The organism is Sphingopyxis sp. LC81, from assembly GCF_000756375.1.
Lineage (GTDB): Bacteria > Pseudomonadota > Alphaproteobacteria > Sphingomonadales > Sphingomonadaceae > Sphingopyxis.
In genome coordinates, this window is sequence record NZ_JNFD01000007.1 from 55,867 (window position 1) to 169,623 (window position 113,757).

Here is a 113,757-nt window from a genome sequence, read left to right on the forward strand (position 1 = left end):
CGCCCCGAACCGCAGGGCGGGAACTGATCCATGGTACGGCTGCTGCGTGCCGCCGGCGGCCTCGCACTGCGCTTCGCCGCGCCATGCGGTGCGCTGCCCGCGGCGCTCGTCTTGCCCTTGACTTGCGCGCCGGCTGCCGCCGCGGTGCAGCCGGGTGGCCAAAGCTTTGCAGCGCCGGTCGCCGAAGCGGCACAGCGCTTCGGCATTCCGGAACTCTGGATCTGGCGCGTGATGCACGCCGAAAGCCGGGGGAAAGCTGGCGCCGTCTCGCACGCGGGTGCGATGGGCCTGATGCAGATCATGCCCGCCACTTGGGCATCGTTGACCGCGCGCCACCGGCTCGGCCCCGATCCGTTCAACCCGCGCGCAAATATCCTCGCCGGCGCGGCCTATCTGCGCGCGATGTGGGATCGCTTTGGCGATGTCCGGTTGATGCTCGCTGCCTATAATGCGGGACCGGGCCGCGCCGATGCTTATGCATCGGGACGCCGCGGACTCCCCGCCGAGACAATCGCATATGTTGCAAAGATCGCGCCCGAACTGCACGCGCCGGAAAGCGCAACGGCTACCGTCGCGGCGCCGTCGCCAAGGCCCGGCTGGCGCGAAGCCGCGCTCTTCGCCGAGCGAGCACCGTCGTTCCAGATCGCCGATCCTGTACCTCCGGTGGGACCGGCCGGGCCTGCTCCCGCAGCAGGTGCGTCGCTCTTCATTCCCCTGTCCGTGGGGCCCGACCGGTGAGGTCCCGCGGTCTTGAAGCTGTTTGCCGAGGGTCTGGTTCCCGGGTTCCGCAACCTTGCAGCAAGGGAAATTCGGGAGGGCAAGATAAAAGCCGTGCCAGCTTCGGGCACGGGATGGTCGGTTTCCTGCGGCCTTGCGCGTATGGCACTGCCGAAATCAGCCATACAAATCGGAGGAACGCGGGCGTCTCCGCGCCCTTTTCGTATGGCACCGATCCTCATGCGCGGTGACGACGGAGAATTCCGGGTCAGGCCGGGACGGAGCCGCGATCGCGGGGCGGGGTCGGCGAGCAAAGGCAAACGGCTCGCGGCCCAGGTCCGCAAGGCCGCCGCCCGATCGGGCTATACCCGCTCGCGGTCCGGCCGAGGCTCTGGCGGCGGAACCGGCGCACATGGCCGGGGCCGGCGGGCCATGGCCGCGATGCAGCGCCAGCCGGGTGCCCGGCGCGTCACCGTCATGGCGCGCGTCGTCCGTCATCAGGGCGCGCGGTTTCGCGCCGCGCCGCTGGCGCGCCACATCCGCTATCTCGAGCGCGACGGCGTCACCCGCGACGGCCGTGATGCAAGCATGTTCGACGCGGACGGCGACGCGGCCGATCGTGATGCGTTCGCCGAGCGTTGCGAGGATGACCGGCATCATTTCCGGCTGATCGTCAGCCCCGAGGACGCGGCCGATCTCGGCGACCTTCGTACCTTCACCCGCGACCTCATGACCGACATGGCGAAGGATCTCGATACCCGCCTCGACTGGGTGGCGGTCGACCATTGGAACACCGACAATCCCCACATCCATATTCTCGTGCGCGGCGTCGCCGACGATGGCTCCGATCTCGTCATCGACCGCGGCTATATTGCCGCCGGCATTCGCGGGCGGGCCGAAGTCTCGGCAACGCTGGAGCTTGGCCCGCGCAGCGAGTTCGACATCCAGAACGCCCTGGCGCGCGAAGTCGATGCCGAGCGCTGGACGAGCCTGGATGTCCGGCTGCAGAGGATGGCGGACGATGCGGGCGGCGTTGTCGATCTTCGGCCAGCGACGGGCGAAGACCGGAAGATGCATGGCTTGCTCGTCGGCCGCGCAGCGAAGCTCGAGCAGATGGGGCTCGCCGAACGGCAATGTGCAGGGCTCTGGTCGCTTGGTGCCGGCGCTGAGACGACGCTCCGCGAGGTCGCGGTGCGCGGCGACATCATCAAGACGATGCACCGCGCGCTGTCGCGCGGCGGCGGCCGCTTCGATCCCGCCGCGCTCGCGCTTCACGATGGCGTGCCCGGGAGTCCAATCCTGGGCCGGCTCGTCGAGCGGGGGCTCCATGACGAGCTTGCGGGCAATGCCTATGCGATCGTCGACGGCGCCGATGGGCGCACGCACCATATCCGGTTCGACGACCTGGAGATGACCGGCGACGCGAGGCCCGGCGCGATCGTCGAACTGCGCAGCTGGGAGGATGGCAAGGGGCGCACACGACTGTCGCTCGCGACCCGCTCGGACCTGCCGCTCGTATCGCAGGTGACGGCGCCGGGCGCCACCTGGCTCGACCGGCAACTCGTCGCGCGCGACCCGGCCCTCTGCGGGAACGGGTTCGGGCTCGAGATCCGCCAGGCGATGGACGAGCGGACGCGCTATCTCGTCGAACAGGGGCTCGCGTCGCGAAGCGGCGGGCGGTTGACCCTGGCGACGGGGCTCATCGACAAGCTCGCGTCGCGCGAGCTCGACGCCGCCACCGCATCGATTGCCGAACGGACGGGCCTTTCGCCCCGGCCCTCGGCCGCCGGCGAATATGTGAGCGGCATTTACCGCGAGCGGGTGACCCTCGCATCGGGGCGCTTCGCCATGATCGACGATGGGCTGGGCTTCCAGCTCGTACCCTGGCGCCCCGCGCTCGACCGCCATCTCGGCCAGCACATCACCGGCACCATGTCGCCCGGCGGCTCGGTCGATTGGGCGCTGGGCCGTGGCATCGGCATCTAGAAAGGCAAATCGAGGTGAACGACAAGATCCTCTGGGGACAGATCGCGGCGGTCGGTACGATCGTGATTCTCGCGATATGGGCGGCGACGCAGTGGACAGCGGCCGCGCTCGGGTTTCAGGCGGCGCTCGGCGCGCCATGGTTCCGCATCGGCGATTATCCCGTCTACCCGCCGCCCGCCTTCTTCTGGTGGTGGTTCGTCTATGACGCTTATGCGCCGCCGATCTTCTATCGCGGCGCGATGATCGCCGCGTCGGGCGGCTTCCTTTCGATCATCGTGGCGATCGCGATGTCGGTGTTGCGCGCTCGCGAGCGCCGCCGCGCCGAGACTTATGGCTCGGCGCGCTGGGCCGATACCGCCGAAATCCGGCGTGCAGGGATGCTCGGCGATACCGGCGTGATCCTCGGCCAATATCGGCGCCACTATCTGCGCCATGACGGCGCCGAGCATATCCTCTGCTTCGCGCCGACCCGCTCGGGAAAGGGCGTGGGGCTCGTGGTTCCGACCTTGCTCACCTGGCCCGGCAGCTGCATCGTCCACGACATCAAGGGCGAGAATTGGCAGCTGACGTCGGGCTTTCGCGCGAAGCACGGCCGTGTCCTGCTCTTCGATCCGACCAACATCGGCTCGGCCGCCTATAATCCGCTGCTCGAAGTCAGGCGGGGTGAATGGGAAGTGCGCGACGTGCAGAATGTCGCCGACGTGCTCGTCGATCCCGAAGGCAGCCTCGAGAAGCGCAACCATTGGGAGAAGACCAGCCACTCGCTCCTCGTGGGCGCGATCCTGCATGTCCTCTATGCCGAGGAAGACAAGTCGCTCGCGGGCGTCGCGGCCTTCCTGTCGGACCCGCGCCGCGGGATCGCGACGACCCTGCGGATCATGCAGACGACCGCGCATCTCGGCGAAGCGGGCGTCCATCCCGTGGTCGCCTCGGCGGCGCAGGACCTTCTCAATAAATCGGCGAACGAGCGATCGGGCGTGCTTTCGACAGCGATGTCCTTTTTGGGGCTGTACCGCGACCCGGTGATCGCGGCGGTAACCCGGCGATCGGACTGGCGCATCGCCGACCTGGTGACGGGTGAGGTGCCTACCTCGCTCTATCTGGTCGTCCCGCCCGGCGATATCAGCCGCACCAAGCCTCTCATTCGGCTCATCCTCAATCAGGTCGGGCGGCGCCTGACCGAAGAACTCAATCCTGCGGCGAGGCCGCAACGCTTCTTGCTGATGCTCGACGAATTCCCGGTGCTCGGACGGCTCGACTTTTTCGAGAGCGCGCTCGCCTTCATGGCCGGCTACGGGATCAAGGCCTTCCTGATCGCCCAGTCGCTCAATCAGATCGAGAAGGCCTACGGGCAAAACAATGCTATCCTCGACAATTGTCATGTCCGTGTGAGTTTCGCGACCAATGACGAGCGCACCGCCAAACGCATCTCCGACGCGCTCGGCACCGCGACCGAAATGCGCGCGATGAAGAATTATGCCGGCCACCGGCTGTCGCCCTGGCTCGGCCATCTCATGGTGTCGCGCACCGAAACCGCCCGCGCCTTGCTGACGCCCGGCGAGGTCATGCAGCTTCCGCCCGATCAGGAAATCGTGATGGTGGCCGGCGTCGCTCCGATCCGCGCGAGCAAGGCGCGTTATTATACCGATCCCCGATTCAAGGCGCGGCTCCTGCCTCCGCCTCCGCCGCCGGAAGCGCGCGAGGCCCGACCCGACGACTGGAGTTCGCTGGAACGTCCGGCGGTTTTGCCGGGCAATGTCGCCCACATGGCGGACAGCGATGAGATCGTCGATGCGGCCGAAAGCGAGGAGCAAGATGACGACACCAACGGCGGCATCCGGCAGGAGCCCGCGATCCCCGATCATGAGAATATCGCACCCGAACCTCGCGCGGGAACCAGCGAGTTCGACTTTGGGAATGAGTCCCGAGACGATGATCCGGTTCGGGAGCGGAAGGCCATCGAGGGTGCGATGCGCCGGGGTGCCCGGCTGGCCTCACAGGATCCGGACGATGGGATCGACCTGTGAGGAAATCCTCCGTCAAGCGAACCTTCCGCATCGACGCCGTGCTGGCACGCCAACTCGACGAACGGGCCAGCAGTCGCCGGATCACCCGTACCGATATCGTCGAGGCCGCGCTCGCATCCTTGCTCACACCCGACCATGAGGAGCGGGTCGAAGCCGTTCTGACCCGCAGGCTCGACCGGATATCGCGGCAGCTCGATCGCCTCGAATGGAATGTAGAATTATCGAACGAAGGTTTCGCGCTGTTCGTTCGCTCCTGGCTCATCAACCATCCGCCACTCCCCGACGCGGCGCTTCGGGCTGCGCAGGTCACCGGCAAGAAAAGATGGGAGGCTTTCGTGGAATCGCTCAGCCGCCGCATGGAGCTCGGACCGAAACTCGGTGACGAGCTTTCACGCGACTGCGACGGCGATCATTCGTCGCCGGCCGCAAAATAGGCTGTAAGGCGATGCGCGAGATCGGGTGTAAGGCGGATGAAATTGCGTCTGCCGTCTTGGCGGTCGGCTTCGCGGGTCACCAATCCTGCATCGCAGAGGCGCTGGACCAACCTGAGCGCGCTGCTCATCCCGAGACCCGATGCTATGCCGAGCGAGCTGGTCGATACCGGCCTTGCTTCGGCTTCATGGATGAAAAGATCGATCAGCATATCCCAAGCGGGCTCGCCGAACAGGTCATCGGCCCCGACGAGTTGGCGGCGGAGCATTCGACGCCGGGACGTCCTGTGCGCATTGGCCAGCGCCCGGGCTGTGTCGGGGCCGCCCACCCAATCCGGTGTCTCGCTGCGAAGCATGATCTGCGGCGACGGAGCAGGACGGGCTGAGGTTCGCCCTTGCAGGATCGTCCGATGTCCGCCGAGTGTTACGACGATATGTTCAACTATTTCGACATTCAGGGACCGTCCAATCGCGGCCAGTCGCTCGGTTGCTTCGATATCGGACCGGCTTGGCGTCGGGTCGCCGCTTGGATGATTGTGGACGAGGATGATTGCCGCGGCGTCCAGCTCAATGGCGCGGCGAAATATGGTGCGCGGATAAATTGCGAGTTGCCCGAGCGTCCCATGTTGCAACTGCTCATCGGCGAGAAGACGCCGCGATGTATCGAGGAACAGCACTCTCAGCACTTCGTCGGACAGCGCTCCCATTGACGTCCTTAAATATCGGAGCAGCCCCGGGTTGGACGGATCGATATCGCAGCCGGCAAGCTCTGCGCGCATTGCTTCCAGCGTGGCGGCGCGCGCGGCGACGAGCATCGCGGCCACCGGACTGCTCTTGCCCAGCGTGCGCGCCAAGGCTTCGGGTGACCGGGTGAGAAGTCGCGCGAGCGTGCGATGTTCCGCGAGCAGCGCGTCAGCTACTTCCCGGCTGTTGTCGGGATCGATCGCCGCGACGAGATTTGCCAGGATGGCTCGTTGTCGCCGCGCGCCAGCCGACGCTGGTGACGCCAGGTTGCGAGGATGAGGATCGCAGGCACCGGCCATGAGGTCGCCACCTGCATCGCGAGATAGGCCGCCGGATGCAGCGCCACGTCGATGATCCGGCTTGTGTGAGCCAGAAGCGGAACCAGGTGCAAAACGGCGATGCACATGGGCCAGAAACGATGTGCAAAGAGCGCGAGCGTGACGGTGGCTGCCGCCCCGAACAGGTCGATCGCGAGATGGCCGGTGTCGAGCGATGCGAAGTTCGGCGGAACGAAAGCGTGGAGCAGTTGGTCCAGCCCCACCATCGTCACGGCTATCGCCGCCATCGCCCGTTCGGGGCCGCCGCCACGCCAGGCGGCATAGCCGACAGCAACGGCCAAGAAAGCAAGAAACAAGGCTATACGCACGCCCTGAGACTTTCACGGCCGTCGCTTCCGGTCAATCGGCATCAGGCGGCTGATGCCCGCGCGCCGGCTCCTGCTTCGGCAATCGACGGACATTCGTGGAGATCGTAACCGGCGGTTTCGCGTCCGAGGTCGGCGAGTTCGCCATGAACACGCAGAATGTCGCCGCTGACGCCGACGAGTGCCGACTGCGCTTTCAGCAGCAGGCGGAGGGTCGCATGACCCTTGGTTGCCGGGACGCCTTTGATGTCCCGCCGCGCTGTGACCACGCTGGTCATCAGCGATGACACCGCGATGAGCGCATCGTCGACTCTCACTTCGGCGGCCGGAACATCGCGGGCCAAGCGTGCTGCCGCGATGGTGATTTCGTTGGACATGACTTCTCCTCTGCCGGAAGCGCACGCTCCGGCGATTGATGACGGACAGGATGAAAGAATCAGCCGGAGATCAGCCGGGTCAGCGTTTCGCCGATCGTCACGCCCGCAAGAGCAAGAAGGATCAGGCCGACAAGCATCGCCGCCATGATCCAGCCCCGGTTCGGGCGGGAGTGATCATGCCTCCAGAGACTCTTGAACAGTGGGTCGTTCGCGACTGGTTGCTGTGTGAGCGATGTACTATCGTTCAGCGCCAATGCGGCCGGCCCGCCGTCCGGGAAGTCGGATGGCACGAGGTCGGGCGGCGGCGGTAGTATGACCGCATCCCATGGTATCCGGTCATAGGTCTGCCTGAGGCGTGCATAGCGGATCGCGGTCTCGTCGCGGTTCGCCGCTCCCAATATGTCGCGCGCGGTCGTGAGCCTCAGATCTACGGCTTGCTTTGAAATATCGAGACGGCGGGCAATTTGCTTCGAAGTCTGCCGCTCGAGCAGCAGATCGAGGCAAGCGCGTTGCTTGTCCGTGAGGCGCGCCCAGCGCGCTTCGTCCTCTGACGGCTGCGACCCCGAATCAGTCATTGTTACACTCTTGTCAAAATCGGGCCGAACACAAGCTACCGGACCCGATATGCGGTTTCTTGGAGGATGTTACCCGAGCGGCGCCTACGCCGCTCCCTGTCTTTCTTCGCCATTGTACGACGCGAACAAAAGCTTGTTGAATCGCATCCTTCTCTGCGTCTCTTACTCGTCCCCGTCGAACGGGGCGCCCTTGCCCCGGGTCAAGAAACGGGGATATCGATGGGCGCAGAACCGATCCGGCTGGAGGCACATCATCGCAGCGCGCGCATGCTGCGCACGGCGATGGGCGATGCGATCGCCAAATGGCTCGCCGATCCCGAAGTCATCGAAATCATGCTCAATCCCGACGGCCGTCTGTGGGTCGACCGGCTGGGTCAGGGCGTCGCCGAGAGCGGGTATCGCCTGACTGCCGCAGACGGCGAACGCATCATTCGGCTCGTCGCCCATCATGTCGGCGCCGAAGTTCATGCGGCGGCACCGCGCGTCTCGGCCGAACTGCCCGAGGGCGGTGAGCGCTTCGAAGGCCTGCTGCCGCCGGTCGTCGCCGCACCGGCCTTTGCGATCCGCAAACCGGCGATCGCCGTCTTCTCGCTCGACGACTATGTCGCATCCGGCATCATGCGCGCAGGCGAGGCCGAAACTCTCCGCTCGGCAGTCCGCGACCGGCTCAACATTCTCGTCGCGGGAGGCACCGGGACCGGCAAAACCACGCTGACCAACGCGCTGCTCGCCGAGATTGCGGGAAGCCGCGACCGGATCGTGCTGATCGAGGACACGCGCGAACTCCAATGCGCCGCGCCCAATCTGGTCGCGATGCGGACCAAGGATGGCGTCGCCTCGCTCTCCGACCTCGTTCGCTCTTCGCTGCGCCTGCGCCCCGATCGTATTCCGATCGGCGAGGTACGCGGCGCCGAAGCGCTTGACCTGCTGAAAGCCTGGGGCACGGGGCACCCGGGCGGCGTTGGGACGATCCACGCCGGCAGCGCACTCGGCGCGCTGCGCCGGATGGAGCAACTGATCCAGGAGGCCGTGGTCACCGTGCCGCGCGCCCTGCTCGCCGAAACGATCGACCTCGTCGCCGTGCTCGTGCGTGACGGGACAGGCCGGCGGCTCTCCGAACTCGCGCGCGTCGACGGGCTCGATCCCGCGACCGGCGAATATCGTCTCACACCCGCCCATTCCGCAGGAGATCCGTCATGAAAATTGCCTTTCCCAAGCGCCCGATGCTGACCGCAGGCGCCTTCGTCATCGCATTGGCGCTCTCGGCGCCCGCGCACGCCGGCGGCTCGTCGATGCCATGGGAGGCGCCGCTCCAGTCGATCCTCGAAAGCATCGAGGGGCCGGTCGCCAAGATCGTCGCGGTGATCATCATCATCGTGACGGGTCTCAGCCTTGCCTTCGGCGATACGTCGGGCGGCTTCCGGCGGCTGGTCCAAATCGTGTTCGGCCTGTCGATCGCTTTCGCCGCCTCGAGCTTCTTCCTCTCCTTCTTTTCCTTCGGCGGCGGAGCGCTCGTCTGATGGGCCGGGAAGGGGAGGTGCCGGGCTATTTCGCGCCGGTCCACCGGGCGCTGGCCGAACCGATCCTGCTCGGCGGCGCGCCGCGCAGCCTCGCAATCCTCAACGGCACGCTCGCGGGCGCCGTGGGCCTCGGCCTCCGCCTCTGGATCGTCGGTCTCGCGATATGGGCGATCGGCCACGCCCTCGCGGTCTGGGCTGCCCGCCGCGACCCGCAGTTCGCCGACGTCGCCCGCCGTCACCTCAAATATCCCGTCTGGATGCGCTGATGATGAACCTCTCCGAATATCGCACGAAATCCGCCCGCCTCGCCGATTTCCTCCCTTGGGTCTGCCTGGTGGCGGAGGGCGTGGTGCTGAACAAGGACGGCTCCTTCCAGCGCACGGCGCGCTTTCGCGGGCCCGACCTCGACAGCGCCACGCCCGCCGAGCTCGTCGCGGTCACGTCGCGGCTCAACAATATGCTCCGGCGGCTCGGATCGGGCTGGGCGGTGTTCGTCGAGGCACAGCGCGTGCCGGCCGTGTCCTATCCGGTCGCCGAATTCCCCGACCCCGTATCCGAGCTCGTCGATGTCGAGCGCCGCGAGCAGTTCCGCGAGGAGGGGGCGCATTTCGAGAGCTTCTATTATCTGACCCTGCTCTGGATGCCGCCCGCCGAGGAAGCCGCGCGCGCCGAGGCCTGGCTCTACGAGGGCCGATCGAAGGCCGGCGTTGATGCCAAGGAACTGCTCGCGGGTTTCGTCGATCGCACCGGGCGCATACTCCATCTCGTCGAGGGCTTCATGCCCGAGGCCGAATGGCTGGGTGACGGCGAGACGCTGACCTATCTGCACAGCTGCGTGTCGACAAAGGTCCAGCGCGTCCGCGTGCCCGAGACGCCGGCCTATCTCGATGCGCTGCTCGCCGACGAGGCGCTCGCCGGCGGCCTCGAACCCCGGCTCGGCACGTCGCATCTGCGCACGCTCACCATTACCGGCTTTCCGAGCGTCACCTTCCCCGGCCTGCTCGACGAGCTCAACCGCCTGGCCTTCGCCTATCGCTGGTCGTCGCGGGCAATCATGCTCGACAAGACCGACGCGACCAAGCTTCTGACGAAGATCCGCCGGCAATGGTTCGCCAAGCGCAAGTCGGTCGCCGCGATCCTGAAGGAGGTGATGACCAACGAGGCGTCGGTCCTGATGGACAGCGATGCGTCGAACAAGGCGGCCGACGCCGACATGGCACTGCAGGAACTCGGCGCCGACGAGGCCGGAATTGCCTATGTCACCGCGACGATTACCGTTTGGGACCGCGACCCTGGCCTGGCGGCCGAGAAGCTGCGGCTGGTCGAGAAGATCATCCAGAGCCGTGACTTCACCTGCACGGTCGAAGGCGTCAACGCGCTCGAGGCATGGTTCGGCAGCCTGCCCGGCCATGTCTATGCGAACGTCCGCCAGCCCCCTGTCTCGACCCTCAATCTCGCCCATCTGATCCCCCTCTCCGCGGTGTGGGCGGGGGCGGAACGGGACGAGCATTTCGGTGACGCCCCCTTGCTCTACGGCAAGACCGAAGGCTCGACCCCGTTCCGCTTTTCGCTTCACGTCGGCGATGTCGGGCATAGCCTCGTCGTCGGTCCGACCGGCGCCGGCAAGTCGGTGCTGCTCGCGCTGATGGCGATGCAGTTCCGCCGCTATGAAGGCAGTCAGATCTTCGCCTTCGACTATGGCGGCTCGATCCGCGCGGCGGCGCTCGCTATGGGGGGCGACTGGCAGGATCTCGGCGGCGCGCTCCATGATGCCGCCAGCGCGGGATCGGTGGCCCTGCAGCCGCTCGCGCGGATCGACGAGGCGGCAGAGCGCGCCTGGGCAGCCGACTGGCTCGCGGCGCTGCTCGCAGGCGAGGGCATCGCGGTCGATCCGGCGGCGAAAGAGCATCTCTGGTCGGCGCTGACTTCGCTCGCGACCGCGCCGGCTTCCGAGCGCACGCTGACTGGCCTCGCCGTGCTGCTCCAGTCGCAGGAGCTGAAACTCGCACTGTCGCCCTATCTGGTCGGTGGTCCCTGGGGGCGGCTGCTCGATGCCGAGGCCGAGCATCTGGGCCTCGCGCGCGTTCAGGCGCTCGAAACCGAAGGGCTGGTCGGCGCGGCCTCCGCTGCGCCGGTTCTGTCCTATCTTTTTCATCGGATCGAGGGACGGCTCGATGGCTCGCCCACCTTGATCATCATCGATGAAGGCTGGCTCGTTCTCGACAGCCCCGCCTTCGCGGCGCAACTGCGCGAATGGCTGAAGACGCTTCGCAAGAAGAATGCGAGCGTGATCTTCGCCACCCAGAGCCTCGCCGACATCGAGGGATCGAGCATCGCGCCCGCGATCATCGAAAGCTGTCCGACACGCATCTTTCTGCCCAACGAGCGCGCCGCCGAACCGCAGATCGCCCGGGTTTATGAACGGTTCGGGCTCAACGACCGGCAAATCGAAATCCTGAGCCGAGCGACCCCGAAGCGCGACTATTATTGCCAGTCGCGGCGCGGCAACCGGCTGTTCGAACTCGGGCTCGGCGATATCGCGCTCGCCTTCGCCGCCGCCTCCTCGAAAGCCGACCAGATCCGCATCGGCGAACTCGTCGCAGCCCATGGGCAGGCCCAGTTTGCGGCCGCCTGGCTCCGCCATCGCGGCCTCTTGTGGGCCGCCGATCTTCTTGGTCACCTTGAAATTGCAGCCCCCTGAAGGAGAGAATTTGATGAAACTGCCATCTTATCGCCGCGCCGCGCTGGCGGCACTGGTTGCAGCGACCATGCTGCCGCCCGCTTTGGTCGTGAGACCGGCGAGTGCCCAGGTCGGCGGCATCGTTCACGATCCGCGTAACTATTCCCAGAATATCCTGACCGCCGCGCGGACGCTCGAACAGATCAACAACCAGATCAAGCAGCTTCAGAATCAGGCGACCTCGCTCGTCAACGAGGCGCGTAACCTCGAGAGCTTGCCGGTCTCGACGTTGCAGGAGCTGCAGGGGCAGGTCGATCGCACGCGCGAGCTTCTGGGCGAAGCGCAGCGGGTCGCCTTCGACGTGGGCGACATCCAGCAAGCGTTCGACGCGCGTTACAGAGGCGCGGCACTGTCGGGGCCGCACGCCGCGATGGTCGCCAATGCCGAGGCGCGCTGGAACGACAGCGTCGGCGCCTTCCAGGACGCGATGAAGGTGCAGGCGGGGGTCGTCGCGGGCATGGACGCGACGCGCCAGTCGATCGGCACGCTGGTCACCGCAAGCCAGTCAGCGACCGGCGCGCTTCAGGCGGCGCAGGCGGGCAATCAGCTGCTCGCGCTCCAGTCGCGGCAGCTCGGCGATCTCGCCGCCGCGATCGCGGCGCAGGGCCGCGCCGAAATGCTGGGTGCCGCGCGTGCCGCCTCCGCCGAGGCCGAAGGGCGCGAACGCTTTCGCCGCTTCCGCAAAGGCAATTGAGATGGGCCGGGCGGGAAAGCTTGCGGTCGGGGCGGTGATCGGCGGCATGGCGCTGACGCTTGCGCTCGTCGCCGCGGTGGATCCGCCCGCGCCCCGGGCGTCCGCTCCCGCGCAGATATCCGGAGCGGACGCACGGCCGGGCCTTGGGGATACGCTGCGCCGCTGCCGCACCGTCACCGTCGCCGACCCCGAATGCGAGGCGGCGTGGGAGACGAAGCGGCGCCATTTCTTCGGCCAAGAGAAGGATGAGAAATGAACGATACCGGCGTTATCGACCAATTTCTGTCGGTCTTCTCGACCTATATCGACAGCGGCTTCGGTCTATTGGGAGGAGAGGTCGGCTTCCTCTCCTCGACGTTGATCGTGATCGACGTGACGATTGCCGCGCTCTTCTGGGCATGGGGGGCGGATGAGGATGTGCTTCAGCGACTCGTCAAGAAGACGCTCTACATCGGCGTCTTTGCTTTCATCATCGGCAACTTCCAGAGCCTTGCGACGATCATGCTCGAAAGCTTTGCGGGCCTCGGTCTGAAAGCGAGCGGCGGCGCCATGGCGATCGGTGACTTCATGCGCCCCGGCGTTGTTGCGGCGACCGGGCTCGATGCCGCCGAGCCCTTGCTCGATGCCAGCGCCGACCTCCTGGGACCGATCGGGCTGTTCGTGAATTTCATGCAGATTCTGATCCTGCTGGTCGCCTGGATTATCGTCGTGCTCGCCTTCTTCATCCTCGCGGTGCAGGTCTTCGTGACGATCCTCGAGTTCAAGCTGGTCACCCTTGCGGGGTTCGTTCTCATCCCTTTCGCCTTTTTCGGACGCACCGCCTTTATGGCCGAGCGGGTGCTGGGGCATATTGTTTCGTCGGGAATCAAGGTGCTCGTGCTCGCTGTCATCACCGGCATCGGGACGACGCTATTCGATCGCTTCCTGAACGCAGGTGTCGGCCCCGAACCCGACATCGAACAGGCAATGGCGATCGCGCTCGGGGCGCTCACGCTTCTGGGCCTTGGCATCTTCGGACCCAGCATCGCCAACGGCATCGTCGCAGGTGGGCCGCAGCTCGGAGCCGGCGCGGCAGCGGGAACCACCGTCGCGGCGGGTGCCACGCTGGCCGCTGGCGCCGCCGGCACGGCGCTGGCGGCTGGAGCGGCCGCCACCGCGGCGCGCGGCGCCGCTGCTGCCGGCGCACGCGGTGCCGGTGGTGCGTCGGCAGCTTACACCGCCGGAGCGGCCGGAAAGAGCGGGGCTGCGGCGGTTGGATCGGGCCTGGCCAATGTCGCGCGCTCCGCCGCAGGCGGTATCGCGTCGCCGCTCCGCAGCGCCGCTGCCAAGGTCCGGGCCGATTTCGAGGCTGGCCGCGATGGCGGCGCCGGCGGCACGACGACCCCGAGGCCCGCCGACGGACCGCCCGCTTGGGCCGCGGCCATGCGCCGCCGCCAGACGATGACGCACGGCGCGACGATCGGCACACAGACCCTGAAGGGCGGCGACAGCCATGGCGCCGGTTCGGCTCCCGACATCAGCGAAAAGGACTGATCGATCATGTTCAAAAGGCCCTCCAATCATTATGGCCGCGCGCCCGAGCCGGTCACGCCCTACCAGCGCGCGAAGCAGGAGTGGGACGACCGGATCGGATCGGCGCGCGTCCAGGCGAAGAACTGGCGGCTCGCCTTTTTCGGCTGCCTTGTGATGTCGGGCGGGCTGGCCGGCGGCCTCGTGTGGCAGGCATCGCGCGGCACGATCACGCCCTGGGTCGTCGAGGTCGACAAGCTCGGCGAAGCGCGCGCCGTGGCGGCCGCCGACGGCGACTATCGGCCAACCGATCCGCAGGTCGCGTTCCATCTCGCCCGTTTCATCGAGCATGTCCGCGGCATTCCCGCCGATCCCGTCGTGCTGCGCGCCGACTGGCTTAGCGCCTATGATTTTGCGAGCGCGACCGGGGCGCAGGCGCTCAATGACTATGCGCGCACCAACGATCCCTTCGCAGAGGTTGGCAAAGTGCAGGTTGCGGTCGACGTCTCCAGCGTCATCCGCGCCTCGAAAGACAGCTTTCGCATCGCCTGGACCGAGCGGCGCTATCAGGACGGAAGCCTGATCGAGCGCTCGCGCTGGTCGGCAATCGTGACGGTCACGATCCAGCCGCCGCGCACCCCCGATGCGCTCCGCAAGAACCCGCTCGGGCTCTTTGTCACCGCTTTCAACTGGTCGAAGGAACTCAGCCAATGACGCGATATCATCCGCTCCCGCTCGCATTGGGAGCCATGCTCTCCCTGCTCGCATCGCCCGCTGGGGCGGGCGAGCCGGCAGATCCTCGCCAGCGCGTCGGCCGCGCCAATGCCGAGGCCCGCGTCCAACCCGACCGGCAAGGCTACCGGAACGCGATCCAGCAATATGCCTGGGCCGAAGGGGCGCTGTTTCAGGTGTATTCGGCGCCCGGGCAGGTCACCGACATCGTGTTGCAGGAAGGCGAACAACTCGTCGGCCCCGGACCTGTCGCGTCGGGCGACACGGTGCGCTGGATCATCGGCGATACGGTGAGCGGCGCTGGCGCCCGGCGGCGCGTGCATGTTCTCGTCAAGCCGACCCGCTCGGACATCATGACCAATCTCATCATCAACACCGATCGGCGTACCTATCATGTCGAACTTCGCGCGACCCCAGCGGCCTATATGGCATCGGTATCCTGGACTTACCCCGCCGATGAGCTGATCGCCTTGCAGGCCGCCGAAGCCGAGGCGGCGCGCATCGCCCCCGTTGCCGGGGCGATCGACCTCGCCGCCCTCAACTTTCGCTATCGTATCACGGGCGACACGCCCGCGTGGCGGCCGGTGCGCGCCTTCGACGACACGCGCCAGCTCTTCATCGAGTTCGGCGAAGATATCGCCACGGGCGATATGCCGCCCTTGTTCGTGCTTGGCGCCGCTGGCGAGGCCGAGTTGGTCAACTACCGTGTGCAGGGCCGCTATATGATCGTCGACCGGCTGTTCGAGCGCGGGGAGCTTCGCCTCGGTGCCGGGAAGCGGGCACGCGTCGTCCGGATCGAGCGCGAGATGGCGCGCCGCCGGGGGCGGTCGTGACGGGTTCCGCGGAACAAGCGGCGCTTTCGGCCGAAATGCAGGGCGAGGGCGAACGCGCGGCCTCGCCGCAGGATGGCGATGCCTTCCGGCTGCGCGGGGAGCCGCCACGCGTCATGCGCCTGTCGCGCAAGACACTGGCGATCATCGGCGCTCTGGGCGGCATCGCGATCGGTGGAGCCCTGCTTTTTGCCCTGCAGCCCGCAGCGCCGAAGCCGCACGAAAATCTCTATTCCACCGGCCAGGCAAACAAGGCCGAGGTCGTCACCGGCGCGCCCGCCGACTATGACAAGGTTGCGAAACTCGGGCCGCCGCTGCCCGGCGATCTTGGACGGCCCATCCTGGCAGCGCAGCGCGATGGCGAAAGCGTCCCGGTGCCGTCCGTCGGCAATAGCCCAGCGGGCGGGCGGATGCCCGCCGACGAGGCGCGTGAACGGGCGCGGCAAGAACGCGAGGCGGCGACAGCGAGCCGGCTCTTTCTCGGCGGTGGATCCGCGAACGGGACGGGCGCCGACGTTCTGCGCGGAGCCCTCGACCTGCCGGCGCCGAGCGCGCCCGCTCCCGAAGGCGGTCCGCAAACGCCGGCGACCGCACGGCGCGCCTTTCTCGCCAGCGGTCCCGGCCGGTCCTTCGAAAGCGCCGAGCGCGCCCGGCCACCATCCTCGCCCAATATCCTGCAGGCCGGGAGCGTCATCCCGGCCGCGTTGATCACCGGCATCCGGTCGGACCTGCCCGGCCAGGTGACTGCACAGGTCACCCAGAATGTCTATGACAGTCCGACCGGGCGCATCCTGCTCATTCCGCAAGGCGCGCGGCTGGTCGGCGAGTATGACAGCGAGATTTCCGCGGGACAGGAAAGGGTGTTGCTCGCCTGGGACCGCCTGATCCTTCCGGGCGGCCGCTCGATTCGCCTCGATCGTCAGCCTGGCGCCGATGCGGGCGGCATGGCCGGTCTGTCCGATCGCACCGATCAGCACTGGGGTTCGATGCTGCGCGCCGCGCTCATCTCGACGCTCCTCGGCGTCGGCGCCGAGCTTGGCACGAATGACAACGACGCTTTGGTACGGGCGCTTCGCGATGGTTCGCAGGATACGATCAACCAGTCGGGACGGCGCCTCGTCGAGCGACAGATGAATGTGCCGCCGACCCTCACGATCCGCCCGGGGTTTGCGCTGCGCGTTGTCGTGACGCGTGACTTGATCCTCGGGCCCGAGGAGAGTGGCCGATGAGCAAGCTCAGGCTCGGCCCGGTCGCCGACGACAAACCGGTGAAGCTCGCCATCGAATTGCCCGGCGCACTTTACCGGGAATTGGTCACCTATGCCGAAGTGCATGCGAAGACGACGGGGCTCGGCGAACCTTTGCCGCCCGAAAAGATCGCGGTCCCCATGATCGAGCGCTTTATTGCGACCGATCGCGGGTTCGCGGCCGAGCGGCGTCGGCGCTGATCACATCGGTTCACCTTCTTTCGGCAGGTGTAGGTGATCTATGGCTGTGAGCTGACCGAGCCGAATGCGCGCGGCTGCGTCCCCGAAATCCTGCGCGATGCCGGGTTTCGCAACGTCGACGAAGTCCGGACGATTCCGACCCCGACGGGCTCAATTTCGCTGTACCGGGCGCGTCGCTAGGCCGAAGCCGGCTGTTGGTCATGGGTCCGGTATGGCCTTTGGCCATTTGTCGGATCTGCTCAGCAAGATTGCGCGCGATTTTCGAACCCATCCCCTTCAGGAAGAGGGCGCGGTTGACGAACAGCCGCGCCCTCACCAGTTTCGCGAAGAGGTGCCTGCCTCCGAGTGCCGACATGTGCGTCAGGCTTCGGCTGATCGCGCCCGCCACATAGTCGGGTCCGGCAGAGCCTCCTTCCTCATGGCTGTTCGAGTGCGCTATCCTCGATCCTTTCGTCCTTCTGTGCACGCTTGTCTCCATAACGCGCATAGAGGGTCGGAAGCGCGAACAGTGTGAGCAACGTGGCCGAAATCAGTCCGCCGATCACCACCGTCGCCAGCGGCTTCTGCACTTCGGCCCCGGCGCCGGTCGCGAGCGCCATCGGCACGAAGCCAAGGCTCGCGACGAGCGCGGTCATCACCACCGGGCGCAGGCGCATGAGCGCGCCTTGCCGGGCAGCTTCCGCCCGCTCCATGCCCGATCGCATCAGTTCCTGGATCGACGACACCATCACGAGGCCATTGAGAACCGCGATGCCCGACAGGGCGATGAAGCCGACCGCGGCCGAGATGGAGAAGTCCATACCGCGGAGGAACAGGGCCAGCACGCCGCCGATGAGCGCGAGCGGCACTCCCGTGAACACGATCGCCGCGTCACGCGATGACCGGAGCGCGCCGTAGAGCAGCAGCAGGATCAGCACAAAACAGGCCGGGACGACGAGCTGGAGCCGATCGCGCGCCGAGGCCAGGTTCTGGAACTGTCCGCCCCATTCAAGATAGCTTCCTGCGGGAAGCCGGACATCTTTCGCTATCCCAGCCTTGGCATCCGCAACCACATCGGAGATCGCGCGGCCGCGCACATTGGCCTGCACCACCACGCGCCGTTTGCCGTTCTCGCGGCTGATCTGGTTCGGGCCGTCGACGATGCGAATATCGGCGACGCTCGCGAGGGGAACAAATGCCCCGCCCGCGACCGGAACCTGCACCTGTTCGAGGACCGACAGGTCGGAGCGCTGCGCTTCCGAAAGCCGAATGACCACCGGGAAACGCCGGTCACCCTCGAAAATCGTCCCGGCCTCGCGGCCGCCGATCGTCGCGGTGACGACATCCTGCACATCCTGCGCCGTCACCCCGAGGCGCGCCATCGCATCGCGGTTGGCGCGAATGTCGAGCATCGAGAGGCCTTCGGTCTCTTCGACACGGACATCGCTGGCACCCTCGGTTTTCCGCAGGATCGCGGCGACCCGCTCGGCGGTCCTGTTCATGGCGTCGAAGTCGTCGCCATAGACCTTGATCGCAATGTCGCCGCGCACCCCTGCGATCAGCTCGTTGAAGCGCATCTGGATCGGCTGGGTGATTTCATAGGCGTTGCCCGGAAATTTGTTCAGCTCCTTTTCCAGCCGTTCGACGAGTTCGGCTTTGGGGAGACTTGGGTCGGGCCACTCCTTCCGGGGTTTGAGGATCACGAAATTGTCGGTCGCGCTCGGCGGCATCGGATCGGACGCGAGATCGGCCGTCCCGGTCTTCGAGAAGGCGATCGCGACCTCGGGCTGCTTCGAGAGCATCCGTTCGATCGGCACCTGCATCGCCTGGCTTTGCTCGACCGACGTCGAGGGAACGCGGAACGCCTGGATGAGGAGGTCGCCTTCATCGAGCTGCGGCAGGAACACCTGGCCCAGCGAAAGAAAGGCGAGGATCGCGACGACGAACCCGCCGATCCCGGCGCCGAGCGTCAGCTTTGGCCTGCTCATCGCCCGGTCGAGACCGGGTTCGTAGCGCTGCTTGAGCCAGCTCATGATCCGGCCCTCCTTCTCCTCGACCCGCTTCGACAGCCAGATGGCGATCGCGGCAGGCACGAAGGTGAGCGAGAGGATGAAGGCGAAGGCCAGCGCGATGATGACGGTGAGCGCCATCGGGATGAAGGTCTTGCCCTCGACCCCGCTCAGCGTGAGCAAAGGGACATAGACGAGAATGATGATCGCTTGGCCATAGACCGAGGGACGTACCATCTCGCGGGCCGCCGACGCGACGGTCGCCAAGCGCTCCGGAACGGTTAGAATGCGGCCGTGGCGATGCTGCAGGTCAGCCATGCGGCGGAGCGCGTTCTCGACGATGATCACGGCGCCGTCGACAATAAGGCCGAAGTCGAGGGCCCCGAGGCTCATCAGGTTCGCAGACACGCCCGCGCGGAGCATCCCGAAACTGGTGAGCAGCATCGTGATCGGGATGACGAGCGCCGCGATCAGCGCGGCGCGGAAATTCCCGAGCAGCAGGAACAGCACGACGATGACGAGCAGCGCGCCTTCGGTGAGATTCTTGCCGACCGTCCAGATCGTCGAGTTGACGAGTCTTGTACGGTCGAGCGCCGGTTCGATGACGACATCGGGCGGCAGCGAGGCGTTGACCTCCTGCAGTCGGTCGGCAACCGCGGTCGCGACGGTTCGGCTGTTGCCGCCGATGCGCATGACGGCAGTCCCGACGATGACTTCGGTTCCCGCTTCGGACGCCGACCCCATCCGCACGGCCTGACCGGTGCGGACCGCTGCGACCTGGTCGAGCGTGATCGGCACACCCGAACGGGTCGCGACGACGATGCGCGAGAGTTCGGCGGTATCGCGGACCAGCGCATCCGACCGGACCGCGAGCCCTTCACCGTTGCGCTCGACCACCCCGCCGCCGACCGCCGTGTTGTTGCGTTCGAGGGCTTCGGCGAGATCGGTAAGGCTGAGATCGAGCGCGGCGAGGCGCTGAACATCGGGAATCACGAGATATTGCTTGGCATAACCGCCGATCGAATCGACGCCGGCCACGCCCGGAACGGTCCGGATTAGAGGCGAGACGATCCAGTCCTGTGTCGTGCGCAAGAAGGTCGCCTTGTCGGCTTCGGAAACGAGCCGCTCGCCTTCGGGCGTCACATAGCTGCCATCGGGCTGAAGGCCAGGTTCGCCGGCTTTATGCGCATCGTCTTTCCGCTGCGCGATCCTCACCGTCCACATATAGACGTCGCCGAGGCCCGTCGCGATCGGCCCCATCTCGGGGCGGACTCCGTCGGGTATATTCTCGGCGGCTGCCGTCAGTCGCTCACCGACCTGCGCCCTCGCGAAATAGATATCGGTCGAGTCATCGAAAACAGCGGTGATTTGCGCGAAGCCGTTGCGGCTCAGCGAACGTGTATGGTCGAGGCCGGGGATTCCGGCGAGCGCGGTCTCGATCGGGAAGGCGACCTGCTTCTCGACGAGTTCGGGCGATAGCGCGGGTGCGCGGACGTTGATCTGGATCTGGTTGTTGGTGATGTCGGGAACCGCATCGATGGGCAAGCGCGACAGCGCGCTGGCCCCGATGATGGCGGCAATGGCGGTGAGCAGGACGACAAGCCAGCGCTTCTCGACCGCCCAGGTGACGATACGGGCGATCATGGCTTAATCCTCATCCGCGGCTTCGCTCTTGCCGATCTCGGCCTTGAGCACATAGCTGTTGGCGATAGCGATCTGCTCGGTGCCTTTGAGCCCCGAGCGGACGATCACATTGGCGCCGGCACGGTCGCCGAGAACGACCGGGACGGCCGCGAAGCCGTCCTTCGTGCGGACGAACACGACGCTCTTGCCGTCGACCGTCTGGATCGCCGTTGAGGGCACACTGATCGATGAGTCGCCGCTGCCTCCCGCCAGCGTGACCGAAGCGGTGACCGCTTCGCCGACGCGCCATTGGCCGGCGCGATTGTCGAGGAGGGCGATGGCGGGCACCAGCCTTGTCACCGGATCGAGCGCCGGCGAGACGAAACTGATCCTGCCGGTGGCTTGCCGGCCCGGTGCGCTCACCGATACGGATGCACCGGGGCGGATGCGTCCTGCATCGGCGGGCTGAAGGTTGAGCGACAGCGAAACGCTCGACAGATTGGCGATGCGGTAGAGTTCGGCGTCAGCTGGCACCGTCTGGCCGAGCACAACACTGCGCGCGATCACCTGGCCCGAGATCGGCGCGGCGATGGCGATGCGATTGAGCTGGCCGCCGCCGCCGCCCGCTGCCGACACCTGTTGCTGCGCAAGCTGATAGGCGATGCGGGCTTCGGTCGCGGCGGTGCGCGCCGCGATCACATCCTGCTCGGGCGAGACGCGCTGCGCGAACAGTCGCTCTTCGCGGGCGAGATTGGAATTGGCGAGCGTAAGCCGCGCTCGCGATGCCTGCACCTCGCCCTGGAGCTGCGCTGCCTCGCGGCTTTCGATGATCGCGAGCGTCTGGCCGCGCCCGACGCTCTGCCCGAGGTTGCGGTTGAGCGCGACGACCCGCCCGCCGATCGCGGCCGACACCGCCTGCGTGCCCTGCGGATCGCCTTCGATCGTGGCGGGAAGCTGAAGCGCGCCGGCGCTACCGATAGCCGGACGTCCGAGTATGATGCCAGCCACTTTGATCTGTTCGTTGGTGAGCGCGATGCCGCCGCCCTCGGCTTTGCCGCCCTCTTCTTCGCCATTTTCTTCGGCGGGCTTGGCTTTCTCGCCGCCGCCGCAAGCAGCAAGGAAGAGTGGCAGGGCAGCGGCGAGCAGCAACTTCCGGTTGAGTTGAAATGTCATGGGGTCAATTTCCTTCGAGGGGCGCGGGAGCCGTGAGGCGTTCCAACCGGGCCTTGGCGAGTTGGTAGGAGACGAGCGCTTCGATCGACGCCGAGCGCATGTCCGTCAGCGTCCGTTCGGCGTCGAGCAGTTCGAGTTGGCCGAATTTGCCTTCGCGGTAACCAATGCGCGCGATGCGCGCGGCTTCCATCGCCGACGAGAGCGCGGGGCCGCTGGCAACACGCGCCGCAGCCGCGGCGTTTGCGGCCTCGACTTCGGCATCGCCGATCTGCTGTTCGACGTCGAGCGCGGTAACGCGGCGCTGCGCGTCGGCGCGCCGCCGCTCGGCATTCGCCTGATCGACCGCGGCGCGCCCGTTGTTGAACAGCGGCAGCGGCAGCGAGACGCTGAATACGGCGGCGACATCATTGGTCGCCTCGAGCCGCCGCACGCCGGGTCCGACCGTGAGGTCGGGCGCGCGCTGGGAACGAGCCAGTCTTACGCCCGCATCCGCAGTCGCAAGATCGGCGTCGGCGGCTGCCAGGGCCAGCGTGCCCGCCGCCGAGATCGGACGCGGCGGGCCCATCATACTTCCGCCAGGTCCGCCCAATATGGCGATGTCGAGCGAGCCGGAAATCTGGCGACCAATGCGGCGCGCGAGATTTGCGCGGGCCGCGGCGGCGAGCCGGCGCGCCTTGTCGACCTCCGCTTCGGCGGTCAGGCGCGCGACTTCGGCGCGTTCCTGTTCGAGCGGAGAGGCACGCCCCGCCTGGACGCGAATGGTTGCCGCACGCGCAGTGTCGCCCGCGATACGAAACTGGTCCTCGGCGATCGCCACCCGCACGTCGGCAGCCGAAGCCTGGACATAGAGTTCGGTCACCTGCAGGCGAATATCGGCCTGTGCGATCGCTTGCGCGATTTGCGCGCGGTGTGTTGCTGCGTTAGCCACGGCGATCCGGGCTTGGCGCTTTCCGCCGAGTTCTATCGGAATGGCAACGCTCGCCGTCACGTCGGCGCCGTTCACGCCATTATATGGCCCGGTGCCGACGAAGTTCTCGACTTCGACGCTGAGTGCCGGATTGGGCCGAAGCCCAGCCACGCGGCGCGCGGCGCTCGCAGCTTCGACCTCTGCTGCCGCGACGTCCGCCGCTGGCGCGCTGCCGCCCGCGAGGGCCACCGCATCCTCGAGCGTCAGCAGCGATCCCGATACCTGCCGGACTTCCGGCTCTTTTTCCTGCGCCTGCGCTATGGCAACGCAAGATGTGGCTGCCACCAAGGCAGCAACGATCCTGTACATAAGTTCATCCTCAATTGAGCCGAAAGGCCGCCGCGCAGTTGCGGCGTGTCGCAAAGCGTCTCAGGCGAGGGGGGGATCGAGAAGGGGAGCCAGTACGCGCGAAGGCCGCTCGACGACCGGCGCTGAAAACAGCGGTCCGCGGGCCATCGCCAGTGGAGCTTCGCTGGCCGTTGGATACTGATCCGGAGCCATGGAACAATGATGATGGCCGCTATGGGCAAATTTCTTGGCCGGCCCGTGATGCTCCTGTCGCCCTTCGTCCCGGTCGACGAAAGTTCTGGTGTCGCGATCGACATGGCTAGCCGATGCAGGCTCGCAGAACTGCAGGCTGCAAAGCAGTACGCCCACAATCACCAGCATTCGCATTATCGCTCCAGACATCGGCGCCCCCATTCGATCCTGTTCCTACTTGTCGTCAGAGGAAATTGCAGCGGCAAGGTCGGGCGGAACCGGCATCGGCTTGAACGCGCTGACTCGCGCCCGTCCCGTATTCCCCGAAGGCAATCTGCCCGTAAGCGATCCTAGCGGAACCAGCGCAAGCCGATACATTTGACCTGCTGCCTCGCGCCAGTCGCGGAGGGCCAGTGCGAATTGGGCCATTTGCCAGTGGGCTGCCAGATGCGGGCCGAAGAAGGGCTGAGCGATAATATGCGCTCGTTCCAGCGCACACCATGCGGCGATATCATCTGCCGATTGCCTGGCACCGCGATACCGTTCCATTTCGATGGCAATCAGCTTCGTCGCATGCCGCCGCTCCGCTGCTCCCATCGAAACCTCCCCTGAAAGAGCGTCGTCGCGACGTGCCGCGACCATGAGCGCTCCGCTCCCGCTACTATCCATGCGCGGTCTCGTTCCGCCGCTGCTGCCTGCCATTATATCGATAGCCGAGCCAAAGAATCGCAAGCACCAGAAGTTGGAGAAGCAATGGCTCAAGTGCGGGGAAAATCCCGAGGGCGGGGAAGCGTGGGAAATGGGCGAGCGGCGTGATGCCGAGAAGCCCGGCCTCTTGCAAGGCACCCGCTCCCTTTCCGGCGAGAACGACCGCAAGGATTGCGATGAGCGCCGAACTATAGGCAAAAAACGTCCCGATCGGCAAAGTGCGGCTGTAGCGCAGCATCGCCCAGGTAATCACCGCGAGAATTGCCAGCGCCGTCCCGGCGCCGGCGGCGATTGCGCTGCCGCTGCCTTGCGCGGACAGCGCTGTGAAAAAGAGGATGGTCTCGAAGACTTCACGATAAACGACGAGAAAGGCGAGGCCGAACAGGAACCACGCCGAGCGGCGGGACAGAGCCTTGCCCATTGCTTCGCGAATATAGCGCTGCCAGTTCGCCGCATTCGACTTGCCGTGCATCCAGATGCCGACCCAGACAAGCACCACGGCGGCGAACAAGGAACCGAAACCTTCGGTCAGTTCGCGGTTCGCGCCGCTGACCGATACCGCATAGGTCGCGATGGCCCAGGTCGCTCCGCCCGCGGCCAGGGCGGTGATCCAGCCGCCATGGACATAAGCGAGGACTTCGGGACGTTCGGACTTTCGCAGGAAAGCGATCATGGCCACCACGATCAGCACCGCTTCGAGACCTTCGCGCAGAAGGATGGTCAGGGCTCCGACAAACGTCGATGCATCGCTGGCGGCATCAGGAGAAAGCGCCGTCTCGGCGTCGGCGAAGAGGGTCTCGACAACGGCGGCCTTGTCCGCGACGTTTTCGACCGGCAAGCCGCGCCCGATGGAGACGCGATAATCGGCCATGGCCGTTTCTATGCGCGCCATCAGCGCCGAATTGCGCGTTGTCAGAATCGGTTCGACCGGCTCGAAACCGTCGAGATAGGCGGAAAGCGCCAAGCGCTCGGCTTCGCTGCGATTTCCGCTGCGATATGCGGCGAGGCTTTGCGCTAACTTGTCGCGCGCGATGGCAAGCGATGACGGTGCGGCTGCGGTCAGCGCCTTGGGAGCGGCACGCAAATAGGCGGTGATCGCATCGGCCTTCTCGCGGCCGACTTTGCGACCAAGGGCCTCGGGACTGAGGCTGGTAAAGGCTTGCAGGCTGGAGATATGTTCGCGCGCGGACGGATCGCGGCTCCAGATGCGCTCGCCATCAGCAACATGTTGAAAAGCAAAGCCGCCGACATACGCCGCCACCGCCCAACGGTCGTCCGAAGGCAAATGGGCGAAACTGGGCATCGAAGTGCCCTCAAGCCCTTGGCCTATGACCTGATAGAGTGCGAACAGGCTGCGCTTGCGGGCGCGCTCCGCGTCGGTGAAATCGATCGGTGCCGGATCAAGCCCCTTCGCTTGGGGACCATTGCCGTCGCCGCGCGCGCCATGGCAGCTCGCGCAATTTTCCCGATATATCTGTGCGCCGCGGCGGGGATCGGGTGCGGCTTTGGGTGCCAAAGGCACTGGATAAGCGGCGAGCAAATCGGTCGCGAGGCTGCGGGCTTGCCCCGCCACTTTGCCGGAATCCGACTTCGAAGCGATCGCCGCTTCGAGCTGTCCGGCCTCGGCAATGAGACGTGCACGCGCCGAGGTCGCCGGCAGCGCCGCGATTCCCTTACGAACGGTGGCCGAAAACTCGGTCATTTCGGCATATTCGACCGCACTCGCGATCTGGCCGTTCGCAACGGCGCCCGAATAATCGACGGCGACATAATCCAGCAGTCGCCAGATGGTCTGAACCTCTTCGGCATCGCTGCGAGCCTGCGCCGCTTGCGCGGCGAAGCTGCCGATAGCGGCAAGCAGGATCCAGAAGAAGCGAAAGCGGCGGGCGGGCGACATGGATCCTATCGTCCGGCCGCCATCGACATCTCGCGCAATTCCGTCCGCGCTCCGCGGAGAATTTCATAGGCCGAGTGCAGAAAGAGGGCGGCGATAATGGCGGCAACCGCGAGGTCGGGCCAGGCCTGACCCGTCCACGCAACGAGGCCCGCGGCGAAAATTACCGCCACATTGGCGATCGCGTCATTGCGACTGAACAGCCAAACCGCTCGGACATTGGCGTCGCCCTCACGAAACCGCGAGAGAACGCCGGCCGAAACGAGGTTGACGAGCAAGGCTGCGACACCGATGCCGCCCATCAATTCGGCTTCGGGAGGGACGGCCGTCAGTGCGCGCCACAGCGCGACGCCAATAACGCCAAGACCGAGCGTCAGCAGGAACAAGCCCTGTGCGAAGGCGATGCGCGTGCGCGCCAGCGCAGTCCAACCGATGGCGACGAGACCGGCCAAAGTGATCGTGCCATCCCCGATGAAGTCGAGCGAATCGGCCTTCAGCGCCTGGCTGTTGGCTATGAAACCGCCGACAATCTCGATCGCACCGAAACCGAGGTTGAGTATAACGACAATCCACAAGGCGCGGCGATAGGCCGGATCCTTCTCGGCGCGAACGGGGTCGCCCGTGCAGCCGCACGCATCGCCGCTTTCCGATTCTGCCGTCATCGATTCTTCGTCCTCATGTTGCCGCCCCCAAGGGTTTGTTTGATGCCTTCAACTTTGGAGACGATCAGCCTATACAATCTCCAGTCACTGGAGGATCAAGCACTTTATGACGAAGCGGCTCGCGATCGGCGATCTTGCCCGGCAGACGGGCACCAAGGTCAACACCATCCGCTTTTATGAGGAAATCGGACTTCTTCCCGAGGCACTCCGCACGCCCTCTGGGCGCCGGAGCTATGACACGGCCGATCTGCGTCGCCTTGCCTTCATTCGGCATGGCCGCCAGCTCGGCTTCTCTATTCCAGAGATACGCTCGCTGCTGGCACTTTCGGATCAGCCCGACCGGGACTGCGCGGATGCTGCGGCAATCGCGCGCGAACATCTTCACGAAATTGGCATTCGCATCGCTCGGCTTGAGACCTTGCGCTCGGCGCTGACTGATGTCGCGACCTCCTGCGAAGGGGGCCGCGCTGCCGAATGCCGAGTGATCGAGGCGATCGCGGGAACCGAACTGGCGATTTAGTCCGGTCGTCGGTTCGGACATGCTTCCGGCCATGAGACGCGGCGACAGGCGATCACTGCGTCCCATGGCTTCCGGTTCTGCTGTGCTACTGCGCCTTGCCGAGCTTGGTGATCGTCCCGGCCTTGCCGTCCCAATCGAGTTCGAACGCGACCTTGTCGCCCACCTTGATGTCCTTCAGCAGTTCGGGCTTCGCCGCAAACCCCATCGTCATCGGCGGCCATTCAAGTTCGGCGATCGCGCTATGATCGAGCGTCACCTGTCCTTTCGCGCTATCGATGGCGGTCACTGTTGCCGTGCCCTTGCCATGCTTGGTTTCGGCGGGCATCGCCATGGTCCCGGCATCATCGGCCATCGCGGCCTTTTCTTCGGCTTTGGGAGGTTCGCCTTGCTTGCCGCAGCCGGCGAGACCTGCACTGAGCGCGATGCCCAGCGCGATTGCAGTCAGTTTCTTCATGTCGTTTCTCCTTCGGGTTGAACGGGATGAGCCGCGCGCCTGCGCATCAGCAGATAGGCGGCGGGAATGATGAGCATCGACAGCAGCGGCGCGGTGAGCATGCCGCCGATCATCGGCGCGGCGATGCGGCTCATGACTTCGGAGCCGGTTCCGGTTCCGACGAGGATCGGGAACAGGCCCGCTAGGATGACCGCCACCGTCATCGCCTTCGGCCTCACGCGAAGCAGCGCGCCTTCGCGTACCGCGGCCAAAATGTCGTCGTCGCTGCGATCTGCGAGCGCATGCTTGAGATAAATGAGCATGACGACTCCGAACTCGGCGGCGACGCCGGCGAGCGCGATGAACCCGACCGCGCTTGCGACCGACTGGTTGTAGCCTAGCAGATAGAGCAGCCAGAGCCCGCCGGTGAGCGCGAAGGGCAAGGTCGCCATGATGAGCAGCGCTTCGTCCCAGCGGCGGAAGGTGAGGTAAAGCAGGACGAAGATGATCGCGAGCGTGACCGGGATCACGACCTTCATCCGCTCGGTCGCACGAACGAGGAACTCGAACTGACCGGTATAGGAGACGCTGACGCCGGGAGGCAGGTCGACCTCGCGCGCGATCGCCTGCTGAATGTCCTGCACCAGCCCCTGCAAATCGCGGCCGCGGCTGTCGACATAGATGAAGGTGACGGGGCGTGCATTCTCGCTGCGCAGCATCGGCGGCCCGTCGCTCACCCTGACGCTGGCCACCGTGCCGAGCGTGATCTGCTGGCGCGAGGGCGTCAGGACCGGAAGGCTCGCGAGTTCGCCGATGCTGTCGCGCAGCTCGCGCGGGTAGCGCACGCTGATCGGATAGCGCGCGAGCCCTTCGACCGTCTGACCGATCGTCTCGCCGCCGATCGCGCCCGATACGATCGCCTGCACGTCGGCGACGTTGAGACCGTAGCGCGCGGCGGCGGCGCGATCGATATCGACATCGATATAGCGCCCGCCGGTCAGCCGTTCGGCCAGCGCCGACGCGACGCCGGGGACGGTTTTGGCGACCGTCTCGATGCGCTTGGCGGTGCGGTCGATATCGGCGAGGTCGGAGCCTGCGACCTTGATCCCGATGGGGCTCTTGATTCCGGTCGCGAGCATGTCGATGCGGTTGCGGATCGGCGGGATCCAGAAATTGGCGAGCCCCGGAACCCGGACCCGCGCGTCGAGCTCCTCGATCAATTTCTCCTCGGTCATGCCGGGGCGCCACTGGTCCTTCGGCTTGAAGCGGATCGTCGTCTCGAACATCTCGAGCGGCGCGGGATCGGTCGCGCTGTCGGCGCGCCCCGCCTTGCCGAACACGCTCTCGACCTCGGGCACCGTCTTGATCAGCCGGTCGGTCTGCTGGAGCAGGCTCGATGCCCTTGCGGCCGAGATGCCGGGCAGCGCCGAGGGCATGTACAAGAGGTCGCCTTCGTGCATCTGCGGCATGAACTCGCCGCCGATCTGGGTTATCGGCCACAGGCTGGTGGCGAAGAGGAGGCCGGCGATCATGAGCGCCTTTTTCGGCCGTTCGAGCACCCAATCGAGTGCCGGGCGATAGATGCGCGTCAGCCAGCGATTGACCGGATTACTCTGTTCGGCGGGTATCTTGCCGCGGATCAGCCAGCCCATCAGCACCGGGATGAGCGTGATCGAGAGGATCGCGGCCGCCGCCATCGCATAGGTTTTGGTGAAGGCGAGCGGCGAGAAGAGCCGTCCCTCCTGGCCTTCGAGCGTGAAGATGGGAAGGAAGGAGAAGGTGATGATGAGGAGGCTGAGGAAGAGCGCGGGGCCGACCTCGGCGGCGGCGTCGGTGATGACGCGCCAGCGTTCGGTGCCTTTCAGCTCCTCGCCGGAATGATCGCGCTCCCAATGTTCGAGATGCTTGTGGGCATTTTCGATCATCACCACAGCCGCGTCGACCATCGCCCCGACCGCGATCGCGATGCCGCCCAAGGATAATATGTTGGCGTTGAGCCCTTGAAGCCGCATGACGATGAAGGCGATGAGGATGCCGAGCGGCAAGGTCAGGATCGCGACCAGCGCCGAGCGCGCGTGCCAGAGGAAGAGCGCGCAGACGAGCCCGACGATGATGAATTCTTCGACGAGCTTCGAGGTCAAATTATCGACCGCGCGGTCGATCAGCCCCGAGCGGTCATAGGTGGTGACGATCTCGACCCCGGGCGGCAGGCTGCGCTTGAGTTCGGCAAGCTTGGCGCGCACGCCGTCGATGACCTCACGGGCATTCTTGCCCTCGCGCATGACGATGACGCCGCCGGCGACTTCGCCCTCGCCGTTGAGCTCGGCGATGCCCCGCCTTGTGTCGGGCCCGATCTGCACCGTCGCGACATCGCCGACCGTCACCGGGATGCCGCCGCCGGCGGTGCGGATCGGCACGCTGCGGAAATCATCGAGCGACTTCAGATAGCCGCTCGCGCGGACGATATATTCGGCCTCGGCGAGTTCCAGGCTCCCGCCGCCGCTTTCCTGATTGGCGCGCTTGAGGGCGTCGGAGACCTCGCTTGCGGTCACGCCGAAGGCGGCAAGTTTCTGCGGATCGACGACGATCTGATACTGGCGCACCATGCCGCCGATGCTCGCGACCTCGGCGACGCCGGGAACCGCCTTGAGCTCGAAGCGCAGGAACCAGTCCTGGAGGCTGCGCAGCTCGGCGAGATCGTGGCGGCCGCTCTTGTCGACGAGTGCATATTCATAGATCCAGCCGACCCCGGTCGCGTCGGGACCGAGACTCGCGCGGGCACCCTCGGGGAGGCGGCTCTGCACCTGGCTCAGATATTCGAGCACGCGGCTGCGCGCCCAATAGGGATCGGTGCCGTCGTCGAACAGCACATAGACGAAGCTGTCGCCAACGAAGCTATAGCCGCGCACCACGCGCGCACCGGGCACGGAGAGCATCGTCGTCGTGATCGGATAGGTGACCTGATCCTCGACGATCCTCGGCGCCTGACCCGCATAGCTGGTGCGGACGATGACCTGAACGTCCGACAGGTCGGGCAGGGCGTCGACCGGGGTCGTGCGGACCGCGGCGATCCCGAGCAGCGTCAGGATCAGCGCCGCCGCGACGACCAGCCCGCGCGCCGCGACCGAGGCGCGAATGATGCGTGCGATCATTGCGCGGGTTCCAGCGGACGCACGGTGAGGCCGGTCAGGCTCGCTTCGGAGTCGAGCAGGAACTGACCTGAGGCGACGACCTTCTCGCCGGGAGCGAGCCCCTGCAATATCTCGGTCTTGCCGCCGCCCTCGCGTCCGGCGACCACCTCGGCGGGATGGTAACGCCCATCGCCTTTCTCGAGCATCACGATGCTGCGCGTGCCGGTGCGGATCACCGCTTCGCTCGGCACCAGCAGCGTGGGCTTGGCATCGCCGCCGAGCGCGACGACCGCGAACATGCCGGGACGGAGGCGCCCGCCGCGATTGGTGAGTTCGACGCGCACCGTCAGCGTCCGGCTGTCGGTCGATGCGGTCGGCAGGATGGCAATGACCCTGCCGGTGAAGATCTCGCCGGGGAAGGCGGTGAGCTTCGCGGTGGCGGGTTGGCCGATCTTCACCAGTCCGGCCTGCGCTTCGGGGAGCGCGGCATTGAGCCACACCGTTCCGAGCCCCGAGATTTCCGCAAGCGTCTGCCCTGTAGCGAGTGTCACGCCCGCGCGCGCGTTGAGCGTCTGGACGACCCCGCCGATCGGGGCGCGTACCGTCAGCCTGCCGCCGGTGCGTCCGCTCCGGTCGACTTCGGAAATTACCGCCTCGGGCATGCCCATCAGCCGCAGCCGTTGCCGCGCCGCCGCGGTGAGGTCGGGTTTTCCGAGCCTTTTGACGCTCAGATATTCGGTCTGGGCGCTGCCCCATTCGGGCAATTGCAGGTCGGCGATCGGCGCGCCGGCACCGATCACATCGCCGGGTGCGAGACGATAGACGCGCTCGACGAAACCGCCCGAGCGCGCTTGGACGATCGCGACGTCGCGCTGGTTGAAATCGATACTGCCGTTGACGTCGAAGGTCGCCGCCAGGCTGCCCATTTCGGCCGCGACCACCCTTATGCCGAGGCTTTGCCGCGCCGACGGATCGACCGACACGCCCGGCGCTGCGCCGCTGCCCTCGTCGGCATATTTGGGCTCGAGCTGCATATCCATGAAGGGCGACTTGCCGGGCTTGTCGAACTTCTGGTTCGGGAACATCGGGTCATAATAGTAGAGGATCTTGCGCCCGCTGCCGGCCGCCTCGGTTGGCGCATCGCTCTGGCCGCGCTGTCCCAGCCAGTAACCGCCGCCACCGGCGATTAGCACCGCGGCCAGGATTCCGGCGCGCCACCGCGCCGCTGATGTTGCATCGGTCATCGACCTGCCTCCCCATAGATAAAATTGATCCGGATCGCGTCGCGCGCGACCTCGGCTTCCCGCGCCAGCGCATCGACTTCGGCCTCCGCGAGCGCGAGGGTCGACAGCAGTGCCGTCCCGAGGTCGACCTTTCCGGCGGCGTAACTTCCCAGATCGAGTTCGGCGCGCTTCTTCGCGAGCGGCACGAGCCGCGTGCGTGCATTCGCGAGCTGCTCATGGTGCATGCGGTGATCGGCGAGATCGGCGTCGAGTGCCGCCGCGATGTCGCGCTTGGCGGCCTCGCGGTCGAGGCGCGCGCGCGTCGCTTCGCTGGCGCGCGCGGCGATCTTCGGGTCCTGCCGCTTCTTCGAGAAGAAGGGCAGATCGATGGTGACCCCGACCGTGACGAGGTCGCCATAATTGGGCTCGCGCCGCCCATAGGCCGCGTTGACGCTCCAGTCGGGGCGCTTGTCGGCGCGCGCGAGACCGGTCTCGGCATCGGCCGCGATGGCGCGGGCGTCGAGCGCCCTGAGCCTTGGCAGGGCGTCGATCCCGGCGCGTAATCGCTGCTCGTCGATCGTCTGCGGCGGCAGGTCGCCGAGCGTGTCGGCGGCGGGGTCGCCGGTGAAGCGGGCGAGCTGCGCGCGGGCGCGGGCGATCTCGGCGGCGAGCGCGCTGCGGCGATCGTTGATCGCGGCGCGAAGCTGGTCGGGTTCGAGCGCCTGCGCCGGGCGCGCCGCGCCGCTGGCCAGCCGCGCGGTCACCGTCGCTTGAAGGTCTTCGAGGCCGGCATCGAGCAGGTCGAGTTCCTTGAGGCGCTTCTTGGCATAGAAGAGATCGACCCAGGCGAGCGCGGTCGCGAGCCTGATATCCTGCGCGGTCACCGCTTCGTCGGCGCGGGCAATTCCGATGTCCGCCTGCGCGCGCGTCGCGCGCGCGCGGCGCTTGGCAGGGTTCGGAAAATCCTGGCTGACGCCGATCACCTGCATCGTGAAATCGTCACGATTGAACCGGCCCGCGTCGGGCCCGGTCACCGGGAAATCCTGCAGGACGACATTGAGCTTTGGGTCGGGCAAGCGGTCGGCCGCGATCGCCGCTGACCGCGCGGCGTCGACGCCGGCTTCGCGGCCCTGCAATTCGGGTGCCTCCGATGCCGCGCGGCCGAGCGCCGCATCGAGCGTCATCGGCTCGGCGCGAAGGGCCATAGGCAGCGCAAGCAAGGCTGCCGTAACAAATAGGCGCATGATGTTCCCCTGCAATGGGTTGGCAGAAGCCTCCCCGGCGAATCTACGCCGGGGAGGAAAGGCCGTCACCCTTGCGGGGGCATCCTGTGGTCGGCGGACATCTTCTTCATGCAGTCCGCCGGACTCACCGTCATCATGTCGCAGTCGCAATGCGCCATCTGTCCAGGCTTGTCCTTGACCCAGACACGAACCCGCGAGGTGGTGCCCGACTTGTTCGGTCCCGGCACCTGGCGGGTCTGCCATTCATAATGGCCGCCCGATGGCTCCTGGGCGAGAACGGGGGCGGCAAGCGTTGCTGCCGCGAGCGCGGCAACGGCAAAAATCGGTTTCATGTGGAATTCCTCGGTTGAAAAGGCAGGAAGCGCGCGCCGAAGCAATCCGGCGCGCATCATGCAGTTCAGCCGAGAATTAGCGGTGGATCGGGCTCGGGACCGAATGTCCGGCCATTCAGTCGCTGGATCGGAAGCGGATCGAGCAAGCCCGGCATATGGGTCGCCGCGGCGGTCGGCGTCGGCGGCGATACGACAGCGGGCGGGAGCGCGCAGCCCATTTTGGCGATGCAGTCGAGCGTGAGGCCGGCGCAGGACTTCTTGTCCTGCGATTTGTCGATCCCCATCATCTCGGCGCATTCGTCACTCATCCCCGGCGCCGCGATTGCGGTTTCGGTCATCGGAATAGCCGGTGCGGAGGCAAACGCAGCTTCCTGGGCCAGAAGGCCCAGCACGGCTCCGAAGAGGAGCAGGAAGGAAAGCCAGCGTTTCACGGTTGAAGCATGATCCTTGCTGAAATCATCGTCAAACGAATTTTCGGTTGTCGGGCGCGGGGCCCGGAGCGATCGGTCGACCCCGCGACGGCCTATCCGGGCGTCGAGACTTTCGGTTTGCGTGATGAACTGTGGAGGCTGATGATCTGCCATTTGCCGCCGGTCCATTTGAGGACGCTTGTTGCCACACCATCGCGCGCGACGGTCTCGCCGTCCGGAAGGACGATCGTGTAGGAGTAGGTTTCGGTGGCAATCGCAAGCTCACCTTCACCGCGCACTGCAACCTTATAGTCCCGAAAAGCGAAAGACTTGAAAGCCTTGAGTTCGGGCGCGAGATGATGGTCGCGATAATGGACAAAATTTCCCTCGACGCCTCCCGACTCGAATATCTGGGCATCGGGCGCAAACAGCGATTCGACGCCCGACAGGTCGCGGCCCTCGACCGCCTTCTTATATTGCGCGAGCGTCGCGGCTGCGGCTTGATAATCCGGGGTCGCGGCCGCGTGGGCGGGAATTGTCACGACCAGGACAAGCCCCATTGCTGCTGCAGTGAATCCTCTCATTCTTCGTCTCCCCTTTCTTGAGATCGATGGCAGCCAATGCCTAAACAAAATTCGAATCAGATCTTCACGAACCGCAGGCGCAGCGAATTGGCGATAACGCTCACCGACGAGAGCGCCATCGCGGCGGCAGCAATGATCGGCGAAAGCAGCAGTCCGAAGACCGGGTAAAGCACGCCCGCCGCCACCGGAATGCCCGCGACATTATAGGCAAAGGCGAAAAAGAGATTCTGGCGGATGTTCGTCATCGTCGCGTGGCTGAGGTGCCGCGCCCTTACAATCCCCAGGAGGTCGCCGCGTAGCAGCGTGACGCCCGCGCTCTCGATCGCCACATCGGTTCCCGAGCCCATCGCGATCCCGACGTCGGCCGCGGCGAGCGCGGGGGCGTCGTTGACGCCGTCGCCCGCCATCGCGACAATCCGGCCCTGCTCGCGCAGCCGCTGAACGACAGCACTTTTCTGGTCGGGAAGGACGTCGGCCTCCACGTCGTCGATACCGAGGCGGCGCGCGATAGCCTCGGCGGTGACTCGGTTGTCGCCGGTCAGCATGATGACCTTGATTCCAGCTTCACGAAGCGCCGCAAGCGCATCGCCGGTCGTTTCCTTGACGGGATCGGCGATCGCGATGACGCCGGCCGCCCGGCCATTGACCGCGATGTAGATCGCGGTTGCTCCATCGCCGCGAAGCCGGTCGGCCGCCTCGGAGAGGGTGCCCAGATCGACATCATATTCCTCGAGGAATCCCGCGTTACCGAGGACGATGGCCTTGTCGTCGACAACTCCCACGATGCCCTTGCCGACCGGCTGGTCGACTCCCGACGGTTCGACGAGCGCGAGCTTCCGGTCTTCGGCGGCTTTGACGATCGCTGCAGCGAGCGGATGCTCGCTGCTCCGTTCGAGGCTGGCGGCGATCCGCAGAAGGTCATTCTCCTCGAACCCCTCTCCGACTTCGACCGCGACCACCGAGGGTCTGCCTTCGGTCAGGGTTCCGGTCTTGTCGACTACCAGTGTGTCGACCTTCTCCATGCGTTCGAGCGCCTCGGCATTTTTGATCAGGACACCCGCCTCTGCGCCGCGTCCGACACCGACCATGATGGACATCGGCGTCGCGAGGCCGAGCGCGCACGGGCAGGCGATGATCAACACCGAAACGGCGGCGATCAGACCATAGGCCATGGCGGGCGCCGGGCCGACAACCGACCAGATTATGAAAGCGACGACAGCGACGACGATGACACCGGGCACGAACCAGCCCGAGACGGTGTCGGCAAGGCGCTGGATCGGCGCCCGGCTGCGCTGCGCGTCGGCAACCATCTGGACGATGCGCGCGAGCATCGTATCGCGTCCGACTTTCTCGCTGCGCATGAGCAGACCGCCGGTCTGGTTGATCGTGCCGCCGATGAGTGCGGCGCCAACATCCTTCGTGACCGGCATCGATTCGCCCGTAACCATCGATTCGTCGACAGTGCCGCGGCCTTCGAGGACGATCCCGTCGACCGGGACCTTCTCGCCCGGACGAATGCGCAAAATGTCACCCACCGCGACGTCGTCGAGCGCGACCTCTTCGTCGCCCCCGTCGCTGCGGACGCGCCGCGCGAGCTTGGGTGTCAGGTCGAGAAGGGCCCGGATCGCACCACTTGTCGTCTCGCGGGCCCTGAGTTCGAGGACCTGTCCGAGCAGCACCAGAACCGTGATCACGGCAGCAGCCTCGAAATACACTGCCACCGATCCATCGGTAGCGCGGAATGCGGCCGGAAAGATCTGAGGCGCAAGGGCGGCAAACATGCTGTAGCCCCATGCCACTCCCGTCCCCATTGCGATGAGGGTGAACATGTTGAGGCTCTTGTTGCGGATCGAAAGCCAGGCCCGCTCGAAGAAGGGCCAGCCCGCCCACAACACGACAGGGGTTGCGAACAACATCTGGATCAAGTTGCTCGTCTGGCGGCCGACATATTGATGAAGACCCGTCAAATGGCCGCCCATCTCGAGCGCGAGGACGGGCAATGCCAAAAGAAGCCCGACCCAGAATCGGCGTCGCATGTCGCGATATTCTTCGCTGGGACCATCCGATGCACTCGGCATGACGGGCTCAAGCGCCATGCCGCAAATCGGACAGCTTCCGGGACCGGCGCGCTGGATTTCGGGATGCATCGGACAGGTCCAGATGGCGCCCTCGGGTGCATCAGCGGTGGCCTGCTCGCGTTTTTCGGCATAGCGATCGGGATCGGCTTCGAATTTGGCGAGGCAGCCCGCACTGCAAAAATAATGATGTTCGCCGCCGTGCGTGGCAACATGCGGCGTGATGGCCGGATCGACCGTCATGCCGCATACCGGATCGGTCGTGCTCCCGCTGCTTTTTTCCGCGCCCTGATGATCGTGCATCGTCGCCGCTCCTGTCCACATCGGATGCCCGCATGATGGCGGGGCCGTCCAAACGCCGCAGGTCGAATACGCCGCTGGCATCCTTCCTGACGATTCCAGAATGTAACCGCTCCTATCGATACGCAAGAAAGGGGGTCATCCCTCGGATTTTCTTTGCCCCGTGCGACTAGGCTTGCTGCCGGGCGCGATTGCCTGCCATGGCGGACATGCTGCGCAAATTGCCGGAACCTTCCAGGTCGTGTCGACGACGAGGATCAATCGATAGGCCGGATGGCTTTCGAGGCAACTGCACGCGCTGTGCCATTCGTGCGACGCAGTGGGTCTCGAGCATGTTTGACCGAGCCAGCCGACGGTGTCGACAGTCAAACCATGTCGGTGCCGACGAACGGCTCGAGCGTGCCGAACCAGGCAACCAAAGCGAGTATGGCGAGCGCGGCCGACGCTTCGATGATCAGGCTCTTGCGCATCGCCGCGAGTGCCACTCCGGGATCAGTTTCGAGCCGCTCGGCATCCGCTCCCGGAACGGCGGCCGCGAGCGCAGGTGTCAGCCGCCAGCGGTTCGCCGCCGCGAGCACAAGCATCAATGCGAATAGCGCGAGCTTGGCGAGGAGCAATTGTCCATAGGGCGAACCGAGCGATCGTCCGAGATTTTCAGCGCCGATGATCATCTGGCTGTTGATGAGGCCGGTCGCGGCGATAACAAGGACGCAGATTGTCCCGACGCGAGCGAATTGATCGAGACTCCGCGCCGCGATCCGGATCCCATCCGGCGTTTCACCGATGTATTTGGGCGAGATCAGCAGCAGGAAAGAGCCGATCGCGCCAAGCCAGACTGCGGCGGCGATGAGATGCAATATATCGCTGACCCTGTGGACGGTGCCTGCACCGCCTTCGGTTGCACCCGCGTGGCCGGCCCATACGAGAGTCGCAACGGCCACCGAGCCGGCAAGGGCGAGTGTGGCGGCTGCAGCTGTCGGCCAGCGTATCAGCCAGATCGCGGCCGCCAGCGCGAGCAGGAGCGCCGCGCTCCGATAGATCCAGGCCGTCCCGACGTCGGTCTCGCGAACAAGATCCAGAAAGGGCTGAAGCTCCAGGGAAAGGAGTCCCACGCCCTGCATCGACGCCGCGAGCACGCCCATTCCGAGGATGGAGACGAGCAGCCCGATGGTGCAGAGCCATCGTTCTGCGCGCCAGATCGCGGCGATCATCGGCTGCAGACCAAGACGTTCGCTTCGTGTCAATGCATAGAGCGGAAACGCCGCAAGGCCGGCGATGAGCATCAGGTCCGCGTAAAGCGCGAACCTGATACCGATCAGGACGGGGTCGCCCACCGTCTTACTTGACGGTGAAGCTGAATTCGCTGCCCATACGGTGGGTGTCCGCGCCCGCCGCCGACCATTTGACCTTGTAGGTCCCGGGAGTCAGCGGTCGCTTGAGCATCAGCATCGCCGACTTGCCCTCCTTACCCATCATCGACGAGAAAGGCACCTTCATCGGTGCATGATTGGCCATGCCGGGCATCCCGGTCATGACGAGCTCGGTCTTGAGGGTCGAGGCGACGATCTTCTCGTTGAACTGGAGATTGATCGACGTCACTTTCGAGACGGTCGAGTTGGCCGCCGGCGTCGAGCCGACGAGCTTGGTGTGCGCGTTCGCTGCCGCCGGCGAGAGCGCCAGGACAAGAGCCGCTGCTGCAGAGGGGAGAAGTGACTTAAGCATGAGGACCTCCAATTGCGTACCTGTCCTGCTAATACGCAGGACGTCGGCATAGCCCTCAAATATTCTGGTGGAATATTCCGGCGTGAGGGGTGAAGCCCTTCGGCGCGTATGTACAATGATGGAAAGGTTTGAAGAGACGACAGATGGATAAGGAGCTTCGCATTTTGAACAGGATCGATCTGCCCGCGGCGCTCGACGCGCTCGACGATCGCATCATGGGCGCCTTGGTCATCCGCCGGCGCGAAGCGGTGGCGACGCGCCGCCTGATGGCGCTAGCAGCCTTCGTTTCGCTCGGCGGCGGTATTGTTGCCGGGAGCGCAATCTCGCAGCCTGCCGTTGCGGCGAGTCCGCTTGCTCCCTTCGGCCCGCCGAGTGCGCTTGCGCCTTCGACTTTGTTGGACGTGCGGTAATGGCATCTCGCCGCCTTCTTCTCATCGGGCTCATAGCCTTCGCTGCTGCGATCGCTGGTGTCTTCGTCGGGCGCACTGTGGCGGACGCGCCGAAAGCGAACGAGACCGAACTGCACGCGCTTCTCCACGGACAGCTCGATCTGACCGCAGAGCAGGAAATGAGGATCGAACAGATCGAAGCCGATTTTGCGAGCCGCCGCCGGGCGCTCGAGCTCGAGATGCGCGCCGCCAATGTCAGGCTCGCGCAGGCGATCGAGGCCGAGCATGGCTACGGGCCGCAGGTTACCAAGGCGATCGACGAAACCCACGAAGTCATGGGCGAGCTGCAAAAGGAAACGCTTAAGCATCTATTCGCGATGCGCGGGGTGCTGAGCCCCGAACAGGCGGAGATGTTCGACAAGAGCGTGGTCAAGGCGCTGACCGCCGATGCGCAGTGAGCGCCGACCTATCGCAATGTAGCGATCAGGAATTGGCGGCCTTTGCGCGCGTGCATCGCGAGGATGCATATCGCGAGCTGCTGCGCCGATACAAAACGAGCGTCTACAGGCTCATCGTCAAGCAAATCGGAGATGCCGACGAAGCGATGGACCTGACGCAGGAAAGCTTCGTCGCAGGCTTTTCTGCCCTCGACCGCTATGATGGCGAACGTCCTTTCCGCACTTGGATCGCGCGCATCGCGCTCAACAAGTGTCGCGATTGGGCGCGCCGTCGAAAAGTGCGTGCATTTTTTTCTCGCGCGCTCCCACTCGAGAGTGCGCACCAGGTAGCCAGCGATGGCCCTGCACCCGACTCCGAGGCGACCGACAAGCGAGAGCTTGCGCGGGTTCGCGGCGCGATCGACCAGCTGCCGCAAAATTTGCGCGAAGTCCTGATCCTGCGCGGCGTCGACGAGGTCAGCCAAGCCGAAACTGCGGAGATTTTGCGGGTCAGCGAGAAGACGGTTGAGACACGTCTTTATCGTGCGCGCGCCCGGCTCAAGGAATTGCTCGCGGGAACATCCGCAAGAGCACGGGGTTGACGTATCGACTGCTGGTTCTGTCGGCCGGTCCTTATTTCATGGCAATTTTATTGAGGGGCGGCCGTCTCGCCTGCGTATGGCTTTAGGAACAGTCAGTAACGGTCGGAAAGAATATGCAGATGGAAAGGCGTCGGTTCGTCAGTGGAGCTTTGGGCGGGGGTGCTGCCGCAGCGATGGCGGCATGGTTCCCGGCCTGGGCGCAGCCGGTGTCGTCCGGCATCACCGCGCCGCTTCCAACCGTATCCGGTAACGACATCACGCTGCGCATCGCGCGCCAGACGATGCGCATTGACGGCAAGATCAGCCGCGCGATCGGCATCAACGGCACCGTGCCGGCGCCGCTCGTCCGGCTGAAGGAAGGGCAGACAGCGCGCCTGACGGTCGTCAACGATCTCGACGAGGACAGTTCGATCCACTGGCACGGCCTGATCCTGCCGTTCCAGATGGACGGCGTGCCCGGGGTCAGCTTTCCCGGCATCAAGCCGCGCTCGAAGTTTGTCTACGAATTCCCGGTCGTTCAGTCGGGGACCTATTGGTATCACAGCCATTCGGGGCTTCAGGAGCAGCTTGGCCATTACGGGCCGATCGTCATCGATCCGGCGGGTGCCGACCCGATCGGTTATGATCGGGAGCATGTCGTCGTCCTGTCCGACCACAGCCAATTGTCGCCCGAGGCGATCTTCCGAAAGCTCAAGGTCAATCCCGGCCATTTCAACATGCAGCGCCAGACACTGTCGGGCCTGCTTGCCGGTAAGGACCAGCCGCTCAAGGAGCGGATCGATTGGGGCAAGATGCGGATGGATCCCACCGACGTCGCCGACGTCAACGGCTCGACCTACACCTTCCTCGTCAACGGCCACGGCCCGCGCGACAATTGGACCGCGCTCTTCAGCCCGGGTGAGCGCGTGCGGCTGCGTATCGTCAATGCGTCGGCAATGACGATCTTCAACGTCCGCATCCCGGGGCTCCGAATGACCGTCGTGCAGGCCGACGGGCTCAATGTCGTGCCGACCGAGATCGACGAGTTCCAGATTGCCGTCGCTGAAACCTACGACGTCATCGTCACCCCGGTCGAGGATCGTGCTTATACGCTCGTTGCAGAGGCCAATGACCGCTCGGGCATGGGGCGCGCGACGCTCGCGCCGCGCGCCGGGATGGTCGCCGAGGTGCCGCCGCTACGCGAACGGCCGCTCGCGACGATGAAGGACATGGGCATGGGTGACATGTCGGGTGGCTCGATGGCGGGAATGGACCATTCTGGCGGCGGCGACGCGGGCGCGATGCCGATGCCTGCTGGCGATCCTTCCTGTCCTCCCGAACATGCCAAGATGGGGCATTGCACGCCTGCCGGCGAGAGCGATGCGATGGCGGGCATGGATCATGGATCGGGCGGCATGCAGCACAGCATGCGCGACTTCAGTGTCGCCCCACAGGTCAAGCGCGATCCCAGCGTCCAGACGATCTCGCCGATGCCGATGGATCGCATGGGCGAGCCGGGGCAGGGTCTCGAGAATGTCGGGCACAAGGTTCTGACCTATCACGATCTGGTGGCGCTCGAACGCAATCCCGACGTGCGCGCCGCCTCGCGCTCGCTCGACATCCATCTCACCGGCAACATGGAGCGCTTCATGTGGTCGTTCGACGGGGTGAAGATGTCCGACCATCACGAACCGATCCCCTTTATCGAGGGCGAGCGCGTGCGGATCAACCTCATCAACGATTCGATGATGAGCCACCCGATCCATCTGCACGGCCATTTCTTCGAGCTGGTGACGGGGAAGGGCGATCGCTCGCCGCGCAAGCATACGGTGCTCGTCCAGCCGGGCGGGACCGCGAGCTTCGATTTCACCGCCGACGCGCTCGGCGACTGGGCGTTCCATTGCCATCTTCTCTATCATATGCACGCCGGGATGATGCGCGTTGTCAGCGTCCGTCCGAAGGGAGACAGCGAATGACCCGGGTCGCGCTCCTCCTCGCCGGCATCGCCCCGCTGACCTTTGCTGTGCCTGCCGCATCGCAGTCGATGGATCATTCGATGCACGGTGCGACACCCGCGCCGACACCCACACCCTCGCCAACGCCAGCGCCCGTAGCGCAGCCCGCGACCGAAGCGCCGGCTGGAGGATCGATGGAGCAGATGGACCATGGGAGCATGCAGGGCATGGACATGGAGCCCGAGGCTTCAAGCTGCCTGCCCGAACATGCCGCAATGGGTCATTGTACGCCGGAGCCGGAGTCTTTGGACAAGGGCGCTTCGGACATGGGTACAATGGATCATCGCGCACCGCAGCCGTCCGATCCCGATTGTCCGCCCGAACATGCCAAAATGGGCCATTGCACGCCGAAGGACACAGCCGCTGACCCCATGCCCGGAATGGAAACTATGGCGACGACTGTGGGCGCCAGCGGCACCGACTTGCCGCCGGGCGATGCCACGGCGCCTGCACCACCCGGCGACTGGTATGCCGACCGCATTTACCCCAAGGCCGAAATGGAACACTCGCGCCATGATATGATGAAGGAGAATGGCGCGCAGACCATAGCATTCATCAGCTTCAACCTCGCCGAGTATCAGGCTCGAAAAGGACGCGACGGTTTCCGTTGGGACGGCGAAGCCTGGTATGGCGGCGACATCAACCGGCTGACGCTCAAGAGTGAGGGCGAGGGTGTGTTCGGCGAAGGCATCGAGGGCGCCGAGATACAGGCGCTCTACAGCCGGGCGATCGGACCCTATTTCAATGCGCAAGCGGGTATCAGGCAGGATTTGGGCCCCGGCCCCGACCGGACCTATGCGACGATAGGCTTCGAGGGGCTCGCGCCCTATTGGTTCGAGGTCGAGGGTGCGCTGTTCCTGTCGAACAAGGGCGACCTGCTCGCCCGGCTCGAAGGCTATTACGACCAGCGCATCACCCAGAAGCTGATTCTCCAGCCGTTGGCCGAATTCAATTTCGCGCTGCAGGACGTGCCCGAGACCGGCGTCGGTTCGGGGCTTTCGGATCTCGAACTCGGGCTTCGCCTGCGTTACGAAATCGTGAAGGAGTTCGCTCCTTATGTCGGCGTCGAATGGGCGCGCAAGGTCGGCGACACCGCCCGTTTCGCTCGCGCCGCGGGCGAGGATGCGAGCGGCGTCAGCCTCGTCATGGGGGTGCGAGCCTGGTTCTAGAAGTTTCGCGGGGTGGCGACACGTCGAGGAGAAATGCCGTGAAACCAGCCTATCGCAGCCTCGCGCTGCAGACGATCGTCAGCGGCGTCATCATGTATCTGGTGATGTTCGTCATGATCGACCGCCTCTCGAGCTTCTACAACAATCTGAACATGCTCTACATGACGCTGATGATGGTCTCGCCGATGGTGGTGCTGATGATCGTAGCGATGCCGGACATGTTTCCGTCGAAGCGATTCAATACGCTTTTGCTGCTCGGCTCGGCTGTTGCTTTCTTTGGGAGCTTCGCGTTCATCCGGACGCAGACCACCATCGGTGACACGGCCTTCCTGCGTTCGATGATTCCGCACCATTCGGGCGCGATCCTCATGTGTGAACAGGCTTCTCTCAAGGATGCCGAAGTCCGCGAACTCTGCCGCGGTATCATCGCGGGGCAGGCGGCGGAAATCGAACAGATGAAATCCATTCTCGCGAGGAAATGACATGAAGATTCCTATGACGCGCCGCCATCTTCTTGGTCTGGTCGCGGCTGGATCCGTGACGGCGCTTGCCGCGTGCAGTTCTGCCTCGAGCCCGCCAGCAGGCGGCGAGAAAAATGGCGCGGCGCACGAACCTGGGGTCGATACGGCGAACGTCAGGCAGATGCTCGTCTATCGCGATCCCGAATGCGGCTGCTGCGAAGCCTGGGCGGATATCGCACGCAAGGCGGGTTATGATGTGATCGTTGAGAATCGCTCGGACATGGCCGCCGTGAAGGCGCGATACGGTGTGCCTGGCCAATTGGCGTCGTGCCACACGGCAATAATCGGCGGCTATGCAATCGAGGGTCATGTGCCAATGCGGCAAGTCGCGAAGCTCCTTGTCGACAAGCCGCGCAACATTCGCGGAATCGCGGTCCCAGGCATGCCGCGCGGCTCACCGGGAATGGAAATGCCGGACGGAAGCGTGGACGCATTCGAAGTGATGGCGTTCGGCAGCGACGGCAAGGTTTCCGAATTCCGCGCATGACCTGCCGACACGAATGAGGAGACAGATATGGCGAGATACATTCCGCTGGCGAGCGCTGCCGTGCTGATATTGGCTTTGGCAGGATGCGGCACCGAGCCTGCGCAGGAGAGCGACGTCGCGCCGGAACAGGGTGAGGTTAGTGCCGGCGAGCCCCCAGCAATGGTCGAGACCATTCCTGTTGCGGATGAGACGCCCACCGCATCTGCCCCGGCGGCGCCGACCGACAAGGCGGTGCCTCCGGAGAATTCCCGCCGCAAGCAAGAACCTGCCGCGAAGGCTACTGTGCCGCCGCGGACAAAGGCAGTGCCCGAAGCGCCGAAACCTGTCGAACCCGAACCCGACCCTCATGCCGGGCACGATATGGATAAAAAATAGGGGCATGTGCCGACGCGGCTGTCGCCCGGGGCGATCAAGGACAAACTGCGCGATGTGCGCGGCATCGCCGTGCCCGGCATGCTGCGCTGCGAAAGATATAACCATATGGAATAACCATCTCGTTTATAGCGATGAGTCGTGATTATTTCTGGTCATGCCAAGGCCGCGAAGATAGCTCGGTGGCGAAGCCGAGAGCTTTCGCAAACGGGAGGGGACCATGAGGAAATTGCTTCGCACGAGTGGCTCGATTGTCGCCGTCCTGGCAGGCATGGCGGCCACCGCCGCCTTCGCGCAGGATAACGCCAAAGAGACGCCGGAGCCGGGTGCCTCCCAGGGCGACATCGTCGTGACGGGCACGCGGCGGAACGATCTTAAAGCGGCTGATTCGGCTCAGCCGATCGACATCATCTCCGGCGCCGAATTGCTTGAGAAGGGCACGGCCGATATGAACGACCTCCTCCGCACAGAGGTCCCGTCGCTCAACGTCCAGCGCCTCGTCAGCAACGACGGCGCCGTTTTCACCCGGCCTTTCTCGCTGCGCGGCCTGCCGCCGGACCAGACGTTGGTGCTCGTGAACGGCAAGCGGCGCCATCGCGGCGCGACGGTCCAGTTCACCAATGTTCCCTATATCCGAGGATCGCAGGGACCGGATCTTTCGGCGATCCCCTCGATTGCGATCGGCCAGCTCGAAGTTCTGCGTGACGGCGCGTCGGCGCTCTATGGATCGGATGCGATCGCGGGCGTTCTCAATTTCGGTCTGCGCCGCGATCGCGAGGGCGGATTGCTGATCGCCCGCTACGGTCAATTCTACAAAGGCGATGGTGAGGATTTCCTCGTTCAGGGCAATGTCGGGCTTCCCTTCACCGACGCCGGCTTCGTCAACATCAGTGGCGAATATGTGAACGCCAGCACGACGTCGCGCGGTATCCAGCGTCCCGACGCGCAGGCGCTCATCGATGCCGGAGTTCAGGATGTCCCGGTCCCGGCGCAGCGCTGGGGAAATCCCGAATCCGAGGCGGCGCGCATCTTCGTCAACGCAGGCATCGAATTGTCGGACGAGATGGAATTCTACACCTTCGGCAACTATAGCTGGAGCCGGGGCACGACGGCCTTTTTCTACCGCAACCCCAATGCCAGCTTCATTTCGACCTCGATTCCGCTCACCAATACGCCCGGAGGACAGCGATTCAGCTTCCGCCAGCTCTTTCCCGGCGGCTTTACCCCGGATTTCGGCGCGACGGTGACCGATGCCGCGCTCGCTGCCGGCCTCAAGGGCGAATTCTCTTCGGGCCTGACCTATGACCTCAGCGCTTCCTATGGTCAGAATCATGCGTCCTATCGGATCGACAACACGGTCAATCCGTCGCTTGGACTGACCTCGCCGACGTCGTTCAAGCCGGGACAACTCGAACAGCGCGAACTCGCCTTCAACCTTGATCTCACATACCCGATTGCCGTCGGCACCGCCGATCCGCTGACGCTTGCCGGCGGTCTTGAGTATCGGCGCGAGACATATGAGATCACGGCCGGCGACATCGCATCATGGCAGGTCGGACCTTTTGCGTCGGTCATCGATCCCGATACCGGCAACCGCGTTGGATTGCCCGTCGGCTCGAATGGCTTCCCGGGCTTCAGTCCCATCCAGGCGGGTGAATTCGCGCGCAGCAACTGGGCCGCCTATACATCGCTCGAAGGCAATCTCTCCGACGCGCTCCAGTTCGGCCTTGCTGGCCGCTACGAAAATTATTCGGACTTCGGCTCGAAATTCACATGGAAGATCAACGGGCGATATGATTTCTCGGACGTCTTCGCAGTCCGCGGATCGGTCAACACCGGCTTTCGCGCGCCGACACCGGGCCAGTCAAACGCCTCGCAGGTCCAGACCAACATCGACTCGATAACTGGGGCGCCGCTGACCGCTGGCATCATCGCGCCCAACAATCCGGTCGCGCAATTCTTCGGCGCGACGCCGCTTCGGCCTGAGAATTCGTTCAACTTCGCCGGCGGCATCGTCGTGAAGCCCTCCAATCGCATTACCTTCACGCTCGACTATTTCAACATCAAGGTCGAAGATCGGATCGCCGTATCGGGCAATTTCAATCTCACCCCGGCGCAGCGGGCCCAACTCGCGGCGCTTGGCATTCCCGGTGGGGATTCCTTCCAGCAGGTGAGCTTCTTCACCAACTCTTTCGACAGCCGCACCCAAGGCGTCGATGCGGTACTCACCGTGGGCTTCGACCTCGGCGGCGGCAAGGCCACACTCGGCCTCAACGGCAATTATACCAAAACCGATGTCATCAAGGCCTCGCCCGTGATCACCGCGGACCGCGAGCGGCTGCTCGAACTCGAGGGCTTCGTTCCGAAGTGGAAGGGCAATGCGTCCTTCACCTATGCAGGAGAGCGCTTCGGTTTCGTCGCGCGTGCAAATTATTACGGCAAATGGACCGACTATGGCGCGGTGCCGACCGCCGACCAGACGGGCGGCGCCGAACTGCTGGTCGATCTCGAGCTGTCCTACAAGGTCAGTGACATGCTCAAGCTTGCGATCGGCGGCGAGAATGTCTTCGATAATTACCCCGACGTCGAGGCGCGGCAATCCCAAATCAACAATGGGATCCGTTATCTCCGCTTCGCGCCGACCGGGTTCAACGGGGGATTCTGGTACGTCCGCGCGACCGCGTCCTTCTGATCGGTGGCCGTGAGGGCCGTGCGGCGACTTGTGTCTTCAACTGGCGTCGGAGCCGAACATCGCGTCGCGGTGAGATTCGAGCAACGCGATAAAGGCCGCAGCGACTTTGGACATCGGCCTCAACTTCGGCGTAAAGAGCATATATTCGAAATGGACCTCCGGCGCGAAATCACGGACCGTAAGGCCGCGCTCGGCATAGTCCGCTGCGGTCACGGGGTTGAGAATCGAACACCCGACCCCCTGCATGACAAGCGCGCAGATGGTCATCGCATATTGGGTTTCGATGACCATCTCGCGGTGGACGCCCGCGTCCTCGAAAATGCGGTCGATACGGTGACGCACGCCGTCCTCGAGCGCGAGCGAAATGAAGGGTTCACCTTCGAGATCGGTCGGCCGGATGACGTCCCTGGCCGCGAGCCGGTGGCCGGCCGGGAGAACGCAGGCGCCGGCGCAGCGCAGGAAGCGCTCCATCCTTATGCCGGGCAATTCGCGCGCCGGGGTCGCGAGCCCGATGTCGAACTGCTGGTTCGCCATCCATTGGCGCACTGTCGAGGAACTGCGGGTCTGCAACTGGACGGTGACGCCGGGATGTGTCTCCCGAAAGGCCGCAATTACGCGCGGCAGGAAACTGACCGCGAGCGCTGGAAGGGCGGCGATCCGGAGCGTGCCGGTCGCCATGTTGCGGATATCCTCCGCGACCCGCTTCAGGGCTGCAATACCCGAGAAGCTCCGCTCGACTTCGTAGAAAAAAGCGTCGGCTTCGGGCGTCACGGTGAGCGCGCTGCCGCGCGAGCGCAGGAAGAGCTGAAAGCCCAGCTGATGCTCGAGCTCGGCGAGCATCTTGCTCACCGCGGGTTGCGAAAGGTTAAGCGACTGCGCGGCCTTTGTGACCGATCCCGAGAGCATCACAGCCCTGAAGGCTTCGAGGTGACGCAGGTTCATCGGACTTTGCTCCCTATAGCTATTTCTTATGGCACTAGCAGTGAAAGCCTGATTTATGAATAGGTCGCACGCACCGCGCCGCTGGCTTCCGGCGCTGCTCGCCGCCGGCGCCCTGTTGCTGAGCGGCTGCGACCGAGAGCCTGCCGGCACTGGCGGACATGAAATCGCCGCAGCGAAGGGATCGACGCTTGCGCGGATTCGCGCGCGCGGAACACTCAATTGCGCCATACATACGGGGCAGCTCGGCATGTCCTATCTCGACCAGCGCGGACGCTGGCAGGGGTTCTTCGTCGACTACTGCCGGGCGCTCGCCGCTGCGGTCCTTGGCGATGCCCGCAAAGTCCGGTTCATGCCGGTCGCCTCGAACAAGCGCTTCACGATCGTGCAGACGGGCGAGGCTGACGTCCTGTCGCGGACGACGACATGGACGCTGACACGCGACACCGACCTCGGGGTGAATTTCGTCGGCACCATGTACTATGACGGGCAGAGCTTCCTGGTGCCCCGCCGATCGGCCGTGCGTCTGCCAGCGGATCTCGACGGAGCATCGATCTGCATCACCAAGGGTACGACCTCCGAACTCAACACCGCCGAATATTTTGAGCGCAAGGGGCTGCGTTTCCAATCGGTCGTGTTCGAGAATCCCGAGGAAGCCAAGCTCGCCTTCTTTGCCGGGCGGTGCGACGCGATGACCACGGACGCCTTCACGCTGACGGTGATCCGCCTGGCCGACACCGCGCATCCCGACGATTATGTGGTGCTGCCCGAACGGCTTACCAAGGAGCCGGTCGGCCCCGTCGTGCGCAGCGACGACGAGCAATGGTATGAGATCAACAAATGGGTGCTGAACGCGCTCTTCGCCGCCGAGGAAATGGGGGTCACCCGCGCGAATGCAGCGCGCATGCGTATGGCCTCGCGCGACCCCGAAGTGCGCAAGATGCTCGGCGGCCTGCCCGGATTCGGCAAGTCGCTCGGCCTCGACGATGGCTGGGCGTATCGGGCGATCGAGGCGACCGGCAATTATGGCGAAATCTTTGACCGGCACATTACGCCGCTCGGCGTCGAACGCGGACAGAATAAACTCTATCGGGACGGCGGGCTGATCTACCCGTTGCCGATGCGATGACCGATACACAGAGGCGGCTTGCCATTGCTGCGGTGCCTTGGCTGCTTTTGGCGGGCGGTCTTGTGGCCGCCTACGGCCTGTTTGCGACATTGACGGACAATCTCGCGGATCGAAATATCCGGACGGGGTTCGACTTCCTGTTCGACCGGGCGGGCTTCGCGATCGGTGACACACTGATCGCCTACGCGCCGGGCGATTCCTATGCGGCGGCACTGGCGGTGGGTCTTCTCAACACGCTTCTGATATCGGCGCTCGGTATAATCTTCTCGACATTGCTCGGTCTCGCGGTCTGCATGGCCCGCTTGTCCTCCAATTGGCTGCTTGCGAGGCTCTCTGGCCTTTATATCGAACTTGTTCGCAACATCCCGCTGCTACTCCAGATGTTCGTCTGGTACGCGGTGCTGCTTTTCGGTCTGCCGGGCCCCGGTTCGGGAGCCGTAGGTGCGTTCGACCTCGACAATCGGGGATTGCACCTCCCCGCGTTCACGCTGGCCGATCCGGGAAGGGCGGTCCTGCTCACCGCTATTGTCGCCTGTGCGATCCTGCTGGGTGCCGCGCGGCGAGGAGCCGTTCGCACCCGCACTACGCTGGCCTTCGCTGGCATCGCCCTGTTGCCGCTCTTGCTGTGGGGCGGGATCGATTTGCCGCGGGCGGGGCGTTTCGGAACTAGCGGCGGATTGTCGCTCTCAACCGAGTTTCTAACACTGGTCGCCAGCCTTTCGGTCTATGCTTCGGCCTATCTGGCCGAAATATTCCGCGGCGCGATCCTCGCCGTTCCCGCAGGGCAGAGCGAAGCCGCCAAAGCACTCGGTCTGTCGCCCGCACAAACGATGGGACGGATCGTGATTCCGCAGGCACTGCGTATCGCCATACCGCCGATGACGAGTTGGCATCTCAACACGATCAAGAACAGCTCTCTGGGGGTAGCGATCGGTTATCCCGAGTTTGTCTCGGTGGTCGACACCGTCATCAGCCAGACAGGCCAGGCGATCGAAGGCGTCGGCCTGATCGTCGCGACCTTTCTCCTGCTCTCGCTGTCCTTGTCGTTCGTTACCGACCGCTATGCCCGCCGGTTGGGCTGGAGCGCTGCCGGGCAGCCCGGCCGCAGCATCCAGTCGTCGCCCCTCGAACCCTTTCCGCTGCGCTCGGTGGCCGCGTGGCCGTCGTGGATGCGGCGCAATCTCTTCAAGGGATGGCGCCAGTCGATATTGACCATCGCGATCCTCGCTATGACCGCGGCTTTCGTCGGCAGGGGACTCTCGTGGCTGCTATTCGACGCGACCTTCGCCGGGGGCGCCGCCGATTGCCGGTTGGCCAGCGGTGCTTGCTGGCCGTTCCTCCGCGAAAATGCGAGGCTCATATTGTTTGGCACCTATCCCGAAGCCGAGCAATGGCGGTCCGCCGCAGCGGCGGCCGCGCTGCTTTCGTGCCTTGCGTTCTCCTTCGTTCCCCGATTTTGGCGCAGCCGCCTCGGGCTTGTCTGGCTCGGAGCAATCGCCGTGGCGGTACTGCTGTTACGAGGAGGGTTCGCGGGCCTTCCTTATGTCCCGATGGAGAAGTGGAGCGGCCTGCCGGTCACATTGCTGCTCGCGAGCCTTGCGGTGGTCGGCGCTTTTCCATTGGCTATACTCCTCGCGTTCGGCCGCAGGTCGATGCGGCGCGGGGTTCGCTGGCCGAGCATCGCTTTCATCGAGCTGGTTCGCGGAACACCCCTGATTGGGGTGCTCTTCCTCGCTGCGGTCCTGTTCCCGTTGTTCGTGCCCTCCTATCTCTCGATCGACAGCCTGCCACGCGTCCAGATCGCGCTCATTCTCTTCACTGCCGCCTATATGGCGGAGGTCATCCGGGGCGGCCTGCTGGCCATTCCCGTCGGACAGGCCGAGGCGGCCCATGCCCTTGGCCTCACCAAATGGCAGACGCGGCGCCACATTCTGTTGCCGCAGGCCCTGAAAGTCAGCGTGCCCGGGCTGGTCAACACATCGATCAGCGAGGTCAAGAATACAACGCTCGTCCTCATCGTCGGCGTCTTCGATTTGTTGCAGACGACCCGCCTCTCCTACGTCGAGGCGCAATGGCGACCCTATTTCGCCGAAGCCTATCTTTTCACCGGGGCAATTTTCTTTTTCCTCTGCTTCTCCCTGTCCCGGCTCAGCATGAAGATCGAACGGAAACTAAACTATGCAGGATAGTCATGACGGAAAATGGCCCGAGGAGCCGGCGAGCCCGAAAGGAACCGCCTGGCAAGATCCGACGCGTGCCGTGCACGGCGGTCCCCGCCCGCGCGATCAGCGGGGCCTTATCAATCCGCCCGTCGATCGAGCTTCCACCATTATCTACGACAGCGTCGACGCCTATATGGACCGGCACCAAGGGCTCTACGACGAGGTCATCTATGGCCTCTACGGAACGCGAACGACCTTTGCGCTTGCCGAGGCTGTCAGCGAACTCGAAGGCGGCTGCGCCACTGTCATCACCTCGTCTGGAACCAGTGCGATCGCGCTAGCGCTCACCGCTTTCGTGGCCAGGGGCGACCATCTGCTCGTTGCGGATTGCGTCTATGGGCCGACCCGCAAGTTTCTGACCGACGTGCTCGCGCGCTTCGGGGTCGAGGTGGAATATTTCCGCCCCGATATCGGGGCGGAGATTGCCGGGCTGTGCCGCAGCAACACCCGGCTCATCTATATGGAGACCCCGGGGTCGCAGACATTCGATATGATCGACGTGCCCGCGATCACAGCGGTTGCACGCAGCCGGGGCATTTTGACCGCTCTCGATAACACCTGGGCGACACCGCTTTTCTTCAAGCCCTTGGCCCATGGCGTCGACATCTCGCTTGCCTCGGCAACCAAATATCTCTCGGGGCACTCCGACTGCCTGCTCGGCACGATGACGGCCGCCAGCGATGCCGTCTACCGCCAGCTCAAGGACGCGGCGGCGCGCTGGGGGAACTGTGCGAGTCCCGATAATTGCTATCTGGTCCACCGCGGCATCAGGACGCTCGATGCACGCCTTGAACGCCACCAGCGCACCGCCGCAATGCTGATCGACTGGTTCGCTGAGCAACCCGAAGTGGTTGCGGTCCGCTATCCGGCTCATCCCGCCGATCCCGGCCATGCTATCTGGAGGCGGGATTTCACCGGTGCATCCGGATTGTTCGGTGTTCAGCTCGATGGTCTTACCCCGGCGGAAACCAGTGCCTTTTTCAATGAATTCTCACTATTCCAACTCGGTTCGAGCTGGGGCGGTTTCGAAAGTCTCGCGGTTCCGGCGTGGCCCGCCCCGATCCGTGATTTTCCCAATGGCGAGGCGGATGGGGCGCTGATCCGTATTCACGCCGGCCTCGAAGCACCGCAGGATCTGATAGCCGACCTCGCCGCAGCCTTCGCGCGGGTACGGGCGCTGCGCGGTCAGGGGCGGGCGTCATGACCGACGCCTCGGGCCACGCGGCCGTTAGCTTGCGGCAGGTCGACAAATATTATGGCGCCTATCACGCGCTCCGCTCGATCGACCTCGAAATCGCCCCGCGCGAGCGGATCGTGATTTGCGGGCCTTCAGGCTCCGGCAAATCGACGCTCATTCGCTGCATGAACATGCTCGAGGTGCCCGACTCCGGTGCCGTACTGATCGAGGGAGCCAAGATAACCGGCGCGTCGCGGGAGGCCGCCGCGGCGCTCCGCGCCGTCGGCATGGTCTTTCAACAGTTCAATCTGTTCCCGCACATGACGGTGCTGGAGAATTGCACCCTCGCGCCCGTCCTGCTCGGCGGCTTGTCACTTCGGGAGGCGGAAGCGCGCGCCATATCCTATTTGGACAAAGTAAGGATTGGCGATCAGGCGGGCAAATATCCGGGACAGCTTTCGGGAGGGCAACAACAGCGGGCCGCGATAGCCCGCGCTCTAACGATGGAACCCCGGATTCTTCTCTTCGACGAGCCGACCTCGGCGCTGGATCCCGAAATGATCAAGGAGGTGCTCGATGTGATGACGGCCCTTGCCGGCGAAGGACGGACGATGGTGTGCGTGACGCACGAAATGGGATTCGCGCGCGAGGCGGCCGATCGCATTCTTTTCATGGACCAAGGGCAGATCATCGAAGCCGCAAGTCCGGCCGATTTTTTCGCCGCGCCGAAAAGCGAGCGCGCACGCACCTTTCTCGATCAGATACTTTCACATTGAGCGGTTCATGCGGGTCGCTCCAAGGTGTGCCGGCCTATTTGTCATGTCATTTCATGAGCAAGCTGAGCGAGGGGGCAATCGGCTCCATGCGTGACAGGGCTCTGGCCAGCAAAAAAATTTCAAAATCGATGAGGGGTAGAGCGTCGGGATGCGTATTAAATACGTATCATGCGCCCTGAATATTCGTGATAACTAATTGATATGATTCAATAAATTCCTATTGACCTGTATATACATTTGATGCTCTCTGAGGGGAATCAGCCAACCAACAGGGGGTTTCGCTATGATGACCAGGACATTTTTGCTCGCCAGCGCCGCTGTGGTCGCTACCTTTGCAACGCCGGCCCTTGCGCAGAGCGGTGCTTCTGGACAGGCCCCAGCCGCCGAGGATGCGCCCAACGGTTCTGACATCGTCGTGACCGGTTCGCGCATCCGCCGGCAGGATCTAGCCGGGGTCGGCCCGGCCACCGTCGTGTCGGCCGAGCAGATCGAGAATACCGGCCTTGTCAATATCGAGACCGTGCTGCAGCGCCTCCCCGCCAATGCGGGCTTCGCGGGCAACCAGACCTCGGCCTATTGGGCGAACAACGGCTATGGCACCGCGCAGGTGAACCTGCGCGGTCTCGGCATCAAGCGCACGCTGGTGCTCCTCAACGGCCGCCGTCTCGTCGCGGGTGGTACCGGGGCGAACTCGTCGCCCGACCTCAACATGATTCCCGTCGCAGCGCTCGCGCGCACGGATGTGCTCAAGGACGGCGCCTCGGCCATCTACGGTGCCGACGCTATGGCGGGCGTCGTCAATCTCGTGACGCGGACCGACTATGAGGGTCTTGGCCTCAGCGTGCGTCAGGGCATCACCGAAAAGGGCGACGGTTCGGATTCCACCGCCGACCTCCTCTGGGGCATCCGCAATGACCGCGGCGGTTTCATGGCCGCGGTTACCTACCAGAAGACCAAGGCGGTCAACATGGCCTCGCGGGCGCCATGCTCGCTCGCAGAGACGACACCCGGGTCCCTGAGCTGCGTCAACAGCGCCTCGACGATCGGCGGGCGCGCCGTGCTGCCGAACGGGCAGCAGATCAACTTCAACCAGGTGCCGGGCGGCAACGGCAATTTCTTCGAGCCGTACAGCGCGGCGAAGCATAATTTCAATTCGAACCCGTTTCTGAACGCGGTAAGCCCGGTCGAGCGCGTCAGCACCGCTTTCTTCGCCGACTATGATCTGACCGATAATATCGAGGCGTTCGGCGAGTTCCTCTACACCTTCCGCAAATCGAACCAGATCGCGACGCCGGGAACGCTGCGTAATCTGTCGATCGCGGCGAGCAACCCGACCAACCCGACGGGACAGAATATTGTCCTCATCCAGCGCCGCCTCGCCGAGCCCGGCCCGCGCCAATTCTTCCAGGAAACCGACACCTGGCAGGGCACCTTCGGCCTCCGCGGCAAGCTCTCGAACAATTGGGGATGGGAAATCGCGGGCGCGTTCGGCCGCAACACCGCGGTCGACGGTTCGACGAACATCGCCAATCTCGAGCGTGTCCGCAACACGATCGACACGACCAAGTGCAGCCTCGCCGCCGGCGCGACGATCCCCTGCGCCGACTATCTCGGCTTCGGCGACCTGACGCCCGAGGTACTCGACTATATTCTCTTCACCTCGCGTGATCGCGGCGGCAATGAGCTCGCGACGGTCACGGCCGACATCAATGGCGATCTGTTCAAGCTGCCCGCGGGGCCTGTCTCCTTTGCGGCGGGCGTCGTCTACCGCAAGGAGAAGGGCTGGCGCGATCCCGATCCGCTGACCGTGCTCGGCATCGCCAATACCAACCAGCAGAGCCCGATTTCGGGAACGAGCATCGCCAAGGAAGCCTATCTCGAACTGTCGGTGCCTATCCTCGCCGACAAGCCCTTCTTCCAGTCGCTTACCCTCGACGGCGCGGTTCGCTACTCGAACTACGACCTGTTCGGCAGCGACTGGAACTACAAGGGCAGCGTCGACTGGGTCATTAACGACAGCTTCCGCCTGCGCGGGACCTATGGCACCGGCTTTCGCATTCCCAACGTCCCCGAACTGTTCGGCGGCGTGTCCGAAGGCAATTTGACGACGACCGATCCCTGCTCCCGCTACTCGACCAGCGGCAATGCCGGGCTGATCGCCAACTGCCGGGCATCGGGAGTCCCGGCGAACTATGTCCAGCTCGGTACGACGATCCTGACCACGGTCGGTGGTAACGAGAATTTGCAGCCCGAAAGTTCGACCACCTGGACGGTCGGGACGGTCGTTTCGCCCAAGGGGCTGATCCCGGGCCTGTCGCTCACCGCCGACTGGTTCGACATCAAGATCAAGGACGCGATCCGCGCGATCCCCGGATCGACCAAGCTCGCCATCTGTTATGCGAGCACGAATCTGTCGCATCCCTTCTGCGACGATTTCACGCGCAGCCCGCTCACCGGCGAAGTGACCTTCCTGTCGGCGCAGCCGATCAACACCGGTCGCGAGGAAATGAACGGCCTCGATCTCGGTCTCGTTTACGCGGGCGGCATCGGCAGCGTGAATATCTCGCTCGACGTCAACCTGACCTACCTCAACAAATATGTCGTGCTGCCTTTCCCCGGCGGCGCTCCGATCGATTTCGACGGCTTCATCGGGGGCGGCAATGGCGGCTATTCGAAATGGCGCGGCTATGGTGTGCTGACGGCCGAAAAGGACGGGATCAGCGCGACCTGGTCGACCCAGTGGGTCGGCAAGGCGACCGACTTCAATGCGGCGCCGGGCGAAATCGGCTATCGCACGCCGAACGTCTTCTATCACAATCTCCAGCTCGCCTATGAGATCGACGAGAAGACCCGCTTCCAGCTTGGTGTCGACAACCTCTTCGACCGCAAGGCGCCCTATATCCAGAGCTTCACCGATGCGAACACCGACACGATGACCTATGATCTGCTCGGCCGGCGCTTCTATGTCGGTTTCCGCACCGCCTTCTGAGGAATTGGGGGATGGCGATACGTTGGCCGCTGCTCGTTCGGCGAACGCATAAATGGCTGGCGCTGGTCGTGGGCGTCCAGGCGTTGCTCTGGACGTTGACCGGCTTCTACATGGTGGTCGTTCATATCGACACAATCCACGGCGATCATCTGGTGCGCACCCCCGTCGCCCAGCCCTTCGACCTCGATGGCCTCGCAGCGCCGTCGAAGGTCGTCGCGGCCGCGCCGGGAGTGTCTGAGATCCGTCTCCAGCGCTTTTTCGGTCAACCGGTCTGGCGTGCTGAAACGCCCGAGGGCGCGCGGCTGTTCGATGCGCGCTCGGGTGCGCCGCTGCCTGCTCTGACCGAGTCCCAGGTCCGCGAGCAGGCACGGCGCATTTATACGGGTGACGGCAAGATCGTGTCTGTGCGGTTGCTGACGAAGGCGCCGCAGGAGATGCAATCGCGCAAGCCGCCTTATTGGCAGGTCGAGTTCGAAGGCTGGAACCGCCCGACGCTCTATCTGTCGCCGCAAACGGGCGAGCTCATCTCGCGCCGTCACGCGCTGTGGCGCGTCTTCGATTTTGCCTGGATGCTGCACATCATGGACTATGACGAGCGGACCGACGTCAACAACCCATTGCTTCGTGTCGCGACCTGGAGCGCCTTTGCGATGGCGCTGACGGGTGCCTGGCTGCTGATCTGGTCCTTCAAACGCCGCAAAAGGAAGCAGGCATGAAGAAGATTCGCCTGACGCCGCTATTTTTCCGGCGCATCCACAAATGGGTCGGCCTGATCCTCGGGCTTCAATTCCTACTCTGGGCGCTCAGCGGCTCGGTGATGGCGCTGCTCGACAAGGACAAGGTCGGCGGCCACGGCGGCGGCATGTCGCACGCGCATCCGCTACCGGCCGGGGAATATTTCGGCGTCGCGGGCTTGCCCCGCGGTGAGCCCGTTACTGGAGTGGTTTTGCGCGATCTGGGCCTCCGACCGGTCTACGAACTCCGCACCGCCAAAGGCGTGCGGCTCGTCGACGCCACGAGCGGCGAGGATATTCGTGTCGACGCAGGGATGGCCCGCGAAGTCGCATCGATGATGAACGAAGCACCGATCCGCAAGGTGAGCGTGATTGCAAAGCCCAACCTCGAATCGCGCGACCATGAAGGTGCGATGTGGCGCGTCGACTTTGCCGATGCCGAGAATAGCAGCGCCTATATCTCACTCGACACCGCGCGCTTCCTCGTGATGCGCGGTGATACCTGGCGCACTTGGGACTTCTTCTGGATGCTGCACAACATGGATTATGTGAACCGGAAGAGCTTCAATCACCCGCTGATCATCTTCGTCGCATTCGGCGCGCTGTGGTTGTCTGGGACCGGCTTCTATCTGCTCTTCAAAAGCTTCAGCCGCGCCGATTTCCGCTGGCTACGCCGTCGCCGTAAGCCCATCGTTACTCGCAGCACGGCCTGACCGGTCAGTCTTCGACCGAAAACGCTGCGGAAAGCTCGAAGCGCGTGCCGGGATGGGAGAGCCAGGCGTGCGACACCAGCCGACCGTTGCTCCAAGTCCGCCGGGTCATGCGCAGAACCGGTTCCCCCTCGTTGAGACCAAGCATGCCGCGCGTACGCGCGTCGGGCATTTCCGCGCGGACGCGGTGCTCGACCCGCTCAAGCGGCGCAGTGCGCGTCAGATACTCGTTCGGGGTCAATTGCGTGAAATCCAGTGTACCATAATCGGGCGCGGCGGACGCGAGCACGAACCGCTCTTCGAGCTGGATCGGGAACTCGGCCTCGTGGTGGACGATGATCGAATGGAAGATTTTCGTGCCCACCGGCACCTCTAGCAGCGCGGCGGTCTCCGCGCTGGCCTTCTCCTCGACGTTCTGGATGACCCTCGCGCGGTAGTCATGGCCGCGTCCGCGAATCTCCTCGGCAATGTTCCGAATCTCGATCATATGGCCGATCGGCTTCGGCTCGGCGATGAACGAGCCGCTGCCTGCGCGGCGGACGATGATACCTGCCGATTGCAACTCCCGAAGCGCCCGGTTCGCCGTCATGCGCGAGACGTCGAACTGCCCAACCAGATCGGCTTCCGATGGCACGCGGTCGCCCGGTTTCAAACGGCCGTCGCGGATGGCATCATGGATGCTTTGCTTGATCGCCGCGTAGCGCGGTGGGGCATCCGGGGAAGCACCGTCGGCAGACCGCTGGGCGCTGTTCGAGTTCAGTCGAGGCATAAGATCCATCACCCGTCTATACAGGTGGAATCATTCGGATTCCAAGCGTTCCGATGCCAATTTCCGGTAGATTCCTTGCGAAGTCATATGATTGCAAGAAACGATTTGCGGCATCGGGGCGACTGGTGCCGTCACCGGCGATTTGTGACGGCAAGCCATCTCGCGAAATTACTATTGGGGCTTGCCGATGGCAGCCAAAAGCTCCGTTGCCTTGAGTGAAGCTCGGCGGTCAATTAGCCCTGACTCCAATGATGCCGGGAACGGGCGGATATGAGCATCGACTGCTTTCCTATCGTCTCGCGCGGCTTGCGATCGGAATTCAAGCTTCCCTCCAAAATCTCGCAAGCCTGTCCCAGCTAGGCTGCCTCGCGCCTTGGGGCCTCCTGTCGATCAAGGAACTCGGCGAGGGCCGCCTTCCGCGATGCGCGATCGAGTGAGTATGCACGCTGTTTGAAAAACTTTCCGTCGAGCAGCGCGGCAATGTAGCCGGCCACCGTGTCGGCAGCCATAATCAGTGCTGCGTCGAGGACGTGGATATATTTGCTCGTTACCGACCCCTTCGCATGACCCATGAGGGCGGCGATAGTGACCTCGGTGAAGCCGAGGTCATTGCCGATGCTCGCGAAGCTGTGGCGCAGGACGTGAGGAGTGACGCCCTCAAGTGGTGAGCCAAGGAAAATCTCGTTCCAATGGTTGGGAAGCCCGCCGAATGCGGTGTCTTCGCCGCGTGGCCCAGAAAATACATAGGTGCCATTGTCGTCGCTCTCACGCGATTCCAGAAACTCGACGACCGGCAAACCGACGGGACGGACCGACTTTCCCTCCTTGCTTTCGGCGAGGCGAAGGCAACTTCCATCGATATCGACATCACACCATTTGAGATTGATAATCTCACCGCGTCGGCAGCCCGTAAGTGCGATTTGCCGAATGATATCGATGGTCGGGCCGAACTTCTCGATTTGCGCAGCGGCCTTGAGCATGCGGCCAAGAATTCGATACTCGCCGTCGTTGAGGCGGCGCGAGCGGACATTGTCTTTGGGGCGTTTGATGCCATGCGCGGGATTGCTGTCGATGATGCCGAGATCGACGGCATAAGTTAGTATTCCGCCAATCAATCCAAGCGTTCGAGCCGCGGTGCCTGGCCCACCACGCACATTGGCGCGGCCGCGGAGTTTTTTGGTCTTGATGAAGGCTTTGGTCTTGCCCGCCATGATATCGCGCATGGCTTTGGTGAGGATCGCCTTGGAGAGGTCCTTGACCCTGCGGGACCCGAGGAGCGGTATGACGTGCCGTTCGATCCGGCCCAGATCGATGTCGACGGTCGATTGCTTCTTGGGACGGCCTCCCTTGCCCAGTATAAGCCCGTCCCTGAGATCCTGCATGTAGAGTTCGCAGAGCTCCTTCATCGACATCGCTTTGTTGAGCTCGGCCCGTTCTTCGGCCGGGTCCTCGCCCTGAGCAACTCTACCGAGTTGGGACTTGGCCTCGCGCCTGGCAGTCTCCGGAGTCCAGATGCCGTGGATGCCGATTGTATAACGCCGCGAGCGGCCTCCGGCGCGATACTGAATGAGATAGCTGCGCTTTCCGGTGGGGAATATCCGCAGCCCGAAGCCAAGTAGTTCTTCGTCCCACAGGACATAATCCTTCGTCTCTGCTACAGCTGCATCGACAACGCGCTTGGTCAGTTTGACCATCGAGCCAACTCCGGTTTGGCCCGGTTTTCGCGTAAGCACCACGTAAGCACGCGGAAGGAAATCGGGGCGAATTCAAGGTTACGGCAGCGCAGATCGACAAATCAAGAATAGCGTTGTATTATAGTGGTTTAGGATATAAAAACTTGCTCTGGCGTTGGCTGGCGCAAACATGCTAGTACCCCCTCCGAAGGCAGAGGCCAGGGGTTCGAATCCCTTCGGGTGCGCCATTTTTCCTTAGGAAAGCTGCGGTTTTCGGGAAGGTGGCGAGATAGATCCTGCAACATCTTGCAGGAACAAGCAGCGATTTTCGCGCGATCCGTACAATTCCCGTACAGCATGTTCCCTTGCCGTTCTCTCTGCGATGTAGAGCATTGCGCGAACAAATGGCATGACCGCGCGGTCCGAATCGAAGTAAAAGCTCCGCGATTCCAAAGCTTAGGGGTGTCTTGGACGTCGTCGAAGATCGCAACCCGCCTTGATTAGAGGAGCATTTGAAATGCCGACCGCCGGCGAGCCTTCTCGCTGATGGCCACCGCTGACCTCAAAGCGACTGTTAGACAACAATGCCCTCAAGACATGGGGCGCATCAGGCGGCTTGCAGATTTGCCTCCTTGGCCGCATTTGCCGGATCGATCGTTACGCCGGGGCCGGCCGTACCGAACCTGCGCTCCACGCGAATGCCCATCGATTGCAGGAAGCCAGTGGATAGCTCGCCGCCCGCGCAAATGATGACATCGTCGTTCGGCAGGTCGAGCAGTTCGGCGTGATGCCGGAGCGCGATGGCGCCATGTCGCACCTCCTCCACGGACGATTGGAGATATAGCGTTACCCGGCCCTCCTCCACCGCGGCAGCGATCGCGTCGCGATTCTGCCGTCGCGTCCGGCTAAAAGCCTCCCGCCGATAGGAAAGGGCGACCTCGGTGCCCGGCTGCTCGGCCAGCGCGACAGCGGCCTCGATCGCGCTGTCGCCGCCGCCGACGACCAGCACGCGCCGGCCGGCATATTGCGCCGGGTCGGTCAGGCGATAGACGACGTTGCTCCGCTCCTCGCCCGGCACGCCCAGCTTGCGCGGGGTTCCGCGCCGGCCGATCGCCAGCAGCACCCGCCGGGCGCGATACACGCCGTGCGCTGTTCTGACTGTAAAGCCCCGGTCGCCGGGCGTGATATCCACCACTCTTTCGTTGCAGCGGATATGCAGCCCGGTCCGGTCGATGACGTCCTGCCATATCCCCAGCAACGCTTCCTTGCGGATTTCACGGAAGCGGAGTTCCCCGAACAGCGGCAGTTTTACCGGTGCGGTCATAATCAGCTTGTTGCGCGGGAAATGCGCTACGGTTCCGCCCAGGCTATCTTGCTCGACCGTTTCGAAACGCAGGCCGAGTTCCATCGCCCGCAGGCTGGCGGCAATACCCGCCGGACCCGCGCCGACGATCATCAGGTCGAGCATGTCGTGCGCATCATCGGCTTCGTTCGCGGCGGCGATCGCGTCGACAGCCTCGGTCCCCTGTTTCACGGCGTTGCGGATCAGCCCCATGCCGCCGATCTCGCCGGCGAGATAGATACCGGGGACATTGGTTTCGAAATCGGGACTGACGAACGGAATGTCGATGCCGCGCGTGGCCGTGCCAAAGACCAGCGACAGCGCGTCGGCCGGGCATGCCTGCTGGCAGGCGCCGTGCCCGATGCAGCGGGTCGGGTCGATGAGCGTGGCTTTCCCCTCCAAAAGACCGAGCACGTCGCCTTCGGGGCACGCCAGCACACATGCCGAACAACCGATGCATTTGGCGGTGTCGATGACGGGGTGGAGCGAATTGGGCTCGGTCAGCCCGGCGTCGCGCGCATCTTCCAATATGGTGTGACTTTTGCGCTCGATCGCGCGGTGCCGCGCCCAATAGCTCAGCCAGATGGGCAATGCCGGGAGCGCGTAGGCGAGCGCCGCCGTGTCAAACGGCAGTCTTGGTAACGCCAAGAGGGCGTCGGCGAAAACCGCCGGGTCAAAGGGCATTGCGACTCCATCATATGTCTGCGGATTTTTCCGCTATTTTCCCCTCTGGATGCCCTCCGCGGCCCTAAGAGCCGTCATTGCCACAAGAGGAAAGACCCCCTGCGCTCGGCGGTGCGGCATTCGCGTCGATGGGAGGTTGGGGCCGCGTCTCTGTTCGGCGCTCGGGGCGGCGAGCGATATGGATTTTTGACCAAAGCCGCGTTCAGTTCTTTTGAAATCAATGTGCAAAATATGGAAGGAGTAGGCCAAATTATATAGATAGACTAATAATTTGTCATGCCGAAGAGGGAGGTCTAGCCTAGTAAACATGCCCTAGAGGGTGGACCAAAATGGAGTCGGAACAGCTCACTCTCGCAGCCAGAGAGGCGTCGGCACCCCAAAGGAAAGCAATTGTTTCTTTTGAAACAGTTTTTTCCTTCCTTATTTTATTGTTCATACCCGCCGCCATCCTGTGGGGCTGGTGGCATCGCGCGGAATTGCCGACGCCCGAGGATGGCCTTGGTTATGCTCTCGGGATCATCGGCGTGACGATGATGGCCATCCTTATGATCTATCCGCTCCGCAAAAGGCTGACCGGAGCAACATGGATGGGATCGGTCGGCACCTGGTTTCGCATCCACATGCTGCTTGGCCTGCTCGGGCCGCTGGTCATTCTTTACCACGCGCGCTTTACCTGGGCGGCGACGAACAGCGGTGTCGCGCTGCTTGCCTTGTTGGTGGTGGTCGCAAGCGGGCTTTTCGGGCGCTTTCTATATGTCCATATCCATCGCGGATATTCGCAGCGAAAGCTGGAAGTTCGCGATTTTCTCGACGAACTTGGCGAATCGCGGCTCCTGCTCGACGCCGATGGCGACGCCGGTCACCTTATCGTCGGCTATCTTCGCGAGCTTGAGCGGCACGCCCTGGAAAAGCGGTCCAACCTGCTTCATGGCGCGTTCGCGGTGTTTTCCATCACGGTCCGCACCTGGCTGTTCGCCTGGCGCCTTCGAGGTGTCGTGCGCACCGAACTGGCACGGGAGGCTTCGCTTCCGGGCCGGCGGGCGACGACCGACAGCCAGGCGTTGATCGATCACCTGACGCGCTATCTGCAATCGATCCGTGACGTCGGCGGGTTCGCCTTCTACGACCGCCTGTTCCGGGCCTGGCATTATCTGCACGTGCCGCTGTTCCTGTTCCTCGCGATGACCGTGGCGCTGCACGTCCTCGCCGTCCATATGTACTGATGTCGCGGACCTCGGTCCTTGTCGGCGCGCTCGTGCTGCTGGCGATGATCGGGGGACTGCTCGCGTTGCGCCCGACGTTGGAGCGGCTGGTCAGTCCGGGCCCGCTGCGCCCCGCGCATGCGAAGATCGAGGCGCGCTGCGGCGCCTGCCATTATTCCTTCACCCCGTCGGCCGAGAATGGCAAGTGCAAGGCTTGCCATGCGGGCGTCGCCAACGATGTCCGCACGCGCACCGGCTTTCACGGTCGCACGCCAGCGGCCGCGAAACAGCAATGCCGTGCCTGCCATCTCGAGCATCAGGGCGCCGTCCAGTTCGCCGCGAACCTCAAGGGCACTGGCTTCGACCATGGCAAGACCGATTTTCCCATCCACGGCAAGCATCGCGGTGTCGCCTGCGCGAACTGCCACAAGTCCGGAATGAAGTTTCGTGCCGCGCCCGCCGCCTGCGTTGCCTGCCATGTCAAAGACGACGTCCATCAAACCCGTTTCGGTAAGAATTGCGCCAGCTGCCACAGCGAAAGCGGCTGGAAGATCATCCATAAGTTCGATCACGCGGCGACCGGTTTTCAATTGGTCGGCGCGCATCAGACGACCGCTTGCGCCGATTGCCATGTCGCCAATCGCTTCGCCGGAACGCCGAAACAATGCGTCGCCTGCCATCTGGCGGACGATGTCCACAAGGGGCGCAACGGCACCGACTGTGCCAGCTGCCACACCCCGCTGAGCTGGAAAGGCGCCCTGTTCGACCATGGGCGGACGCGTTTTCCGCTCGTCGGCCAGCATCGCGCGGTCCCCTGTACCGCCTGCCACGGCGCCCGGAACGAGCGGCTGCGTCCGCCGATGCAGTGCGCCGCCTGTCACCGAAAAGACGATGTCCATAAGGGCGTCAACGGCAGCAACTGCGCGACCTGCCATTCGCCAGCGAGCTGGAAAGGCGCGTTTTTCGATCACAACAAGGCGACGCGTTTTCCGCTGCTCGGGGCGCACAAGCGGGTGCGCTGCGCCACCTGCCACGTCAAGCCTGTGCACAGCTTCAAACCATCGCGCGAATGCGCCGGATGCCATGTCCGCCAGGATCCCCATCAGGGCAAGCTGGGGCGAAATTGCGCGGCGTGCCACACGCAGGACCGCTGGCGGCCGGCGCCGGGCTTTCATCATGCCGCGACGCGCTTTCCGCTGACCGGCGCCCACAGCCGCGTCGCGTGCGCCGATTGTCACCGGAATATGCAGTTCCGCGCCGCGGGTGTCACATGCGCCAGTTGCCACGCCGACATCGCGCACAAGGGCCGGTTCGGCACGCCAGCGAGGTGTGAGACATGCCACACGACCGCGCGCTGGACCGGCGCGCGGTTCAACCATGATCGCACGGGTTTTTCGCTGACCGGCCGCCATGCCCGGCTCGCCTGCAACAGCTGCCACACCAGGCCGGCGGCGACCGCGCGGCTGCCGGTGGGCTGTTACGGCTGCCACAAGGCCGACGATCATCACGAAGGCCGTTTCGGCACGAAATGCGAAACCTGCCATGTCGGGGGCGACAGCTTCAAGACGGTGCGCGTCCCCGCGAACGCGCGCCGCCATCCGGATTTCGACGGGAGGCACCTGCGATGATCAAAGCCTGGATCGCCCTGCTGGGCTGTTTCCTTGTCGCCGCGCTGGCGGCCGCGGCGACGTCCGAGCCGCCGCCGATCAAGGTCATCGACCGCTATGACCATATCTCGACGGGGTTCGTGCTCGACGGGCGGCATGCCGAAATCGGCTGCGACACCTGCCACGCCAAGGCGGTGTTCCGCGGTACGCCGCGCACCTGCGCCGCCTGTCACAACAATGTCCGCGCCGAGGGCAAGACGTTCCGCCACATCCCCACGACCGATGCGTGCGAAAGCTGTCATACCACCAAGGACTGGCTGACCGCGCGCTTCGACCACAGCGGCGTCGTCACCAACTGCGTCAGTTGCCACAATAATTTCCAGGCACCCGGCAAGACCGCCAACCACCCGCCGACCAGCAATCAATGCCAGGATTGCCACCGGGCGATCCATTGGAACCAGCTGTTGCCGGGAGCGGCGCCATGAGCGCGCATGCCGCCTTTGAAGCCTTGCTCAAGATCGCGCTCGCGCTGTTGTTGCTGTTTTGGGCGAGCCATGCCGGGGCACAGCGCAGCGGCGACAAGGTGTTGGCCGACGCAAGCGCCGCGGGCACCATCGACTGCCCGACCGTGACGATTCACTTCACGGGTCCGATCCGTTACAGCGGCGCGGCCCCGACCGACCAGGGAATGGACGTGCGATTGCGGGTCGAGATGGTGCAGCTCGGCGCGCGTCCCGATCGCGATTTCCTACCGGTGCCCGATGGCACGCCGCTGGTCCGTTCGATCGTCTATGAAGCCGACGCCGTCGGCGGGCCGGTGCTGACGATCGGTTTTCGCACGCTCACCCGCTTCGAAATCGCGCTGGGACATGACTCGCAAAGCTTGGTGCTGTCGCTGCGCAACACCGCCCTTCAAGGCGGCTGCCCGGTCGAACCGGCTGCGGACGGCGCCGTTGCGCCGCTGGACGGTGACGAATTGCGCCGTCTCCAGGCCGTGGCCGAGGAAGCCGTGGCGGCCGGCCAATATGAAGCGGCCGGTGACGCGCTCGACCGCATCCTTGGCCAAGGCGACACCGATTATGCACCGCGCGCGCTGGAACTCAGCGGCATGATCCACGAACGCCGCGGCGAACGCGGGCCGGCGCGGCTGCGCTATGAGGAATATCTGCGGCGTTTTCCGGGCTCGCCGGGCGCCGACCGGGTCGGGCAGCGGCTGGCGGCGCTGGGCCGGGGCGGCGGGGGCGAGCCCGCACGGCCGAGCTTGGACGGGCGCGAGTGGCGCACCACCTTCTCGGGCGGTCTTTCGCAATTTTATTCGCGCGATACCAGCCGCAATGTTTTCGTCGATGCGCGCCGGCCCGATCCGATCGAGGAGATCGACCGGCGCGTCAATATCGACCAGTTGCTGACCGCGATCGACATCAACATGGCGGCGACCAACGGCGAAACGCGGTTCAGCGCGCGCGCCGCCGCCAGCTATACGCTCGATTGGCGGCCGGTCACGCTTGTCGGCTCCTCGCGCAGTTCGGGCGACGACACCCAGCGCATCGCCGCGCTGTACATCGATGCCCAGCATTATCGGCTTGGCCTTTCGGCGCGGATCGGGCGGCAGTCGCTGTTCGGCTCGGGCGTATTCGGCCGGTTCGACGGCATCCGCGCGGGATGGGAGATCGATCCGTCGTGGACGCTCCACGCACAGGCGGGGCGTCCGGTCTTTTCGACCCGCACCGACCGGATCGTGCATGACCGGCATTTTTATGGCTTCACGCTGGGCTATGCGCCGCGCGACAAGCCGTTCGAGCTCAATGCTTATTGGTTCGATCAAAAAAGCGGCGGGCTGACCGACCGGCAGGCGGTCGGCGTTGAGGCGCGCTATAGCACGCCGGGGGTCGCTTTGTGGGGGCTGGTCGACTTCGACGTCGGCTTTGGCAAGCTCAGCCATGCCTTCCTGAACGCCACCGTGCCGCTGCGGGGCGGCGGCAGCCTGGGCGTGCAGTTCGACCAGCAATATTATCCCCAACTCTCGCTCAGCAACAGCGTGATCGGCCAGTCGGTGCACCGCCTCGGCGAGCTCAAGCAGCTGTTCACGCGCCAGACGCTGGAACAATGGGCGCGCGATCGATCGGCACGAACGCGCAGCCTGTCGGTGGTTTATACGCAGCCGCTGACACCCAAATGGCAGGCCAATCTCGACCTCATCCTGTCGCGTACCGACAGTATCCCGGCATCGGGCGGGGTCGATGCGGTCGCGGGCAGCGGTACCGAAACTTATCTGGGCGCGCAGATGACGGGCAACGGCATCGTCAGGAAAGGCGACACGCTCATCTTTGGGGTGCGCCATGCGCGGACGGCCCGTTTCAACATCATTTCGTTCGATTCGGCGGCGCGCTTTCCCGTGGGGCCGGTCAGCTTCGAGCCGCGATTCCGTTTCGCGCGGCGCTCCGATCGCTTTGGCCCGGGCGACCAAAATGCCTATCGCCCCAGCCTGCGCGTCACTTACGCCGCGTCGACGAAGGTGGCGCTGGACGCCGAAATCGGCTTCACCTTCCTCGATCAGCGATGGTCGGACGCGGCGTTCGTCGGCAAAAGCGAAGAGCGCGCGACGATCTTAAACCTTGGCTATCGTGTTTCGTTCTAGCGTCGACGGACGATTGTGCGTGAGGGCAGACGATCATAGGCCGGCCAGCGTCTGCTTCTCACGAACCGCGCCCAGAAGCCGACAGTCCGCTACCCGTCAATGACGATAATCCGCGAAGGCCGATTCACGCCAGTCTGTCACGCAGCCTAGCAGTTACCTTTAACTCCATCGGCACAGTCTGCAGCGGATTCAACGTCTTTTCCAGCACCTTCAACTGTGTTGCAAGCAGACAGAATCAACAGCGATCCGCTAATTGCGAAAATTGTCAGAAGCTTTTTCATTCTCTCTCTCCGACGGCGAGGGCGAACCGCCCTCCATTTGAGTTTCCATATTTTGACAACAGCTGTTCGCAACAATCGTTCCGTTGCATCGGCGTCACGCTAGCCGAAGCGTTCAAAATGATCGTCAGGCTGGGAAGAATGAAAAGGTGCATCGCTTCCGAAGCGATCCGGCGGCGCGTGGATCGGTTCGATCGATATATGGTCAGTCCAGCGGACATTTCGCGATGACGTCGGCTTCCATGCCGCCACCCAGGGCGACGCGTGACACGCTGATATTCAGGCTGCCACGGGTGTCGAGACGAAATGGCGCGGTGATGCGTGTCATGTCGGCGCCGGTCGCCGCGAAACATTTCAGCGGCACCCCCAGTACGCGCCACTGGCCGGGTGCCAGTGCCGCAAATTCGGGTAGGTGAAGCGGACGGCCACAATCCGAGCCGTCGCAGCGAACCGACATGGCAACAGGTGCCGAGGGCGGCGCATCGAGGCGCAAGGTCGCGAGCAGCATGACGTCGCCATTGGTCTCTCGCGACAGGTCGACGGCATTCTGTGCGGCGATCTCGACCGCGGCTCCGGCGGGGCCGGCAGCGATGACGAATTGCCGCGCGCCTTCCTGGACCGTGTGATCGGCCGCATGGACGGACGCCCGGCCCGACAGGCCGGTGGCAGGAACCGTCGTCACGCGCAACGGATCGCCGCCATCGGCTTGCGAGACGGTCAGCGACCATGACGGCGTTGCCAGACCCTTATCGAAATAGACGCCGCCGCCGCTGCCGTCGTCGGCGACCTGACTGTCCTGCGAAAGCGCTTTCCATGGCTGCGGGCCGTCGGCGTAGGTCAGGCCATAGCCAAAGGGAAACAGCGTTGGGCCGCCATGTCTTGCCGTTGCCGGCCAGGCCGTCGGCAGGCGTCCCTGGAAATCAAAGGCCGGCGCCCGGTCCTTGCCGGCGAACAGCAGGTCGGCGACACCAGCGCCTTCGGATCCCGGCAGCCAGGCGGTAACAAAGGCGTCGGCCTCGTTCAGCGCTTCGTTGATATAAAGCGGTCGCCCGGTGATCATCACCGCAACCACCGGAATTCCAGCCGCTTTCAGTTTGCGCATCGTCGCGAACGGGCGGCGCAGTTCGGGGCGAAGCTGGAGCGACGGGATGTCGCCCTGGAATTCGGCATAAGGCGTTTCGCCAAAAACGACGATCGCCGCATCGGGGTGCCGCCCAAATTTGCCGTCGGGGGCGAGTTCGGCGCTGCCCCCCGCGGCAGCGACATTTTGCTCGATGCCGCGCCATAACGAGGTCGCGCCGAGAAAATCGCCGTTGCTTAACCCCGTGCCCTGCCAGCTCAGCGTCCAGCCGCCCGACTGGCGGGCGATGTCGTCGGCGCCGTCGCCCGCCACGAGGATATGCGCCTGCGGCTTGAGGGGCAGCACGCCGGTGTTTTTCAAGAGGACGAGCGACTTGCGGACCGCTTCGCGTGCCACGGCCCGATGCTCTGGCGCACCGAGCAGGTCGAAACGGCCCGAATAGGCGCGCGCGGATGGCTTGCCCGCGTCGAACAGGCCCAGGCGCTGCTTGACGCGCAAGACACGCGCCACGGCGTCGTCGAGCCTGGCCATCGGGATCGTGCCATCCTTCACCTGGGCCAGCGTGCTTGCGTAAAGCGCGCGCCAGCTGTCGGGGGCCATGAACATGTCGATCCCGGCGTTGGCGGCAACGGGGCAGCTGGCGTTGCTGCAGCCGGCAACCTGTCCATGCGCGTTCCAGTCGGTGACGACAAAACCGCGGAAGTTCATCCGGTCTTTCAATATGTCGGCAATCAGCCCCCTGTTTCCGGAAATCTTGACGCCTTGCCAGCTCGAGAAGCTGGTCATCACGGTTGCGACGCCATTTTCCATTGCGGGAATATAGGGTGCTCCATGGATGAGGCGCAATTCGAGCTCGGAAACAGTCGCGTCGCCCTGGTCCTTGCCGTCCACGGTGGCGCCGTCGGCGAGAAAATGCTTGGTGCTTGCGGCAACATGCGGTCCCGCAAGAATGGGCGCGGTCGATGGCGGTCCCTGCAACCCGCGGATCATGCTTCCGACATAGGAGGCGACGAGCGCGGGGTCCGACGAATATCCTTCATAAGCGCGTCCCCAGCGATAATCCTGCGGGACGGTGACCGTCGGCGCGAACGTCCATTCCTGACCCGTCACGCGAATTTCGATCGCCGTTATCCGGCCGATGCGCTCGATCAGCGCGGGATCGCGGGCGGCGCCCAGGCCGACATTGTGCGGGAACAGGGTGGCGCCGACGATATTGCTGTGTCCGTGCACGGCATCGGTGCCCCACATGATCGGAATCGCCGGCTGGCCCGGTGCGCGGTCCATCGACGCCGCGTAAAAGGCGTCGGCCAATGCGAGCCAGTCGCGTGCGGGCGCGAGGTCGTTTCCGCCGGGGCCCGAGTTTCCGCCGTTGAGCACCGAACCAAGATGGAATTCGCGCACGTCCTCAGGGGTCACGCTGCCGATATCGGCCTGGACGATTTGCCCAACCTTCTGCTCCGCCGACATGCTGGCCAGCAGCGTCTGGACATGGGCTTCGCCATCGGCGGTCAAGACCCGCGGATAAGCAACTTCGGGCCATTCGAGCGGATTGACCGCGCCTGACGGCTTTTCGGGAGAAGAGTCGCCCTGCGATGCCGTCGCCGGGAGTGTCGAGGCCAAGGCCAGGGGGAGAAGGGAAGAATAGAGTATTGTTTTAAATCGCATAAATCCATCTCCGGGCGTTTTGGCCTTTGCCATTCTTGGACCAAATTCTCTCTGTCAACCTTGACATATAATTACAGTGAATGGTCCAGATATCGGCAATTTCGAAACATCGTTTGACAACGTTGACAAGATTATGCAACAAAAATGGGGCGCAGGGTTTTCACACCTTCGAGTCCGTTCGTCGGTCTCGGCGAGTGCTTCCGCCCCGCGCGATGAAAAGTTTCATTGTCCGCACACCAAGATGCGGTTTGGGAGGGATGGAAATGATCAGCGGGACTTTGCGCCACCGAAGGACGTTGTTTGCTGCGGCATCGGTCTTGGCAATGGGATTGGCCGGTTCACCTGCCTTTGCGCAGTCCGAAACGGCAACGGATGAAAGCGCGGAAGGCGAGATCGTCGTAACCGGCTTTCGCGCATCGCTGCAGAATGCGCTGAATGCCAAACGCGATTCGAACCTGATCATCGAATCGGTGACGGCCGAGGATATCGGGAAATTTCCCGACCAGAATGTCGCCGAATCGTTGCAACGCCTTCCGGGAATTCAGATCGACCGCGAAAACGGCCAGGGGTCGAAGGTTCGGATTCGCGGCCTCGAGCAGAATGTGACCCTGCTCAATGGCGAACTTTTTGTCAGCGGGCTCGAAGTCTACAAGGTCGGCGAGGGAAATTATAACCGCAATGACAGCCTCGAAGGCGTGCCATCCGAACTGATCGGGGGGATCGAGGTTTTCAAGTCGCCCAATGCCTCGCTCCTCGAAGGCGGTCTTGGCGGCATCGTCAATCTGAAGACCCGCAATCCGCTCGATTTGCAGGACGGCCTGACGGTCGCCGGCAACGTCAAAATGAGCAAGGGCAGCGAAATCGGCGGTTGGAAACCCGCCGGCGCGGCGGTGCTCGGCTATAATTTCAATGATCGGCTCGGGATCATCGCATCGTTCAGCTACGAGCAGACGAACAATCACGTCAATGTCCTGGGCGGCGACAATCGCGGCAACTGGGCCTTTGCCGGCGGGCGCCGCGACACCGCGACCGTTCCGACCAATTATTATGCACCCGAATATCGTTACGTCACCGACCGCGACCAGTATCGCCGGCGTTGGGGCGCGTCGCTCGGGGTCAACTTCAAACCGACCGACGAACTCGAAGTCAGCGCGCAATATTTCCATTCGGACCTGAAAATCGACACGCGCGAAGCATCGGTCAAATTCCCGTTCGGGCAGGGCGAGTCGCAGGGTCTGGTGGGCAGTTACAACATCAACGACGATGGCGTCCTGCTCGACGGAACCGTGCGCGCGCAATCGGCGGAGGCGATCTCGTTCGTCGATGTCTCGAAGATCAAATCGGACAATCTCCAGTTCGGGATCGACTGGGACAACGACACCAACTTCCGCGCATCGATCATGGCCGACTATTCATCGTCCAAGATGGGCCGCGAAGTGGCGAACAACGACGTGCGCTACACCGCCTATGGCGTGCGCGGTCCGGGCACGTCGGGGCCGCAGCCGGGATTCATACCCAATCCGGCGGCGCCGCGGACCTTTGATTTCACCTATAAGAATGGCGACTTCCCGAGCTTTGGCATCGCGCCGGGCAGCCCGCAGGACCTGTTCAGCAATCCCGCCTACGGCTTCTTCAAATCGCACTGGGCGTTTGGCGACCGGTCCGACATCAAGGGGCATTCGATCCGCGCCGACTTCGGCTATGATGTCGATGATAGCGACACGAACACGATCACGCTGAGTGCGGGCTTTCGCTATGGCCAGCGCACGGTCGATTTCACATCGGGCCGTTATCTCGCCGACTATAGAGGCAAGGGCGAGCTCGACGCGACCGCGATACCCGGCGCCCAGCGCGTGCCCGGCTACTCCTATAATTGGACGCCCTATGGCTATTTCCAGGACGGGGCGATCGGCTACAAGATTTGCGACCTGCCCGAAGCGAACAAGCCCGCGGCCTTCGCCGGATGCACCCGCTTCGGCAACTCGCCGGCATTGATCACGCCCTACCAAACCTTGACCAGCAACCCCGAACGGGTCGAGACGATCACCAATTTTGCGGGCGGCGGCCAAGTCGCGGGCGATACGGTCTTGGTGGCCGACCGGTCGCAGATGACCAATGCCCTGCAATGGATCCAGTCGCTCTATCCCAACACGCCGTTCACCTTCTTTGCCGATCCCTTGCAGACCTATCGGGTCAAGGAGGAGACGAAGTCGGGATATGTCATGGCCGACATGGGCGGGCTCGACGATCCCTATCATGTCAATGTCGGGCTTCGCATCGTCAACACCAGCTTGACCGTCGACCAGAACCAGCCGGCCAGTGCCGATCCCAGCTATTGGGGAACCGATAGCTGGAACGGCGTGCTGCGCGACTTCAACACGGCCCGCGTCGTTCGCCGCTACACCGACTTCTTGCCGAGCGTGAATGCGGTCTTCAACGTGAGCGAAGGCGACAAGGTCCGCTTCTCGGCTGCGCGCGTCGTGGCACGCCAGCCGCTGGTTTCGCTCGGACAGGGCTTCGCCACCCAGTTTACGCGTGACCCGGCGGACGATCTGTTCAAATTCACCAACGGAAGCCGCGGCAACGCCGACCTCGATCCGTTCCGCGCCTATCAGTTCGATCTCGGCTTCGAGCATTATTTCGGAAATCAGGGGCTTTTGTCCGCCGGACTCTTCTGGAAGGAGGTCGACAGTTTCATCGTCAACGAAACCGTCGCGGTCTTCGTGAACGACCAGGGGGGCGGCAGGCTGGGGCCCGTGTCCCAGCCCGCGAACGGATCGGGCGGCCGGGTGAAGGGGTTCGAGCTCGCGGCGCAATATGCCCTCGACTTCGGCCTCGGCTTTACCGCGAACTACACCTTCTCGGACACCAGCACCGACTTCAGCACCGACTTCAGCAATAAGCTGCCGTTGCCGGGCGTGTCCAAACATTCGGCGAACGGCCAGATCTATTTCGAAAAATATGGCTTCGCCGCGCGGGCCTCGTACAGCTGGCGTTCGAAGCAATATCTTGGAAACTTCGGTTTCGCCGACGGGACGACCACGCGCAACCTCGGCATCTACCAAAAATCCTATGGCCAACTCGACGGCCAGATCAGTTATAAGATCACCGACAATTTCGAGGTCTTTGCAGAGGCGATCAACATCACCAAGGCCGATACCAGCGTGTATCTGCAATTTCCCGAACTGCCCTTCCGCTATGAATCGGGCTCGAGGCGGATCTACGGCGGGGTAAAATTCAACTTCTGATTTCGGCGTCCTCCGGAAAATGGCAGCGGCTCTTCTCGTGAAGGGCCGCTGTCCTTTCTCACTACGCTCGTTACATCGACGCCCGCCGGCGCATCGATAAGCTTTACCCGGTCGTCGAATGCGGCCTCAAGTGTGCAGGCCCTATCCCCTCCAGGCTATGACGAAGTCGGCGGCGGCGCGGCGGTCAGCCGATCGACGAGCTGATGGGCATGGATGACCATGCCGCCCGGATCCTCGCCCGCCAGTTTGCGCAGCAGCATGTCGGCCGCCGTCTTGGCCATCTCCATGACCGGCTGGCGGATCGTCGTAAGGCGCGGCCACACGACGCGGGCGATCTCGGAATCATCGAAGCCGACGACCGTCAGGTCGGCAGGAACATCGAATCCCAATTCGCGCGCCGCCGACATGGCGCCGACCGCCATATCGTCATTCTGCGCCAATATGGCGGTTGGCCGCAGCTTGCGTGACAGGAGTCGCTTCGTCGCTTCATATCCCGATTCAAAGCTGAAATCGCCGGTTTCGACCAGTTCGGGAAGCGGTGGCAGGCCGTTGGCATCGAACGCCTGATGATAGCCGATGAGGCGCTGGGCGCTCGCCGCGTGGGCCGGATCGCCCATGATGATCGCGATTGTCCGGTGGCCAAGCGCGATGACATGCTCGGCGATCTCGCGCGCCGCTGCGACATCGTCCATTGCCGTCGACAGGCCGACGTCGAGCCAGGACTGGGGCGCGATCCGGGCGAAGGGAATGTGCGCATCGGAAAGCCCGTCGAGAATGTCGGGGTGGTCGGACGCCGGCGGTGCGAGGATCACGCCGTCCAGTGCCGCGGAGCGCACGAGGCTGACCACTTCGAGCGGGCGGTCCATTACCGATTGGACGGGCAGCACGATCAGGCGGTAGCGTTCGCCGTGCAATCGTTCGAGCGCACCCCGCTGCAATTCGACGACATAGCTTGGACTCGGCTTTTCATAGATCAAACCGATGAGGTAGGACTGTCTCCGGACCAGGCCCTGTGCCAGGACATTGGGGTGATAGTTAAGCTCCTTGGCCGCGCGGAGCACCTTTTTGCGCAGCGCCGGCGAAATATGCGGTTCATCGTTGAAGACGCGCGATACGCTTTTAGGTGACACTTGCGCGAGCTTGGCGACGTCAATGCTGGTAGAGCGCTTTTCTCCATGGGCCATGCCTGCCACTCGTGACGAAATTGTCCTTCGTTGTCAATTGTGCGTACGGGCACCGGTGATTGAGGATGCTGATCGTCAGCCGCCGCATGCGATATCGGATGACATGACTATGCTTGCCCGACGTGAATATTCGGATCCCGAAACCCGGCGGTTCGCCGTTTCCGCGAAAGCGGCGCGTAAGCCACAGGGCATGTTCGTGGCAGGATCTGGGTCGGCATTGGCGGAGTTGGTTTTGTCTTTTTGGTGAAATATGAGTGTCTTAGGCGATAAATGCGGGCTCTGGCAATGAATGGCATAGCCTGTTAGTACCCGCTCCGAAGGCGGAGGACGGGGCTTCGAATCCCTTAGGATGCGCCAGATAGCTTCCTGCGGCCGTTGAGGCCGGGGATTTCGCGAGAGGCTCTCAGGGGGATTGGCGCCGGATGTACGACCTGCTGGCCGGCCTGTCGGTGATCGAAGCTTCGTCCTTTGTCGCCTCTCCGACCGCCGGACTTTACTGCGCGCAGATGGGCGCCGAAGTGATCCGCGTCGACCAGATCGGCGGCGGCCCCGACTTTCGCCGATGGCCGGTGACGGGCGCCAATGATTCGCTCTATTGGGAAAATCTCAACCGCGCCAAAAAGTCGGTCGCGCTCGACCTTGCACGGCCCGAGGGGCGCGAGCTGCTCCAGGCGCTGGTGCGCGCGACGGGGCAATTCGTCACCAATTTTCCGGTCGGCGGCTTCCTGTCGCATGAAAAGCTGGCCGAAGGGCGCCCCGACCTCATCACCATCCGCGTGATGGGCTGGGCCGACGGGTCGCCCGCGCTCGACTATACGGTGAACAACAGTGTCGGTTATCCGATGCTGACGGGCGCGGGCCCCGAGCCGGTCAATCATGTGCTGCCGGCATGGGATTTGCTCACGGGCGCCTATGCCGCCTTTGCGCTGCTCGCGGCGATCCAGCGGCGCACCGTGACCGGCGAGGGCGGCGAGGTGCGCCTGCCGCTGTCCGACGTCGCGATCGGCACCGTCGCCAATCTCGGCGGGGTCGCCGAAATGCTCTATTCGGGTGCGAACCGCCCGCGCCTCGGCAACGCCGTCTATGGCCTGTTCGGGCGCGATTTTGTCACGGCCGACGCCCAGCGAACGATGATCGTCGTCGTCACGCCGCGCCAATGGGCCAATCTGGTCGCCGCCCTAGGGCTCGACGAGGCGATCGCGGTGATCGAGGTCGCCCGCGGGGTGTCGTTCGCGACCGACGACGGGCTGCGTTTCACGCATCGCGACGCGCTCTATCCGCTGTTCGAAAAGGCGATCGCAAGCCGCGATCATGCCGATCTGGCGGCCGAGTTCGACGCGGGCGGCATCGTCCATTCGCCCTATCGCACGATGCACGATGCGGTGCAGGACCCGGCGCTCGTCGGCAACAATCCGATCTTCGGGTACGCCGACAATCCTAGCGGTTTCGCTTATCCCGCCGCGGGCGCCTTTGCGACATTGCCGCAGCAGGAACGCCAGCCGCCGCGTGCCGCACCGCGCAACGGGCAGCATAGCGAGGAAATCTTGAGCGAGCGCCTGTCGCTTTCATCGGGTGAGCTTGCCCGGCTGATCGATGCCGGTATCGTCGGTATCGGCTGATCCTATGGAGAAATATTGACATGACCCTGCGCCGCGCCGCCATCGTCGCCCCGATCCGCACCGCCGTCGGCAAGTTCGGCGGCAGCTTGTCCTCGATGACCGCGGGCGAATTGGGCGCGGTGATCCTGAAGGCGCTGGTCGAGCGGACGAAGATCGACCCTGCGCGCGTCGACGACGTCGTCTTTTCGCAAGGTTACGGCAATGGCGAGGCGCCGAGCATCGGCCACTGGTCGTGGCTCGCGGCGGGGCTGCCGCTCGAAGTGCCGGGGTATCAGCTCGATCGTCGCTGCGGGTCGGGGCTGCAGGCGGTCGTCAACGCCGCGATGATGGTCCAGACGGGCATGTCCGATGTCGTCGTCGCGGGGGGTGTCGAATCGATGTCGAACGTCGAACATTATTCGACCGATATCCGCAAAGGCGTGCGCGCGGGCAATTTGACGCTCCACGACCGGCTGACGCGCGGGCGGCTGATGTCGCAGCCGGTCGAGCGCTTCGGCGTCATTTCGGGCATGATCGAGACCGCTGAAAATCTCGCAAAGGATTATGATATCAGCCGCGAGGCGTGCGACGCCTATGCGGTGCGCAGCCATCAGCGCGCCGCCGCGGCCTGGGCGAACGGGCTGTTCGACGACGAGCTGGTGCCGGTGTCGGTGCCGCAAAAGAAGGGCGATCCCGTGATCTTCGCGCACGACGAGGGTTACCGCGCCGACGCGACGATGGAGACGCTCGGCAAGTTGCGCCCGCTTGAGGGCGGCGTCGTCACCGCGGGCAATGCGAGCCAGCAGAATGACGCCGCGGCGGCATGCCTTGTCGTCGCCGAGGACAAGCTCGAAGAACTCGGGCTTGAGCCGATTGCCTGGTATCACAGCTCGGCCGCCGCGGGCTGCGATCCGAGCCGGATGGGTATCGGGCCGGTGCCCGCGGTCGAGCGGCTGTTCGCACGCAGCGGACTTGGCTGGGGCGATATCGACCTCGTCGAATTGAACGAAGCCTTTGCGCCGCAGGTGCTCGCGGTGCTGAAGGGCTGGGGCTGGTCGGACGACGACAGCCGGAACGAGATCCTCAACGTCAATGGATCGGGCATCTCGCTCGGCCATCCGATCGGCGCGACGGGCGGGCGCATCCTCGCGAACCTGACGCGCGAGCTGGTGCGCCGCGACGGACGTTACGGGCTCGAGACGATGTGCATCGGCGGCGGGCAGGGCATCGCCGCGATCTTCGAGCGCGCCGCCTGAGTATGATCGACCTGCGGAAGGCACTGGCGGCGGCGCAGGCCTATCGCGCCGCGGCCGAGGCGGCGCTTGCCGAACGGCTGGCGCAGGCGCCGATCGATCGCGAGCAGCGAGCAGCGCATGGCTTCGCGTGGGTCGCGACGACGGTCGCGGCGCTGGAAGCGGTCCTGAGCTGGTGCGAGTCCGGCCGGGACTCGAACCCGCTCGATGCGAAGATCGCGGTGCTCGCGTTCGCCGAGGGGATCGGCCAGCTCGCCGGCGGACTGCCGATGGGGCAGAATGAGATTTTCCGGCCGGCCGACCTTGGGCTGGGTGCAGCTGCGCGGACGCTCGCCGACGCCTGCGCCGACCTGCTCGACGCCGACCATGCCGCGGTGCGCGCCGACGTCGCGATGGCGCTCGCCGACGGCCATTGGCCCAGCGAGACGTTGCACGACGCCGATCTCGATTCGATCCGCGACCAGTTCCGCCGCTTTACCGATGCCGAGATCGTTCCGCACGCGCACGGCTGGCATCTCGTGAACGCGCTGATCCCCGATGCGACGGTGCAGGCGATGGCCGATCTCGGCACTTTCGGCGTTTGCATTCCCGAGGACTTTGGCGGGCTCGGCCTGTCGAAGCTCGTGATGTGCATCGTCACCGAAGAATTGTCGCGCGGCTGGATCGGCGCCGGCTCGCTCGGCACGCGGTCCGAGATCGCGGGTGAGCTGATCGCGACGGGCGGCACCGACGCGCAAAAGGCCGAATGGCTGCCGCGGATCGCGAGCGGCGCGATATTGCCGACCGCGGTGTTCACCGAACCCGACGTCGGATCGGACCTCGGCTCGCTCCACGCGCGCGCGCGACGCGAAGGTGACACTTGGGTGATCGACGGCGCGAAGACCTGGATCACGCATGCCGCGCGCTCGGACCTGATGACCCTGCTCGCGCGCACCGTGCCCGACGCCAAGGGCTATGCCGGATTGTCGATGCTGCTCGTCCCCAAGCCGCGCGGCACCGACGCCGATGCCTTTCCTGCCGCCGGGATGAGCGGGAGCGAGATCGAGGTGCTCGGCTATCGCGGGATGCGCGAATATGCGCTGCAGTTCGACGCGATGACGGCGCCCGCCGATGCGCTGCTCGGCGGCGAGGAGGGGCAGGGGTTCAAACAGCTGATGCGCACCTTTGAAGGTGCGCGTATCCAGACCGCCGCGCGCGCGGTCGGGGTCGCGCGGCGCGCGCTCGAACTCGGGCTGGGCTACGCGCTGAACCGCAAGCAGTTCGGCAAGGCGATCGTCCACTTCCCGCGCGTCGCCGACAAGCTCGCGATGAGCCTCGTCGATTTCGTCGCCGCACGCGAGCTGAGCTATGCGGCGGCGCGCGCGAAGGACGGCGGCAAGCGCTGCGACATCGAGGCGGGGATGGCGAAGCTGCTCGCCGCGCGCGCCGCCTGGTCGAACGCCGACGCGAGCCTGCAGATCCACGGCGGCAACGGCTATGCGCTCGAATATGAGATCAGCCGCGTGCTCTGCGATGCGCGCATCCTCAATATCTTCGAGGGCGCGGCCGAGATTCAGGCGCAGGTGATCGCTCGCGGGCTGGTCGGCGGGCGCAACTAGAGCCAGAGCAAGGGCTGGCGCACCGGGAAGTTGCGCACAACCTCACCGATAGTTGGATCGCGGTTGAGCTTTTTGATGCCGCCCCGTTGGCGGCGCTGGCCCGGCTCATACCGGTGTCAATTTTGTATGCCATGCAACTTCCAAGATGTATTACAACTTTGAGAGGGTAAGTCAATTGCCGACGTTATGGGGCGGCCACGGGTCGGTCATGGAGGTGTCGGCCTTTGACCGTGACACCGGTAACATATCTCTTTCCTTTCGGATCGAGTGCCAATAAGGTTGTCACACAACTAGCCCATATGGCGATGAGGGGACGGAATGCCGAAGATCGTGTCAGCCCGGGTGATATTGACCGCGCCGGGCCGCAATTTCACGAGGCTGAAGATCGAGTGCGACGACGGGACGACCGGCGTCGGCGATGCGACGCTCAACGGCCGCGAGCTCGCGGTCGCGGCCTATCTGTCGGACCATGTCGTCCCCTGCCTGATCGGGCGCGACGCGCACCGCATCGAGGATATCTGGCAAAGGGCGCCTATTGGCGCCGCGGCCCGGTGACGATGGCGGCGGCGCTGCACCTCGGGCTTTCGATCCCCAATTTGGGGATCCAGGAATATATGCGCCACACGGAGGAGACCGACGCGGTCTTTCCGCACGCTTATCGCTCTGGGATGGCATGCTCCATCCGGGCGACGCACCCGGCCTCGGCGTCGCGATCGACGAAGCGCTCGCCATATCCTTTCCTTACGCCCGTGCCTATCTGCCGGTGAACCGGCTCGAGGACGGAACGATGTGGAGTTGGTAAATGCGTTTGACCTTCCTTGCCCTTGCATTGCTCGCCGCGCCGCTGGGCGCTCAAGAGCAAAAACCACAGCACAAACCGCTCCGGCCCGCCACGGCGGCCGAGCAAAAAGCGCGCGCGGCGGTGGTGATCGCCGATTATCGCTTTGACGATCTGCTCTGGGAAAACGATCGCATTGCGCACCGTATCTATGGCCGCGCGCTCGAAAAGGCCGAGCCGCCCTCGTCGTCGGGGATCGACGCATGGGGCAAGCGCGTGCGCTGGCCCTTCATGGATCGCCAGCTCCGCACGGGCGACCAGCACGCCGACCATGGCGAGGGGATCGACTTCTATAATGTCGGGACGGGGCGCGGCACCGGCGGGCTCGGCATCTGGTACGACAACAAGCTGTGGACGTCGCGCAACTATGTGCGGCCGCGCATCCTGCAATCGGGACCCGACGTCGCCGACTTCACCGTCGATTACGAGCCGTGGCCGGTCGATACGCTGCGCAGCGTGCGCGAAACGCGCCGCTTCACGCTGCCCGCGGGGACGAATTTCACCCGGATGACTTCGACCATCGCGTCGAGCAGCGATGCCGAGCTGATCGTCGGGATCGGGATTTCGAAACGGCCGATAAATGGGAACAAGCTGGGTGAGGTCCGCAAGGATGCCGCCGCCGCGCGGTTGAGCTGGTGGGGCCCCGCCGATGGCGATGGCGAAGGCGATAGCGGCAAGGGGCGGATGGCGGCGGCGGTGATCGTCGATCCGGCCGCCTTTGCGGGCTTTGCCGAGGACGGGGACAATTATCTGATCCTGATCCGCGTCCGGCCGGGGCAGCCCTTTGTCTATTACAGCGGTGCGGCCTGGAATCGCGGGTGGGATCGCGGGGGCGACTTTGCGGTCGAGGGCGACTGGAACAGCTATGTCGACGCGCAGCGACCCGATTTCCGGCCCTAGCCAGCTTCGCGGCGCGATGATAACGCAGCATCCATGGCGGTAACCAAGGCGGCGTCGCTGGCGGACGATCTGGTCCAGCGTTTCGAGGAACAGATCGAAACGGGCGAAATGCCCGTTGGATCGCGTTTCCCGACCGAAAAAGAGATCACCGAGGCGTTCGGCGTCAGCCGCACGGTCGTGCGCGAAGCCTATTCGCGCCTCGCCGCGCGTGGCCTGCTCGTGTCGCGGCGCGGGTCGGGTGCCTATGTCCCCGACGGCGCGCAATATCGTGCTTTCCAGGTCACCGCCGAGGAAATCGGCGAGATCGACGATGTTCTCAAGCTGCTCGAAATGCGCATGGGGTTCGAGGCCGAAATGGCCGACCTCGCCGCGCGGCGGCGGACCGACGCCGATCTGGCGGCGCTGCGCCGCGCGCTCGACGCGATGGAGGAAGGCGGCGACGTCGACGCATCGGTCGCCGCCGATGCCGCCTTTCACGCTGCGATCGCGAGCGCGACGGGCAACCCCTATTTCCTGCGCTTCACCCAGTTTCTCGGCGTGCGGCTCGTCCCGTCGCGGCGGCTGTACCTGCAAGGCGACGATCCGGTCCGGCATCAACGTTATGCGCATACGATCAACCGCGACCATGAGGCGATCGTCGTCGCGATCGAGGCGGGCGATCCGGTCGCCGCGCGCCGCGCCGCGCGCCGGCATATCGAAAAATCGATTCTGCGCTATCGCACGCTCAAGGAGGGTCGATAGCCGCCTGCCCGATATTGCGCGCTAATGATCGTTGCGATCGGTGCCGAACCCGTGCCCCAGAACGGGCCGCGCAGGAAATTAGCTATCTACTGACCTTGATTTCGACTCGTGATGCTCTATTCCAACCTCGTGCAAGGCGACCCCGACAATTACATAAGCCTGCTGTCTGCCGCGCAGATTGAAACGCTGCGGCACGTTTACGAGCACAAAAATTCCAAGCAGATCGCGCGGCTGATGAACGTTTCGCCGCACACCGTCGACGAACGCGTGCGTCGCGTGTTAAAAAAACTTAATGTTTCCAACAGGATAGAGGCGGCGCGCATCCTTGCTGTTAACGGTGTCTTCGACCATGTTACCCCCTATCAGCCTTTGACATATCAATTGATCGACCTTGGCGACGTATCTCCGCCCCCCGATGCCGAAGCGGGGCGCAGTTCGTTTCGGCGATTATTCGATATAGGTTCGCCATTTCCTACCGCGTCCCAGCCGGCCAACCGGCATGGGTTGATGGAAAGGATAATTTGGCCGATTTTGATCGCTTTTGCGACAATATTGGCTTTCTCCGCCCTCTATTCGATCCTTGTCGGACTCGGTCGTGTTCTGACCTGATGTTCGAACGAATGCTGCGGGGGGGAACCGGTAGCATTCTTTTTCAAGGAAAAAGATGATGCTGAATCAAAGAGTTTCTGCGGCGAAGAAGATCGCTTCCGACCTGCACCTGGCCGAAGATGCGATCGACGAAGCGATGATCCGCATCGCCCAGCTCGCCGCGACGCTGCCCACCGCGCGCCGCGAAACCAACATGTCGGCGATCGTTGGCCAGGACGCGATGGCGAAGGTCGCGCATGCGCTCGCCGCCGCCGGCGAAGTCCGCCAGCTTCTGACCGATGCGCATCTGGCGTTGACCGTGACGCAGAAGGAAGTCGGATTGGGGACGCGGATGTTCGGCGCGGGCGTCAAGCCGGCCGCCGCGAAGCTGGTCGACGAAGGCAGCAACGATCGCTCGGGCGATGGTGCTGCTACGTTCGCGAAGGCCGGTTGATCCGCAAGAAAGGTTGACTGCCACAATGTGGTCCGTGGCGATTTATTATGCTGTTTTGCTCATCACGGTGGTCGTCGCGATCCGACGCGGCGGGCCACTCGAACGTTGGGCGGCCTATACAGCATTGATCGCCTCGGTCCTCACCAGTGCCCTGACGCCTTTTCCGACCTGGACCGATATTGAACTGAATATCTTCATCATAGACATGTTCGTTCTGCTGAGCTTCTGGTTCATTGCCATGCGCACGCAGAGCTTCTGGCCTTACTGGATTACCGGTTGGCAGCTGATCGCCATTTTCGGTCATATCCAGAAGTTCATGTTTTCGGAGATATTGGCGCGACCCTATTCGCTCCTCTCAGTCTATATATCGTACCCGATCCTGTTGCTGATCATCTATGCATCGGGGTCGTCCAGCCGGCGGGAAAACGTCACGGCCTGATATGTGGCTCCCCAGGGGCATCGTCACATGCAGCAATTTTCGAACCAAGAAATTGCCGAGCTGAAATCGCGGGTCGACCAGATCCATGAACTGCTGGCGAGCCGCGGCGAGGAATCGCCGGGCGTGACCGTACGCGCCATCGACAGCGCGCGCGGCAACACGCCGTCGAACGCGGCGCTGCTCGACCAGCTGTCGTTCAGCATCCAGGTCCGGCGCATCCGCCGCAGCCATTTCGGCAGCGCCGAAATGTCGGGCCCGACCTGGGACATGATGCTCGACCTGATGCTCGCGGGCGCACACGGCCGCGTGCTCAGTGCCAGCGATCTTGCGACCGGGGCGGGCGTTCCGCTGTCATCGGGGCTGCGCATGATCGCGGCGCTCGAACGCCTCGGGCTGTTGCACCGTTCGATCGACGAGCGCGACCGGCGTCGCACGATCGTCCGGCTGACCGACATCGGCACCGAACGCATGGCCAGCTATTTCGAGAAAATCGACGCCGCCTGGCAGAACGGGCAGACGCTGGCAGCCTAGCTTCCCAAACCGGGTGCGGGGCCGACTGGTCGCGCGCACCGCACCCGGTCCCCCTATTCGGTCATTTCCTTCATCATGCGATCGACCTTGATCATCGCCTCGCGCTTGATCTGGCAAATGCGTGCGGCGCTGACGTCGAGCGTCAGGCCGATTTCGTGCAGGTTGAGCTCTTCGAAGAAATAGAGCTGGAGCACCATCTGTTCGCGGTGCGACAGGCGGCCGACGCATTGGCGCAGTGCGCCCATCAGATCCTCCTGTTCGCACCGCTCGTCGGCGCCCGTATCGTTGTCGGCCGTAAGGAAGGCGCCGATGTCGGTGAGTTCGTCGAGCGAGGTCGACCGGCCGTGCGTCGCGTTGCGTTCGAGCGCGAAATAATCCTCCGCCGACATGTCGAACGCGACCGCCATTTCGGCCGTCGTCGGCGCGCGCATCAGCTGCTGTTCGAGCGCGCCGCGCATCGCGTGGATCCGCTTCGCCGCGACCATCGCCGAGCGGCCGACATCGGCCTCGCGGCGCAGCTGGTCGATCATCGCGCCGCGGATGCGCGTCGTCGCATAGGTGGCAAAGGCGAAGCCGCGCTCCTCATAGTTGCGGCTTGCCTCGATCAGCGCGATCAGCCCGGTCTGGATCAGATCGTCGAGCTCGCTCGTCCGCGACACGCGCGAAAACACCTGCCACGCGATCTTGCGGACCAGCGGCGAATATTCCTCGACCAGCGCCTCGACGCTTTCGCCGTAGCCGCGCGCGCGCGGCGCGCGGCCGGCGGTCCCGGCAAATTGCTCGGCGGGCTCAATTCTCATGCGGTTGGTCCTCCATGTGGGCTTCGGGCCCGGACGCGAGGCGGGGCACTTCGGCGCCGATCGTCGCGACGATTTCGGTCTGCTTGGTCGCCGGAATCTCGAGGTAGGAGATGACGGCGACGTCGGGGAAAGTGGCGCGCACGAGGCGCGAGAGGGCGGAGCGGCAGATCGGCGAGGCGACGAGCGCGAAGCTGCGCGTCTGGAGCAGCAGCGGTTCGACCGCCTGGCCGACCTGTTCGATGATCGTCATCGCCATGCCATGTTCGAACGGCCACTCGGCGGCGGGATTGGCGCGCACCGCCTGGTTGAGCAGCACCTCGACCTCGGGGCTGAAGGTGACGACGGGAAGCGGCATCCGGCTCGGCACGATCGTCTGGACGATCAGCGCGCCGATGCGCTGGCGCACCGCTTCGATCAGGTCGATCTCGCCGAGCTGCTGCGGCGACAGCGCCACCATCGCCTCGGCGATCTTGCGGAAATCGCGCAGCGGCACGCGCTCGACGAGCAGGGATTTGCAGAGGCTCGCGACGCGCGGCAGCGAATAACCTTGGGGCGACAGATTCTGCGCGAGCTGCGGATAATGGGTTTTAAGATTCTCGATCAGCGCCTGCGCGTCGTCGATGCCGAACAGCTCGGCGGCGGCGCCGACGATGCTGTTGTTGAGGTGCGTTGCGACCACGGTCGCCGGATCGACGACGGTATAGCCCGCGGCGATCGCGTCGTTCTGCATCGCCTTCGGGATCCACAAAGCGTCGAGGCCAAAGGTCGGATCCTTGCACGGGCGGCCGACGACCTTGGTCACGAGGTCGCCCGAATCGAGCGCGAGCATTTCGTTGGGGAAGACCTCGTCCTCGCCGACGATCACCCCGGCGACCGAGATGCGATAGACGTTGCCGGGCAGCGACAGGTCGTCGGTGACCTTCACCGGCGGCACGACGAAGCCGAGTTCCTTCGACAACTGGCGGCGGATGCCCGTGATGCGCGTCATCAGCGGCGAGCCCTTGCGTTCGTCGACAAGGGTGACGAGCGCATAGCCGATCTCGAGCTGGCACGCGCTCGCGTCGCTGACGTCGGCCCATTCGATAAGCGACGGGTCGGGCGCGGGCGCGGCGGGTTCGGGCAGGTCGGCGACCGCGGCGGCGCTGCGGCGCAGCTGCCAGCCGATGCCGAACGAGAGCGCGGCGGCGGGCAGGATCAGCATCTGCGGCATCGACGGGACCATCCCAAGGATGAAGAGGATGCCGCCAACCGCTGTCCAGATTGCGGGCGAGGCGAACTGGCTGCTGATCTGGCCGCTGAGGTCGAAGGGCGACGCGACGCGGGTGACGATCGCTGCGGCGGCGATTGAGAGCAGAAGTGCCGGGATCTGCGCGACGAGCGCGTCGCCGATCGCGAGCGTGACATAATTGCTGCCGGCTTCCGAAAAGCTGAGGCCATGGCTGAAGATGCCGAGGATCAGTCCGCCAACGATGTTGACGAACAGGATCAGCAAGCCGGCGATCGCGTCGCCCTTCACGAATTTCGACGCACCGTCCATCGAGCCATAGAAATCGGCTTCGGTCGCGACTTCGACGCGGCGCGCCTTGGCTTCTTCGGGGGTCAGCAGTCCGGCGTTGAGGTCGGCGTCGATTGCCATCTGCTTGCCCGGCAGGGCGTCGAGCGTGAAGCGCGCCGATACCTCCGACACGCGCCCGGCGCCCTTGGTGATCACGACCATGTTGATGATCATCAGGACGAAAAAGACGAACAGGCCGACGACATAGTCGCCGCCGATCAGCACCTGGCCGAACGCTTCGATGACATGACCCGCTGCGGCGGTGCCCTCGTGCCCGTGGACGAGCACGACGCGCGTCGATGCGACGTTGAGCGCAAGACGGAACAAGGTCGCGAGCAGCAGAACGGTCGGAAACGAGGAAAAGTCGAGCGGTTTCGCCGCCTGCAGCGCGACCATCAGGATGAGCAGGCTGATCATGATGTTCGCGACAAAGCTGATGTCGAGGATCAGCGGCGAAACCGGGATCACCATCAGCCCGACGAGGATCAGCATCCCCGCGGGCAGCGCCGATACGCCGGCGATGCGGCCGATGTTGGCGAGATTGAAGCCGCCGGTCATGCCGCGCCTCCCGAAAGCGACGCGAGCCGCCGATAGGCATCGGCGGCAAAGCCCATCGAGAGCTTTTTGGGCATAGGTTGGATATCCATCATCTGTAAGGGCGGACGTCCGCCGCCATTGTTCGCGAGGCCGCTCGAACTGGTCGCCTCGGCGTGCCAGCCCGAGGGGGCGAAGGGCTTCATATTTTCGATCTTGCCGCCCTCTTCGAGCTTCACGCGAAAGCGTTCGCGGATCTCGGCGAGGCTGCGCATGCTGCCGTCGGGGGCGTAAAAGACCGACCGGTTCGCGGCCGCGGCCTCGGGCATCATCGATGCGCCGGGCTGGTCGGGGTTGGTTTCGAGCGCCGTCAGGAATTTGGCGGCGCCGCCGCTCCCGAGGAAATGCGCGAGATAAAGGTCGACGGGCTCGGCGCTGCGGCCGATCCGGCTTTCGATATAGTCGCGATTGTCGCCGGTCAGCGCGGCGGCCATGTTCGACGAGGCCGTGGGGTCGTCGCGGAGGTCGAGGATCTGCTGGCGGAGCGCGGGATCGGCGACCGTCAGCCGGCCCGACGCGTCGCGGCCGATCGCATCGGCGGCCCAGGCGAGGCCATGGTTCGCGCCGTGGCGGTCGAGCGTCGCGAGCCAGGTCTGCTTGGTGAACTGATACAGGCCGCGCGCCGACGAGGTCTGCGCCTTCGCGGTCGGATTATAACCGCTTTCGACGCGCGCGACGTCGAACAGATAATCGAAATCGACCCCCGAACGCGCCGACGCATTCTGCACCGCATCCATCACGGGAGCGGCGATGCGGGTCGAACCCCGGGGATTGTTGATTGCGTTCATACTGTTGGTTCCGCTTGTTCAGCAGACCAAAAGCAATCATCGTGCCATTTCGCGGAAATGGCTGGAAATTATTTTGTTATCAGTAGCTTAAAGCCGCCCCGCGCGGACGGGTGCCGCGGATTTCGTGGCTCTTGTCAATCCTCTGACGCGTCCAGTTCTTCAGGATATTGACGCGCATCGCGGCGGCTTCGAGCTGGCCGAGCGTCTTCCCGATCAGCACGCGGGCGCGATGTTCGCTGCCCGCGGGGATTTTCGCGCCGCGAAACAGGATCACCGCGGTCGCCAGCTCTTCGGTCGCCGCGATGATCGCGCCGGCGTCGTGCCCGTCGAGCGCGCCGACCAATGTTTCAAGTCGCGATTCAATTTCTTCCATCTGCGCCAGCATCATTCGGCCCCGCTGTGGAAATCGAGCATCGCGCTCGCGATGATCGCGGGATGCACGCCATAGCTGCCATTGGCGATCGCGGTGCGCAGCGACGCGACGCGCGCGATGTCGACCGGCGGCGCCTGGTCGGCGAGGCTGCCCGCGAGGCGGGTCAGACGCGCGGTCGGCAGATTGTCCTGCGCCGGCTGGAGCTTCGCCGGGGCGCGCATCGCGGTCGCCGCTTCGCTGGCGACCCTGCGCAGCGGGCCGGCACGGCCGATGCCGCCGACTGGTCCGATCTTGCTGTCACCCGACATAAAAGCCTCCATCCGGTGCCGTCAGAAAAGTGACGACGCGGTTCACGAAGGCTTTAACGGATCGTGTATGCGGCGATTAAGGCGGCCGGTCGCAAAAAAGACAAAAGAAAGGCCCGGCGCCGTCGGAAAGCCGACAGCCCGGGCCCAGTGGGTGGGTAAGCGAGGGCGAAATCAGTCGTCGAGGCGGGCGCGGCCCGGGCCGGTGACGGTGGCGCTGAGTGTCGATTTGGCGTCGTTGCCGCGCAAGGCGATCGTCTCGCCGACGCGGCCGTCCTGCGTCGCGATGGCGGCGTAGCTGATCGAATAGCTTTCGGTCTCGATCGTCACGCGGACATTGTCGCCGCGGCGGATGACGGGCGCGCTTGCCGCGGGGCGCGCGAAGCTCGCCGCGACCGGCGATGCGCCCGCGGGGGCGGTCATCGGCACGCGCAGGCGCCAGCCGAGCGAGGCGCAGCGGACCGCGAGCGTCTGGGCGTCGAGTGCGGTCACCGAGGCCTGTTCGGGGCAGCGCGCCAGCTTGATGCGGCGATCGACCGGGGTCGCGTTCCGCCCCATGGCATTGGCGACCATGTCGGTCAGCACGTCGATCGTCTGCCAATCCTCATTGCCCTGCTGCGCCTCTGCCGCGATCGGGGCGGCGAGCGAGAGGGTGACGGCGCACGCGGCGAGGCGCGTGAGAATGTTACGGGACAAGGTCCATCTCCTTCGGTCCAAAATGGTCGCCCGATAAATTGCAGGAAGCGTGCCAGTCGCGGTTTGATGCGCGGTTTTGCGAGGCTGCGCGCGGCGTCGTCAGATTTTTGACGAACCAAGTGCGCCACAATTGCGGCTCCATATTAAATAACTGAAAAATATAGAGAAATACGGTTTGGCACGGCCGTTGCATCATGCCTTGGTGTTTTTCCGCGCGTCCGTGCCAACCGGCCGGATCCCGGCGAAAGGAAGTTGATGATGGCATCCGAGAAACTCTTTGGCCTGCACGCCACCGCGCTGCAGCTGCGCAGCCAGCGCATGATGATGCTCGCGTCGAACATCGCGAACTCCGCGACGCCGGGTTACAAGGCGCGCGATCTCGATTTCGCCAAGGCGCTCGACCTGGCGCAGCAGGGCGGCTCGACCGACGGCGCGATCAGCTATCGCGTTCCGGTGCAGGCGTCGCTCGACGGCAACACCGTCGAAATGGCGACCGAGCAGACCGCCTATGCCGAAAATGCGCTCGCCTATCGTTCGAGCCTCTCGTTCCTCAGCGGGCGCATCAACACGCTGTCGCGTGCGCTCAAGGGCGAATGACGATGAACGGCAATTTCTCCGTCTTCGACATCAGCGGCCGCGCGATGTCGGCGCAGCTCGTCCGATTGAACACCACCGCGTCGAACCTCGCCAACGCGGGAACGGTCGCGGGCAGCGAGGCGGGCGCTTTCCGTTCGCTGAAGCCCGTCTTCCGCACCGTGATGGACGACCATGGCCGCGCGACGGTCCAGATCGACCAGGTCACGACCTCGAAAATGGCGCCGTCGAAGCGCCATGATCCGTCGAACCCGCTCGCCGATGCCGACGGCAACGTCTGGGAAGCCGCTGTCGATAGCGCCGCCGAGCTGGTCGAGATGGTCGAGACCGCGCGCCAGTATCAGAACAATGTCCAGGTCCTCGAAACTGCCAAGGGCCTGATCAACGAAACCCTCAGGATGGGACAGTAAGATGAGCGTCAACAGCATCACCAACAACAACCCCGTGATCCACCCCAAAGGCACCAGCCAGCAGATGGGCCAGAGCGATTTCCTTCGCCTGATGACCGCGCAGCTGTCGCAGCAGGATCCGTTCAACCCGGTCGATAACCAGCAGATGGTTGCCCAGATGGCGCAATTCTCGAGTCTCGCCGGGATCAGCGAGACGAACACGGTGCTCTCGAAGATTTCGGAGCAGCTCACCGCGCAGACCCAGCTGCTCAAGGACATCAAGGCGGCCACGCCTGCGCCCGCGCCGACCCCGCCCACCACTTAAGCTCCCACCTTTCAGGAAGGATTAGTCCATGTCATTCTATACTTCGCTTTCGGGCCTCAAGGGCGCGCAGACCGACATGTCGGTCATCTCGAACAATATCGCGAACGCCGGCGCGGTCGGCTTCAAGCGCAGCAAGGCGCAGTTCGGCGATATTTTCGCCTCGTCGCCGACGCAGTCGACGAAGATGATCGCGGGTCAGGGCACGCGCCTCAACGGCATCACCCAGCAGTTTACGCAAGGATCGTACGAAGCGAGCGAAAAGACGCTCGACCTCGCGATCGTCGGCGAAGGCATGTTCATCGTGAAGGGCGAGCCGCCGCGCGAGGCGATCAGCTATACGCGTAACGGCTCGTTCGAACCGACCCCTGACCGCTATGTCATCGATTCGACGGGTGCGAAGTTGCAGCTGCTGCCGATCGACGCGAACGGCAATGTCACGAACAACACGCTCGCCGGCGCCTTCGACCTCCGCCTGCCCACGGGGGCGCCGAGCGATCCGGCCTCGGGTCTCGTCAACGTCACGATTGGCCTCGACGGTCTCGTCACCGCGACCTTTGCGAACGGTGAAGACCAGAAGCTCGGCAAGGTCGCGATGGCGACCTTCCCGACGATGTCGGGCCTGCGTCCGACCGGCGATGCGCATTGGCAGTCGACGGGCGAAAGCGGCCCGCCGACGATCGACGCCGCGACCAACGGCCCGATGGGCGCGGTCCGCTCGGGCGCGCTCGAACGCTCGAACGTCGATATCACCGAGGAACTGGTGATGCTGATGGCCGCGCAGCGCAATTTCCAGGCGAATGCCAAGGCGATCGAGGGCGCGTCGCAGCTGACCCAGACGATCATCGGCATGCGCTGACGCGCCGCTGACCGCCGCCTGCCGGGAGACTATCGATGGACCGCCTTATCTATACCAGCCTCGCCGCGATGCGGGGCAGCATGTCCCGGCAGACGGCGATCGCCAACAATCTGGCGAACGCCCAGACGCCGGGCTTCCGCGCCGACATGGCGAGCGCGCAGTCGCTGTGGCTCGACGGCGCCGGCCTCGACGCGCGCGCCATGTCGTCCGAAGAAGTGCTCGGCGCCGATATGAAGGCGGGCACCGTCACCCAGACGGGGCGCGACCTCGACATCGCGATGCAGGGCGATGCGCTGCTCGTCGTGCAGGCGAAGAATGGCGAAGAAGCCTATACGCGTCGCGGCGACCTGCAGGTTTCGCCGAGCGGGCTGCTCACCACCGGTGACGGCAATCCCGTGCAGGGCGGCCAGGGTCCGGTGACGATCCCGCCCGCCGACGCGATCAGCATCGACCAGGAAGGCCGCGTGTGGATCGTGCCGCAGGGCGGCGACCCCGAAAATCCGCAGGAGGTCGACCGGCTGCGGCTCGCGACCCCGACGGGGTCGGACATCGCCAAGGGGCTCGACGGCCTGTTCCGCGTGAAGGGCGGGGGCATCCTGCCCGACGATCCCGAAGCGCGGCTTCTGACCCGCTCGATCGAAGGATCGAACGTCACCGCCACCGCCGCGCTCGTCGAGATGATCGAGGCGAGCCGCAGCTGGGACACCCAATTGAAGATGATCGGCGACGTGCGCGACATGGACAGCGCGACCGCCAATCTGATGCAGCTTCCCCGTTAAGGAGATTATGAAATGAGTATCGGTGCCTTGCACGTCGCGCGGACCGGTCTGGATGCCCAGGGCTTCCGGATGCAGGTGATCGCCAACAACCTCGCCAACGTCAACACGACGGGCTTCAAGCGCGACCGCGCGAGCTTCGAGACGCTGAGCTATCAGATGGTGACGCAGGCCGGCGCGCCGTCGACGGCGGAAAACCGCTATGCGACCGGGCTCAACCTCGGCACCGGCGTCGCGCTCAACGGCACCGCGCGTATGGATACGCAAGGCACCTTCCAGACGACGGGCAACGGGCTCGACGTCGCGATCGACGGCGCCGGCTATTTCCAGGTCGAGATGCCCGACGGGCGCACCGGCTATACCCGCGCGGGCAATTTCGGCCGCTCGCCCGACGGGACGATTGTGACCTCGGACGGCAAGCCGATGACGCCCGCGATCCAGGTTCCCGAAGATGCCAGCAATGTGACGATCGGGCTCGACGGCACCGTTTCGGCGACCGGCGCCGACGGCACCGCGCTCGAACTCGGGCGGATCGAGATCGCGCGCTTCGCCAATCCGGCGGGCTTGCAGGCGATCGGCGGCAATCTGCTCGTCGAGACGCAGGCCTCGGGCGCGCCGCTCGTCGGCGGTGCGGGCGAGGAAGGCCGCGGAACGCTGCGCGGCGGGATGCTCGAAGGCTCGAACGTCAATGTCGTCGAGGAACTTGTCGACATGATCGAGACGCAGCGCGCCTATGAGGTCAATTCGAAGATGATCTCCGCCACCGACGAGATGATGAAAAATGCGTCGCAGACTCTCTAAGCTGGCGATGCTGGTCCTTGCGCTGGCGCCCGCCACGGCGCTCGCGAAGGACAAGCTGCCGCCCGACGCCTTTTCGGTTTCGATGCCGCCGCCGCCGCCATCGCCGCCGGCGAACGGCTCGATCTTTCAGGGCAGCTATGTCGCGCTCACCTCGGGCGGGCGTGCGGGCGCCGTCGGCGATATCGTCACGATCCAGCTCGTCGAGCGCACCGCGGCAACGAAAAGCAACGCCGCGGGCACGCAGCGCGACGGCGATATCGGCCTGACGCCGCCGACCACCGGCCCGCTGTCGCTGTTCAATCCCAGCGACATCGCGATGGGCGGCAGCCAGGCGTTCAAGGGCAAGGGCGACGCGTCGCAGTCGAACGCGCTGTCGGGCGAAGTCAGCGTGACGATCGCCGCGGTCTATCCGAACGGGACGATGTTCGTGCGCGGCGAAAAGCTGCTCACGCTCAATCGCGGCGACGAACGCGTCCAGATCTCGGGGATTATCCGCGCGATCGACATCAGCCCCGACAACCGCATCCTGTCGACGCGCGTCGCCGATGCCAAGATCCGCTACGTCGGCAAGGGCGAGATCGCCCGCGCGAGCCAGCAAGGCTGGCTGCAGCGCTTCTTCTCGATCATCAGCCCGTTCTAACAGAGGAATTTGAAGTGACCCAGCGTCCGACCCTGTTCACCCTTTTTGCGCTCCTGCTCGCGAGCTTCGCCTTTGCGGCGCCCGCGCACGCCGAGCGCATCAAGGACATGGGCCAGTTCCAGGGGCTGCGCGCCAACCAGCTCACCGGCTACGGCATTGTCGTCGGCCTCGCGGGCACGGGCGACGACAGCCTCGACTATTCGACGCTGGGCATGAAGGGCGCCGTATCGCGCTTCGGCCTGACTTTGCCGCCGGGGGTCAATCCCGCGTTGAAGAACGCCGCGGCGGTGATGATCACCGCCGAACTGCCGCCCTTCGCCAAGCCCGGCCAGCGGCTTGACGTCACCGTGTCGGCGATCGGCAAGTCCAAAAGCCTGCGCGGCGGCACGCTTGTGCTCGCGCCGCTTTATGGCGCCGACGGACAGATTTATGCGATGGTGCAGGGCAATCTCGTCATCGGCGGGCTCGGCGTCGATGCCGCCGACGGTTCGAAGCTGACGGTCAATGTGCCGTCGAGCGGCCGCATCGCGGGCGGCGCGACGGTCGAGCGCGCGGTCGACACCGGCTTCGCGACGTCGAGCTATCTGACCTTTAACCTCCACCAGTTCGATGCGACCAATGCCAAGCGGGTGACCGATGTGATCAACGCCGCGCTGCCCGGCGCGGCATCGATGATCGACGGCGCCAGCATCGCGATCCGCACGGGCGGCAACGGCGACGAACGCATCCGGCTGATCTCGCAGATCGAAAATCTGGGCGTCCAGCGCGCCGAGCCGCCGGCCAAGGTCATCGTCAACGCCCGCACCGGCACCGTCGTGATCAACGGCGCGGTCCGCGTCGGCACCGCCGCGGTGACGCAGGGCAAGCTGACCGTCTCGATCAAGGAATCGCCGATGGTCGTGCAGCCCGCACCGTTCAGCCGCGGCCAGACCGCGGTCGAGGAGTCGAGCGAGATCAGCGTCGAGCAGGACTATCGTCCGGTGATGCTGGTCAAGCCGACCGCTTCGCTTTCCGAACTCGTCGATGCGATCAATCGCATGGGCGTTCCCCCGGGCGACCTTGTCGCCATCCTCGAAGCGCTGAGCCAGGCCGGCGCGCTCACTGCGGAACTGGTGATCATATGACGAGCCCAATTTCTTCTGTCGGTGCCACGCCGACGCCCGCGGCTGCTGGCGGCGGCGATGGCGGGCTGCGCAAGGCGGCCGAGGCGTTCGAAGCCGTGATCCTGCGCCAGCTGATGGCGTCGATGCGGCAGGCCAAGCTCGGCGACGATATTCTCGGATCGAGCGCGACCGACAATTTCCGCGAAATGGCCGACGCGCGTACCGCCGACAGCCTCGCCGCGATGCGCCAGTTCGGGATCGCCGATATGGTCGAGCGGCAGTTTCGCGGTCAGCTCGGCGGCCTTAAGGGAGGCGTGCAATGAGCGACCTGCTCGGCATCGGCTATAGCGGGCTCAAGGCCTATTCGCGTGCGCTCTCGACGATCGGCGACAATATCGCCAACGCCCAGACCCCCGGATATGCGCGGCGCCGGCTCGAAATGATGGAAGCCGTCGGTGGCGGCAATTCGATCTTTTACCGCGGCAATACCAATCCCGGCGGCGTCGACATTCGCGGCATCGACCGCTCGGTCGACGGATGGCTGATCGAGGATTCGCGTATCACCTCGGGCGATGCCAATCGTTCGGCGACGAAACTCTCCTGGCTCGACAAGGTCGAAGGCGCGCTCAGCGACGAAACCAATGGTATCAAGACCGGGCTCACCAAGCTTTATACCACCGCCGACCAGCTGACCGCCGATCCGTCGAACCGGACGCTGCGTGCGCAGTTCCTGCAATCGGTCGACGATATCGCGTCGGGCTTTCGCACCGCGGCGGGCCAGCTCGACAAGATGGGCGAGGGGATCGAGGGCGCGGCCGCGAGTTCGGTCGACCAGTTCAACAGCAATCTGAATGCGCTCGAACAGATCAACGTCGGGCTGCGCAAGGCGCGGCCGGGCTCCACCAACGAGGCGAGCCTGCTCGACGAACGCGACCGGCTGCTCGACAAATTATCGTCGCAGGCGGGGGTCAGCCCGACCTTCGACAATAATGGCGCGGTGACGCTGCGCGCGGCCGGATCGGGCGACCTGCTCGTCGGCGGCGGCGTGGTGAATCCGATTTCGGTCACCGCGGCGCCTGACGGGCGCCTGTCGTACAGCGTCGGCGGTTCGCCGCTTGCGATCTCGACGGGCTCGCTCGCCGGTCTTGCGGAAGGTGCGAACCATGTCGCCGACCAGCGCGCGTCGCTCGATACGATGGCGACGCAGTTCGCGAGCCAGCTCAACGCCGCGCATCAGGCGGGCACCGATGCCAATGGCAATCCGGGGCAGCCCCTGTTCACCGGCACCAGCGCGGCGACGCTGACCGCCGCGCCGCTGACCCCCGATCAGGTTGCGGCGGCGAACGCGTCGGGCAGCAACGGCAACATGCTCGCGCTCGGCACGATGCGCGGGGCGAACGATCCCGAAGCGCGCTGGTCGGGCCATCTCGCCACTCAGGCGCAGTCGGTGGCGTCGGCGCGGGCGCAGGATGCCGCCGCCGCAACGCGCGCCGATGCCTCGGCCGCAGCGCGCGACGGCGTCAGCCAGGTCGATCTCGACACCGAAGCCGCCGAACTGCTGCGTTTCCAGCAGGCCTATTCGGCGGCCGCGCGCACGATCCAGGTCGCGCGCGAAACCATGCAAACATTGCTCAGCTCGCTCTAAGGAAGGGTCAGGACCATGATCAACGCCGTGGGCAACCGCATGACGCGCGAAATCGCGCGCCAACAGAAACTCGCCGACGCGCTCGAGCGCACGCAGATCCAGATCTCGGGCGGGAAAAAGCTGCTGCGCATGTCCGACGACCCCGTCGCGGCGCGGCGGATCGCTACGATCGGCACGACGCAGGCGAGCATGACCGCCTGGTCGGCCAATGTGAACGCGGCCGACGCGCTGGTGTCGCAGGCCGACGGCGTGATGAAATCGGTCAGCAACCTGATGACCCGCGCGCGCGAGCTGACGCTGTCCGCGGCGAGCGATACGACAAATCCCGCCGACCGCGCCACGATCGCCGCCGAACTCGGCACGATCGCCGACGAACTCGACGCGCTTGCCGCGACGCGCGATTCGAACGGCGAGCCCGTGTTCGCGACCGGCACTGCGCGCGTGATGCGCTTTGATTCGGATCTCAGCTTCGCCCCGGTTCCATCGGCGGCCGACGTTTTTGTCGTCGGCGGAAACAGCCTGTCGACGGGCATTCGCGATGCGGCCGCCGCGGTTGCGGCGGGCGACAAGGCGATGATGGGAACGTCGATCACAGCGCTCGGCACCGCGATCAGCCATGCCGCCGATAAGCATGCCGAAATCGGCCTGTCGGGGGGACGGCTCGACCGCATCGGCGACGGGCTCGCGGCGCGTGGGATCACGCTCAAGGACGAACGCTCGACGGTCGAGGATACCGACCTCGACGTCGCAATCGCCGAGCTCAAGGCCCAGGATCTGACGCTGCAGGCGGCGCAGGCGGCCTTTGCCAAGATTAACCGGCAGACCTTGTTCGATATTTTGAACTGACACCCCTCAATGTTGCGGCGCCGCTGCCGTTAATCATCAAGACGTCCCTGAATTTGCGGGGGCCGGCCTCGACAGCCGGATCCCGAATGGAGTTGCTCGCACATGTTTCCCGCCATCGGCATCGTCGTACTGATCCTGCTGGTTTTCGGGGGCTTCGCGCTGACCGGGGGCAATCTGGGTCCCGTCATGCACGCGCTGCCGCACGAAATGCTGATCATCGGCGGTGCGGCACTCGGCTCGCTGATCATCGGCAATTCGGGCGCCGATCTGAAGGCGCTCGGCGGCGGGCTCGCGAAGGTGTTCAAGGGACCGAAGTATAAGAAGCAGGACTATCTCGACTGCATCCTGCTCGTCTCGACGCTCATGAAGATGATGCGCACAGAGGGGCCCGTTGCCGTCGAGCCGCATATCGAGGATCCGAAAAACTCGACGATCTTCCAGCAATATCCCAAGCTTTTGAAGGACGACACGCTCGTCCACCTGATCTGCGACACGCTGCGCCTCGTCGTCGTGTCGTCGGGCACGCTCGATCCGCACGCGGTCGAAGAGGTGATGGACAATGCGCTGAAGAGCCACAACCATCATTCGATGAAGCCCGCCGAAGGTCTGCAGAGCCTCGCCGACGCGCTCCCGGCTCTGGGCATCGTTGCCGCGGTGCTTGGCGTCGTGAAGACGATGGGCTCGATCGACAAGCCGCCGGCGATCCTGGGGGCGATGATCGGCTCGGCGCTCGTTGGCACCTTCCTCGGCGTGCTGCTCGCCTACGGCCTCGTCGGCCCGTTCGCGACGCGCGCCAAGACAGTGATCGAAAGCGACAACGCGATCTATCACACGGTGAAGCAGCTGATCATCGCGTCGCTTCATGGTCATCCGCAGCCGCTGGTGATCGAGGCCGCGCGGTCGGGGGTCGACCATCATAACCAGCCGAGCTTTGCCGAGGTGTTCGACGGGATGCGGGGTCGCTGATGGCCGCGCGTCCCAACATGCCGCGACCGATCATCGTCAAAAAGGTGATCCAGGAAGCGCACGGCGGCCATCACGGCGGCGCGTGGAAGGTCGCCTATGCCGACTTCGTCACCGCGATGATGGCCTTCTTCCTTTTGATGTGGCTGCTCGGCGCGACGAACGAGGCGCAGCGCAAGGCGCTCGCCGACTATTTCGCGCCGACGATCGTCCAGAGCAAACAGGACACCGCGGGGTCGAACGGTCTGTTCGGCGGCGATTCGCTGGTGTCGGTTGACAAATATCCGCACGGTGCGGCGCAGACGGGCACGCGCGCCATGACGATCCCGCGCGACGCCGCGGGCGGGCCGCGCGAAGCGTCGGGGCGCGAGCGCGCGAGCGACAAGGAGCAGTTCAAGAAGCTCGCCCAGACGCTGATCGATCAATTGCAGGCAAAGAGCGACCTCAAGCGCCTTGCGCCGAACCTGCGCTTTACCGAAACGCTCGAGGGACTGCGGATCGACGTCATCGACGATGCGAATCTGTCGATGTTCGTGATGGGCACCAGCCAGCTCACCCCCGATGGCGCGCGGCTGTTCCGCGAGATCGCGAAACCGATCGCGGCCGTGTCGAACCAGGTGATGATCCGCGGTCACACCGACGCCGCGCCCTGGTCGGCGAAATCGGGCACGAACAACTGGCGCCTGTCGGTCGACCGGGCCGAGGTGACGCGCCACTATCTGGAGTTCCGCGGCATCGCCTCGAATCGCTTTTCGCGAATCGAAGGGGTCGCCGATCGCGAGCCCTATGTCCCCTCCGACCGATTCGATCCGCGCAACCGCCGCATCTCGATCACGCTGGGCTGGCGCTAGTCGCATGGCAATTAGTGCCAGTTTGGCAGCATATTGGAGATAGTTAACGCGATTGCGCGTCAATTACTTCCAATCTGGCAATATCTCTTTATTTTGAATGGGTTAGCTAACGTAGGGTAAGCTTTCGTTTACCAATTTCGTCAATTCCTCAATCCATCGAAGGGGGCACCGAGCGGGCGGTGCGGTGGAGACTGAAATGACTGTGGGGCAGAACAACAATTTGGCGCTCGAAGCGCTGATCATCGGCACGAGCCCGGCGACCTGCCGGCTCCGCGAAATGATCCGCCGCGTGGCGCGTTCGAACGCCTCGGTGATGCTCTGCGGCCCCTCGGGCTCGGGCAAGGAACTTGTTGCTCGCGCCATTCACGACGAAGGCGCCCGTGCCGGCAAGGCTTTTTCGGCGATCAACTGCGGCGCGATCCCCGGCGAACTCATCGAATCCGAACTTTTCGGGCATGAAAAGGGCAGCTTCACCGGTGCCCATGCCCGCCGCATCGGCCATTTCGAAGCGACCGAGGGCGGCACGCTCTTCCTCGACGAAATCGGCGACATGCGCTTCGACATGCAGGTCAAACTGCTCCGTGTGCTCGAAGACCGGACGATCGTCCGCGTCGGCAGCAGCGATGTGAAGGCCGTCGACGTCCGCGTCATTTCGGCCACCCACCAGGATCTCGGCGCCGCGATCGCCGATGGAAAATTCCGCGAAGACCTGTTCTTCCGGCTCGGCGTGGTTGTGCTCCAGGTCCCCAGCCTTGCCAACCGCGTCGAGGATATTCCGGCGCTCATCCGCCATTTCCAGCGCCAGATGCCCGCCGACGCCAAATGCCGCTTCGACGATGCGGCGATGGCGCTGCTGATGGCGCACGCATGGCCGGGCAATGTCCGCGAACTCAGGAATTTTGTGGAGCGCGCCAGCGTTCTCCATGGCGGCGAGACGCTCGGTCTCGATGACGTCGCCATGCTTTTGAACCCCACCGCAGCGCTTGCACCGCGACGGGCTGTCCCCACCAGCCCCGTCGCGGTGCCGGCCAGCGCGGAAGAACTCGCGGCTCCGGCGGCGGCGCACGCCAAGACGCCGGCGCCGGGCCGTCCGATCGACCTCAAGCGCGAGATCGAAACGATCGAACTCGAACAGATCCACGTCGCGCTCGACCTCGCCGACGGCATCATTTCGGAAGCGGCGCGCCTGCTGACGCTGAAGCGCACGACGCTGATCGAAAAGATGCGCAAGTACGGCGTTCACCAGCAGGCCGCCTGACCGGCCCGCGACACGAGTTTCAGCACCCGCTGAAAAAGGGAGCTCTGGTCCGCTCCCGCACCACCCGGCCGCCCGTCCCCACCATGGGCGGCCGGGTAACCAGCGGGCTCATTTCAAACGGCGACGGCCCGCTCCTCATTCGAGGGGCGGGCCGTCGTCGTTTTTCAGGTGGGAAGATTTGGTCAGCGAAGCTGGCGCCAGGCGGCGCTGATCGTCAAAATCCCTTCGAGCAGCTCGGCAAGGCCCTCGGCGCTATTCGCGGCCACCGCGTCGTCGAGCTTGCGGCGCATGCTGCGATAGACGCGCGACAGCGCCGTCGCGACGTCGCCGCCCTTGTCGCGGTCGAGATTGACGTCGAGGCCGATCAGGATTGCGCGGGCGCGATGCGCAGGCTCGGTAGCCGAAATGCGCTGCCCCTGGCGCACCATCGCTCCTAGCACGCCGACGGCGGTCTCCAGCTCGTCGTAAAGCATGGTGACAAGTTCGATAGGGTCGGCAGCCGCGGCGCGACTTTCGTTCTGCAATCGGCGGTAAAGTCCGGTTGCCCGGACGGTCGAGGCGGTAGCGTTCACGGCGGCGGTCCCCAAGTCCTAGTCTTTAGTCGTTGCCCTGGTTCGACCAGAGCTTGATTTGCTGTTCGAGATAGGTCTGCGTCGCCTTGAACGCGGCGAGCTTGGCTTCGAGCGTGCCATATTGCTTCTCGAGGCGCTTTTTATACGCGCTCTCGCGCTCTTCGATCTTTTCGAGCTGGTCGGCGAGGTTTTCCTTCTTCGCATCGAGCGATTTCGACACGCGATCGATCGCGCCGTTGGTTCCGACGGCCTTGTCGCGGATCGCGTCGAGCGCAAAGGCGATGCCGGGATCGCTCGTCTCGGTGTGCGTCGCATCGCGGCGCGGATTGAACAGCGCCTCGACCGCGCCCGCATCGCTGGCGAGCACCTTGTCGAGCTTGGCATTGTCGACCGAGAGCAGGCCCTCCTTCGTCGTCGAAATGCCGATGTCGGACAGCTTGTTGATCGTGCCGTGGCTCGACAGCACCTTGTTCACGAGGCTGCCGAGCTCGCGTTCGAGTTCGCGGAGCGAAGAGCCGGCGCCCGAGACGTTGGACGCGTTCACGAGGCTCTTCTTGAGCTGGTTGTAGACCGAGACGAAATCGCCGACAGTCTGCTTGAGCATGTCGAGCGGCCGGCTCGCGCCAATGTCGACACCCTGTCCGGGGGCGGCCTTTTTAAGCGTGAGCGACATGCCGGGGACGACATCGTCGATGATGTTGCTCGCGCGGCTGAACGCGACGCCGTCGATCGTGAATTCGGCGTTGGCCGCGGTCTGCCCCACGGTCATGCCGCCGCCGGTGGAAAAGGCGGTGAGGCCCGGATCGGCACCCGCGTCGGCGGTGAGCGTGAAGGCGCCGACGTCGCCTGTGGGGCCTTTCAGGATCAGGCGCTGGCCGCCTTCGTCGGCGATGATCGACGCCGTGACCCCGGCCCCGCTCGCGTTGATCGCATTGGCCAGCCCGTCGAGGCTGTTGTTCGTGGCGTCGATGGTGATGGTCTTGGCGACGCCGCCGACGGTCAGCGTCATCGTGCCCGCGCCGATTGCGGCGGTACGGTCGGCGACGACGGCGGAATAATTGGTCTGCGCGCGCGCGAGCTGGGTCACGACGACGGTCGCGGCGAAGCTGTCGGCGGAAAGGCCGGCGCGGCTGGTGGCGCTGAGTATGCTTTCATCGGAAACGGTCGGTGTGCTGCGCAAGGTGCCGTCGGCAACCATCTGGCCCAGCGAATTGGCAAAACCATCGAGATCCGATCGCGCCTGCGCCAGCGCGCTGATCCGCGTCTGGTTCGTCTGGGTAAGCTCGGCCATCCGCTTGATTTTCGGGTCGCGTGACGCGTTCGACAGGTCGGTGACGAGCTGTTTGACGTCGAGGCCCGACCCAAAGCCGAGGCTGTTGGCGATTGAACTGACCATGGCAAAATATCCTTCGAACCCCTTAACGGCGGCGCGCGGACAAGTTTAAGCCTGACGCCGCCCTTCGGGATCGAAACGATGCGAGGACGGCACATCGACCGCGGGGGGCGGCGTGCCTTCGGCCGCCGCGCGTTCGAGCTGGAAGACGAAGGCGAGCACGGTCGCGACCGCGACGAACAATTCCTCGGGGATCACGCGCCCGGCGCGCGCGGTGAAATAGATCGCGCGCGTGAGCGCCGGATATTCGAGCAGCGGGACATTGGCGCCGCGCGCCAGCTCGCGGATCGACAGCGCGACATCGCCGCGGCCGCGCGCGACGACGACGGGCGCGGCATCGACCCCGGGGCGATAGCGCAGCGCGACCGAGAAATGCGTCGGGTTGGTGAGGACGACGGTCGCGTCGGACACCGCCTTGCGCGCCGAACCGCTCAATATGTCGTGCGCGCGCTGGCGCTGCGCCTGCTTGAGTTCGGGGGCGCCGTCGGACTGGCGCATTTCCTCCTTCACTTCCTGCTTGCTCATCATCAGCCGCTTGTTGCGCTGGAACCATTGCACCGGCACGTCGATCAGCGCGATGACGACCAGCCCGCCGGCGAGCGTCAGCATCGCATGGCCGATTTCCTTTCCGGCCAATCCGATCGCCGCCATCAGGTCGGTCGACGCCATCGTCATGATCGCGGGCAGGCTCTTCAGGACGAGCCAGTAACCGATGGTGCCGAGCAGCAGAACCTTGGCGAGCGCCTTGCCGAGCTCGGTGACGCCTTGCATCCCGAACATGCGCTTGAGCCCGGCCATCGGGCTCATGCGATTGCCCTTGAAGTGAAGCGCCTTGCCGCGCCAGCCCATCGAACCGAGCATCGCGGGACCGGCGACCGCGGCGCCGAGCGCGAGCGCGAACAGGCTCGCGAGCGGGAGCAGGATTTCGGCGCCGTTGCGCATCAGCGCTTCGGCGGGCGCAAAATCGGCGACGTCGGCGGCGGTCAGTGTCAGGCCGCGGCGCACGAGGTCGCCCGCCGACTGGACGAACCAGCCGCCCGCGGCGACCATCCAGCCGGCGGCGGCGAGCATCATCAGTGCCGTCGCGAGTTCGCGCGACATCAGCACATCGCCTTCGCGCGCCGAGTCCGACAGCTTCTTCGCCGTCGGCTGTTCGGTTTTCTGGTCCTTCTCGGTCGTGCCCGCCATGGTCTAGATTCCGGCGACCATGCGCGCGGCGTCGAGCGCGTCGGACAGGATGCGCGCGATCGCCTCGGCCATCGCGGGGGTCGCGACGCCGAGCAGCACGATCCCGGCGAGCAGGGTCGCGGGAATGCCGACCGCGAACAGGTTGAGCGCGGGCGCCGAGCGGCCGATGACGCCCATGATGATCTGGACGAGGATCAGCACGAAGCCGACCGGCATCGCGATGGTGAGCCCCGCAGCGAACATCAGGCTGCCGAAGCGGATCAGCCCGCCGATCGCGTCCCACGACGGAAAAGCATTGCCGGGCGGCAGCGCGCTGTAACTGTCGACGATGATGCCGATCAGCACAAGATGGCCGTCGGCGGCGAGAAAGAGCGCGGTGGCCATCATCGACAGGAACTGGCCGATCGCCGAACTCGATGCGCCGCTGAGCGGATCGACCATCGATGCGAAGCCGAGGCCCATCGCATTGCTGATCGCCTCGCCCGCGAGCAGGGCGGCGGCGAGGCCCATCTGGAGCACGAATCCCATCGCGAGGCCGATCACGACCTCGCCGATGATGAGGAAAAAGCCCGGGACCGATACGATCCCCTCGGGCGGCAGTGCCATGCCCGATGCCGCGACCGCGGGCACCCCGACCGCGAGCGCGATGACCAGCCGCAGCTGCACCGGCACGCTCGTCGCGCCGAACACCGGCGCGGCGATGAACGCGGCGCCGGGACGGATCATCCCCAGCATCCACAGCTGGAGCATCGCCTCGATATTCGGGATGTCGGCGGGGTTCATCGACGTCCTAGCGGACGAGCGCCGGGATTTGCGCGAAGATTTCGCGGGTGAAATCGGTGAGCAGCACGAGGATGCTGCCGCCGAAGATCGCGAGGCAGATCGCCGCGACGATCAGCTTGGGCACAAAGGTCAGCGTCTGTTCGTTGATCGACGTCGCCGCCTGCACCATGCCGAGCAGTACGCCGATGACGAGCACCGGCAGCAGCAGCGGCGCCGAGGCGAGCGCGAGAATCCACAGCGACTGCTGCGCGACCCCGATGAAATAATCGGCCTCCACCGCGCTAACTCACGAAGGAGGAGGCGAGCGATCCCATCGTCAGCGCCCAGCCGTCGACGAGGACGAAGAGCAAGAGCTTGAACGGCATCGATATGATCGTTGGCGATAGCATCATCATACCCAAGGACATCAGCGCCGAGGCGACGATCAGGTCGATGACGAGGAAGGGCAGGAAGATCAGGAAGCCGATCTGGAACGCGGTCTTGAGTTCGCTCGTGACGAAGGCGGGGAGCAGGATCGAGAAGGGCACGTCCGCGGGACGAGCATAGGTTGGCGCTTTCGCGATTTTCGCGAACATCATCAGGTCGGTCTTGCGCGTCTGCTTCATCATGAAGCCGTGCAGCGCGACGCCCGAACGCGATACCGCTTCGCCGATATCGATCTGTTCCTGGCCATAAGGTTCGATCGCGACGCGGTTCACTTCGCTGATTACCGGCGCCATCACGAACAGCGAGAGGAACAGGCTCAAACCGACGAGCACCTGGTTCGGCGGCGTCTGTTGCAATCCCAGCGCATGGCGCAGGATCGACAGCACGATGATGATGCGCGTGAAGCTCGTCATCATCAGCAGCAGCGACGGCAGCACCGTCAGCAGGCTCATCAGGACGAGGATCTGGAGCGAGAGGCTCAGCGGACGGCCGTCGCCGCCGATCTCGCCGACCGCGCGGCTCAGCCCGTCGGCCGCCTGCGCATAGGCGGCGGGCGCGGCGCAGAGCAGCGCGGCGCCGCCGGCGAGCGCCGCGGCGCGCAGCCAGAAGCGGCGATCAGTCCGCATGGAAGTCGCCCTGGCTGTCGTCGGCGATCCGCGTGATACCGTTGCGCGACACCGCGATCAGCACGCGCTGCCCGGCGAACTCGACCACCGCGAGTTTCGATCCGGGGCCGAGCGGCAGCACGTCGATCATCTCGACGGCGCGCGCCTTGGTGCCGCCGCCGACGAGCGGAACGCCCATCTGGACGCGCTTCCACAGCCACAGGCTGCCCCACGCCATGCCGCCGACGAGCGGCAGCAGGATGAGCAGGCGGAGGATATATTCGAACATCAGGCTCTCCGTTCGAAACCTTCGAGCCCGCGCGCCGGCGCGACGACTTCGGCGACCTGGATGCCATAGCGGCCGTCGACGCTGACGATCTCGCCCTTCGCGATCAGTGTGCCGTTGGCATAGATGTCGAGCAGGTCGGTCGCGGCGCGGTCGAGTTCGATCACGCTGCCTTCGTCGAGCGTGAGCAGTTCGGAGAGCGTCATCGAGGTCGACCCGACCTCGACCGACACGCGCAGCGAAACGCCGGCGAGCAGGTCGAAATTGGGCGCGGCGGCGATGCTCTTGTCGCGCCGGTCGGCGCGTGCGACCTTCGGGGCGTCGCTGATATCAGTCATGGTCCGGTCCTTTTTCGATATGTTCGATCATGATCGCGGCGTTGCCATTGGCTTCGCCGATGCTGCCGAACGCGAAGTTGCGTCCGGCGACGGTCACCGGCACATGGCGCGGCATGGTAAGCGGGATGATGTCGCCAACCTCGAGCGCGAGCAGCTTGACGAGGCTGATCTCGGGACGCGCGAGCACTGAGCGGACGGGCATGCGCACGTCGCGCAGCGCCCTGTCGAGCGCGCCCGACCAGGCCGGGTCGGCGCCGCTATGGCCCGGCATGTCGGGAAGCAGTTCGTCGCCCGCGATCCCGCGCAGCGCGGCGACTGGATAGGCGCACATAATCGTCCGCCCCTCGAACGGGGCGCCGCGCAGCGTGAAGCGCTGGACGAACAATTCATCGTCGGCGCGCACCGCGGCGAGCTTGGCGGGGTCGGCGGTGACGCAATCGAGTTCGGGCTCGATCGCGAGCTTGCCGCGCCAAGCAGCGGCAAGCTGCATCCCGATATCGCGGCCGAGGCGCGCCGCGAAGCGATCCTCGGCGTCGGTCAGCTCTTCGCGTTCGGCGGCAAGCTGGCCGCGGCCGCCATAGAAGATGTCGACGAGCTGGAGCAGCAGCGAGCGCGAACCCGCGAGCAGCACCGGCCCCTTGAGCGGCGGCGCATGGTAACGCCAGAAGATCGCCGGGGCCGCGGACGCGCTCCACTCGGCAAAGCTCATCTGTTCGGCGCCCGACCGTTCGATCTGGATCGCCGGCGCGCCGAGCGCGCGGACGAGGTCGCGCAAGCTGCGCGCAAACTGGTTCGCCACGCCTTCGAGCGCGGGGAAGGCATAGCCGTCCGCCGCCCTGCGCAGCAGCAGGGATTCCTTCGTCTCCGCAGGCGCGGCCGCAGCTGCGGGTGCAGGTGCGGCCGGTGCCTTCACGGCTTTGACGGTTTTCGTGCTGGTGGTCACTGAATCACCAGGCTCGTGAAATAAACATTGTCGACGCCCCCGAAACCTTCCTTGTCGCGCAGCACATCGTTGATCGCGGCCGTCAACTGACGTTGCAGCCGCTGTTTCCCCTGCGATGTGGAGAGCAATGCCGGATCCTGTTCGGCGAGCACCATAAGCACGACCGAACGGATCGGAACAGCCTGCCGTTTGATATTATTGATAACCTTGCCGTCGTAGAAGGTCGAAAGGCTGATACCGACCTGCAGGAACCCCGATCCGTCGGCGAGGTTCGTCGTGAAGCTGTCGGCGATCGGGTAATAGGTGATCTCATATTTCTTGGGATCGACCTTGAACTTGTCGTTCGGGACCGACACCGTGCCGACCTTTGGCGGGGCCTCCTTGTCGTCGCCCTCGGCGGCGGGTTCGGGGTCTTCCTTGCTGCGCACGACGAGCTTGGGATAATTATCCTCGGGCTTCGCCTCGTGCGCCTGCAGCGCGCCGAAATAGATGCCCGCACCCGCGCCCGCGCCGATCAGCGCGATCGCGGCGACGCTGATCAGCAGCAGCTTCTTGAACTTGCCCTTTTTCTTGGGGGCGCCTTCGACAATATCCTTGGCCATGATGGGACCCTTTCTGATCAGGCGAAGCGGCCGCGGCGGTCGGCGGCGCGGTCTTCGTCACGCGGCTCGGCGCGTTCGGTGGCGGTTTCGATAAGATGCGCGGGGTCGGCTGCGGCGGAGCGGCCCTGACCCTGGCCCTGGCTTTGCGACTGGCGTCCGGTCTCGCCCGGCGTGCAGGTCACTTCGGCGCCGGCGACGCGGACCCCCTGCTGGCGGAGTTCGTCGACCAGGCGGCCCTGCGCGGCGGTAACGATCGTCGCGGTCGCTTCGTGGCGCGTGTCCATCTTCAGCGACACGCCTTCGTCGCCCATCTGCATCGCGACGTCGAGGCGGCCGAGATGCTTCGGCATCAGGCGAAAGCTGATGTCGCCGCTGTCGGATTTGGTCGCCGCGATGTCGCGCGCGAGCTGGTCGATCCACGCGCCGTCGCTGTCCATGTCGAGCACGCGTTCGGCGATCACCGCGGGCGCGGCCGCTTCGATAAGCGTCGCGGCGCCCTGTGCGGCGGGCTGCGCGAAGAGGATCGTCATCGACGGCGCCGCTTCGACGGGCTTGGCGGCGGGCGGCTCGGCGCCGGCGAGGATCGGCATCGCGGCATCGCGCGGACGCGGGGCAACGGGAAGCGCGGAGGTGCCGGTGTCGGCCGGGGCCGCCGCAGCTTCTGCCGGTTTCGAGGGTTTTGCGGCGGGGCTTGCGGCTGCCGGGATTGCGGCCGCCACGATCGCAGCCCAGTTCGTGGCCGGCGCAGCCGCCACGGCCTCGCCCGTCGCCGCCGTGTCGGGCGATGCGGCTTCCGCTTCGGGCTTGGCCGCAACCGGCTTACCCGACGTCTGTGCGGGCGCGGCGCCGGGGATGCTGCCGTTCAGCGCGATCAGCAGGTTGGCGGCCAGCGCCGCCGGATCGGCTTTGGCCGGCTCGGCCTTCACCGCGGGGGTTTCGACGGGGACGCCCGTTTCGGCGGGGGCCTCGATGTGCGGGGCCGCGGCATCGACGGCCGGCGCGGGATCGATCTTGATCGTCGCGGCGGCAGGATTCGCGATCGGAGCGGCCGCGACCGGCGCGGCGGCGAGCAGCTGGTCGAAACCGCCTTCGCCGCCACCCTCGGGAAGCTGACCGATGTTGGCGAGGAAGGTCGCGAAGCCCGCGGGCATCGCGCCCTGGATGGTGGGGAGGGAGGGCGCGCTCATCATGCCGCGCCGCCTTCGATCAGGCGCAGGCGCATGCCCGTGCGCGGGCGGTGCGGGCGGTTGGCATCGTCGCGGCGTTCCTGTTCGACCTGCGCCGCCTTGCGGCTGCGTTCATACAGGCGGACCGCCGATTCTTCCTTGACCATCGCGCTCTGTGCTAGCGCGCCCATCTGGTCGCGGCGTTCGCTCGCACCCGCCAGCGGCGCGGTCAGGCTTTCCTGCGCGATGTCGAGCCGCATCGCGAGCTCACCGATCGTGTTGAGCGCGCGGCCGGCGACCGCACCCTTCGCCATCGCGAGGTCGACGCGCAGCGTTTCGAGCCGCTTCGCGAGTTCGACGAGGTTCGCCAGTTCGCCATTGGCGCGCGCCAGATTGGCCTCCGCCTGCTGATGTTCGACGGAGCGCACGCGGATGATACGTTTGCGGCGTGCGGTACGGGCGTTCATGCGGAATATCCTTCAATCAGGGCTTGGCGGGAAATATCGAAATCGACCTGCGCCTTGGCAGGCTGCGAGACATAGGCGAGCTGGTCGGCGTGGCGCGCGATCGCGGTGTCGAGCACCGGATCGGCGCCCGCGACATAGGCGCCCATCAGCATCAGATCGCGATTCTCTTCATAGAGCGACCAGAGCTGGCGGAAGCGCGCGGCGGCGGCGGCATGTTCGGGATCGACCGAGTCGACCATCGTGCGCGACAGCGAACGGGCGACGTCGATCGCGGGATAGACGCCCTGTTCGGCGAGCTGGCGCGACAGGATGATATGGCCGTCGACGATCGCGCGCGCGCTGTCGACGACGGGGTCGTCGATGTCGCCGCCATCGGCGAGCACGGTGTAGAGCGCGGTGACCGATCCGCCGGTTTCGCGGTCGATGCCGGCGCGTTCGCACAGCGAGGGAATGAGCGCGAAGACCGACGGCGGATAGCCCTTCATCGTCGGCGGTTCGCCCAGGGTCAGGCCGATCTCGCGCTGCGCATGCGCGACGCGGGTCAGGCTGTCGATCAGCAGCAGCACCTTCTTGCCTTCGGCGCGGAACGCCTCGGCGATCGCGGTGGCGCGCATCGCGGCGCGCAGGCGGAGCAGCGGCGGATGGTCGGCGGGAACCGCGACGACGACCGATTTCTTGCGCACTTCGGGGGGCAGCTTGGTTTCGACGAAGTCGCTGACTTCGCGGCTGCGCTCGCCGATCAGTCCGACGACGATGACGTCGCATTCGGTGCCGGCGATCATCTGGCCCATCAGCACCGACTTGCCGACGCCCGAGCCCGCGATGATCGCGACGCGCTGGCCTTCGCCGACGGTGAGCAGGCCGTTGATCGCGCGCACGCCCATGTTGAGCGGCTTGGTCACACGCCCGCGGCGCAGCGGGTTGACCTTGCGGCCGGCGAGCGGCCACTGAAATTGCGACTTGATCGCGGGGCGGCCGTCGAGCGGATTGCCCTGCGCATCCATGATGCGGCCGAGCAGCGCCTTGCCGACGGGGACCATCGAGCTCGCGCCATGCGGCTCGACCGGCGCACCGGTGACCAGCGGCTTGTTCATGTCGAAGGGCAGGACGAGGCTGCGGTGGCCGCGAAAGCCCACGACCTCGCCATAGACATAGTCATTGTCGGCCGACTTGATGCGGACGTTGCTGCCCAGCGGCTGGGGGAAACCCGACACTTCGAGCATGATCCCCTCGTGCGCGACGAGCGTGCCGATGCGGCGCGGGCTGGCGCCCGCGAGGTCGACGGGGTCGAGCAGCTGCTGCGCGCTCATGGCGAGGCGGCGCGTCATTCGGCGTGTCCCGTGCCGAGCGCGGTGCGCAGTTCGTCGAGATAGACGGCGCGGCCATGTTCGATCCAGCCGGTCGAGGTTTCGAGGCGGACGGTGCCGCGCACCATCGCGGGATCGCTCTCGACCGCCATCGCGAGCGGAGCGTCGGCGAGCAGCGCGGCGTCTTCGGGATGAACCCACAGGGTGCGCGCCTTGTCGGCGTCGGCGACCATCGCCGCGGCGGTTTCGGCCTGCGCCTGCAACCATTCGGCGTCGATCGGCGCCGTATCGACGATCTGGCGGACCAGCCGCTCGACGGTTTCGGCGATCAGCTGTGCGAGCTCTTCGCTCGGCTCATCCTGCAGCGCTTCGGCGCCGGCGAGCAACGCGAGCAGCTGGTGACGCTCGGCCACAAAGGCGACTTCGGCGAGGCGCTGGCCTTCGGCGAGGCCGAGCGCGAAGGGATCGTCGACGTCGGGTTCGTCGTAACCTGCTTCGACGGGCTGCGCGGCATGGGCCGGCTGCGCGAAGGACATCGGACGGAAGCCGCTGCCGCGCGCCATCGCTTCGGTGAGCGAGACGGGGGCGAAGCCGGCGTGGGCGGCGCGATCAGACATAGTCGTCGCCGCCGCCCGCGATCATGATTTCGCCAGCCGCCGCCATCTGGCGAACGATCTGCATCACGCTCTTTTGCGCATCGTCGACGTCGGCGCGCTTGACCATCGTCATTTCGGCCATTTCGTCGCGGATCGTTTCGGCGGCACGCTGCGACATGGTCGCGAGGCACATGTCGACCATCTCTTCGTCGGCACCCTTGAGCGCGATCGCGAGCTGGGCGGCATCGACCGAGCGCAGCACGCTGCTGAGGCTCTTCTTGTCGAGGTCGCGCAGATTTTCGAAGATGAACATCTCTTCCTCGATCGTCTGGGCGAGGATGCGGTCATGCTTCTTCAGCGAGCGGAGTGTACGCTCCGAAAGCTGCTTCGGCATTTTTTTCATTATCTTGGCAACGTCGCTCGGGCCGCCGATCGCCTGCTTGGCGACGCGCTGGCCATCGACATTGGCGCTCGCGAGCACGGCTTCGAGATCCTCGATCGCCGCGGCGGGGACCGAGGTGAGCATTGCGGCGCGCAGCACCAGATCGGCCTGCAACACTTCGTCGAGCGTCTCGATCGCGCGCGCGGCGACATCGGGGACGAGCACCGAGAGGATCAGCGCGCCGACCTGCGGATGCTCGCTGGCGAGCAGCCCGCTGATCGCGTCGACATCCATCCAGCGCAGCATTTCGAGCGACGCGGCGCTCCGCTGCGGCGCGACGGCGGCGAGGATATTGTCGGCGCGGACGTTGCCGACGGCTTCGTTGATCACGGTGCGGATGCGTGTATCGGCGCCGATCGCCAGCGCGCTGACGTCGCGGCTGCGCGTCACGAAGCGGTCGAGCGCCTGCCCGATCTGCTGCTCGCTGGCGTTCGCGGTGTCGAACATCGCTTTCGCCAGCTGGCGGACTTCTTCGGGGCCGAGCTGCTTCAGGATCGTCGCGGCTTCGCTTTCGTCGAGCAGCATCAGCAGGATCGCGGCGGCGGCCGATCCTTCGATCGCGGCCGGTACGGGTGCGTTATCGAGTTCGGCGACTTCAGGCACGGGCGCCCTCCTGCATCAGGTGACGGACGACGAGCGCGGCGCGCGCCGAGTCCTGACGGACGAAGGCGCGGACGAGGTTGGCGCGCGCTTCATAGCTCGGCGCCTGTTCGATCATCTCGAGGGTGATTTCGCGGCCGCCCTGACCGCTGGCGAGTGCCGGGCGGTCGGTCGCGGCGAGCAGCGACGCTTCGAGTTCCTGATTCTGCGCGATGCGCTTCGCGGCGCGTTCCTTGGCGGCGCGGATCATCGGGCGGCCGATGAACAGGAAGGCGAGCAGCGCGGCGAGGATCGCGCCGACCTGCTGGACCAGCGGCATGAACCAGCCCTGGTCGTAAAAGGCGGGGGCGGTGTCTTCGACCGCGACGAACGGGCGCTGGTTGATCGCGACCAGATCGCCGCGGGTCGCGTCATATCCGACCGCGCCCTTCACCAGATTGTCGATCTTGGTGAGATCGGCCTGCGTCAGCGCCTTCTTGCCCTGATTGAGCGCGACCGCGACCGAGACGCGGCGCAGTTTGCCCTGCGGCGAATGCGTCACCGAAATCTCGCGGCCGACTTCATAGGCGCGCGCGGCGTTTTCGTTGCTTTCGGTGCCGGGCGCCGGGGCGCCGGGCGGGACCGGCTGCGGGCCGGTCGCGGTGACCGTCGTCGCCTGCGGCGGCTGGTTCGACAGCGCGCCGGGGATGCCGACCGCGGGGGCGCTCGTGCCGCTGGTCGAGCGCGTGATCTGTTCGCTGGTCAGCGCACGGTCATTCTCGGGGAAGCTTTCGCGCGTCGCCTGGCTTTCGGACATGTCGACGTCGGCGTGGACTTCGACGGTGTAATTGCCGGCGCCGAGCATCGGGCCGAGCAGGGTGTCGAGCGCGCGGCGGAAACGGTCTTCGACCTGCAGCTGCAGCTGGAATGCCTTCATGTCGCTGCCCGACGCGGTGTCGGAGAGCAAAGCGCCGCGCTGATCGATCACCGACACCTGGTCGGCGTTCATGCCGGGGATCGACGAGGCGACGAGGAAACGGATCGCCTGCACCTGACCGTCGCTGAGCGAACGGCCGTTCTGCAGCGTCAGCATCACCGATGCGGTGGCGGGCTTGTCTTCGCGGACGAACAGGCTGGGTTCGGCGGCCGCGACATGGACGCGCGCGCTCTTGACCGCGTCGATCGTCTCGATCGTGCGCGACAGGTCGGCCTCGCGCGCCGAGCGCAGCGCTTCGCCTTCGATCGCGCGGCTCGACCCCATGGGGAGCGAAGCGATCAGGCTGTCGCCGCTCGGTGCCGCCTTGGGCAGGCCTTGTCCGGCGAGTGCGATGCGCGCCTGATGGAGCTTGTCGGCGTCGACGGTCAGCGCGCCCGTGGTCGGGTCGATGCTGTGGCCGATGCCCTGCGTCTGCAGCGCGTCGGCGACCGCCGCCTTGTCGGTGTCGTCGAGCCCGGCGAAGAGCTGCGCCTGCGGGGCCGCCTGCATCGTGAAATAGGCGAGCGCGGCGATGCCGATCGCCGAGGTCATCGCGATCGCGGGCAGCGCGCGCTGCACCGCCGGCTGGCGCATAAACTGGGTCAACGGTGCGAGCCGGGCGCCCAGGACGGGGGCGGGGAGGCGGTTCGCGGATCCGTCGTTCACAGAGTTGGGGACGGGGGTAAGGATCTGGGTCTCGGCCATGGATTACACCGGCATGTTCATGATGTCGCGATACGCGGACAGCAGCTTGTTGCGGACTTGCAGGGTGGTTTCGAAGCCGAGCGAGGCCTTCTGGCGCTCGATCATCACGCTGACGATGTCGTGCGTGTCGCCGC

Annotated in this window: 113 protein-coding genes and 1 pseudogene (2 of these 114 cut by a window edge); 64 read left to right on the forward strand and 50 right to left on the reverse strand. The window is 64.9% G+C overall.

Annotated elements, in window-relative coordinates; genetic code table 11:
* The 5 genes from FG91_RS04310 to FG91_RS04330 all read left to right on the forward strand — a co-directional run.
* Positions 1-27, forward strand: partial view of a DUF736 domain-containing protein gene (locus FG91_RS04310; RefSeq protein WP_037512440.1) — the end only. The gene continues 306 nt to the left of window position 1, outside the view; 27 of the gene's 333 nt are visible here — the last part of the coding sequence; its start codon lies beyond the left edge, outside the window; its stop codon occupies positions 25-27.
* Between the two features lie 3 nt (positions 28-30).
* Positions 31-738 (forward strand): lytic transglycosylase domain-containing protein, encoded by a 708-nt coding sequence (locus FG91_RS04315; protein ID WP_052187303.1) that lies wholly within the window; start codon positions 31-33, stop codon positions 736-738.
* A gap of 219 nt (positions 739-957) precedes the next feature.
* Positions 958-2,703: a relaxase/mobilization nuclease domain-containing protein gene (locus FG91_RS04320; RefSeq protein WP_037512790.1), complete on the forward strand. Its 1,746-nt coding sequence runs from the start codon at positions 958-960 to the stop codon at positions 2,701-2,703.
* 14 nt (positions 2,704-2,717) lie between these two features.
* Complete coding sequence (locus FG91_RS04325) at positions 2,718-4,730, forward strand: conjugal transfer protein TraG (RefSeq protein WP_037512442.1); 2,013 nt, start codon at positions 2,718-2,720, stop codon at positions 4,728-4,730.
* Positions 4,727-5,164 carry a hypothetical protein gene (locus tag FG91_RS04330; protein ID WP_037512447.1) on the forward strand — a complete coding sequence of 146 codons (438 nt, stop codon included), beginning with the start codon at positions 4,727-4,729 and terminating at the stop codon, positions 5,162-5,164. The genes FG91_RS04325 and FG91_RS04330 overlap by 4 nt, the downstream gene beginning before the upstream one ends.
* On the opposite strand, the gene FG91_RS21280 is transcribed toward FG91_RS04330, so the two are convergent.
* From FG91_RS21280 to FG91_RS04350, 4 genes are all read right to left on the reverse strand, one after another.
* Positions 5,140-5,976 (reverse strand): JAB domain-containing protein, encoded by an 837-nt coding sequence (locus FG91_RS21280; protein WP_327195782.1) that lies wholly within the window; start codon positions 5,974-5,976, stop codon positions 5,140-5,142. The two genes, FG91_RS04330 and FG91_RS21280, sit on opposite strands and share 25 nt — an antisense overlap.
* A gap of 101 nt (positions 5,977-6,077) precedes the next feature.
* Positions 6,078-6,539, reverse strand: coding sequence for a hypothetical protein (locus FG91_RS22300; protein ID WP_235211938.1), 462 nt, complete (start codon positions 6,537-6,539; stop codon positions 6,078-6,080).
* Between the two features lie 53 nt (positions 6,540-6,592).
* Positions 6,593-6,925 (reverse strand): hypothetical protein, encoded by a 333-nt coding sequence (locus FG91_RS04345; RefSeq protein WP_037512449.1) that lies wholly within the window; start codon positions 6,923-6,925, stop codon positions 6,593-6,595.
* Positions 6,926-6,984: 59 nt separating this feature from the next.
* Positions 6,985-7,500, reverse strand: coding sequence for a helix-turn-helix domain-containing protein (locus tag FG91_RS04350; RefSeq protein ID WP_081940414.1), 516 nt, complete (start codon positions 7,498-7,500; stop codon positions 6,985-6,987).
* Positions 7,501-7,719: 219 nt separating this feature from the next.
* Here FG91_RS04350 and trbB point away from each other — a divergent pair, with 219 nt between their 5' ends.
* From trbB to FG91_RS21965, 12 genes are read left to right on the forward strand one after another with little or no spacing between them, the layout of a single operon-like run.
* Positions 7,720-8,700: a P-type conjugative transfer ATPase TrbB gene (gene trbB / locus FG91_RS04355; RefSeq protein WP_037512450.1), complete on the forward strand. Its 981-nt coding sequence runs from the start codon at positions 7,720-7,722 to the stop codon at positions 8,698-8,700.
* 23 nt (positions 8,701-8,723) lie between these two features.
* A complete protein-coding gene (locus FG91_RS04360) occupies positions 8,724-9,020 on the forward strand; it encodes a TrbC/VirB2 family protein (protein ID WP_235211949.1) in 297 nt (98 codons plus the stop codon).
* Positions 9,020-9,286 (forward strand): VirB3 family type IV secretion system protein, encoded by a 267-nt coding sequence (locus tag FG91_RS04365; RefSeq protein WP_037512454.1) that lies wholly within the window; start codon positions 9,020-9,022, stop codon positions 9,284-9,286. Before FG91_RS04360 ends, FG91_RS04365 begins: the two co-directional genes overlap by 1 nt.
* Positions 9,286-11,721: a conjugal transfer protein TrbE gene (trbE, locus tag FG91_RS04370; RefSeq protein ID WP_037512456.1), complete on the forward strand. Its 2,436-nt coding sequence runs from the start codon at positions 9,286-9,288 to the stop codon at positions 11,719-11,721. Before FG91_RS04365 ends, trbE begins: the two co-directional genes overlap by 1 nt.
* Before the next feature lie 13 nt (positions 11,722-11,734).
* Positions 11,735-12,454: a P-type conjugative transfer protein TrbJ gene (gene trbJ / locus FG91_RS04375; protein WP_037512458.1), complete on the forward strand. Its 720-nt coding sequence runs from the start codon at positions 11,735-11,737 to the stop codon at positions 12,452-12,454.
* A 1-nt stretch (position 12,455) separates the two neighbouring features.
* Positions 12,456-12,710 carry a putative entry exclusion protein TrbK-alt gene (gene trbK-alt / locus FG91_RS04380; RefSeq protein WP_037512460.1) on the forward strand — a complete coding sequence of 85 codons (255 nt, stop codon included), beginning with the start codon at positions 12,456-12,458 and terminating at the stop codon, positions 12,708-12,710.
* A complete protein-coding gene (gene trbL / locus FG91_RS04385; protein WP_037512462.1) occupies positions 12,707-13,987 on the forward strand; it encodes a P-type conjugative transfer protein TrbL in 1,281 nt (426 codons plus the stop codon). The genes trbK-alt and trbL overlap by 4 nt, the downstream gene beginning before the upstream one ends.
* A 6-nt stretch (positions 13,988-13,993) precedes the next feature.
* A complete protein-coding gene (gene trbF / locus FG91_RS04390) occupies positions 13,994-14,677 on the forward strand; it encodes a conjugal transfer protein TrbF (RefSeq protein WP_037512464.1) in 684 nt (227 codons plus the stop codon).
* A 35-nt stretch (positions 14,678-14,712) separates the two neighbouring features.
* Entirely contained in the window at positions 14,713-15,528 is an 816-nt protein-coding gene (gene trbG / locus FG91_RS04395; RefSeq protein WP_235211950.1) for a P-type conjugative transfer protein TrbG, read from the forward strand.
* Positions 15,529-15,563: 35 nt separating this feature from the next.
* Positions 15,564-16,754 carry a TrbI/VirB10 family protein gene (locus FG91_RS04400; protein WP_037512801.1) on the forward strand — a complete coding sequence of 397 codons (1,191 nt, stop codon included), beginning with the start codon at positions 15,564-15,566 and terminating at the stop codon, positions 16,752-16,754.
* Positions 16,751-16,972 carry a DUF2274 domain-containing protein gene (locus tag FG91_RS04405; RefSeq protein ID WP_037512466.1) on the forward strand — a complete coding sequence of 74 codons (222 nt, stop codon included), beginning with the start codon at positions 16,751-16,753 and terminating at the stop codon, positions 16,970-16,972. Before FG91_RS04400 ends, FG91_RS04405 begins: the two co-directional genes overlap by 4 nt.
* Before the next feature lie 33 nt (positions 16,973-17,005).
* Positions 17,006-17,152: a hypothetical protein gene (locus tag FG91_RS21965; RefSeq protein WP_161785624.1), complete on the forward strand. Its 147-nt coding sequence runs from the start codon at positions 17,006-17,008 to the stop codon at positions 17,150-17,152.
* A 236-nt stretch (positions 17,153-17,388) separates the two neighbouring features.
* Here FG91_RS21965 and FG91_RS04410 read toward each other — a convergent pair whose 3' ends face one another.
* From FG91_RS04410 to FG91_RS04435, 7 genes are read right to left on the reverse strand one after another with little or no spacing between them, the layout of a single operon-like run.
* Positions 17,389-20,604: an efflux RND transporter permease subunit gene (locus tag FG91_RS04410; RefSeq protein WP_037512468.1), complete on the reverse strand. Its 3,216-nt coding sequence runs from the start codon at positions 20,602-20,604 to the stop codon at positions 17,389-17,391.
* Between the two features lie 3 nt (positions 20,605-20,607).
* Positions 20,608-21,756 (reverse strand): efflux RND transporter periplasmic adaptor subunit, encoded by a 1,149-nt coding sequence (locus FG91_RS04415; RefSeq protein ID WP_037512470.1) that lies wholly within the window; start codon positions 21,754-21,756, stop codon positions 20,608-20,610.
* Between the two features lie 4 nt (positions 21,757-21,760).
* Positions 21,761-23,032, reverse strand: coding sequence for a TolC family protein (locus FG91_RS04420; protein WP_037512472.1), 1,272 nt, complete (start codon positions 23,030-23,032; stop codon positions 21,761-21,763).
* A gap of 60 nt (positions 23,033-23,092) precedes the next feature.
* Complete coding sequence (locus FG91_RS21645; RefSeq protein ID WP_152567998.1) at positions 23,093-23,398, reverse strand: hypothetical protein; 306 nt, start codon at positions 23,396-23,398, stop codon at positions 23,093-23,095.
* A gap of 39 nt (positions 23,399-23,437) precedes the next feature.
* A complete protein-coding gene (locus FG91_RS04425; protein ID WP_235211939.1) occupies positions 23,438-23,845 on the reverse strand; it encodes a DUF3703 domain-containing protein in 408 nt (135 codons plus the stop codon).
* Between the two features lie 19 nt (positions 23,846-23,864).
* Positions 23,865-25,808 (reverse strand): cytochrome c/FTR1 family iron permease, encoded by a 1,944-nt coding sequence (locus FG91_RS04430; protein WP_052187305.1) that lies wholly within the window; start codon positions 25,806-25,808, stop codon positions 23,865-23,867.
* A gap of 5 nt (positions 25,809-25,813) precedes the next feature.
* Positions 25,814-26,467, reverse strand: coding sequence for a cation transporter (locus tag FG91_RS04435; protein ID WP_037512475.1), 654 nt, complete (start codon positions 26,465-26,467; stop codon positions 25,814-25,816).
* Between the two features lie 106 nt (positions 26,468-26,573).
* On the opposite strand from FG91_RS04435, the gene FG91_RS04440 reads away from it, so the two are divergent.
* Positions 26,574-26,987, forward strand: coding sequence for a MerR family transcriptional regulator (locus tag FG91_RS04440; RefSeq protein WP_037512479.1), 414 nt, complete (start codon positions 26,574-26,576; stop codon positions 26,985-26,987).
* A gap of 85 nt (positions 26,988-27,072) precedes the next feature.
* Here the strand turns inward: FG91_RS04440 and FG91_RS04445 are convergent, their stop codons facing one another.
* From FG91_RS04445 to copC, 10 genes are all read right to left on the reverse strand, one after another.
* The gene (locus FG91_RS04445; RefSeq protein WP_037512485.1) at positions 27,073-27,441 is read right to left on the reverse strand and encodes a copper-binding protein; all 369 of its coding nucleotides are present in this window, start codon (positions 27,439-27,441) and stop codon (positions 27,073-27,075) included.
* Complete coding sequence (locus tag FG91_RS04450; protein ID WP_037512492.1) at positions 27,438-30,572, reverse strand: efflux RND transporter permease subunit; 3,135 nt, start codon at positions 30,570-30,572, stop codon at positions 27,438-27,440. The genes FG91_RS04445 and FG91_RS04450 overlap by 4 nt, the downstream gene beginning before the upstream one ends.
* Positions 30,569-31,795 carry an efflux RND transporter periplasmic adaptor subunit gene (locus FG91_RS04455; RefSeq protein ID WP_037512496.1) on the reverse strand — a complete coding sequence of 409 codons (1,227 nt, stop codon included), beginning with the start codon at positions 31,793-31,795 and terminating at the stop codon, positions 30,569-30,571. Before FG91_RS04455 ends, FG91_RS04450 begins: the two co-directional genes overlap by 4 nt.
* The gene (locus FG91_RS04460; protein ID WP_037512498.1) at positions 31,792-33,018 is read right to left on the reverse strand and encodes a TolC family protein; all 1,227 of its coding nucleotides are present in this window, start codon (positions 33,016-33,018) and stop codon (positions 31,792-31,794) included. Before FG91_RS04460 ends, FG91_RS04455 begins: the two co-directional genes overlap by 4 nt.
* A 65-nt stretch (positions 33,019-33,083) precedes the next feature.
* The gene (locus FG91_RS04465) at positions 33,084-33,350 is read right to left on the reverse strand and encodes a hypothetical protein (protein WP_037512806.1); all 267 of its coding nucleotides are present in this window, start codon (positions 33,348-33,350) and stop codon (positions 33,084-33,086) included.
* 65 nt (positions 33,351-33,415) lie between these two features.
* Positions 33,416-33,781 (reverse strand): hypothetical protein, encoded by a 366-nt coding sequence (locus FG91_RS04470; protein ID WP_037512500.1) that lies wholly within the window; start codon positions 33,779-33,781, stop codon positions 33,416-33,418.
* Between the two features lie 92 nt (positions 33,782-33,873).
* Positions 33,874-34,344: a YybH family protein gene (locus tag FG91_RS04475; protein WP_037512502.1), complete on the reverse strand. Its 471-nt coding sequence runs from the start codon at positions 34,342-34,344 to the stop codon at positions 33,874-33,876.
* A gap of 56 nt (positions 34,345-34,400) precedes the next feature.
* Positions 34,401-36,722 carry a heavy metal translocating P-type ATPase gene (locus FG91_RS04480; RefSeq protein ID WP_037512504.1) on the reverse strand — a complete coding sequence of 774 codons (2,322 nt, stop codon included), beginning with the start codon at positions 36,720-36,722 and terminating at the stop codon, positions 34,401-34,403.
* A gap of 362 nt (positions 36,723-37,084) precedes the next feature.
* Positions 37,085-38,053, reverse strand: a complete 969-nt coding sequence (gene copD / locus FG91_RS04485; protein ID WP_037512506.1) for a copper homeostasis membrane protein CopD — start codon at positions 38,051-38,053, stop codon at positions 37,085-37,087.
* Positions 38,054-38,057: 4 nt separating this feature from the next.
* Complete coding sequence (gene copC / locus FG91_RS04490; RefSeq protein WP_037512508.1) at positions 38,058-38,441, reverse strand: copper homeostasis periplasmic binding protein CopC; 384 nt, start codon at positions 38,439-38,441, stop codon at positions 38,058-38,060.
* Positions 38,442-38,605: 164 nt separating this feature from the next.
* Here copC and FG91_RS04495 point away from each other — a divergent pair, with 164 nt between their 5' ends.
* The 9 genes from FG91_RS04495 to FG91_RS04530 all read left to right on the forward strand — a co-directional run bounded on the left by FG91_RS04495 (position 38,606) and on the right by FG91_RS04530 (position 47,104).
* Positions 38,606-38,851, forward strand: a complete 246-nt coding sequence (locus FG91_RS04495; protein ID WP_152567999.1) for a hypothetical protein — start codon at positions 38,606-38,608, stop codon at positions 38,849-38,851.
* Positions 38,851-39,288 (forward strand): periplasmic heavy metal sensor, encoded by a 438-nt coding sequence (locus tag FG91_RS04500; protein ID WP_037512512.1) that lies wholly within the window; start codon positions 38,851-38,853, stop codon positions 39,286-39,288. Before FG91_RS04495 ends, FG91_RS04500 begins: the two co-directional genes overlap by 1 nt.
* Positions 39,285-39,869: an RNA polymerase sigma factor gene (locus tag FG91_RS04505; protein WP_037512513.1), complete on the forward strand. Its 585-nt coding sequence runs from the start codon at positions 39,285-39,287 to the stop codon at positions 39,867-39,869. Before FG91_RS04500 ends, FG91_RS04505 begins: the two co-directional genes overlap by 4 nt.
* Before the next feature lie 113 nt (positions 39,870-39,982).
* Positions 39,983-41,824, forward strand: a complete 1,842-nt coding sequence (locus tag FG91_RS04510; protein ID WP_037512514.1) for a copper resistance system multicopper oxidase — start codon at positions 39,983-39,985, stop codon at positions 41,822-41,824.
* The gene (locus FG91_RS04515; protein ID WP_037512515.1) at positions 41,821-43,032 is read left to right on the forward strand and encodes a copper resistance protein B; all 1,212 of its coding nucleotides are present in this window, start codon (positions 41,821-41,823) and stop codon (positions 43,030-43,032) included. Before FG91_RS04510 ends, FG91_RS04515 begins: the two co-directional genes overlap by 4 nt.
* Positions 43,033-43,124: 92 nt before the next feature.
* Complete coding sequence (locus FG91_RS04520; RefSeq protein WP_235211952.1) at positions 43,125-43,514, forward strand: DUF305 domain-containing protein; 390 nt, start codon at positions 43,125-43,127, stop codon at positions 43,512-43,514.
* Position 43,515: 1 nt separating this feature from the next.
* Complete coding sequence (locus FG91_RS04525; protein WP_037512517.1) at positions 43,516-44,040, forward strand: DUF411 domain-containing protein; 525 nt, start codon at positions 43,516-43,518, stop codon at positions 44,038-44,040.
* Positions 44,041-44,067: 27 nt separating this feature from the next.
* The gene (locus FG91_RS21650; protein WP_152568000.1) at positions 44,068-44,415 is read left to right on the forward strand and encodes a hypothetical protein; all 348 of its coding nucleotides are present in this window, start codon (positions 44,068-44,070) and stop codon (positions 44,413-44,415) included.
* A gap of 217 nt (positions 44,416-44,632) precedes the next feature.
* Positions 44,633-47,104 (forward strand): TonB-dependent receptor plug domain-containing protein, encoded by a 2,472-nt coding sequence (locus FG91_RS04530; protein ID WP_037512519.1) that lies wholly within the window; start codon positions 44,633-44,635, stop codon positions 47,102-47,104.
* Positions 47,105-47,140: 36 nt separating this feature from the next.
* Here FG91_RS04530 and FG91_RS04535 read toward each other — a convergent pair whose 3' ends face one another.
* Positions 47,141-48,046, reverse strand: a complete 906-nt coding sequence (locus FG91_RS04535; protein WP_037512521.1) for a LysR substrate-binding domain-containing protein — start codon at positions 48,044-48,046, stop codon at positions 47,141-47,143.
* Positions 48,047-48,101: 55 nt separating this feature from the next.
* Between FG91_RS04535 and FG91_RS04540 the strand changes: the two genes are divergently transcribed.
* The 7 genes from FG91_RS04540 to FG91_RS04570 all read left to right on the forward strand — a co-directional run bounded on the left by FG91_RS04540 (position 48,102) and on the right by FG91_RS04570 (position 57,783).
* Positions 48,102-49,172 carry an amino acid ABC transporter substrate-binding protein gene (locus tag FG91_RS04540; protein WP_037512524.1) on the forward strand — a complete coding sequence of 357 codons (1,071 nt, stop codon included), beginning with the start codon at positions 48,102-48,104 and terminating at the stop codon, positions 49,170-49,172.
* Positions 49,169-51,361, forward strand: coding sequence for an ABC transporter permease subunit (locus tag FG91_RS20840; RefSeq protein WP_235211940.1), 2,193 nt, complete (start codon positions 49,169-49,171; stop codon positions 51,359-51,361). The genes FG91_RS04540 and FG91_RS20840 overlap by 4 nt, the downstream gene beginning before the upstream one ends.
* Positions 51,351-52,598 (forward strand): cystathionine beta-lyase, encoded by a 1,248-nt coding sequence (gene metC / locus FG91_RS04550; protein ID WP_052187307.1) that lies wholly within the window; start codon positions 51,351-51,353, stop codon positions 52,596-52,598. The genes FG91_RS20840 and metC overlap by 11 nt, the downstream gene beginning before the upstream one ends.
* Positions 52,595-53,347 carry an amino acid ABC transporter ATP-binding protein gene (locus tag FG91_RS04555; RefSeq protein WP_037512525.1) on the forward strand — a complete coding sequence of 251 codons (753 nt, stop codon included), beginning with the start codon at positions 52,595-52,597 and terminating at the stop codon, positions 53,345-53,347. Before metC ends, FG91_RS04555 begins: the two co-directional genes overlap by 4 nt.
* A gap of 283 nt (positions 53,348-53,630) precedes the next feature.
* Positions 53,631-56,336, forward strand: coding sequence for a TonB-dependent receptor domain-containing protein (locus FG91_RS04560; RefSeq protein ID WP_037512529.1), 2,706 nt, complete (start codon positions 53,631-53,633; stop codon positions 56,334-56,336).
* Between the two features lie 11 nt (positions 56,337-56,347).
* The gene (locus tag FG91_RS04565; RefSeq protein ID WP_037512531.1) at positions 56,348-57,052 is read left to right on the forward strand and encodes a PepSY domain-containing protein; all 705 of its coding nucleotides are present in this window, start codon (positions 56,348-56,350) and stop codon (positions 57,050-57,052) included.
* Positions 57,049-57,783 carry a PepSY domain-containing protein gene (locus FG91_RS04570; RefSeq protein ID WP_037512532.1) on the forward strand — a complete coding sequence of 245 codons (735 nt, stop codon included), beginning with the start codon at positions 57,049-57,051 and terminating at the stop codon, positions 57,781-57,783. Before FG91_RS04565 ends, FG91_RS04570 begins: the two co-directional genes overlap by 4 nt.
* 4 nt (positions 57,784-57,787) lie before the next feature.
* Here FG91_RS04570 and hutC read toward each other — a convergent pair whose 3' ends face one another.
* The 3 genes from hutC to FG91_RS04585 form a co-directional block, all read right to left on the reverse strand.
* Positions 57,788-58,558 (reverse strand): histidine utilization repressor, encoded by a 771-nt coding sequence (gene hutC, locus FG91_RS04575; protein WP_235211942.1) that lies wholly within the window; start codon positions 58,556-58,558, stop codon positions 57,788-57,790.
* Between the two features lie 347 nt (positions 58,559-58,905).
* Positions 58,906-60,243: a tyrosine-type recombinase/integrase gene (locus tag FG91_RS04580; RefSeq protein WP_037512534.1), complete on the reverse strand. Its 1,338-nt coding sequence runs from the start codon at positions 60,241-60,243 to the stop codon at positions 58,906-58,908.
* 586 nt (positions 60,244-60,829) lie between these two features.
* Positions 60,830-62,092, reverse strand: coding sequence for an NAD(P)-binding domain-containing protein (locus FG91_RS04585; protein WP_235211943.1), 1,263 nt, complete (start codon positions 62,090-62,092; stop codon positions 60,830-60,832).
* 485 nt (positions 62,093-62,577) lie between these two features.
* On the opposite strand from FG91_RS04585, the gene FG91_RS20845 reads away from it, so the two are divergent.
* The 4 genes from FG91_RS20845 to FG91_RS04605 are packed head-to-tail and all read left to right on the forward strand — an operon-like array spanning position 62,578 to position 67,695.
* Positions 62,578-63,471, forward strand: coding sequence for a hypothetical protein (locus FG91_RS20845; protein WP_152568001.1), 894 nt, complete (start codon positions 62,578-62,580; stop codon positions 63,469-63,471).
* Entirely contained in the window at positions 63,471-65,078 is a 1,608-nt protein-coding gene (locus FG91_RS04595; protein WP_052187309.1) for a hypothetical protein, read from the forward strand. The genes FG91_RS20845 and FG91_RS04595 overlap by 1 nt, the downstream gene beginning before the upstream one ends.
* Entirely contained in the window at positions 65,075-65,542 is a 468-nt protein-coding gene (locus tag FG91_RS04600; RefSeq protein ID WP_052187310.1) for a hypothetical protein, read from the forward strand. Before FG91_RS04595 ends, FG91_RS04600 begins: the two co-directional genes overlap by 4 nt.
* Positions 65,539-67,695: a tetratricopeptide repeat protein gene (locus FG91_RS04605; protein ID WP_037512535.1), complete on the forward strand. Its 2,157-nt coding sequence runs from the start codon at positions 65,539-65,541 to the stop codon at positions 67,693-67,695. The genes FG91_RS04600 and FG91_RS04605 overlap by 4 nt, the downstream gene beginning before the upstream one ends.
* 483 nt (positions 67,696-68,178) lie before the next feature.
* Here the strand turns inward: FG91_RS04605 and FG91_RS04610 are convergent, their stop codons facing one another.
* On the reverse strand, positions 68,179-70,566 hold the full coding sequence (locus FG91_RS04610; protein WP_235211944.1) for a glycoside hydrolase family 3 protein: 2,388 nt from the start codon (positions 70,564-70,566) through the stop codon (positions 68,179-68,181).
* A gap of 482 nt (positions 70,567-71,048) precedes the next feature.
* Between FG91_RS04610 and FG91_RS04615 the strand changes: the two genes are divergently transcribed.
* Complete coding sequence (locus FG91_RS04615) at positions 71,049-73,967, forward strand: TonB-dependent receptor (protein WP_200878405.1); 2,919 nt, start codon at positions 71,049-71,051, stop codon at positions 73,965-73,967.
* 155 nt (positions 73,968-74,122) lie between these two features.
* On the opposite strand, the gene FG91_RS04620 is transcribed toward FG91_RS04615, so the two are convergent.
* Positions 74,123-75,151, reverse strand: a complete 1,029-nt coding sequence (locus FG91_RS04620; protein WP_037512536.1) for a LacI family DNA-binding transcriptional regulator — start codon at positions 75,149-75,151, stop codon at positions 74,123-74,125.
* A gap of 422 nt (positions 75,152-75,573) precedes the next feature.
* Here FG91_RS04620 and FG91_RS04625 point away from each other — a divergent pair, with 422 nt between their 5' ends.
* From FG91_RS04625 to FG91_RS04675, 11 genes and pseudogenes are all read left to right on the forward strand, one after another.
* On the forward strand, positions 75,574-76,770 hold the full coding sequence (locus tag FG91_RS04625; protein WP_037512537.1) for a CoA transferase: 1,197 nt from the start codon (positions 75,574-75,576) through the stop codon (positions 76,768-76,770).
* A gap of 20 nt (positions 76,771-76,790) precedes the next feature.
* Positions 76,791-78,005, forward strand: a complete 1,215-nt coding sequence (locus FG91_RS04630) for an acetyl-CoA C-acetyltransferase (RefSeq protein ID WP_037512538.1) — start codon at positions 76,791-76,793, stop codon at positions 78,003-78,005.
* Between the two features lie 2 nt (positions 78,006-78,007).
* The gene (locus tag FG91_RS04635; RefSeq protein WP_037512539.1) at positions 78,008-79,600 is read left to right on the forward strand and encodes an acyl-CoA dehydrogenase family protein; all 1,593 of its coding nucleotides are present in this window, start codon (positions 78,008-78,010) and stop codon (positions 79,598-79,600) included.
* Positions 79,601-79,918: 318 nt separating this feature from the next.
* Complete coding sequence (locus tag FG91_RS22575) at positions 79,919-80,155, forward strand: hypothetical protein (protein ID WP_037512541.1); 237 nt, start codon at positions 79,919-79,921, stop codon at positions 80,153-80,155.
* Positions 80,149-80,402: pseudogene (locus FG91_RS22580) on the forward strand (enolase C-terminal domain-like protein); the annotation flags it as partial. The gene FG91_RS22575 and the pseudogene FG91_RS22580, both read left to right, overlap by 7 nt.
* Positions 80,403-81,338 (forward strand): DUF4861 family protein, encoded by a 936-nt coding sequence (locus tag FG91_RS04650; RefSeq protein WP_037512544.1) that lies wholly within the window; start codon positions 80,403-80,405, stop codon positions 81,336-81,338.
* Positions 81,339-81,371: 33 nt separating this feature from the next.
* Positions 81,372-82,079: a FadR/GntR family transcriptional regulator gene (locus tag FG91_RS04655; protein WP_037512545.1), complete on the forward strand. Its 708-nt coding sequence runs from the start codon at positions 81,372-81,374 to the stop codon at positions 82,077-82,079.
* A 111-nt stretch (positions 82,080-82,190) separates the two neighbouring features.
* Positions 82,191-82,688, forward strand: coding sequence for a response regulator transcription factor (locus tag FG91_RS20850; RefSeq protein WP_235211953.1), 498 nt, complete (start codon positions 82,191-82,193; stop codon positions 82,686-82,688).
* 58 nt (positions 82,689-82,746) lie between these two features.
* Complete coding sequence (locus FG91_RS04665; protein ID WP_037512840.1) at positions 82,747-83,121, forward strand: hypothetical protein; 375 nt, start codon at positions 82,747-82,749, stop codon at positions 83,119-83,121.
* 25 nt (positions 83,122-83,146) lie between these two features.
* On the forward strand, positions 83,147-83,560 hold the full coding sequence (locus tag FG91_RS04670) for a hypothetical protein (RefSeq protein ID WP_037512546.1): 414 nt from the start codon (positions 83,147-83,149) through the stop codon (positions 83,558-83,560).
* Between the two features lie 27 nt (positions 83,561-83,587).
* The gene (locus FG91_RS04675) at positions 83,588-84,091 is read left to right on the forward strand and encodes a MarR family winged helix-turn-helix transcriptional regulator (RefSeq protein WP_037512547.1); all 504 of its coding nucleotides are present in this window, start codon (positions 83,588-83,590) and stop codon (positions 84,089-84,091) included.
* A gap of 53 nt (positions 84,092-84,144) precedes the next feature.
* Here the strand turns inward: FG91_RS04675 and FG91_RS04680 are convergent, their stop codons facing one another.
* The 6 genes from FG91_RS04680 to FG91_RS04705 all read right to left on the reverse strand — a co-directional run bounded on the left by FG91_RS04680 (position 84,145) and on the right by FG91_RS04705 (position 89,202).
* Entirely contained in the window at positions 84,145-84,891 is a 747-nt protein-coding gene (locus tag FG91_RS04680) for a sigma-70 family RNA polymerase sigma factor (protein ID WP_037512549.1), read from the reverse strand.
* Positions 84,881-87,004, reverse strand: a complete 2,124-nt coding sequence (gene flhA, locus FG91_RS04685; RefSeq protein ID WP_052187312.1) for a flagellar biosynthesis protein FlhA — start codon at positions 87,002-87,004, stop codon at positions 84,881-84,883. The genes FG91_RS04680 and flhA overlap by 11 nt, the downstream gene beginning before the upstream one ends.
* A complete protein-coding gene (locus tag FG91_RS04690) occupies positions 87,001-87,828 on the reverse strand; it encodes a transglycosylase SLT domain-containing protein (protein ID WP_037512550.1) in 828 nt (275 codons plus the stop codon). Before FG91_RS04690 ends, flhA begins: the two co-directional genes overlap by 4 nt.
* Before the next feature lie 79 nt (positions 87,829-87,907).
* Positions 87,908-88,201, reverse strand: coding sequence for a hypothetical protein (locus FG91_RS04695; protein ID WP_235211945.1), 294 nt, complete (start codon positions 88,199-88,201; stop codon positions 87,908-87,910).
* An 11-nt stretch (positions 88,202-88,212) separates the two neighbouring features.
* On the reverse strand, positions 88,213-88,509 hold the full coding sequence (flgM, locus tag FG91_RS04700; RefSeq protein ID WP_161785625.1) for a flagellar biosynthesis anti-sigma factor FlgM: 297 nt from the start codon (positions 88,507-88,509) through the stop codon (positions 88,213-88,215).
* Between the two features lie 171 nt (positions 88,510-88,680).
* Positions 88,681-89,202 carry a flagella basal body P-ring formation protein FlgA gene (locus tag FG91_RS04705; RefSeq protein WP_037512552.1) on the reverse strand — a complete coding sequence of 174 codons (522 nt, stop codon included), beginning with the start codon at positions 89,200-89,202 and terminating at the stop codon, positions 88,681-88,683.
* A gap of 255 nt (positions 89,203-89,457) precedes the next feature.
* Here FG91_RS04705 and FG91_RS04710 point away from each other — a divergent pair, with 255 nt between their 5' ends.
* The 14 genes from FG91_RS04710 to FG91_RS04775 all read left to right on the forward strand — a co-directional run bounded on the left by FG91_RS04710 (position 89,458) and on the right by FG91_RS04775 (position 100,249).
* Positions 89,458-89,799, forward strand: a complete 342-nt coding sequence (locus tag FG91_RS04710) for a flagellar basal body rod protein FlgB (protein ID WP_037512554.1) — start codon at positions 89,458-89,460, stop codon at positions 89,797-89,799.
* Positions 89,796-90,206 carry a flagellar basal body rod protein FlgC gene (flgC, locus tag FG91_RS04715; protein ID WP_037512556.1) on the forward strand — a complete coding sequence of 137 codons (411 nt, stop codon included), beginning with the start codon at positions 89,796-89,798 and terminating at the stop codon, positions 90,204-90,206. The genes FG91_RS04710 and flgC overlap by 4 nt, the downstream gene beginning before the upstream one ends.
* A 1-nt stretch (position 90,207) precedes the next feature.
* Positions 90,208-90,510, forward strand: a complete 303-nt coding sequence (locus tag FG91_RS04720) for a flagellar hook assembly protein FlgD (RefSeq protein ID WP_037512558.1) — start codon at positions 90,208-90,210, stop codon at positions 90,508-90,510.
* A gap of 28 nt (positions 90,511-90,538) precedes the next feature.
* Positions 90,539-91,366 (forward strand): flagellar hook-basal body complex protein, encoded by an 828-nt coding sequence (locus FG91_RS04725; RefSeq protein WP_037512559.1) that lies wholly within the window; start codon positions 90,539-90,541, stop codon positions 91,364-91,366.
* A 35-nt stretch (positions 91,367-91,401) separates the two neighbouring features.
* Positions 91,402-92,145, forward strand: a complete 744-nt coding sequence (gene flgF / locus FG91_RS04730) for a flagellar basal-body rod protein FlgF (RefSeq protein ID WP_037512560.1) — start codon at positions 91,402-91,404, stop codon at positions 92,143-92,145.
* Positions 92,146-92,157: 12 nt separating this feature from the next.
* A complete protein-coding gene (gene flgG, locus FG91_RS04735) occupies positions 92,158-92,943 on the forward strand; it encodes a flagellar basal-body rod protein FlgG (protein ID WP_037512561.1) in 786 nt (261 codons plus the stop codon).
* Positions 92,924-93,583: a flagellar basal body L-ring protein FlgH gene (locus tag FG91_RS04740; RefSeq protein ID WP_037512562.1), complete on the forward strand. Its 660-nt coding sequence runs from the start codon at positions 92,924-92,926 to the stop codon at positions 93,581-93,583. The genes flgG and FG91_RS04740 overlap by 20 nt, the downstream gene beginning before the upstream one ends.
* Positions 93,584-93,597: 14 nt before the next feature.
* Positions 93,598-94,707 carry a flagellar basal body P-ring protein FlgI gene (locus tag FG91_RS04745; RefSeq protein WP_081940417.1) on the forward strand — a complete coding sequence of 370 codons (1,110 nt, stop codon included), beginning with the start codon at positions 93,598-93,600 and terminating at the stop codon, positions 94,705-94,707.
* Positions 94,704-95,009: a rod-binding protein gene (locus tag FG91_RS04750; protein WP_037512563.1), complete on the forward strand. Its 306-nt coding sequence runs from the start codon at positions 94,704-94,706 to the stop codon at positions 95,007-95,009. The genes FG91_RS04745 and FG91_RS04750 overlap by 4 nt, the downstream gene beginning before the upstream one ends.
* A complete protein-coding gene (gene flgK, locus FG91_RS04755; protein ID WP_037512564.1) occupies positions 95,006-96,331 on the forward strand; it encodes a flagellar hook-associated protein FlgK in 1,326 nt (441 codons plus the stop codon). Before FG91_RS04750 ends, flgK begins: the two co-directional genes overlap by 4 nt.
* A 15-nt stretch (positions 96,332-96,346) precedes the next feature.
* Positions 96,347-97,177 (forward strand): flagellin N-terminal helical domain-containing protein, encoded by an 831-nt coding sequence (locus FG91_RS04760; protein ID WP_037512565.1) that lies wholly within the window; start codon positions 96,347-96,349, stop codon positions 97,175-97,177.
* 102 nt (positions 97,178-97,279) lie between these two features.
* Entirely contained in the window at positions 97,280-98,143 is an 864-nt protein-coding gene (motA, locus tag FG91_RS04765; protein ID WP_037512567.1) for a flagellar motor stator protein MotA, read from the forward strand.
* Entirely contained in the window at positions 98,143-98,991 is an 849-nt protein-coding gene (locus FG91_RS04770) for a flagellar motor protein MotB (protein ID WP_037512570.1), read from the forward strand. The genes motA and FG91_RS04770 overlap by 1 nt, the downstream gene beginning before the upstream one ends.
* A gap of 196 nt (positions 98,992-99,187) precedes the next feature.
* Positions 99,188-100,249 carry a sigma-54 interaction domain-containing protein gene (locus tag FG91_RS04775; protein WP_037512847.1) on the forward strand — a complete coding sequence of 354 codons (1,062 nt, stop codon included), beginning with the start codon at positions 99,188-99,190 and terminating at the stop codon, positions 100,247-100,249.
* A 182-nt stretch (positions 100,250-100,431) separates the two neighbouring features.
* Here the strand turns inward: FG91_RS04775 and FG91_RS04780 are convergent, their stop codons facing one another.
* The 17 genes in view from FG91_RS04780 to fliE are tightly spaced (at most 45 nt apart) and all read right to left on the reverse strand, a layout consistent with a single transcriptional unit that may run on beyond the window.
* A complete protein-coding gene (locus FG91_RS04780; protein ID WP_037512849.1) occupies positions 100,432-100,821 on the reverse strand; it encodes a flagellar export chaperone FliS in 390 nt (129 codons plus the stop codon).
* 25 nt (positions 100,822-100,846) lie between these two features.
* Positions 100,847-102,217 (reverse strand): flagellar filament capping protein FliD, encoded by a 1,371-nt coding sequence (gene fliD / locus FG91_RS04785; RefSeq protein WP_037512572.1) that lies wholly within the window; start codon positions 102,215-102,217, stop codon positions 100,847-100,849.
* Positions 102,218-102,262: 45 nt separating this feature from the next.
* Positions 102,263-103,402: a flagellar type III secretion system protein FlhB gene (flhB, locus tag FG91_RS04790; protein WP_037512574.1), complete on the reverse strand. Its 1,140-nt coding sequence runs from the start codon at positions 103,400-103,402 to the stop codon at positions 102,263-102,265.
* A gap of 3 nt (positions 103,403-103,405) precedes the next feature.
* On the reverse strand, positions 103,406-104,185 hold the full coding sequence (gene fliR / locus FG91_RS04795) for a flagellar biosynthetic protein FliR (protein WP_037512575.1): 780 nt from the start codon (positions 104,183-104,185) through the stop codon (positions 103,406-103,408).
* A 7-nt stretch (positions 104,186-104,192) separates the two neighbouring features.
* A complete protein-coding gene (locus FG91_RS04800) occupies positions 104,193-104,462 on the reverse strand; it encodes a flagellar biosynthetic protein FliQ (protein ID WP_037512577.1) in 270 nt (89 codons plus the stop codon).
* 4 nt (positions 104,463-104,466) lie between these two features.
* Positions 104,467-105,237: a flagellar type III secretion system pore protein FliP gene (gene fliP / locus FG91_RS04805; protein WP_037512578.1), complete on the reverse strand. Its 771-nt coding sequence runs from the start codon at positions 105,235-105,237 to the stop codon at positions 104,467-104,469.
* Positions 105,227-105,505 carry a flagellar biosynthetic protein FliO gene (locus FG91_RS04810; protein ID WP_037512580.1) on the reverse strand — a complete coding sequence of 93 codons (279 nt, stop codon included), beginning with the start codon at positions 105,503-105,505 and terminating at the stop codon, positions 105,227-105,229. The genes fliP and FG91_RS04810 overlap by 11 nt, the downstream gene beginning before the upstream one ends.
* A complete protein-coding gene (gene fliN / locus FG91_RS04815) occupies positions 105,505-105,840 on the reverse strand; it encodes a flagellar motor switch protein FliN (RefSeq protein ID WP_037512582.1) in 336 nt (111 codons plus the stop codon). The genes FG91_RS04810 and fliN overlap by 1 nt, the downstream gene beginning before the upstream one ends.
* The gene (locus FG91_RS04820) at positions 105,833-106,783 is read right to left on the reverse strand and encodes a flagellar motor switch protein FliM (protein WP_037512583.1); all 951 of its coding nucleotides are present in this window, start codon (positions 106,781-106,783) and stop codon (positions 105,833-105,835) included. The genes fliN and FG91_RS04820 overlap by 8 nt, the downstream gene beginning before the upstream one ends.
* Positions 106,780-107,385, reverse strand: coding sequence for a flagellar basal body-associated FliL family protein (locus FG91_RS04825; RefSeq protein ID WP_037512584.1), 606 nt, complete (start codon positions 107,383-107,385; stop codon positions 106,780-106,782). Before FG91_RS04825 ends, FG91_RS04820 begins: the two co-directional genes overlap by 4 nt.
* A gap of 17 nt (positions 107,386-107,402) precedes the next feature.
* Positions 107,403-108,575 carry a flagellar hook-length control protein FliK gene (locus FG91_RS20855; RefSeq protein ID WP_081940418.1) on the reverse strand — a complete coding sequence of 391 codons (1,173 nt, stop codon included), beginning with the start codon at positions 108,573-108,575 and terminating at the stop codon, positions 107,403-107,405.
* Complete coding sequence (locus tag FG91_RS04840; protein ID WP_037512586.1) at positions 108,572-109,018, reverse strand: hypothetical protein; 447 nt, start codon at positions 109,016-109,018, stop codon at positions 108,572-108,574. Before FG91_RS04840 ends, FG91_RS20855 begins: the two co-directional genes overlap by 4 nt.
* Positions 109,015-110,346 carry a FliI/YscN family ATPase gene (locus tag FG91_RS04845; RefSeq protein ID WP_037512587.1) on the reverse strand — a complete coding sequence of 444 codons (1,332 nt, stop codon included), beginning with the start codon at positions 110,344-110,346 and terminating at the stop codon, positions 109,015-109,017. The genes FG91_RS04840 and FG91_RS04845 overlap by 4 nt, the downstream gene beginning before the upstream one ends.
* Complete coding sequence (locus FG91_RS04850) at positions 110,343-110,942, reverse strand: FliH/SctL family protein (RefSeq protein ID WP_037512588.1); 600 nt, start codon at positions 110,940-110,942, stop codon at positions 110,343-110,345. The genes FG91_RS04845 and FG91_RS04850 overlap by 4 nt, the downstream gene beginning before the upstream one ends.
* Entirely contained in the window at positions 110,935-111,966 is a 1,032-nt protein-coding gene (gene fliG, locus FG91_RS04855) for a flagellar motor switch protein FliG (RefSeq protein ID WP_052187314.1), read from the reverse strand. The genes FG91_RS04850 and fliG overlap by 8 nt, the downstream gene beginning before the upstream one ends.
* The gene (fliF, locus tag FG91_RS04860) at positions 111,959-113,623 is read right to left on the reverse strand and encodes a flagellar basal-body MS-ring/collar protein FliF (RefSeq protein ID WP_037512590.1); all 1,665 of its coding nucleotides are present in this window, start codon (positions 113,621-113,623) and stop codon (positions 111,959-111,961) included. The genes fliG and fliF overlap by 8 nt, the downstream gene beginning before the upstream one ends.
* A 3-nt stretch (positions 113,624-113,626) precedes the next feature.
* Positions 113,627-113,757, reverse strand: partial view of a flagellar hook-basal body complex protein FliE gene (gene fliE / locus FG91_RS04865; RefSeq protein ID WP_037512591.1) — the 3' end only. Its footprint extends 223 nt past the window's final position; the window shows 131 of its 354 coding nt (coding positions 224-354); its start codon lies beyond the right edge, outside the window; the stop codon is at positions 113,627-113,629.

Coding starts and splice junctions, on each gene's coding strand:
- FG91_RS04410 (WP_037512468.1), bottom strand. CDS start 20,604: ATGATCGCCCGTATCGTCACCTGGGCGGTCGAGAAGCGCTGGCTTGTC.
- FG91_RS04775 (WP_037512847.1), top strand. CDS start 99,188: ATGACTGTGGGGCAGAACAACAATTTGGCGCTCGAAGCGCTGATCATC.
- FG91_RS04525 (WP_037512517.1), top strand. CDS start 43,516: ATGAAGATTCCTATGACGCGCCGCCATCTTCTTGGTCTGGTCGCGGCT.
- FG91_RS04695 (WP_235211945.1), bottom strand. CDS start 88,201: ATGGAAGAAATTGAATCGCGACTTGAAACATTGGTCGGCGCGCTCGAC.
- FG91_RS04465 (WP_037512806.1), bottom strand. CDS start 33,350: ATGAAACCGATTTTTGCCGTTGCCGCGCTCGCGGCAGCAACGCTTGCC.
- FG91_RS21650 (WP_152568000.1), top strand. CDS start 44,068: ATGGCGAGATACATTCCGCTGGCGAGCGCTGCCGTGCTGATATTGGCT.
- FG91_RS04825 (WP_037512584.1), bottom strand. CDS start 107,385: ATGGCCAAGGATATTGTCGAAGGCGCCCCCAAGAAAAAGGGCAAGTTC.
- hutC (WP_235211942.1), bottom strand. CDS start 58,558: ATGGATCTTATGCCTCGACTGAACTCGAACAGCGCCCAGCGGTCTGCC.
- FG91_RS04455 (WP_037512496.1), bottom strand. CDS start 31,795: ATGACCGATGCAACATCAGCGGCGCGGTGGCGCGCCGGAATCCTGGCC.
- FG91_RS04350 (WP_081940414.1), bottom strand. CDS start 7,500: ATGACTGATTCGGGGTCGCAGCCGTCAGAGGACGAAGCGCGCTGGGCG.
- FG91_RS04460 (WP_037512498.1), bottom strand. CDS start 33,018: ATGCGCCTATTTGTTACGGCAGCCTTGCTTGCGCTGCCTATGGCCCTT.
- flgK (WP_037512564.1), top strand. CDS start 95,006: ATGAGCGACCTGCTCGGCATCGGCTATAGCGGGCTCAAGGCCTATTCG.
- FG91_RS04570 (WP_037512532.1), top strand. CDS start 57,049: ATGAAGAAGATTCGCCTGACGCCGCTATTTTTCCGGCGCATCCACAAA.
- fliN (WP_037512582.1), bottom strand. CDS start 105,840: ATGACTGATATCAGCGACGCCCCGAAGGTCGCACGCGCCGACCGGCGC.
- FG91_RS04680 (WP_037512549.1), bottom strand. CDS start 84,891: ATGAGAATTGAGCCCGCCGAGCAATTTGCCGGGACCGCCGGCCGCGCG.
- fliF (WP_037512590.1), bottom strand. CDS start 113,623: ATGGCCGAGACCCAGATCCTTACCCCCGTCCCCAACTCTGTGAACGAC.
- motA (WP_037512567.1), top strand. CDS start 97,280: ATGTTTCCCGCCATCGGCATCGTCGTACTGATCCTGCTGGTTTTCGGG.
- FG91_RS04620 (WP_037512536.1), bottom strand. CDS start 75,151: ATGGCCCATGGAGAAAAGCGCTCTACCAGCATTGACGTCGCCAAGCTC.
- FG91_RS04770 (WP_037512570.1), top strand. CDS start 98,143: ATGGCCGCGCGTCCCAACATGCCGCGACCGATCATCGTCAAAAAGGTG.
- FG91_RS04480 (WP_037512504.1), bottom strand. CDS start 36,722: ATGCACGATCATCAGGGCGCGGAAAAAAGCAGCGGGAGCACGACCGAT.
- FG91_RS04845 (WP_037512587.1), bottom strand. CDS start 110,346: ATGACGCGCCGCCTCGCCATGAGCGCGCAGCAGCTGCTCGACCCCGTC.
- FG91_RS04675 (WP_037512547.1), top strand. CDS start 83,588: ATGCAGCAATTTTCGAACCAAGAAATTGCCGAGCTGAAATCGCGGGTC.
- flgC (WP_037512556.1), top strand. CDS start 89,796: ATGACGATGAACGGCAATTTCTCCGTCTTCGACATCAGCGGCCGCGCG.
- FG91_RS04710 (WP_037512554.1), top strand. CDS start 89,458: ATGATGGCATCCGAGAAACTCTTTGGCCTGCACGCCACCGCGCTGCAG.
- copC (WP_037512508.1), bottom strand. CDS start 38,441: ATGCTTAAGTCACTTCTCCCCTCTGCAGCAGCGGCTCTTGTCCTGGCG.
- flhA (WP_052187312.1), bottom strand. CDS start 87,004: ATGACCGGCGGCTTCAATCTCGCCAACATCGGCCGCATCGCCGGCGTA.
- FG91_RS04450 (WP_037512492.1), bottom strand. CDS start 30,572: ATGATCGCACGCATCATTCGCGCCTCGGTCGCGGCGCGCGGGCTGGTC.
- FG91_RS04560 (WP_037512529.1), top strand. CDS start 53,631: ATGATGACCAGGACATTTTTGCTCGCCAGCGCCGCTGTGGTCGCTACC.
- FG91_RS21645 (WP_152567998.1), bottom strand. CDS start 23,398: ATGCGAATGCTGGTGATTGTGGGCGTACTGCTTTGCAGCCTGCAGTTC.
- FG91_RS04565 (WP_037512531.1), top strand. CDS start 56,348: ATGGCGATACGTTGGCCGCTGCTCGTTCGGCGAACGCATAAATGGCTG.
- FG91_RS04515 (WP_037512515.1), top strand. CDS start 41,821: ATGACCCGGGTCGCGCTCCTCCTCGCCGGCATCGCCCCGCTGACCTTT.
- FG91_RS04760 (WP_037512565.1), top strand. CDS start 96,347: ATGATCAACGCCGTGGGCAACCGCATGACGCGCGAAATCGCGCGCCAA.
- FG91_RS04600 (WP_052187310.1), top strand. CDS start 65,075: ATGATCAAAGCCTGGATCGCCCTGCTGGGCTGTTTCCTTGTCGCCGCG.
- flgF (WP_037512560.1), top strand. CDS start 91,402: ATGGACCGCCTTATCTATACCAGCCTCGCCGCGATGCGGGGCAGCATG.
- FG91_RS04535 (WP_037512521.1), bottom strand. CDS start 48,046: ATGAACCTGCGTCACCTCGAAGCCTTCAGGGCTGTGATGCTCTCGGGA.
- FG91_RS04665 (WP_037512840.1), top strand. CDS start 82,747: ATGCTGAATCAAAGAGTTTCTGCGGCGAAGAAGATCGCTTCCGACCTG.
- FG91_RS04425 (WP_235211939.1), bottom strand. CDS start 23,845: ATGGTCGCGGCACGTCGCGACGACGCTCTTTCAGGGGAGGTTTCGATG.
- trbJ (WP_037512458.1), top strand. CDS start 11,735: ATGAAACTGCCATCTTATCGCCGCGCCGCGCTGGCGGCACTGGTTGCA.
- trbB (WP_037512450.1), top strand. CDS start 7,720: ATGGGCGCAGAACCGATCCGGCTGGAGGCACATCATCGCAGCGCGCGC.
- FG91_RS04605 (WP_037512535.1), top strand. CDS start 65,539: ATGAGCGCGCATGCCGCCTTTGAAGCCTTGCTCAAGATCGCGCTCGCG.
- FG91_RS04655 (WP_037512545.1), top strand. CDS start 81,372: ATGGCGGTAACCAAGGCGGCGTCGCTGGCGGACGATCTGGTCCAGCGT.
- FG91_RS04320 (WP_037512790.1), top strand. CDS start 958: ATGCGCGGTGACGACGGAGAATTCCGGGTCAGGCCGGGACGGAGCCGC.
- FG91_RS04670 (WP_037512546.1), top strand. CDS start 83,147: ATGTGGTCCGTGGCGATTTATTATGCTGTTTTGCTCATCACGGTGGTC.
- FG91_RS04510 (WP_037512514.1), top strand. CDS start 39,983: ATGCAGATGGAAAGGCGTCGGTTCGTCAGTGGAGCTTTGGGCGGGGGT.
- FG91_RS04475 (WP_037512502.1), bottom strand. CDS start 34,344: ATGAGAGGATTCACTGCAGCAGCAATGGGGCTTGTCCTGGTCGTGACA.
- FG91_RS04720 (WP_037512558.1), top strand. CDS start 90,208: ATGAGCGTCAACAGCATCACCAACAACAACCCCGTGATCCACCCCAAA.
- FG91_RS04810 (WP_037512580.1), bottom strand. CDS start 105,505: ATGTTCGAATATATCCTCCGCCTGCTCATCCTGCTGCCGCTCGTCGGC.
- FG91_RS04400 (WP_037512801.1), top strand. CDS start 15,564: ATGCAGGGCGAGGGCGAACGCGCGGCCTCGCCGCAGGATGGCGATGCC.
- FG91_RS04580 (WP_037512534.1), bottom strand. CDS start 60,243: ATGGTCAAACTGACCAAGCGCGTTGTCGATGCAGCTGTAGCAGAGACG.
- trbE (WP_037512456.1), top strand. CDS start 9,286: ATGATGAACCTCTCCGAATATCGCACGAAATCCGCCCGCCTCGCCGAT.
- fliR (WP_037512575.1), bottom strand. CDS start 104,185: ATGAACCCCGCCGACATCCCGAATATCGAGGCGATGCTCCAGCTGTGG.
- FG91_RS04530 (WP_037512519.1), top strand. CDS start 44,633: ATGAGGAAATTGCTTCGCACGAGTGGCTCGATTGTCGCCGTCCTGGCA.
- trbG (WP_235211950.1), top strand. CDS start 14,713: ATGCTCTCCCTGCTCGCATCGCCCGCTGGGGCGGGCGAGCCGGCAGAT.
- FG91_RS04635 (WP_037512539.1), top strand. CDS start 78,008: ATGATCGACCTGCGGAAGGCACTGGCGGCGGCGCAGGCCTATCGCGCC.
- FG91_RS20840 (WP_235211940.1), top strand. CDS start 49,169: ATGACCGATACACAGAGGCGGCTTGCCATTGCTGCGGTGCCTTGGCTG.
- FG91_RS20850 (WP_235211953.1), top strand. CDS start 82,191: ATGCTCTATTCCAACCTCGTGCAAGGCGACCCCGACAATTACATAAGC.
- FG91_RS04650 (WP_037512544.1), top strand. CDS start 80,403: ATGCGTTTGACCTTCCTTGCCCTTGCATTGCTCGCCGCGCCGCTGGGC.
- flhB (WP_037512574.1), bottom strand. CDS start 103,402: ATGGCGGGCACGACCGAGAAGGACCAGAAAACCGAACAGCCGACGGCG.
- flgM (WP_161785625.1), bottom strand. CDS start 88,509: ATGTCGGGTGACAGCAAGATCGGACCAGTCGGCGGCATCGGCCGTGCC.
- FG91_RS04440 (WP_037512479.1), top strand. CDS start 26,574: ATGACGAAGCGGCTCGCGATCGGCGATCTTGCCCGGCAGACGGGCACC.
- FG91_RS04430 (WP_052187305.1), bottom strand. CDS start 25,808: ATGTCGCCCGCCCGCCGCTTTCGCTTCTTCTGGATCCTGCTTGCCGCT.
- FG91_RS04445 (WP_037512485.1), bottom strand. CDS start 27,441: ATGAAGAAACTGACTGCAATCGCGCTGGGCATCGCGCTCAGTGCAGGT.
- flgG (WP_037512561.1), top strand. CDS start 92,158: ATGAGTATCGGTGCCTTGCACGTCGCGCGGACCGGTCTGGATGCCCAG.
- FG91_RS04315 (WP_052187303.1), top strand. CDS start 31: ATGGTACGGCTGCTGCGTGCCGCCGGCGGCCTCGCACTGCGCTTCGCC.
- FG91_RS04750 (WP_037512563.1), top strand. CDS start 94,704: ATGACGAGCCCAATTTCTTCTGTCGGTGCCACGCCGACGCCCGCGGCT.
- FG91_RS04500 (WP_037512512.1), top strand. CDS start 38,851: ATGGCATCTCGCCGCCTTCTTCTCATCGGGCTCATAGCCTTCGCTGCT.
- FG91_RS20855 (WP_081940418.1), bottom strand. CDS start 108,575: ATGATGAGCGCGCCCTCCCTCCCCACCATCCAGGGCGCGATGCCCGCG.
- fliD (WP_037512572.1), bottom strand. CDS start 102,217: ATGGTCAGTTCAATCGCCAACAGCCTCGGCTTTGGGTCGGGCCTCGAC.
- FG91_RS22575 (WP_037512541.1), top strand. CDS start 79,919: ATGCCGAAGATCGTGTCAGCCCGGGTGATATTGACCGCGCCGGGCCGC.
- trbL (WP_037512462.1), top strand. CDS start 12,707: ATGAACGATACCGGCGTTATCGACCAATTTCTGTCGGTCTTCTCGACC.
- FG91_RS04420 (WP_037512472.1), bottom strand. CDS start 23,032: ATGTACAGGATCGTTGCTGCCTTGGTGGCAGCCACATCTTGCGTTGCC.
- trbK-alt (WP_037512460.1), top strand. CDS start 12,456: ATGGGCCGGGCGGGAAAGCTTGCGGTCGGGGCGGTGATCGGCGGCATG.
- FG91_RS21280 (WP_327195782.1), bottom strand. CDS start 5,976: ATGCTCGTCGCCGCGCGCGCCGCCACGCTGGAAGCAATGCGCGCAGAG.
- FG91_RS04360 (WP_235211949.1), top strand. CDS start 8,724: ATGCTGACCGCAGGCGCCTTCGTCATCGCATTGGCGCTCTCGGCGCCC.
- FG91_RS04630 (WP_037512538.1), top strand. CDS start 76,791: ATGACCCTGCGCCGCGCCGCCATCGTCGCCCCGATCCGCACCGCCGTC.
- FG91_RS04415 (WP_037512470.1), bottom strand. CDS start 21,756: ATGACATTTCAACTCAACCGGAAGTTGCTGCTCGCCGCTGCCCTGCCA.
- FG91_RS04850 (WP_037512588.1), bottom strand. CDS start 110,942: ATGTCTGATCGCGCCGCCCACGCCGGCTTCGCCCCCGTCTCGCTCACC.
- FG91_RS04435 (WP_037512475.1), bottom strand. CDS start 26,467: ATGACGGCAGAATCGGAAAGCGGCGATGCGTGCGGCTGCACGGGCGAC.
- FG91_RS04520 (WP_235211952.1), top strand. CDS start 43,125: ATGTATCTGGTGATGTTCGTCATGATCGACCGCCTCTCGAGCTTCTAC.
- FG91_RS04365 (WP_037512454.1), top strand. CDS start 9,020: ATGGGCCGGGAAGGGGAGGTGCCGGGCTATTTCGCGCCGGTCCACCGG.
- FG91_RS20845 (WP_152568001.1), top strand. CDS start 62,578: ATGGAGTCGGAACAGCTCACTCTCGCAGCCAGAGAGGCGTCGGCACCC.
- FG91_RS04840 (WP_037512586.1), bottom strand. CDS start 109,018: ATGAACGCCCGTACCGCACGCCGCAAACGTATCATCCGCGTGCGCTCC.
- FG91_RS04595 (WP_052187309.1), top strand. CDS start 63,471: ATGTCGCGGACCTCGGTCCTTGTCGGCGCGCTCGTGCTGCTGGCGATG.
- metC (WP_052187307.1), top strand. CDS start 51,351: ATGCAGGATAGTCATGACGGAAAATGGCCCGAGGAGCCGGCGAGCCCG.
- FG91_RS04540 (WP_037512524.1), top strand. CDS start 48,102: ATGAATAGGTCGCACGCACCGCGCCGCTGGCTTCCGGCGCTGCTCGCC.
- FG91_RS04405 (WP_037512466.1), top strand. CDS start 16,751: ATGAGCAAGCTCAGGCTCGGCCCGGTCGCCGACGACAAACCGGTGAAG.
- FG91_RS04740 (WP_037512562.1), top strand. CDS start 92,924: ATGCGTCGCAGACTCTCTAAGCTGGCGATGCTGGTCCTTGCGCTGGCG.
- trbF (WP_037512464.1), top strand. CDS start 13,994: ATGTTCAAAAGGCCCTCCAATCATTATGGCCGCGCGCCCGAGCCGGTC.
- FG91_RS04625 (WP_037512537.1), top strand. CDS start 75,574: ATGTACGACCTGCTGGCCGGCCTGTCGGTGATCGAAGCTTCGTCCTTT.
- FG91_RS04725 (WP_037512559.1), top strand. CDS start 90,539: ATGTCATTCTATACTTCGCTTTCGGGCCTCAAGGGCGCGCAGACCGAC.
- FG91_RS04690 (WP_037512550.1), bottom strand. CDS start 87,828: ATGAACGCAATCAACAATCCCCGGGGTTCGACCCGCATCGCCGCTCCC.
- FG91_RS04555 (WP_037512525.1), top strand. CDS start 52,595: ATGACCGACGCCTCGGGCCACGCGGCCGTTAGCTTGCGGCAGGTCGAC.
- fliP (WP_037512578.1), bottom strand. CDS start 105,237: ATGCGGACTGATCGCCGCTTCTGGCTGCGCGCCGCGGCGCTCGCCGGC.
- FG91_RS04345 (WP_037512449.1), bottom strand. CDS start 6,925: ATGTCCAACGAAATCACCATCGCGGCAGCACGCTTGGCCCGCGATGTT.